The following is a 115,343-nucleotide window of genomic DNA, read 5'->3' as shown; positions in this document are numbered from 1 at the left end:
CGCATACGGCAAGATCATTGCCGAGGTGCGCGCCAAGCAGGTCAAGGTAATGCAATTCTACAAAGAAAACATGCCAAGCCAGGGCTGGGGCCTGATCAGTGAAATCCAGGACGATGATATCATCCTGACTTTCCAGAAGCCCACACGCGTGGCTGTTATCCAGATCGAACGCGGCCGGTCGACAGACCTGACCATTACGGTTACACCGCGCAACTGATTGGCAGAACAAAAGAATTAAAAGGGGCAGGGCAGGACATCAGTTCCTTTCCTGCCTTTTTCTTTGCGGCTTCAGGAAGATTCGTCAGCACGGACGCGGGTGTCCGATCTTGCGGTCGGAGAAAGAGTAGCCCCCAGCATCACTTCTAAATGCGTTTTGATGGCACCCAGCAATAGCCGTCCGGGTCCATGATGTAGCATTCCCTGAGACCGTGGGGCCGATCCAGGCTTTCGCGCAGGATGGTGTAGCCTTCTGCCTCTGCCTTTGCTTCAGCTTCATCCGGATCAACGTCAAACAGACGCAGTTCAACACCGCCACCCCGTATGCCGTTTTCCCCGATCAGGGACGGTAGCGGGTGTTCGGCATAGGTCGGGTCCGCGTGCAGTTGGAACAATTGGTTGCCGTGTTTCAGCAGTGCGAAATCCTGATCCACCCGGATCAACTCGAAGCCCATCACGTCGGTCAGGAAATCCACCCCGGCCCGTGTGCGGCGCACCAGCAGGTTGACGCCAAAGCCGGATAGAACGTGGCCTACCTGCGGGCCGCTTGTAGATGAACAATAAAGTATCATACTGGAGAAAGCCTGAGAGGGTTGGGTTTCTTTAGGTCGTCTTTGCGGCGAAATTGCTAAAGTATCATACTCGTAGGGTGTACGCAGTCCATCTGTTACATTTTTCAAGACAATAAAGTTTCATACTGGATTGAAAATACTGTGCCTTATTTAGGCATCCCATCTTCCCCATAAAGGAACTTGTCTGCGTTAGCTGCATTGGTTTGGCCTTCTGAATTCGCAGCAAAAGCACGCTCTGCTTTTGTCATTTTGCTTAATCTCAATAGTGTGAGGCTGATAGCTGTATTGTCATTTTTGCTATGATCAATTTCATCATCTGTGATGGCATCAATTTCTAACAACTGAGCAAGCAGTATTCGTCTCGCATCAATGCGTTCTTGTTCATATTTGCTCATCATACCCCTCTTTTGTATCGGTCAGGATATGTTGCCCGAAGCAAGATCCTATATTTCTGCAAATATATGGACTTTTGGCATATGGCGCGAGACTTAATTCCCTTTCTCCTACTTGGGTAAAGCAACCATCAACGTTGTAATGCGCAAGGGACGTTACTCGCCAGATAGCAGACACTCAGATTTCGAGATCGAAGGTCCCCAATTCGCCAGGACCGGACGTATTGTAAACGAAATTGGCCGGAGCCAAAACGGGATCAGATATCAATGGATAGCCGTTTTCTGGGAATATAGAACCAGATTACCGTACCGCACTTAACCTATCCCGTTTTCTCCAATGTTCGCTCGCTGGCCGCGTGGTTGTGCCAGATGCGGGCATATATGAGCCCTTGCCCTTTCTCATTCATTTGCAGCGGTGCATCCCGAACGAGACGCAATGCGAGCCACGAACCACATCGTTCCGGTGCTGTGACAATCTGAACAAGTTTTGCCGAACCTTCTAGCAGCGCGAAGATGATGCCCATTTATATGATTGTTGGGGAAAGCGCGGAAATGCCCCTAAGGTGGGGGATAACATTGCAGGGATTGGACTGTTAGTTGGGTGTAGGTCAGATCCGCTTCCAGGGGATATTGGTATGAACACTTTGCCACTGTCCCCAAGAGAGTTTTCAATAATGCAGCCTGCAAGCGGAACAAGCACCTGGCTTTTTGCCGCTGTGATCTCGACCCTTTTGGAAACGAGCCTTTGCTCCCCCCCCAAAAAAAACCCGAGGTAAATCAAGTTGTGCTCAGAAGGAAAGGATGGGAGTGGTCGGCACAAAAGAATACCCCGGGTCTAGAGTTAGGGGACTGTCTGTGATGTAGGCGCGCGCTTGCTGTCATCGTGCAGGAAAACGATGCTGTTGTTTGACTGGTTTATGTCTAGTGTGAGGTTGTCTGGGTCCAATGTGATCACCTTGGCAGGTTGTGAAACAGTTATGCTTCGTCTTATGGTGTTGTTTCCTAGGCGCCAAGCGTCGACTGGTACTGTCCATAACAGGTCTTTGCCGGTTGCAAGTGAAATGCGTATTGGTAACGGAGCAACGAGGCCGCCTAATTTTTCTATTTCTATCTGGTAGGTGAGGTCACCTGTTTCCGCGGTGCTATTTTGCCCACTCAAGGAGAGGGGCGCTGAACTTTTGATGCCGAAGTCAAGAGTATCACTGGATTTGAACCAGGTATCCCAAAACCAATCTAGCTTCTTCCCTGACGCACTTTCAATGGCAAGAAACAGATGCTCTGGTGTGGGCCGCCTGAATGACCATATGCGAGAAAATTCTTGTAGGGAGATGTCAAACAGTTCGGGCCCCAGAATAAGATTTCTGAGCACTGAAAAGTGTGCGGAAGCTTTTATATAATGTACGTCAAAAACATTCCTGAGGTTGTCGGCTTCTTCAACGACAGGAGAAAGAGCTGTCTGTCTTAGCCGTTCAATTGTATTTTGGGCAGAGAATAGTGACGGATACTTTGGGTCAACCGATTTTTCCACAATGGTTTGATATAGAGACGTAAGCCCTTCATCCACCCATCCATGAGATCGCTCGTCTATATTTATTATCCCTGGGAAATAGCTATGTATGGTTTCATGAATTAACAGGCTGGTAAGATAGTGCTCGTTTGTAAACTCATCGCCTACACCATCAATTCTTTTTGCTTCTGGGCGTGGCCCATTAAAGGTGATCATCGGATATTCGATACCGCCTTTTATAGGCCCGTTTACAGCCTGAATTGTAGGGTAGGGGTATGTTGTCAGTTTCTTGGAAAGAACGCTTAGGGTTTTCACCAGTGTTCGGGTCGCGAGTTTGGGCCATAATGAACCAGCGTCATTTGGATAGAAAGACATCGCCATTATTGAACGATTGCTGTCATCAAGCTGAAAACTCATTGCATCCCAGATGAACTTTCGGGAAGCAGCAAAGGCGAAGTCGCGAACGCTTTTTGCTGTGAACGTCCAGACTTGATGATCTGCATATTTGTTTTGCTGGGCCAGCAGCGCTTCTTCTGGCGTGACTATAAATACCGGATGTTGTGAGGTGCGAGCGCGGGATAATCTTTCCAGTTGTTGGCCAGATAGAACGGACTTTGGATTTGTAAGTTGGCCAGTAGCTGCAACGATATATCCTTTGGGGACCGAAATATTTACTTCGAAATCACCGAGCTCACTGGCAAATTCGCCCTTCCCCAGGTAAGGCTGGGTATGCCACCCCTGCTCCTCCGAAAAAGCCACAGGCCTTGGATACCATTGAGCAATGCCATACAAATAGTTGTCGTCGTCCGGGAAATGCTCGAACCCGCCACGAGAATACGGGAGTTCAGCATCAATGATCGGAAACTCCCACTCCGCTTCAATTGTGATTTGGTCTTCAGGCTTTAATGGCTTGGGTAAATTTACCCGCATCAGAGTGCCTACCTGTATTGTTTGCAGATTGTTGCCATCAATCGTTGATAAAACCAGTTTCCTGTAACCGCCGCTGCCCATTTTGCCCAGTTCAGGAGCATAACCCGCCGACAAGGACTGAATAATATCTTCAGTAAGTTCGGTTGCGTCGGCAAGTTGCGAAACTGAATTTAGCGAGAACCGATTTTGATCGAGTTGGAACCACAAGTAATTCAATGTGTAAGGCGAGTTGTTATTATATGTTATCTGAGCGTCACCAGTGATGTATTGTTTTTTATCATCCAATTTTACGCTGATTACATAGTCAACTTTTTGCTGCCAGTATTCGTGTCCAGGTCCTCCCAGGAAGGTTGCGATTTGATGGTTGTGCCGGTCGCTATCTCCCGCAGCGACTAAATTACCTGCTATGCCAGCGATCGCCAGCCCAGCGACAGCAAGTATTCGCAAGGCAGTTGATCCGGTGCTTGAAAAGTTCATGATTTTTGCTCCCTTGAAACAGTTAGTTGAAGCAAAAGCTCTTTCCTTTCTTCCCTGTAGGCAGAGATTGATTTTTCCTTCACGTGCCCAAATCCACGTATTTTTTGGGGAGCTCTCGCCAAAGATATGGCTTGATGCATATTGATGCTTCCAAGTGTTGGCAGAAGTGCCAATATGTCGTCGCGGAACTGTCGACACAAATGACGTTCCTGGCGTCGTTCCTTTGTGTATCCAAAGGGATCCCAAATGGAGCCGCGCAAGAATTTTAGGGCTTTGAGTATACTAAATAGTGGCCTTATCCACGGCCCGAATGCGATCTTGGTTCGTGAAGAATTGGCAAAATTGGAGACCGGTGGCACTAGGTGAAAACGTACTTTTGCACCAGGTTCAAAACGATCTAATACTTCTCGAAGGTCCTGGCTTTGGCTAAGCAAGCGGGCAACTTCATATTCATCTTTGTAGGTGAAGAGCTTCAGGTAGGATTTTGCTACGGTGATGGCGAATTGTCTGTGATGTGAATTGCTCATGTCAGACGCTTTCATTACCTGACCAAAGAATTCTGAAAAGCTATCTGCATATCGCTGGTCTTGAAACGTCAGCAGCTTCTTATGAACACCGGATGCAAGGCTTCCGGGATCCATTTCCTCTTCGGCGGCTTTTAAACCTTGCACTCTCTTTATCGACCCAGCCGCGATTAGTCGGCCTGCGTGAAATGCTGATGTGTTGAGATTGGCAGACCGGCCGGTATGGTTTTTTATTGCAGCTAGGATGGCGTTGTTTCCCAGTGGAATCAGACCTTTCTGGAACGCGAATCCCAGCATTATCATGTTAACAGCCAGGTGATTCTTGAACAGCTCGTCTGCCCAGTATCTGGCCTCTATTCCAAACCATTTGTTCTCGTGACACTGTTCTGATAGAAATGCCGTGGCCTTGTTCTGAGTGCTATTTGCTTTTTGCGGTGGTTGCTCCGGGTTGATCAGGGCAAGGAAAGGATTAACAACAACACTGGTATTATGTTTATCAATTGTTGACACGCATTCAGCGCCGACAGCGGCTGAAACATCGCAAGCAAAGACCATATCTGCACATCCAGATTGTATCCGCGCAGAGTTTCCTGCTTTTTCGGGTGTACCAATTTTAATGTGACTGTATACGGCGCCGGATTTCTGGGCCAGCCCGGTCATATTAAACGTTTGGGTCTGTTTTCCTTCCAAGAAAGCTGCCGTTGACAGTATTTGGCCGAAAGTAATGGAGCCGCCGCCTCCAACACCGGCGATTATGGCTTGCCATCCTGAGGAAATATCTGTGCCTGTTGGCCGGGGTAGCTCAGACGCATCCTTCTCAAAGTCATATGAGCTGGACGCATTGGCTCGGGCTTTACCCTCGATGGAGATAAAGCTGGGGCAAAACCCCTCGATACAGGAGAAGTCCATATTGCAACTGGATTGGTCTATCTTTCGTTTTATGCCTTCTTCCGTGGCAGTTGGGACAATACTCAAGCATTTGGATTTGCTTGCGCAGTCTCCACATCCCTCGCAAACAGCGCTGTCTATAACCAGCCGCTTGTGCAGTGTTGCGTTGTTATCAGTTTTTTTTCTTTTTCGTCGCAGCTCGGCCGCACATTCCTGTGCGAAGATCAGAGCAGAGACACCTTTGACTTTGCGCAATCTGTTTTGGGCAATATCGAGCTCTGATCTTTCGTAGACAGTTGTTGTCTTGAGGATGTCGTCATCAAGAGCAAAGTCGCGACGACTTGGTACAACAACTATGGTTTCACGAACTCCTTCAGCAGCTACCTGGCGGACTATGTCGGAAACACTGAAGGCGCCCTCAACCGGTTGTCCGCCTGTCATTGCAACCGCACCGTTAAAGAGTATTTTATAGGTGATGTTGACGCCAGCCGCGACAGCGGCGCGGATTGCTAAAAGACCAGAGTGTGTATAAGTACCGTCCCCCAAATTTTGGAATATGTGTTCGGTTTCAACATAGGGCGCAAGACCAATCCAGTTTGCCCCTTCACCGCCCATGTGGGTTGGGGGAAATGTGCGTTGGTGTATGTATGCCGCCATGCCATGGCATCCAATCCCGGAGAGGCCAAAGCTGTCGTCGGGTAATCTGGTCGACCGACTGTGTGGGCAGCCTGAACAAAAGAAAGGAACGCGCCCAAGTTCCGGTGGCGTGATACTGATCTTGGTGGTTGCTGTCTCATTGTGGTTGGCGGTATTTGCGAGTTTGCCTATGGACAGTATCCGGCATAACCTGCTGGCTATCAGCGCAGCATCCAACTGGACATCAGACGGCAAGAATCGCTCTTTTTCCGGCGTGTATTTTCCAGTTATTCGAGGGCGGGAAGCCTGCTGATAGAGTATGGACTTGATTTGATTTTCTATGATTGGCTTCTTTTCTTCAATGATAACCAGTTCGTCGAATTCTTTCGCAAACTCGGTGATTGAATCTTCTTCAACCGGGAAAACGGAGCCGATCTTTAGTAATCCAAGGCCCCAATTTTCCAAATCATCCAGTGAAATTCCCATAAGAGCGAGAGCGTCGAGCGTATCAAGATACGCCTTCCCGGTTGACACTATTCCAAGTGTCCTCCTATCAGGCATGTGGATGATTTCGTCAATCGGACTGGAGGCGAGAAGCTGTTGAAACAGCGGCAGCTTTTTGTTTTCTATCAAACTGTTGTCAAGCTGCGGCGTAAACCCCCACCTATTGGACAGTTCAGGGTTGGTGTCGCCTTCTGGAAAAAGTCGCCGCGCCCGCGCCATAACTTTTTTAATAGAAACTACGCCGAGCAGTTCACTACTTTCATTAGTCATCTTAAGCCCAACCCACAAGCCTGTCTGCCGCGACAGATGCCAGCCTAGAAGACCAAAATAGAGGATCTCCTCAAGGGTAGATGGTGAAAGAATGGGGACGTCCACTGCCATCAATGATGGTTCGCTTTGATGTGCTGTTGTGGAAGATTTTCCAGGGTGATCGTCACCAAAAACGACAAGAACACCGCCGTTTCGGTTCGTCCCTGCCTGATTGCCGTGACGAATTGCATCACACGAACGGTCTACACCGGGGCCTTTTCCATACCAAAGGGCGAATACTCCATCAACCTTGGGCGTAGGAAATGAGTGAGTCTGCTGAGTACCCCATATCGCTGTCGCGGCGAGGTCTTCATTTATTGCACTGTGAAATGTGATACCTTCTTTTTGGTAACTGTCAGAAGATCCTTCAAACAGGAAATCGACTCCACCCAGAGGAGAGCCCCGATACCCGGAAATGTATCCTCGAGTATTGAGGCCTGCCTCTTTGTCAAGCTGGCGCTGGAGCAGGGGCAGGAGCGCCAGGCACTGAGTGCCGGAAATCAGGCACTGGTCAACAAGATCAAATTGATTGTCGGACTTAATAAGGTCTTTCCAGTTCAGCATAACTTACACTTTCTCGGCGCTCATTTGATTTCAAGTCAACACCCTCAGCAGTTTGATAAAAATGCCTTTGACTCGATGTCTTCAACTCGCTAATCTCATAAAAGTAATTCTGACGCAAGGATTACTTTTTGAAAAGGCAATAACTTATGAAATGGATGGCAAGAGCATTTTTCAGGGTGATGAAGTGGGTGTCTGTGGCCTTGCTCTGTACCATTGTAGCGGTGTTGAGCGCCGATTTGTGGTTTGGCGGTCAGTACATTGAAGGCCGATTCTCAGGTCGTGTTGAGGCGCGCTCTTTTTATGTGTCGATGGATGATGGTGTTGAGTTGGCGGTAGATGTTTGGTTGCCGCCAGGTGAGCAGCAGACATTCCCCGCGATACTGAATGCCACTCGTTACTGGAGAGGGGTCGAGCTCACAAAGTTGGGTAAGTTTGCATACGCGCTCGGGATTCTTCCCGACGACTTCGTTCTGCCTGCGCCATACATGTTCTTTGTTGCCGAAGGATTCGCTGTTGTGCGGGTTGATGTTAGAGGATCGGGTGCCTCCGAGGGGGAAAGGCTTGTGGAATGGTCGCCTGAAGAGGTGGAAGACCTTGGGCAAGTGGCGCGCTGGATTGTGCGTCAAGAATGGTCCAATGGTGATGTGGGTACGGCAGGCATTTCTTACAGTGGAAATACGGCTGAACTCGCACTTGCAAACCCTGATACGCCAATAAAGGCTGCGGCAGTAATGTACGCAGATTTCGATCCACAGTTCCAAAATGTACAGCCTGGTGGGTTGGATTCCAAGTTTCTGGGTGTTTGGTCTTCCTATGCCCATGCGCTTGACCGGAATGACATCTGTCGCGTTTTGTCTGCGGATGGAGTTCAGTGTTCTTTGTTGCGAATGATCTCGACAGGAGTCCGGCCAGTCAGTGCCGATGCGGACCGTGAAAAGCTCGACCAGATCCTTTTGCGACGCAAAAATGTTACTCCTGCTGCCGCCTTGAAGCATGTGCATTCAAGGTATTCCGAGTTCTTTGGGGGAAGCGGAGTTAGTTTTTCCGACATTAGCCCTTACGGCAGGGCGGAGGAGGTAGAGCAAAGCGGTGTTCCGATGCTGGTGTATTCAGCGTGGCACGATGCTTTCACTGCCTCTGGCGCGCTGGCTCGTTTTAGAGGGCTCTCTAATCCGCAGCGCTTGGTTATTGGGCCTTGGACGCATGGTGGGCGTTTTGACGCAGATCCCTTTAAGTCCCCGACAGCCGCGCTTGATGAAAAAGGTTACGGCCAATGGTCTGAAGTGACAGCATTTTTCCGTAGAGCTTTTCGAGGCGAGATTAAGGCGAGCGAAAAACGAATTGAATATTATATTTTGGGCCTTGGGTGGGAAGAGGGTACGCATTGGCCCCCTGTAGGTGTCTCAGAGCATCGTTTTGCATTGTCGGCCGGCGGCAGGCTTGAACCTCGCGACCAGCGAGGATCTCGCGCGTCTACTTTGAGTTGGAAGGTGGACAAGAATGTTTCCGTGGGGAGTTCCAATCGCTGGGCAACTCAAATGGGCGGCAAAGATATATTTTATGACCTTAACGCAAGTCATGAAACCGGCAGCATAAGATTTGTTTCCGAGCCAGTGGATGGTGATCTTCTTCTGGTTGGCGAGCCTGTTCTGCTTGTCAGGATGGCGAGCTCCTGCAGTGACGGTGCAATACATGCTTACCTGGATTTTTTATCGCCTGAAGGGCAATCATATTACATGACCGAGGGAATGCTGAGAATGTCTCGGCGCAACCTTGCCGGGCCTAGGCACGAATACGCTAGCAACCTAGACAATATTGAACAGTCTGTCGCAGCGACGATCCCTGGTAAGGAATATGACTTCAAGATTCAACTTGGCGCCGTGGCTGGTCGACTTCCTGGTGGATACCGGATTCGACTAACTCTGGCCGGGGCGGATCTTTCAATGTTTCCACCGATCCCTGTCGATTGTATGCCCGAATGGCAGCTTGGTTTGGGTGGGGAGAATGGGTCATTTCTAACATTGCCTTTGATGCAACCATCAGAAGAATAATAATAAGTAATTGAAATACATGCATTTATTTATAAAAAATAATGTTGACGTCAGAATTATATTATGTACGATTTTGGGAAATGTTATTCCAAGTCGCAAGGAGAGACCGTGATGAATATGAAAAAAAATGAGGAATTGGTGCTGCCAGTATCTGGTTTGTCATCGCGGCCAAGTCGAGGTGCAGTTCGCGCGACAAGGCTGATAGATAGGATCGGTTTTTTTCCAATGCTTTTAGGAACCGCTTCGTTGCTGGCTGCAGCGCCGGCTATTGCACAAGAAGGATCAGCAGATTCTAGTGATGATTTTTCGTTTGTCATTGAAGAGGTGATCGTTACGGCGAAGAAGCGGGAGTCAAATTTGAAGGACGAGGCGGTGTCAGCCGTTGCCTTTGGTCGCGACAAGATTCTGGATCTCGGCATGGATAGTTTATCTGACTTGTCCGCGAGATCTGGACCCTTGAATATTCCAGACTTTACAGACCTGAAGCTGGGGCCCACCACACTAAGGGGGGTATTTGGTTCTACATTTACCGCAGCGCAAGAAGACCCTGTCGCGAAATATGTTGATGAAGTCTTCCTTGGTAGTGGCGCCTCCTCCAACATTGAATTGTTTGATATCCAGCGTATCGAGGTTCTGAGGGGGCCACAGGGCACGTTTTTTGGCCGTAACTCCGTAGGCGGCGCGATTGTTATCACTACCAACCGCCCAGTGCACGACTTCGCCGTAACCGGGCTTGTGGAATTTGGAAACTATGATCATAGGAAAGTGGAAGCCGTTATTAATGTTCCTGTGGTTACTGATACACTCGCAGTAAGGCTTGCGGCCCAATACCGAAGTAGAGATGGCTACGAATACAACGAATTTCTTGATGAGCGGGTAAACAGTTCAGAATCAAAAGCGCTCCGAGGATCGCTATTGTATACGCCTTCAGACGCCTATGAGGCTTTTGTTTCTATTGATTATCGGGATGTTGGAGATCAGTATTCAAATGCTCATGAGGTAATTGCGCTCAATGACGAGTTTCCGCCAGTGGTTGATCCAGCGACCGGAGAGGCCGTTTTGGGGCCGGATGGCAATCCGATACCGGATGTAACCGGTAATCTGTTCCTTGCCGGAGTGCTGGGCTTCCTGGGTGGGGACCCGGTAGAACTGAATACCAACCCAACTGATAGGGTTGTGCGCCAGGATCAGCTTGGTGTTGAGAGATTGGATGGGTGGGGACTAGCCCTGAGGCAGCAATTGCGATTGTCGGACACGCTGGATTTGGTGTCTGTATCGTCTTATCGAGAGCATGAATACTTCAACATTGGAGACAGTGACGCTAGCCCGCTTCAATTTGTCGTCGATGGGTCCCCCGAAACCGCTGAACGGTTTAGCCAGGAATTGCGTGTGTCATGCGACTGTGACAATGGCTTGGCTTGGACTGTGGGCGGCTATTATTACTACCAGAATACCGATAATGGAAACACGATCCAATTGGGTCCCGATATTGCGCCGGTTTTAGTGGGAAACCCTAATGTTACGGAAATCGACATTTCTCAAAACGGGGTTGTGGAGCTAAACAGCTATGCTGCATTTGCGCATATCAGCTATCCGATCTCAAGTCGATTAACGTTTGAGCTTGGTGGTCGCTATACATATGAAACAAAGTCTATCGACTATACCCTAGCTGACCCTACAGGTTTTGTTATTGGTCCCTCCGTTCAGTTCGAAAATAGCGAAAACTGGAGTGCATTTACCCCAAGTTTTGCTCTTTCGATGAAGTGGACCGAGGACTTAATGACCTATGCGAAGGTTTCCAAGGCCTATAAGAGTGGTGGCTTCAATGACGGCCTGGGGGCCAGTCAAGAGCCGTTTGGTCCAGAGGAGCTTTGGAGCTATGAACTTGGTGTGAAACTCGCCGCCTTCGATCAGAGGCTGAGTGTCAATCTCGATGTATTCCAAATGGATTGGAGCGAGCTTCAGTTGCGCGTAGACAATTTAGAAACGCCACAGCTCGATATCTTTACAACAAATGCAGGCAGTGCAAAATCCAGAGGCGTTGAACTTGAAACCGTCACAGCTCTGTTTGATCACCTGATGGTTGGTTTTAATTATAGCTACGTTGATCTGGATTACGACGACAGCATTATCGCCGGACTACAGCAGCCTCTCAAGGAGCAAGTATATTCTCCGAAGCATACCATCAACTTGTTTGCAGACTATTATGCTGACTTGGGCAACTGGGGTGAAGCGGTTGTCTCAGGTGAGTGGATCCGCAAAAGTCGTGATTTTCTTACTGTTGATGGGCGCCCGAATTCGTTGGTCCCTGGGCATTCATTATTGAATGCAAGGGTTAAGCTCGATCTCAACGCTCTTCCATTTGATATCACTTTCTGGGGTGAGAACCTGACCGATAAAGTTGTGATGAACCGCATTATCGGGCTGATCAATAACCCTTTGATTTCCCAGGATCTTGCCGGTCTCAGTGCGCCTCGGCGGGTTGGTGTCCGCTTGAATTTTGAGTTTTGATCTATCGTCGCTTCGGCAGTTGGAGTTGGAAAATGAAGGTGTCTGCAAAGTTTTTCGGTATCTGCGGTTTGTCTGCGGTTTCAATTTACCTTGGTGTTTTTTTGGTACTTGCGGCTATTGAGCCGAACTATAGCCACATAACTCATTTTCCAAGTGAGTTAGGAGGCATTCATGCCTCGAATCCCGGTGTTATGAATGCCATGTTCCATTTTGTCGGTGTGCTGGTTTGGGTATTTGCATTGGGGCTTCATCGGGAATTGCCGCCTGGTAGAACCTCGTTTTGGGGTCCTCTAATGCTCGCTATTCTTGGCGGCAGTATGTTTGCCGCTGGCTTTTTCCAGTGTGACACGCGTTGTTTGCCCACTACGTTCGAGAGCCAGATGCACGGCGTGGTGGGTCTTCCTGGTCTCTTGGCCTCACCGTTGGCCCCGTTATTTGTCTACTTCAGGCTTAAGAACCCGGAGGGAGAAGGGGACAGTGTTTGGCCTCGGTTTTATCAGAAAATTTCCCTGTTTAGTTTTGCCCTTCAGGTGTTTTCAATTCTGATGCTGTTGCCTTTTATGGAAGGTGATGCTGCCGGGGTCGCCATTAGGCTTTTGTTGGTCGTGCAGCTTTTATGGCCTTCGGTAATGGCCTTCGGACTTGTCTTTGGCAGGATGGGTCGTTGACGGTTCCTGTTGAACATGTGTGCTAACGATTTCGGAGATGCGATATGGGTGTTTTCAAGCATATAGGCATAGTGGCCTGGCCAACATCTGAAGCAATTATGTTTGGGTTCCTCGTGCTTTCGGCAGGTTTCGAACTGGTATTTCCTATCAGTTTAGATCCTCGGGTAGAGAGCTGGTTGGTCATCGCCGGAGGTGTGCTGTTTGTCGAAGGTGTCTGGTTGTTGTTGCAAGCAAAAAAGGACCTGAAGGCGGGTTTGAGTTGTTCTGAAGAGGGGGCGGGGAAGAAGCTTGTTCATTCAGGTGTTTATGCACTTTCTCGAAACCCCATCTATGTGTCGAATTTCCTGATGCTGGCTAGTTTTGCATTGTGGGGCCTCTATTGGTTGGCGCTTCTGCTGCCGATTATAATTTTTGTGTATTGGAAAGCGCTTGTTCAACCGGAAGAGAGATTTTTGAGTCAAAGGTACGACGTTGCCTACGACCTTTATGTCGCTCATACACCACGTTGGTTCCAGTGGAAGTTGTTGAATCCGTTTGGATATCGCCAGGTGCGAACATAGGGAGCGAGCGCAGGACAATAGTCAGAATGCGGTGAACTCCTTCAGGTTGCCCTGAACAAGTCCCGATACGCGAGGATAGCCCGTTTGCAGTCAGCGAATGATAAGGTGCGATAAAAGATGAGAAAAGAAACAGAAGACAAAGTTCAATTGGAACATCTTTTCACCGGTTGTGCAGGTGATCTTGGGTGCTCACCCTGGTTCAAGGTTGATCAGGCAATGATTGATCAGTTCGGGGCTGCCACCTTGGACCCCGATCCAATGCATATTGATAATGAGTGGTGCGAGAAATATAGCCCTTACAAGGTGCCTATCGCTTTTGGTTTTTTCACACTCTCTATGCTTAGTTATCTCAGTCATGGGATCATTGAGCGAGCTTACGATAGCCACATTGGTACTGGGGGATATCCTCTGAACTATGGTCTAGACAATGTCCGGTTTGCTGCCCCTGTTCCTGTAAACTCCGAAATTCGACTACACCTGCACCTCCAAGACAAGTACAACAAAAATGAAGGGCAGACGGTCCTGAATTTTAAATTTGCGGTAGAAGTTAAGGGCCAGGATGAACCTGCTTTGATAGGGAACTGGTTGGGTTTGTGGGTGCAGGAGCCCGGGCACCAGAGAATTGCGAGCAAGAACTCAAAACAAGTCAAAACTACCGGTGTTTAACAAGGTGTTACGGACTGATAACAGATCTTTGCCATTTTTTTACGCCTCAGGCTCTGTTGGCGCCGGGATGTTTTCTGCGGCTCCCAGCGTGTTGTTACTGTATTATCTTGTGGCGATTGTCGAGTTGCCACCATTCTTCGCCTCAATCGTAATTTTCGTCCCCAAGGTGTGGGACGTGATTACTGATCCGCTGATGGGGATCATTTCGGACCACACGGATAGCAAGTATGGGAGGCGTCATCCCTATATGATGGTGGGCGCTATACTGACAGGCGTCCTTTTTTTCCTGCTTTTCAGCGTGCCTTCAACATGGAGTGATGTAGCCAAGCTCACATATGTTTGTGTTACTTACATTTTGTGTTCCACTGCCTATACCGCTTTTATAGTGCCCTACGTTACGTTGGCTTCGGAAGTCAGTAACAGCTCTCGAACAACCCGTGCATGTGTTGCTTATCGCATGTGGGCAGCTCTTTTGGGAATTGCGGTCGCCTCAGCTGGTGCGCCGAGCTTGGTTGGTTTGTTCGGTGGAGGGTACACCGGCTATAGCGCTATGGCTGCTGTTCTTGCGGTGATCATGACAAGCACCATGCTGGTCTCGGTATTTAAGACGTATGAGTTTTCCCGATCGTTAAGGCCGTCGGTTAAAAAAGTAGAGAGTGGGCAAAGTTCAAGTATTTTTAGGAACCTGATAACGCAATTGCAGATCATCTTCAGCAATCAGGATTTTAGATGGTTGGCAATTTGTTATTTTGTCCAGATGTGCGGCGTCGCATCAATGTCGGCAGCTTTGCCTTTCTATATCACTTCCGTTTTGATCCAGCCTGAAGGGTATGTTGGCTATGCTTTCCTGGCGATCTTGGGTGGCGGCATCATGGCTGCCCCCGCGATACTTCGGCTCACCTCGGTGGTCGGGCTTCAGGCCTTGTGGATTGCCAGCAACACGGTGTTTGTGTCGTCGTGCTTGCTTTTTATGATTTGGTCTGACGATCTTTCCGTTCTGACTGGAATAGCTTGTTTCCTCTTGATGGGTGTTGGATTTGCTGGTGGCCAGATTGTGCCATTTATGCGCTTGGCCATTTTCTTGCAGCATCGCAACTTTTCGACAGAAGACAAAACGGTTGCTGCCTTTTCAGGTGTTTGGATAGCGTTGGAAAAGATGGCGCTAGCGATGGGGCCTCTCATAGTCGGTCAAATACTGGCTCTGACAAATGTTACTGCGATAGCTGGTGAAGAGAACAATGGAACTGTGGTTGCTTTCAGTGTTTTGCCCGCACTGCTGGTGGCAACAAGTAGTGCGATACTTTTGACACTTAAAAGCAGAAATGAACTTTGGAGCGTACGGTCATGAATACGACAAGTTTGCAGTGCCCTGAGTTGGCTCTGGTTGATGACTATCTTGGCTATTATGCTTCATTTCGGGGCGATGCTGTGGCGGCCGTTTCTAATGGTCGGCACCTAACCTATTCTGAACTGCGACTAGACGTCCAACATCTGGCAAATGCTATGCGAATTGCGGGCGTTTGCAAAGGAGACGTGGTCGCGACACTCGCTGATCCTGGCGAAGTCTTTCTCCTGACATTCCTTGCTAGCTTGTCCATCGGGGCCATTTGGGTCGGCTTAAATCCCAAATACACTATCGAAGAATATCAATATATATTGGAGGACTGTAAACCGAAGGTCATATTTTGTGACCAGATGGCAGGTTCCAGGGATTACGTTCGCGATATAATCCAGGCGACTGAGCGACTTAGCGAACTTCGAGCGGTAGTCGTATGCGACGACAAGTATGATTTTGATCGTGACTCGGGTCCTATGGAAAACGATCTTTTCCGAATGATGGCGAACATCAATAGCTCAAGGCCCATTTCACTGAATAGTTTCAAATCTCTATGCCCTAAGGGATTGAGTTTGTCGATTTTATGCTCAGCAGTACATGTGAGCGATCCTGCCATAATCGTATATACCTCTGGAAGTACTGGCAGCCCAAAAGGAGCTGTTTTGTCACACAACGGGCTGACGAAATGCTGTCGAATACAACGGCGGTACTGGTCTGTAACTCCCTTAAAAATCTTGAATAACCTTCCCATCAATCACATCGGTTGTGTTGGTGACTTGACCGCTTTTTCCATTATTTCTGGCGGGACACTGTACTTCCAGGAGCGGTTCGATCCAGAAAGGATCGTGAAATCGATCGAACAGGACCAGATTACTTTTTTGGGGCAAGTACCGACAATGTTTCAGCTGCTTTTGGATAAGGTAGAGGAGCTTGGGGAGGTTGATTTTTCGAGCCTCAAGATAGTTGCTTGGAGTGGCGCACCGGCTTCTCGAGAACTAGTCGAAAAACTCGTGAAGATATGCCCTGTTTCAACTAGCTATGGCTTGACGGAAACTGTTGGCTCAATCACTTTCGTTCCTCCAACTAACAATGTTGAAGAGTTATCGGGGTCTGTTGGGTGGCCTGTACCAGAATATGAAGTTCGACTTGCAAATGGTGACTTCGTTGTCAACGAAGTAGGCGAGCAAGGTGAAGTTCAGGTGCGAGGTGACTTCCTGTTGCTGCGCTACTGGAACAATGAGCAAGCTACTCAGGCCGCCTTTACGAAAGATGGCTGGTATAAAACTGGTGACCTGGCAGTATGGAAGCCAAATGGGGCTATTGCTGTTGTCGGTAGAGCAAATGACATGTTTATTTCAGGGGGATATAATGTGTACCCCAGAGAGATTGAGCAGAGGATTGAGGCGATTCCAGGTGTGTCTTTGGTCGCTGTTGTAGGTGTTCCTGATGACGTTTTTGGAGAAACCGGTATAGCCTTCTTGACAATAGATGCAGACGCGGGGCTGTGTTCTGATGATATCAGAAGCTTGTGCAGTAAAAATCTGGCGAACTATAAGGTTCCCAAAAGCTTTGTTATAGTTGAGGAGCTCCCGATATTGCCTATTGGGAAGATCGACAAGAGTGCGTTGAAAGAGCGCTGGACCTTGCAACAGCAGCCGAACACCGCCCTGGGTAAATAGAATGGTAATGCGAGGGGATGTTCTGTTATCTGTTGCAAGCCAAGTAATTGAGTTGCCGGAGATGGTTGAGAGAAATATGAACGCAGAAATACAAATGGAGGTAACGCCATTTCATGAGTTGCTGGAATCACGATTTCGGCAGGCTCGTGGATTAAGCAAGGGGGAGCGAACAAAAAATCGTCTCAAAGTGGCGGCGGCAAAACAGCTAAATGAACTCGATTTCATTAATCTACGCGTTGCTGACATTTGTAGGGACGCAGCTGTTTCAACAGCTACTTTCCACCGTTACTTTCTCGACAGGACAGAGATTGCGACCGATGTTCTGGACGACTATCTAGAAGCTATGCGCGAAGGGTCGTTGTATACCGTCACGACCGAGAACGAAAAGAAGGTTGATGGAATATATCTTGCCACCTTAGCTTGGCTGAAGTCAGCTGAAGCCAATCCCGGAATTCTCAAGTGTCTTTTGCAGCTGAGAGATGAAGCTCCCCAGTTTGCGGAAAGTTATCAAAAATTCGACCATTATTGGTATCAAAGGATTGCAGATAACATACGGTCCCGGTCATCCAGTTTCTCCAACACAGATGAATCGGTTGCGCTGGTCGCTGCTTATGCCCTTGGCGGGATGGTCGATGATATCACGCGAAAGATATTCATACAGCGCGACACGAAATTGCTCGGAGCAGTGGAGAGGATCGCGCCCACACCGGAATCACTGGCAAAGCTGCTATCAATGTTCTGGCATCGAATGGTCTATGGTGGAGAAAGCAAGTTCGAGATGTCCGGCGGCTTTCTGGACACCGTCAAAAGTCTCTGATTGCCTTTCTCACCCACACGCACATCCACTTCCGGCGGATATAGAAAAGATTGTGCAAGTGGTGAAACGGCCTGTCACGTTGGATGACTGAAAAGCCGGCAATGTTTTCAGGTTCATGAAAAACCTGTATTGAGGTTCATTCTATCTGATTTCGGTCTACATTCCCGTCCCGTCAATACTGAATCTGTCCTCAGTCGGCACCAGTCCATACATTGTCAACCTGGTCCAGGGCATTCCTATATTTTCTACCAATCGGTACTTTTCTGCCGTCGTGCATTTCGAAACATCTATTACCGCCATCTGTGGACACAATTTTTTGTGCCTTGCCGAGGTTGACAATAAAGCTTCGATGGACCCGAATGAAGCGGGACTTGTCCAGGGTTGTTTCCAATTCCGCCAGAGAGCAACGGATCAAATATTCTTTGCCAGATACAAACACGCGGACATAGTTTGACGCCGCCTGAAAACAATCCACCAAATCCAGATCAAGCAGCACGTCTGCATTTCCCGAGCGTACCTTGATCTTGTCCAATGATCCTTTGGGCTCAAGCCTTTGTCGTTTATGATCTTGATACAAGCGATACAAAAAGATGATCATAAGGAAGACCCAATATACCGGAAAGTCCTTGCCATATTCATAGGCAAACATCTTCAAGACCCCATAGGAACCATCGGGTATTGCGGGCCTGTACGCTTGGTCGAGAGCAGCGAATGCGATATATCGCAATCCGATCATCAAGCTAACATGACCAAATGAAAACAGAGCGGACCCCAAAAGGTGAGCCGGTAATGATTTTGCCGCAGCCTTCAGGCTGAGGGGGAATTGATCCAACCAGGCCCTGACAAACAACACCAAAAATAATGCAGATATTCCGCTTGTCGCTTCATTGATGATCACGATAACCGGTGAGATGCGAATTGACCGCAATTCATATTCCAGCCAATTCACGTACCCGCCAACCCCCCACAATGTGGCAACAAGAATCAGCCAAGCTAGCGATTCTCGAGCGGTTACCTGCTTGAGCACTTGTCGCTTTTTGGATGGGCCTTTCGATTTCTGATCATCGTCTGTCATTGGCACCAAAATACTGTCGTTTGTCCCTGACCACCTAGCGGCAATGGCAAAGGAATGTCAATGCAATCAAGTAATTGACCGCAATGTCAAACATAAGCGCAAAGCGCCTGGTTTGAGTATCAACAGCGAAGGATTTCATATGATCAAATGGCAAATAGTCACCGGTGATCTGCCTCCTGGGGGCATTACGCAGGAACAGGTTGAACTGGCCAAGTCTATCACGTTGGCCGCCGCGCAACAGTGGGGCAATTATATTGATAGCAACGTCACCCTGACCGTTGAGCTGCGATTGGATACCAGAGAGCCGGTTTTTGGAAACTCTCTTAGCGACCTCGAGGTGTCTGCCTTCTCGACATCATACGAGCATGTCTTTCTGCGCAATGAGAACGGCCAAAGAATTGTTGAACCCGGCGCAGCTTATGAAATCAGGACAGGTATAGATCCGAACGGTTCCAAGCCTGATATCGTTATCACGATCAACCCGGAGTTTGTAGACCGACTGTGGCTTGACCCGACCCCGTTCACCGCTGGAGACCTCGCAGATTTCGCGCCTGCAAGCAGTATCGATTTCATGGCTTTGATGATGCATGAATTCAGCCATGCCCTTGCTTCTGTTTCTATGGTTGTGGGGAATAACACTCTGAACAATGCAAAAACTCTTTCGGTTTTTGATACTCTCTCTGTAGATACAGCAAATGGCCGCTTCTTTATCGGGGAAGCAGTGCAGGAGATTCTCGGGGCACCGGTGCCAACAATTCACGGCCACTTTGGGTTGCCGATTGACAGTCTCGATGACCCCTTTGTCCTTCCGGATACGGAACAATCGCAACTGTATCGATTTGACCTGCTGCGGGACGGGTTCTTTCTGAACTATCGTGCGTTTCCGTCGTCGTTCGATCTGGCCATCCTGAAAGATGTTGGCCTGCCGATGGTTACTGAGAGTTCAGAGGCTGACCTGCTTTTTGGCTTCCACCGCGAGCCAGATATCCTGCGAGGCAAAGAGGGCGACGACACGCTGAAGGGCTTGTCGGGTGCAGATGAGCTGTGGGGCGGCTCCGGTAACGATATGCTGTTCGGCGGTAGCGGGCGAGACACTATTGGAGGGGGTGACGGGAATGACTTCATAGTCGGCGATGATGTCGATGTGGTTGTTCTGGCTGGAGCAAGTCCGTTGCCCAAGGATGGAGACCAAGACATCGATCTCATATTCGGCGGCGCCGGGAATGACACGATCCTCACGGGCACTTTCACTGACAGCAACAAAAATGGCCGCTATGACACCGGCGAAGCCGGCACGGGGCAAACGTTAGCGAACACGGTATGGGCTGGTGTCGGAGATGATACCGTGGTTGGCACAGACGGTAATGAAACCTTGGGGGGCGGAAGGGGCAATGATGTCATACAGGCTTTTGGCGGAGATGACATTATCTATGGTGGCAAAGAAACCACGAACACCCTTTCCGGTACGAACGACGTTATAGACGCCGGACAGGGGGCAGACACCGTGTTTGCCGGCGCGGGTAATGATAGCATTGCGGGTGGCGCCGGAGCCGATGTTTTGTTTAACGGGACTGGGGCAGATACCGTTGATGGTGGCGACGGGGGCGATGAGTTGTTTGGCGGACCGGGCGACGATGACCTGTCCGGCGGGGCAGGGGCCGATACTTTCTATTTCAATCAAAATTCCGGAAATGACGTCATTCGGGATTTTGATCCTCTGGAGGACTTCCTATCAGTTACGGCATTCGGCTTTGAAGACCTGGAAGGGTTGCAGGCATCTGCCTCGGTAATCGACGTCGACGGCCAGTCGTCGCTGCTTTTGCAGCTATCAGGGGAAACCTCAATAACACTGATCGGTATATCGGTTTCCCAACTGGATCTATCGAATGTTGTTCTTTGAGTGTGGGCTTAATCACGCAACAACCTGATTGGAGATTTGAATTGACAGAAGATCCTGCGAGTTTGTCCAAAAGCTGCAATATTCAGCCTACTGGAGTCATATGCCCAAATTGTGGTTTAGGTTCGTTGGAGCCAAAACGCGGGCGATTTGGGCCGTTATATTCTTGCACGAATGGGAAGAGTTGCGACTTCACTTTGACAGCAAGGCCCACAGGAGCAACCTGTGGTTTCTTGCGGGAGAACGGTGTGATTTGCGGCAGTTTGATCGTTGAGGGAACCAAGACTATCCCGGACCGTTGCTCCGACAAGACCTGCCCGAACAGAAATCCGCATAAACTTGTTGGAAAAGCCAAGTGACGAAAACAGGAAAAATGGTTCTTGGGAGGACATTCGGTGCTCGGGCGTAATGCCTTGATTGCTTCACTCGTAAGTAATAAGTCCTAACAGTTGGCCAGCGCAGTGTAGGTTTTTGAAGTTGCGGCCTCTATGGGTGGCGGTTGTTGAGGTCTCTATCCTTTCTAAGTAAACTAAAGCGTTCATTTTTTACTGAAATTCAGTGTGTCACCGGTTCAAAAAAGAAGCGATCCAAGTGTCCGGATAGGGTCAGAAAAGGCCATTTGATTTGCGGCTGTGTCAAGGTGCGGTTAGTCAAGTCTCTATCTCGTTTTTGTGTCAGCCATCTTGGCGCCTTGCAGGGCAAACATCGGCAGATATTTGGCCGCCAATGTTTGATACATGTCCTGTTTTTGTAACCTTCTGGTCGCTGCGGCTATCCGCGTTGCGGTGTCCGAGCCACGCAATTGGTTGGACATGTGAAGCCATATTTCTTCATGGCCATAAGGATAGGGCGGGGCGATCTGGTTGCGACCAAGACCCGCTTGGGCAAGGCCAGCGAGGGCCACAATTTCGATGCCAAAAATGGCGCCTACACGGTCATGTTTCAACAGTGTCGCGCTATGGAGATAATCATTGGCCGGGACATAGTTCCTGATGCCGTTCTTTTCGAGGATGGAAGCAAAATAGCCACCTCGCAAAACCGTGATCGTTAAGTTAGGCAGTTGCTTGTGGTCATGCAGTTTAATAACTGATTTGCTGATCAGCGCACTTTTCAGGCTGACGATCTTTTCGATCGGAGCCGCCTTGATGGCGCTGTCACGCAGGAAGAGGGCGACGTCAGCCTCACCTGCTTCAATCAGGAAAATCAGTCTGTTGTAGGATACCATGGTAAGCTGGAGCGGAATGTTGGCTTCTTGCTCAAGGGCGCGAAGATAGTCTACGAAAATACCCTTCAAGTGCCCTTCTTCAATAAAGCCCGCAGGTTGAACGTGATAAACCGGTGCTCGAAGCGGTGTGTCCTTCCCCGCGGCTTGACCGGCAAGGAGGAGGCAAAGCAGTATATATAGGGCAAGCTTCATGGTGTTATCTCCCACTGGAATTTTATCCCCCGAAGATGGTCCTCACCGTCGGCTGCTCCCGTTGTCGGTCGGTCGATTTGCAATGCCTTTGGCCGACTTGAAAATCCATGCGGCATGTACCGGTGCCCAATTTTTAAGGACTGTACTTTAAACATGGAATGTCCTTTCACGATAAATCTAGAAAGCGACTTCGATCCCGGCCGTCAGACGATCGGCCTCACGGAACTGACCAAACAGCCCCCGTTTTTTTCCGTAGAAAATGTCTGCCCCGGCCTTGAGCCGAACATTGCTTTTCCACTCGTAGGTGACGGCGAGCTGTAGGAGCCCGTCGCCGTCGCTTAGGCTTTGGATCAGGAGCGCTTCGGCCGTGAGCGCTTCGTTCATAAAGTTCCGCCGCGCGAGGAAGGTAATGCTGGTATCCACGCTGCCACGTATCATGTCAGGCTCATGGTTTGAGAGAAAGGACTGGAAGACTTGGGCGCTCAGAAACCAGTCTGTGATTCCTGAATAATCAAGCCCAAGCACATAAGAGAAGTCGTTTGATCGCACTACACCATCCAGGTCGCCTATGTCGTCGGTTTGGAAATAACGATTGGTTGCATAGCCCAGTTCACCACGCAGCGTGAAATCGCCAAATACGTTGGAGAAGGTGCCTCCGATCAGATGGCTGCGCATATAATCCTGATGGATTGCGACACCCTCGCCAGTGATGAAGCGGCGCACAACAGGGCGGTCAAAATAGTGATAGGCATAATTGAGAGATAGGTCCCAGCCGTCCAGAAAGGCCGATAGTTTGACGCCCACGTCTGAATCCGAGATGACCTTTGAAGGCTTGTTGGTGCGGGCAAAAGTAATGGGCACGCCTACTGGTGCCTGCGGCACCATAAGGGGCGATGTAAAAGCGAATGTGCTGCCTTGATCAGGGATATCATCATAGGTGGTGTCCGGGATCCACACCAGTTGCAGTGTCAGCTCTCCAATGGGGATCTCGGCATTCACGGACCAAAGAGGGATGCGGCTGTCCTCGAACTCCGGCAGGATGAATTCGCGGAAGGATTGAGGGTTCAAAATGTCCAGCACCTTGAGACCATCAGCTTGGCCCCAGACGATCTGTTGCTTTCCAAGCCGCAGGTAACTGCTGCCGATTTCGGTGTCGATATAGGCTTCGCGGATCTCTGCGTCCAGTTGATCGCCAAGGAAAAGCCGATCGTTGAAGGTTGTGCGACTGAAGTTCGAGGGCGCACCTGGTTCGAGGCGGTCCTTCAGGTCGCCACGCAATCGGCCGATCAGGGTGAAACGCATGGTCGGGCTGATATCGAAGCTGAGTTCCGGCGTTAAGGAGAATTGGCTTGTCTGCAGTTCGGTACCCTTGAAAGCCAGTGCCGTATGGGTTTCGAAAATCCCCGAGAACTCCAGATTGTCAAAAAGTTCGGCTCGCGCCGGCAGGGCGGCGCCCACGATAATCGCGGACGCTGCCATGAGATGTCGATATGAAGGGGGCGTGGGGAGGAACATGTCGACACTCCTATTTTCCGCGCTTCAGACTGCGCTGCTCGAACATTTTTTCGGCAACTTCGTTCTTATAATCCACGTCGGAGAAGGTGAAGTTGGTCTGGTGCCCTGTCTTGTGGTTCTCCACCATGATTGAATGGGTGGTCCAAATACCATCCACCTGATGGATATCCTTATTGTGGATGGTCTTCAGCGGGTTGCCATTTATGTCCCACATCTCAACCTTGCGGCTCATCATGATGGTGGGATCGATACGCCACAGCACACGGCCATAGCCTAGTTCTTTGGCGATATCGTCCGAGACCGGGACACCTTCAACGAGAACAGTTTCAAAACCATCTACTGTCTCGGCGCCTAGGGTATTGAAGCTATAGTCCTCTGCCGCGACCTTGCTTTCCTTTTTAATGTCTTCATAGGAAAGGTCGGTGCCAAGGAAATAGTCCCCCCGATCGGACGCCGATATACGCCTGATTTTCCTCAGTGCCGGCAGATACAGCCACTGGTCGTCGTCGCGGCCGGCTTCAGGATAGTCGTAAGTTAGAAAGCCGGTGCCTTTGACGCTGGATGGTGCAAGATAAAACAGCACAGTGCGTTTCTCCGTGTCAAAATAGCGGCGATATCCGATGGTATCACGGGTACGGGTCTTCCCACGTTTGTCGATCAGTTCCATCTTCAGATTGCGGCTTACCCATTGGCCCTCATCACGGGCGTTGACAGAGGCAATAAGCGCATCTGCATCGGGCAGCACATCATCGGCGTCGGCACCCTCGCCTACAAGCAACCAGGTGGCAAGTGTCGCGGCCACGAGTGTGCTTGCGGTGGCGCCCACCAGCCTGCGCTTGTTGTTGGCGTCAACTTCAGTAAACAAAAAGGCTGGGCGCAACACTTTGCCCAATACTGGCAGGATCGTGAGACCTGCGAGGAAACTGGCGCTGACAGCGGTCATTACGAGGAAGCCAAAGCGGATCAAGGGTGGCACTTCGCTCGTTGTCAGGACGGCGAAGCCGAGACCAAGCGCCGCGAAGTTGAAGAAGAGGGCGCGACCCGTTGAGGGGAATAGGTCGGCCATGCGGTCGTCATAGCTGCCGGTACGTGTCATGATAAGCTCCTTCATTCTGTCGAGGGTGTGAATGGCAAAGTCGATCCCAAGCCCGATGGCGATGGCGGCAAACATGCTGGTGCCCACCCCAAGCCAAATGGTTGAGAAGCCCATCACCGCGTAAACAAGCAGCAGGGCCATTACGACTGGGATCAGGGAGAACAGGCCGGCGATGAATGAGCGGAACACCAAAACGGCCGCGATGAAAACAAAGAGCAGCGAAAGTGTGAGGCTTTTGACATGATTATCGGAAATGGTCTTGAGCCATTTGTGATTGACCGCCACCCGACCCGATAGGTTGGCCTTGATCTCGTTTGTATTGAACTCTTGGTCCACATAGGACTGAATCTGCGGCACAATTTTGGTCAATAGCTGATAGTCAGCTGTGGGCAGGTTGAAGCGCACGTTAGCCCGCTGATAGTCATAATCCACCTCTTCCTCGAAATCGGTCGGATCGCCGGAGGCGCTATAGAGGAAGAATAGTTGGGCCACTAGGTCTGGATCATCGGGGATCGAATAGTAGGCCTGCTGGTTTTCGTTCACGGCCTTGTGCATCTGTTTGATATAATCAACTACCGATGTAGACCCCTGAACTGCGGGGATGCTTTCCACGTAGGCTTGCAGCGCCTCGATCCGCTTCAAGTGGCGGGGTTGATACAGCGCCTCAACCTCGGTGGTCTCAATTGCGACGTCCAGGAAATAGGTGCCGTCCATGCGCTGGTTGATGGCCTTATCGGCGATATAGAGCGGTTCATCGATCTGGAAGTTTTCGATTTGGGCTTCTTGGACTAAAACCTTGGAGGTGCCTGCCACACCAAGGATGGCAATCAACAGCGTTACTGCCAGCGTCAGTTTGGGTGACTTGAGGGCTGCCCCGCCAATGCGCTTTAGGGATTCACCATAACGGTCATTCGTGTTGGCACCGGTAAAGAGTTTGCTGGGTTTGAGCTTAAAATACGTGATGGCTGCGGGCAAAAACGTCATGGAATAAACCCAGGCAGCGGCAACACCGACGGCGGCGAAAAGGCCGAAATATTTCATCGGAGGCATTTCTGCGCCCAGCCATAACCCGACAAAGCCTGCGATGGTTGTGATACTGGTCAGTGTCACCGGCTTCCACATTTTGCCCATGGCGCGTACGGCAACTTCCTGCCGGCTTGCATCCGGCATCCGCACGCGCTCTTCATAAACTTGGCTCAGGATATGGATGCTATCGGCGACGGCAATGCCGATCAGGATGGTCGCCAAGCCATTGGTAATGACGTAGAAGGAGATGTCGAAAGCTGCCATGAAACCGAAAGCCGCTGCCACGGTCCCCATCACTATGACGTTGGGTAAAAGGGTGCCCGCGATTGTGCGGAAGGCAACAAAGAGCACCAGCGTGATAACGATGCCTGCGAGTGGATTGAGGGTTTTGGCGTCATTGTCGATATAGGTCGCCAGATAGCCGGAGATGGCTCCTTCGCCCGCAACGTGAATGTCACCCCCTACCTTGGGCATGTCGGCCACGAGCTTCATGATCTCTCTATAAGTGTCCTTGGCTATTTCCTGGTCGATCAGTTCAGCGACGATAAGCGTGGTGCTGCCATCGCGGGATACAAGCGACCCTTGATAAAGGGGGAAATCCTCAACAGCTGCTTTGATGCGATCGGCGTGTGCTTGGGTGTTGGGAAAGGGATCAAAAAGGTCCGTGACTTCCATGCCGTCAAAGGTGCCGACAATGTTGCTTTCGGTGGCCAAACTGGTGACTCTGTCGGGGTCGACGTTTGCAAGCTTCGAGACTGTCTCGGTAATTTCAGCGACGAGGCTCAAGCTTTCTGGCGTAAAAACACCGTTTTCGCCGTTATTGATGACAGCCACAACGATCGGATCTTCAAGGCCGAATGTTTTGCGAACATGTTCACGGTAGATTAATACGGGGTCGTCCTTCGCGATAAAAGCGTCAGAGCTTGTATCCTTGTGGATTTGCGGCACAAACGAGCCAATGGCGGCAATTGTCAGCAGGCTGAGAATTAGTACGGTTTTTGGCCAGTTGGTCAGCCAGGTGAAAAAGGCTTCTGTTTTTGGAAGGTGGGGGATCATAGGTCATCTCTACATTAGTGTAATTACACTTATTGGCGCAAATGGATCATCGGGATGTGACCCGTGTTTCATCTACCTTCAATTGCTCTTCGATCCTCTTTACACGGGTTCGCAATGTACTGATCTCGCCAATGAGCGCGGCCTGTTGATCATATTCAAACGCTTCCGCCAAAGTATTGAACCAAGTTTTTGCCTTAACAAAGAAGCTGCCAGGGTCGGTGCCTGGCCTTGGACTTAGTCGTGATTCGTTTGTCATTGTCTTGCTCCTTGTGTGTATATACACTATTTAGCACCGATCATGCCCTTGGATAGAATTTCAGCTACTCAGCCTACGGCGCCAAGCGCCTCCAATCCGTCGTGAACTATTTTCCAGGTGTTTGCACCTAGTTCAATTCTGAGTGAATCCTGCGCCTGATGCCAGATAGGGAGGGCCTCCTCCAGTACATTCAGTCCTTTGTCGGTGATTTCGGCTGAGCGCGCTCGACGAAAGCCTTCCGATGAAATGCTGATCAGTCCGTCACGCTCAAGCGGCTTGAGATTGCGGATCAGCGTGGTACGTTCCATGCCCATCTTGTCGGCCAGCTCCGTGAGAGTGACTGCGTCAACGAGCGAGATTACGGATAGCATTGTAAACTGATTGCCTTTGATGCCGATGGGCTTCAACGCTTCATCATAGCGGCGCGTGATGATGCGCGTTGCCTTTCGTAGCTTCTGGCACGCGCATTGTCCGGCTACATCTTGTTTGAGTTTTTCTATGATTTTTGATTTCTTCATAATGTGTATATACACTATATCGTAAAAATGTCAATGCTGAGTGGTTAATATTTTTCGGTCCGAAGTGCTTCAGGCACCCAACCCTGTGTTGAAATGGCTCTGCTTCACAGATGTCTCCCTCAGGCGAATACAAGACACGCTGGTAGAGTATTATTCCTTTTGCAAGAATGACCGCTTTGGGTCAGAAGGGAATGTTTAGCTGGTTGAGTTAAATTGGCCGGATAGAGATCTCATAGCAGACAATTGTGGTTCCGTCTTTCTGCCTTATGCTAGAACACTGCTAGCTAATGGCGCTGCTTTGGTGGCAGAATAAAAGCCTTGTTTTCAACGATTGCCTTACTGTGTTAAATATAGCCTTATGGCCAATCTGCACAGCATCTCGGTTTCGATTAATTCGGCTTTATTAGTTGAAGCAACAACTGTTGCTAAGGCTCGCAAAATCAGTATGAACCAATTGATTGAAGAAGCCCTGGAAGCACTTCTTGAGCGGGAAGATGACGCTTTCGTCAGAGAACTCATCGAAAAGTTAAAAAAGACCCAGAAATAGAGGTAACCCTTGAGGAGTTGGTTGCAGGAATATCGGATGCCAACATGCACCGTAGCAACGATTAACCTAAAGCCTTTGGTGGCACTGCGGCTTCGGAATATGGTCCTTCGAGCGTGGCACCTATTTGTCTCAGTTGGGTAAGAAGGGAATGTTTGAGGCGATGGGGCTAAATGTCCACTTTCGGTCAGCAGAAACAACAACGTCGGAAGGTGAAGGTGTGCATCTCAATGGTGTACTAGCAATTTGATGGTGTTTGTGTGTACACCTGCTTATTGCGATCTAGATGGCAGCTAGCACGGCTATTTAGCCTTTCTCTTGTATTCAAGACCAAAAGTTTGAAAGAAGCTAGTCTGGCGATCGAGTTGAATAATGTCAGATGTTTTAATTGTATTCGGCTTTCTCCGTTCACCACCACTTTCGGTTAGGACTTTCACATCTGGATTCTCGATCATCATTGCATTGATGTCTTGGCTATGAGCGGCAGTGGTGTTGTAAGCTGCTGCGTAGAAATGTTCTACTTCCATTACATCACCACATTTTTCGATCAAACGTGGGATGTCATCGTACAGTTGATCCCGTGCTTGAGCCCTTGCGCTTTCGTCAAACAAATATAGTGAACCATCTTCTCTGGCCGGATCATAGGCCAGCATATTTAGGCCAGCACGGCCGAAGTGTGCCTGATGGGAACAGTTGTCATGGAGGACATCATTATACACCTGTCTTGCTTTGGTTCGGTTCGCAAAATGCATGAGCCAATATCGCCAGCCGTCGGGATTATGAATGGAGAACGGGCTCACATACTTCGCGCAGCCGCGTAGTATGTTAAACAAGGATTTTTCTGTGCGGGCAAGCCATTCCATTTTGTTGATCAAGTCGCCGTTTTCTATCGCCAATTGCAGATCTTCGAGCGCGTCAAAGCCATTTAGATGCACTTGGTTCTTCGTCTTATCTGCGGAAAGATAAGCTCGGAAAGCTTCAATGGCGAAAGTGAAGAACACCTCAACAGAATCGCTTAGGCTTAGAAGGCTTGTAATCGTTCGAATAGAAACCTTGGAGTGACCGCATTGATCCAAATTAAACAACAGGTTGCTGTGTTCGGCGTCATTGATGAGAGCCAATATTTCCGGCATCGCGTCTTCAAATTTTTGATTTATATGGGCAATATTGAGATGCAGATTTGGGTGGTTCTCAATGATCTCTGCATGCCTAGGTGCGCAGATGGCTTTTAATTGTTCATGGGCGCCTTGGTTTGCATCATTGAGAATTAGGAGGCAGTCGATCTCGATCGTTTTAAACCCCTGATTAGCTCGATATAAGTTCATTTCCTCCAGGGTATTTCTAAGTACTTCCATGAAAATAATTGGAGACCCTGGTGCTCCACAAAGGTATTCGCCGCCACCCGCAAAACCATCCACAATGGCTAGGCGAAATACTGACTGTTGGGGGTGGGGGCAGCGAGCAAGAATATATCTTCGAAAGTAGTCTCTTAGGACGGCATGTTTTTTCTTGGAATGGGGTTCAAGGACAGCACCGCCTGTCCAGTCATATACTTTTTCTGCCACGTCGAGCTACCACTAAGATGCTAATAGGAATCTAATCTAGCGGCAACGATATCATCTTAGGTGCAATTATACACCTAAAAGTGTTTCTTTTTGTTCCGGCATTTCATCCCATGTTCTTCCACGATACTCTCTGCCATTGGCTTTTTTGGAGCGTTTCTTGTTGTCCTTGCCCCAAGTTCCCCACTGCTTAAAGAAGAACGCGGTGTCGTAAACGCTGCACTGATCGTAAATTTCGTCTATCCATTCTTCTCTGATTGGGCGGGCATTTCGTCCACTTTCCCCGCCAACGATTGCCCATTGGATGTTGGAAAGATTTACCTCGCCGACGCGACCGATTAATGGCTCAAACGATATGAATCGGATTGCTGCAGGTACATGCCTGAGGTGATCAACCCGCCCGACTACATGCTCGTCTTCGACACTCGTACCGAGCCATACGTTGGAGAGGACCTTACTTCCAAGATTATCCAATACCGAAAGCATGCGTTCAGGGCGTTTTGTAAGAATCTGATAGTTGTGGTGCGGCGTTTCTTCCATGACCTGCCAAACCTCGCGGATAAAGCCTTCATCCACTTGATCGTGGAATAGATCGCTCATGGAATTGACAAAGATCTTTCTAGGCTTTTTCCATTTGTAGGGAATTTCCAGTGCAGCCGTATCTGTTCGCACAACACCGTTCCAAATTACTCGTTTCCCTGATTTTCGGGTAAGGCCTTCGTATTTTGATACATGCATGGCTTCAAGACGTTTTGCCATTTGCATAGCATAACAATTCGTGCATCCAGCCGACATGATTGAGCAGCCTGCAACGGGATTCCAAGTGGCGTCCGTCCATTCGATCTCTGTCTCGGCCATGTCCATCTCCTATGTATTGTTTCCACCTTAATTCAACAGGTGGTCAACAACTGTCAGTAGTGTGTCTACACCCCCAGCTGTTTCTTTGAAAGTCCTTAAAAGCACATATCATCATCACCATTAGTGCTAGAAATATTCATAATAATCCATTATTATTCATATTTATGCAACAAGAATCCGCAGAAATTAGCCGTTTTTTGGCGAAAAACAGGCTTTCACAGGGGGAGTTGGCCAAGAGGGCTGGAGTGAGCCAATCAACGGTGTGTCGGTGCCTAAATGAGGAGCCTCATAGGCATGGCGCAGCGCGTGCAAAATTGTTGGCCTATGTCGAAGAACAAAGGCAGGTGAGCGAAATGCCAAGATCAACAGATGATCTAGCGGGGATCATGGAGGTTGTTGCAAAGGTGTGGGACGGCACACACTCGCATGCGCAATTGATTGTCGATGTTGTTAGTGCCTTATCAGGTGTCAAACAAACAACCAAAAGCTAGGACTTTCAACGCATTCTACTGAAGCATCCAAACACGCTAGGTTGCTTTGGCCCAGAACAGCATTCGGTCTCGCCAATGCAAAAGCTCATCTTGTTCAATATATCCAATAGCTTTGCATTTGGGATGAGGAACACTTTGATTGTAGGTGCAAATCTCATCAAGGTGTTTTGAGGGCCATGTTAGCGACTTCTTGATCAGTTGGGTTAGGATTGACTGTATCGCCGGGGCGAATTCCTGCTCGCGACCGAATTCCAATACCTTTGTGGCTAGAGCAGTTTTACCGTCGCTGGTGTCTACTTCTAGGATATGTCGAATCCGTCCATCGGGTAAGTGGACGATTACGTGCATATAGTGCCTTTTAGAGCCATCCATCATTAGATGTGAGCTACAGCGTGGAAGTTGGGGTACGGCGCGAATGTCGCTCGAGACAACATCCAGTCCCTCTGGTGAGTGGAGCAGGTCGACCAGCTTTTTGAACATTGCGAACCTCTCTTCGAGCTCAGAATAGTCGATCTCTGTGTTCAACTGCGAAAAATCACTTTGTGGTAAAGTGCCAAGAATACCACTTTCGGCTATGCTACCGACGATAGGATGTGCTCCCAAGCCGTCATCTTGGCTTGATCCTCCAACTTTTCGGGAGCTGGGGCCTGTCTTTTTGGTTTGAATTCGGCGTTTGAAGTTGAAGCCAACCACGGGAGTTTGAGCGATATAATGATGGTTGAAAGCTGAAGGCTCGAATTCATCTTCAAGTTCTAGGTCTTCGACAGGTGGGCTGGAAATGCCGAAACCTGGCTTGTTGCCCCCCTCTCCAGGGATAGGGGAGCTCGTGTCGGAAAAGTGCACCTCGCCTTCGATCTTGTGATCAAGATTGCTGAACCCGGAAATGTCATAGACAAAGAACGCTTTGCGTTCTTCATTGAAATGGCCGAAGGCATGTATTTTGGTATCGGTCAAATCTGGCGGGTTAAAGTCGAAAACCCATCTAGCATATTTTTCATCAACGATCTGGTTTGCTAATCTGTTTGCTGCGATCGAACCAAAAGATGTTCTGACATTTTCATTCAATAGCAGCCAAGCCAGATGAACCCGATAGTCCTGGCGCGCGAAATAGTATTTTGGGAAATTGGCCCCCGGAAGCATATGAATCTCTATATTCCCGTCGTCCAGTTTTTTTGCATGGAACGAGCCATTCAGCCCCTCAGGCTGTAAGGAAAGGTGCGCGAGATAGGAGGAGGGGAAAAATAATGAACGTGCTAGTTCCAAAGACGGCAACCAGACTGTAAGTCCATATGCTTGAAAGCGATAACATGTTTGCTTGTGATGTTCTGCGCGGGTCGATTTTCTTGGGAAGAGAGGGAAATCATCGACGGTAGTTCGTTGCCACGTGCTGGTCGGTGGTAATGCAAATGTCTTTCTAAAACCACTTGATTCAAATTTGGGGGTTGCTTTCTTGTCATAGCGTTTGCGCAGGGCGAGAACGGACATCATGCCAAAGTCGAACCGCTTGTTTGCCTCAATGCCTTCAACTAAGTATTGAGCTGCAATCTTCCAACTATCCTCTGCTTCCTTTCGCCTAAAACAGTTTCCCAAGTGGCGTAGTTGGGAATTATTGGGGATGCTTCGGATTGTCGTTCTGCCCACATGCGGCTCCGTTTAGTGACGCCAAAAAACGCTCTGTAGAAGATCTGATACTTGTAGGGCTTATCCCTGCTCGTCTTACGACGCGCCATCGAGATTCCGGAAGGCCCAAGGTTTTCAGCTCTTCGATTGCACATTTACAACGCCTGATTTGATAATCCGCAACCGATTCCGATATCTCGGTTAGCAGGTGGTCGCATAACGGCAGTTTCTCTAGGTTTTTCGAGATGGATGCGCGATGCGGTAATTGGTTGATCAGCCAGGTTCGGGTGCGTCTGTAAGGCTTCGAGTCGCCCTTGTTGGCAATGCTTCGAAGTTTGCGGCTGAGAGCCATGTCGCGCTTCCGCCAATTCACTTTGGGTGATATCTCGCGGTGTTTCAGCCGATATTGCTTGTTGATAGCAAGAAGCCACTGGCGATCATTACGGTACAGCCAAGCATATGTGGCGGCCATTCCTGATTGGTTTTCACGTATCCACTTTGTACCTTGATGTTTAAAGCGTGTTAGTGCCTGTTGCCAGTGGTCTCGGTAGGAGGCAATGGCGGGGACTGCAACGGTAGGTGTACGTTTCTGGCAAACGGAAACCTCAGGCTGACGCGGTAGGCTTGAGACGCGCCTGAGGATCTCCGCAGCAGGCACGCTAGGCGCTAAAGCGGCCCAAACAGTTAGATGTTGAGCAAGTGAGAACGATTTTCGGTGCTTGCGAAATAAGGAAGGTAGCCAGCTAAACATCTTCGCGACGACATCTTGCTCGCAGCCATTCCACGCGCGCCATAGCCCCTGATACAGGTCACGGTGGAGAACATGAGTGCCGCGTGTGAAGCCGTGTGAGGCGGCTAGATCGTGATAAAACCTAGACCATTGGTAGTAGGTAGGCGATGGCCTTGGTGGTAGAGCCATTAGCTGGTTTGCAAGGTTACAAACAGCTTTCTCCATTTTGTGCGTGGTGTTCGCTTCGCCTTGTTGAGGACTGGCTGTACATAAAGATGGTGTGGCCGGAATAAAACGATGACGCTCTGTCGGACGAAAGCGGACGTCAGTATCGATCAAAGGACCATGAAGGGCACATACATTCACACCAGCTACGTGCCAGGATCGTGGCCAATAATACTCGCCATAGCATATTTGTTGAGTGGTTAAGCAAACCGGACAATACCGCATACGAGTTGGCGGCTTAACCATCGATGCAGCGATGCCGAGCTCCAGATGCTGTGCACCGCCTCTATTGCTACGCATATGAGACATTGCGATATTTCGCCGTTCATCCGGTACGAATGGAGCGTATAAGGGGAACAATGTGTGTCGGTAGATGAGATTTTCGATAGAAATATCCCATAGGTGCATAGCATTCGCAAGAAACGCATCTAAGTGGGAAGGTAGGTCCACCGTTGCCACAACAGTTCTGCAATTGAACAAAATATCCAGGCACTGCTTGGGACTAACTATGCCAGTATGAACGGCATAGCGGGCAAAGATGCTGTAAAGCAGCTCATCTGGATGTGGTATGGGAAAATAGTGGAGCATTTTATGCGCTCCTCAGTAATCCTTCTTTCAGGTTTAGCGTAAAGCCCGCCATTTCTGCGCACTCATAAAAGCTGTTGTTAGCCTTGGTCGAGTGGATATGCCGCAGGTCATCAGCCGGTAATGTCGGCCAATCTCGTTCCGATGTATATTTTTTTGACTTGCCCTTTTGGGGCTTGTCCGCTTCCAACATTCGGCTCGTGGCTAAATGAACAAGTGTATGTATCGGCAGGTCTGGTTCATCTGTCAGAACTTCATCTGCCAAAGGTACGGCGATATCATGTTCCATTCCCATGGCACACAATACATTTACCAACTTGGAATTCGTATCGTTGTCGGAATCTGGTGTAGTTGGTTTCCGCGAGGCAAAAATGTTAATGTCTTGGCTGACCGTAAGAATTTTGGCCGTCACATCGGGCATTCTGAGGTCGCCGTATTTGAGGATCAGCTCAGGCTTACCGCTTCGCAATGCATCTAACATCGGATGCACGGGGATCAATTCGTCATCATAAACTTGCTTGAGCAAGGCAGGGGTAATTTGTTCTGCACCGGTCATAATGGCTCTGTGCTGTGCAAGCGCGAACAGTTTTACAACGATATCAACCACACCCTGTGAGAGGTCATAGAGTTGATCACTAATGTCGGAAGCCTTATGCGGTATCTGTCGCAACCATTGAAAACGCCATAGGCGCTTGACGAAGGCGCGCCACTGTCTGTCGTTAGGCATCCGGTCCCAAAGCAGGCTGCCGAAACCAGCAGCTCTCCTGGCTGAGCGGAGGTCATTCTCAAAAAATCTTCTGGCCCAAGGTGTGCCCACCATGATGACAGGTACCCCGATTGTATTGACCATTGTGACTACAAAGTTCAGCATCTTCTCAATGCCGCCAGACTTGGCAATCTTGAGATGCTGTAGCTCATCTATGATCAGTACTCCGATCGCATGCAAGCTGGCAACTTGCGCCATCCGGGCTAGCATGACGTCAATGCTAAGCCTTTTGTTTCCATACCGATTGGCGTAGTCGGTGCCGAGTATTCCATCGATTTCCCTGAAAAAGCTGAAACAAAGGCTTTTGAGCGTGCCATCATGCGGGCAGTCAAGTTTCAGATAGGGAATCTGAGTGATGTTGTAATCCTGATGAAAGATCGCCTTAGGATATGTTCTTTGTATGACCTCTAAGGCTGTGCTTTTGCCGCATCCTGAACATCCGATAAAAGCAAGGCTTTGTGCTGTGGAGGCCGCCGACTGAAAAGTAAATGCGCCTAAGTCACCTTGGATCAGTCGTTCATAACCGTTCTGGAGGTGCTCATAATAGTCGCCAGTGTTTGGATTCCTGCCCTTATAGCCCACGCGCATCAACAGGGATATTTTGCTTTCGAGCGCAACGTGGACAGATAGCGGCTGGAAAAAATCATGCAGAAGGCGGGCTACTGCATGCACGCGGATCGAGTTTGGAAGTGTCTTTTCCTCATCGTGAATGACCGGAAATTTTTCCAACGTTTCGCGCAAGTCCTGTGGCTCTAAAATTGGAGGTAGAGCGGAAATGAGTGGATTGTTCCGGTATTCTTCGAGGCCTGGGTCGCCGTAAACGGCATTGACGATATTTCCCATGTTCCTATTCGTCATCCGCGTCCTCCCCAAATAAGGTCTCCACCATATCAGGGAAACGGTAGTCCCCGGAAGCCTGGTCCGTCCGGAACGGCACAACTTCGCCTTTAGTGGGCTTGGCTTGTTTCTTAGGGGCAAAAGCAGTTGTTGAACGCTCCTTTTCTTTCTCGGCTTCTCTGTTTTCACCGATGTGCCGAACTCGGGCAGCCTTGGATTCACCAATGGCTTTTGGCTTCTTGGCCTCTGCTTCGCGTGCGATTTGTTCAATCGTTGCGTCAAGATCAGCTTCGCTCATGTTGGCGTCCGCTTTTGCTTTGGCCTGTGTTTTTCGTTCAGCTCTCTGCTTTCGCCAGACCTCCCAAAAGCTCATGTCTCGATACCGTCGGCTACGATCCGACAGGTCACAGACCCAATAGTTTGTTGGATTACCGTTAGGCAAGAAATAGACTTGGTCAGCGCGTCTCGGGTCATAGGAAACTGTTATGCTACTTGGGCGCCCGGTTTCGATCCGGTGGAACCAGCCGGCAGCCACAGCCTCTTTGCAAGTGTAAAATATGCCAAACAGCTTGATGCCTAGATTGGAGATGGTTGCGCGTTTCCTGGGTAATAGGCTGAGCTCAATGGTCTCGTGAGGGAAGCTCCTCAGTCGCCCGGTCTTGTTGGCCAAGCCCCAATTCCAGAGTTCGATTGGAATGGACGGCAGATCATCTGGCATATCGATGTCCCGGTCATACTCTTCTAGAACCCTATTTTGATTATGCCACAGAACTGAATGAAGGATCATTCTGGTGAAATCCTCAATTGATAGGGTGGCATCAAGGCGGTAGTCCTTACCTCCGCGCTTCTTGACCTTTGTTCCAGTTACGACGCCTTCAACATACGGCTTGAATTGTTCTTGGATGGTTCTGAAATAGCGTTCAACGATTCCTTTTGCGTCACCGCGGTAGGCCGAAGCGTTTTCGATGCGAACATTGAATTGAGACACTAGGGCTTCAACTTGGTGTCCGAGTAATTCGCCCCGGTCCGCAAGGATCGCGTCTGGGATGCCGATGGATGGCCACTGCGCATTTTCAATTTCAATATCAAAGCGCTTGCAGTATTCGACCTTGTTTTCGGCCGCATTCGCTAGAGCCTGCATGGCGCTAGCATAGGATGGTCCCTCGAAACCAATATAAATCCCAACAACTAGACGACTGAAAACATCAATAATGACGTACACAACAGGGCGCCCGACAATGCGTTTCCGATTGGCTGCCGATACAAGATAGACATCGGCAATCGTTGCGTCGATTTGGAACCTTGAGCCTGGTCCTAGCGTTTCTGCTGCCGAGGTGCTATGAAGTGGTCGAATATCCTTATCGTAAATTGGCTTCGGAGTTCGTTTGATGATTGCCTCTACCGGTTTGTATTCTCTGCGATAGAAATGTCCTAATTGTCGGTAGGTAGGGGCCTCTTCGGATGGCACCGGACCAAAGCTCTTTTTGTAGAGTGTGAGGAGCTTGAGATAGGCTTTCTTCAGCGTTCTGCCTTTTTTATTCAGAAATGCTTCTTCAATCGCAATTCTAAAAAGGCGCTCTACATCTGGGGTCACGACACAGCCAACACCTGCCAGATTGACGCGTGGGCGGCCCAGCTTTTGCCGCTGCGTTCGCTTTTTCCCTGCTGCGCCTGATTTATGATAGTCGGGGAGCAAGGCATTCTTTGTCATCCCGCGCTGCCAGTATCGCCTAAGGAGGCGGTAAACGGTTTGTTTGGTTGTTTTATGCTTTTCCACTGTTTGAGAGATCAGCGCCCCTCTTGATTTCGGGCTTAGAACAGCCGCATCATTGGCAATTTCCGAGATGATCCCCCATCCGCGGTTTCTGATTTCCTCCGCCCTTGAACCAGATTCAACTACAGCCATAGTCAAAGCCAGATAGGGGTCAGTTGTTACCTCGGCGTCCTCCGCAGCTATCTGGCGCAAAAGGCGTTCGGGATTATCGTGAAGAGTAGGAAAGGCCTTAGGGTCGTTGATGTCGATAAGGTATGTGGCTTGTGGTGAAGACCAGAGAACACGGTGCTGGGTACCTTCAATATCTATGATCTGGTTAACTTGCAGCATCGAAAGCCTCCATCGTCGAGATGGAATGATTTTGTGTTATGTCGCTGGCTGCCAGTGATTGGTATGGTGTATTGATATCGAAAAGGAAGTATCTGCGACCAAGCAAGTGTCTCAACCAATAGAGGGCCTCCCCGGGTTCTAATCCTTCATCCAGATCAATCTTTGGCGCGATAGTAACCAGTCGTTCTTCGGGCAATGCGTGGATGTAATCTTCATAGAGCGAGCAGAAGCGATGTAGTTCATCAAGCTCGACGTTGTCATTCAGTATGGGACTGAACCATTCGATATTCTTGGCGGCATCCCGACTGATATCGTTTTCAGTGACAATGAACCAGGGTATGCCCTTTGAAAGCCAATATCGTCGTTCCAGCTCAAGCTTTTCGATTGTACGTTTGTCCTCTAGATCCTTTGTGTATTTTATTTGGAGTGCCAATTGGGGACGGTCAGTTTCAACTGTATCTACAAGGAAGTCTGATGTCATGACTTGGTTGACGCCTTTGAAGGCTGCGTGACGTATGCCGGCTTCCTCAGCGATGCGTACTGTTTCATCGGTGTTTAGGGGGAACTGCTCCCTGATGTCAGTTGTTGCCTTCGACCAATCGAGGGTCAGGAATACGGCGAGTTCGAGATCAGAAAGTAAGTGATGGATGCGTTGTGTTTTGAACCCGAAAACACGATGCGATCGACCCAGAGAGGACACATCGCGTACGGTCAAGAAGGGTTTGTAGTCCTGCAGACTACCTTGCCCTCGACCTTCCTTCAGGCGCGTTTCGATTTGTTTTGCCGTTAATCCACCGAAAGATGACATCGCATCATACTCCCCTGATCAGGCCGTAGTATGATACTTTATTGTCGAGTGTGATACTTTATTGTTCGGTATGATACTTTATTGTCCGATTACACCGCTGGCGTCCTTGAGGTCCGTCATTATTCCACCGTAACGGACTTGGCCAGGTTGCGTGGCTGGTCCACGTCCGTGCCCTTTTCAACGGCGGCATAGTAAGCCAGCAGTTGAACCGGAATGGCATAAAGGATCGGTGTAACCAGTTCGCCCGCGGACGGCATCTCAAGCCGGGCGAACATGCCTTCAGCTTCGCTTTCCGCATTGTCGGACAGCAGGATCACTTTGCCCTGTCGCGCCATGATTTCCTGCAGGTTCGACACTGTCTTGTCGATCAGCTCGTCGTTGGGCGCGATGCCGATCACCGGCACATTTTCGTCAATCAGCGCGATCGGGCCATGCTTCAGCTCGCCCGCGGCATAGCCTTCGGCGTGGATATAGCTGATTTCCTTCAGCTTCAGTGCACCTTCCATGGCGATAGGGAAATGGATGCCTCGGCCCACGAACAATACATCGCGGGCAGGGGCAATCGCGCGGGCGATTTCCTGTATCGCGTCGTCATGCGCCAACACACGGGCCATCAGCTTTGGTGCGGTTTCCAGTTCTTCAACGAAGGCGGCTTCCTGCGCGGCGTCGATCTGGCCTTTTGCGGCAGCAAGGTCAACCGCAAGCGCTGCCAGAACGCTGAGTTGGCAGGTGAAGGCTTTGGTGCTGGCCACGCCGATTTCGGCGCCAGCGTGGATCGGCAGAACCACATCCGCTTCCCGCGCCATGGTCGACCCCATCACATTGACGATGGTTGCCACGCGCTGGCCGGCCGCCTTGGCGTGCCTCAGCGCCGCCAGCGTGTCTGCCGTTTCGCCCGACTGGGATATGAAGATGGCCAGCCCGCCGTCCATATAAACCGGCTCGCGGTAGCGGAACTCGCTGGCGATATCCACTTCAACCGGCACGCGGGCGAGCTTTTCGATCCAGTAGCGCGCCACAAGGGCCGCATAATAACTGGTGCCGCAGGCCACGAGGGTCACTTTCGGGACAGTTGCCAGCTCAAAAGGCATCTCTGGCAGGCGCACCTTGCCAGCCACGGGGTCCAGATAGCGTCCGAGCGCCTGGGCGACCACGGTTGGCTGCTCGAAAATCTCTTTCTGCATGAAGTGGCGGTGGTTGCCCTTGTCCACCATGGTAGCAGCCACCTGGCTGATGGTGGTCAGGCGGTCAACCGGTGTGCCGTCAGCATCAAACACCTGCACGCTTGTGTGGGTCAGTTCCGCCCAGTCGCCTTCCTCGAGGTAAATCAGCTTGTTCGACAGGCTGGCGAGCGCCATGGCGTCAGAGCCCAGATAATTTTCGCCGTCGCCAAAACCAACCACCAGTGGGCTGCCTTCGCGGGCGCCGAACATCAGGTCGTCTTCGCCCTTTATCAGCACGCACAGGGCGAAAGCGCCAACAAGGCGGCTGAGGGTTTTCTGGAAAGCGGCGCGGGGGGGCATGCCTTCATCCAGGTAGGCCGTCAGCAGGCGGGCCACAACCTCGGTGTCAGTCTCACCTTCAAACGTCACGCCTTTGGTCAGCAGCTCTTCCTTGAGCGGCCTGAAGTTCTCAATAATGCCGTTGTGGACAATCGCCACACGGCCGGTCATGTGCGGGTGCGCATTGGCTTCGGTGGGTTCGCCGTGGGTGGCCCAGCGAGTGTGGCCTATGCCGTTGTTGCCTGAAAGCGGATGGGCGTCGATGACGGCCCGAAGCTCACTCAGCTTCCCGGGCGCGCGGCGGCGGTCGAGCGTGCCGCCCTCAACTGTGGCGATGCCCGCACTGTCATAGCCACGGTACTCAAGCCGGGCCAGACTTTCAAGAATGCGTGGGACAGCGGGGGTGGCCCCCAAAATTCCAACAATGCCACACATAGTCTCAGGATCCCTTCTTGTTCTTGCTTGCCGCTTTCTTAGCGGCCTGTTCTTCGCGGAACCTGGCGGCAAAGCCCGCCTTGCCCATCTGTTTGCCGCGCCCAACGGCAAGGGCATCGGCGTCTACGTCTTTGGTGATCACGCTGCCAGCGCCCACCATGGCGCCATCACCAATGCTTACTGGCGCAACCAGTGCGGTGTTGGAGCCAATGAACGCCCCCGCGCCAATGGTGGTCTGAAATTTCAGGAAGCCATCATAATTGCAGGTGATGGTGCCTGCGCCAATATTGGCGTCTGCGCCGATCGTCGCATCGCCGATATAGCTCAGGTGGCTCACCTTTACGCCCTTGTCCAGCGTGGCTTTCTTGACTTCCACAAAGTTGCCGATCTTGGCGCCTTCGCCGATGTCGGCAGCGGGGCGGAGGCGCGCGAACGGTCCAACGGTTGCGCCTTTGCGTACGGTCGCGCCTTCAAGGTGGCTGTATGCTTTGATGGTGACGCCGTCTTCAACCGTCACGCCGGGGCCAAAGAACACGCCGGGTTCAACGGTGACGTCCTGGCCGAGAACGGTATCAAAACTGAAGTAGGTGGTCTCCGGATCAATCAGGGTTACCCCGGCGGCCATGGCTTCCTCGCGTTTCGCATCCTGGAAGCAGACTTCGGCCAGCGCCAGGTCAGCCCGGCTGTTGACGCCCAGCACGTCTTCTTCGTCCGCCTCGACCACTGCGATGGTGCGGCCCGCCTTGCGCGCCACGGCCACAAGGTCTGTCAGATAATATTCGCCCGCAGCATTCTTGTTCGACAATTGGTCCAGCCAGCCAAACAGGGCGCTGCCGTCAATCAGCATCATGCCGCTATTGCAAAGCGTGATGGCACGTTCTTCCTCGCTGGCGTCCTTATATTCGACGATACGCTCCAGCGTGCCGCCGTCATCCAGCACCAAGCGGCCATATTGGCCAGCATCTGCGGGTGTGAACCCCAGCACCACAAGCCCTGTGTTGGCGTCGCGCGTGCGGGCTTCAATCATGGCAGTCATCACATCCAGCGGCACAAAGGGTACGTCGCCATAAAGCACCAGCACGTCACCAGAGTGGCCTTCCAGTGCATCGCGTGCGACCATCACCGCGTGGCCGGTGCCTTGTTGTTCCACTTGCGTAACGATCTCGCAGCCTTTCACAGCCGCTTCGACTTGCTCGCGCCCGGCGCCCACCACCAGAATTGTCCGGCTGGGCTCCAGGTCACCCACTGTTGCAAGCAAATGATGCAGCATGGGGCGCCCACCCACCGGATGCAGCACCTTGTGCAGATCCGACTTCATGCGGGTTCCTTTACCTGCGGCCAGAACAAGGACAGCTAGGTCTTTATGTGGCATAGAAAAACATCCCCCTGATGCCCGTTTGCGTGAAGCATAACGGCAGATACCTGATTTCTAAACAGAATTCAGGCCTTTTTTTGAAACTTGTATGTTCAACTGTGGCGGGTCTTAGTCCAGCATGTCCTGAGCGTCAATCAAGTGCCAGCTGGCACGGCTGTTTTTGGCTTCGGCGACCTTGTCTTTGTGGCACCAGAAGCGGTGCAGGATGGCGTGCTCGATCCGCAAGCGTGCCTTCAGTCCCAGGCCGGGTAGGATAGAGAACGGGTTGTGGCGGCTGTAGGCCCATAGTTCAATCCGGCTGGCGCCATCCTTGGCCTGGCCACGACCGTGGAATCCGTTGGTGTTGGCGATCACCAGCGTGCCTGCCTTGGCGGTCAGCCCTTCAGGTGCGGGCAAGCCCATGGCTTCCAGGTCCTCGGGACCTGCCCGAAAAGAGCCTTTTTCGGAATAACCGTCCGCGATGTGTGCAGCCACGCGGGACCGCTGGTATTCCCATTTGAATCGTTTCCACGTCAGCCGGTTTGACCCGCGCACATAGGTGAAAGGCCCGTCTTCGGTCTTTACATCCTCCAGGAACAGCCAGGCCTTCATGGTGGGGTGGAAGGTATCTGAATGCATGGTCTTCTGTGGGTCGGCCTTGCCGCTACGGAAGCCGTTCCTGATGCGCTGAATATAGAGGATCGGGCGGATCGCCGTGGCGCCGCCATACGCCAGCAGGTCCAGAAAGCGCTTGTTCCCGGAAACAGCGGCAAGGGCAGGGCGGCCATTGAGTGCGTCATCATCCAGCAAAATGCGCTGGGTGGCAGTGTTGCCCTGGGTCATTTGCCGTACTTCGCCGCTGTAGCCCTTGATTTCAGCCCGGAGTGCGTCAAGCGTGTCCATGTCCAGGAAATCCGGCACTACGCAGAAGCCGTCGCGCTGGAACGCGCGGCGCAGCTCGCGCGGCATCTTGTGAGCCAGCATCAGCCAGCGCAGGTGGGCAGCCACGCGCGCCAGCAACACCCGCAGCATATGAAGGCCAAGTGTATTCAGAATCCGCGATCCAATCACGGGGTTCGCCTTGAACGACTTGCCCTGGGTTGCAAGCGCAAGCACCCAGACAGGCCACATGTGTATTTTAAAGGCGCGCCGCATGTGTTTCCCCCAACTGCCTTTTGCCGGATTGCCCGCTATCTTTATCGCCTTGGGCCCGCCTAATCAATTGAAAGCATGCCCGCAAGTGCTGTCGCCCTTTGGTAACATTGGGATGGAATATTGTGGCCTGGCAGGAAAGGGGCTTGAAGGTAATAGTTGCCGAACGCACCCCGGCGATCTATTAACAGATAGAAGGCCTTATTGGCTTTTCGAGATGGTGTCCCGGAATAGGCAGGTTGCCGATGGCAGTCTGGACTGTGGGGCGAAACAGTGCCCGAGAGGGCTATTCCTTGCCGTTGGGGGGCATGAGTGGGAATAGTGCACGCTGATCTTCTGATTTTCCTGGGCATCACCATGGTGCCCCTGATGTTGCTTGCCAAAGTCAGGCGGCTCAAGGGCCTTGACCGTGGCCTGAAGATGATCCTGCTTGGTTCTTCCATCCTCAGTATTGCAGCGCTTGTCGATTACCTTGAGGAAACCACTCTCAAGCCGCTCATGGATGCCATGGCCGGCAAGGATACCTGGAACCTGATGGTTGCGGCTTTTGGCTATGTGCCGGGTATCTTCCTGATGGCGCTTGGCCTGTCGCGCTGGTTCAAGATCTCTTTGCTCTGGGAAGAAGAGGTGCGGCGCCGCAAGAAGGCGGAAGCCGATCTGCTGCAGCGTACACAGGAATTGCAGCGCGCTGTTGAAGATGCAGAGCGCGCCAATCGCGCCAAGACCGAATTTCTGGCCAAGATGAGCCACGAGCTCAGAACGCCGCTGAATGCCATCATCGGGTTTTCCGAAGTGATGAACCTCCAGATTTTTGGACGACTGGGGGAAGAGCGCTACCAGGAATACAGCCACTTGATTAACCGCAGCGGCAAGCTTCTCCTTGATATCATCAGCGATATTTTAGACCTCGCAAAAGTGGAAGCTGGCAAGCTTGAACTGGACGAGGAAGAATTCTGCCTCGGCGAACTGGTGGATGAATGCCTGCCGATTGTCGAGTTCAATGCCCGGGAAAAAGGCCTGCAGCTAATTCCAGAAGTAGCCAGAGAACTTCACATCTGGGCGGACCGACGGATCGTCAAGCAGATGATGCTGAACCTTTTGTCGAACGCTATCAAGTTCACACCCGCAGGCGGCACCATTACTGCCGGCTGCATTGTTCTGCCTGACAACAGCTACGCCATTATCGTGAATGATACCGGCGAAGGTATGAGCCAGGAAGAAATCTCCACAGCGCTGGAGCCTTTCGGTCAGATTGAAAGCGTGTTGACGCGGTCCCACGAAGGTACGGGCCTTGGCTTGTCGCTTGTGCGTACCTTCATCCAATTGCATGGCGGGGATATTTTCATCGAAAGCCAGAAGGGCGTTGGCACCAATATCTGCCTGAAGTTCCCGAAAGACCGGATGGTTACCAAAGCCGCAGAATAACCGTCAGGGGTTTTCGCGATGCGCCTGGTTCTGGGGGCTGGCTGGACAGGCTACTATTCCTGGTTTATAAGTGATCTCCGGGGGTTGTGCTGGGGGCGCGCGATGTGGACCGGTAGCGTCTGCTACGGTCTGTTTGCGCTGTGGGGGCTTGATGGCAGGCAACGATTCAAATCCACCAAATAATCAACCCTTGTTTCAGGCAGAAGGGGCAGGGATTGCCGTGCCCGCTGGGGGGGCCGATCCCAACCAAGATGGCTTCTGGAAGCATATCGCCACATTGATGGCGGAAATTATCCGAGATCCATATCTGTTTCTTGCCGGAGCCGTCGCGTTGATAGCGTTTGTCAGCATCACCGCAATATCGGTGTCGTTGGGTGACAATATCGAAGGCAACCATGTCGTGATGCTCTTCGTTTCCATTCTGGCCTTTGTTCTGATGATTGTGATGATGCATATGCGCGCTAGCGGCACAATTGCAGTGATGCGCAGTAAAACCGATGAGCATAGCGTCAATAATTTCGTGGCAGCGGCTGAAGAAGACCAGCGCCAACGCCTACGGCGCGCAAATGCTGTTCAGCAGGCGCAGGCGCCTGGCGGGGGTCAAGCCGACGCAGGCCATGTGGATCCAGACCAGGCGGGGGAAGGCCAAGAGGGGGGCGCTGCATGAGCGAAGAAGCCAATAGCCCGGGCCAGCAAAAGGACAACGCGCAGAAAGCACCGCTGATTGTTTCTGTGGCCAGCGGCAAGGGGGGCGTTGGGAAAACCCGGATATCGTTGGGGCTGGCTTGTGATTTCGCGAGAAGCTTCAAAACATTGATTGTTGACCTTGATTTTTTCAATCGGGGCATGACCGGTTTGTTGCCGAAAGGGCGACATGTCCGTTGGATTGATGGCCCTGCATTCATGGCCGAAGAAGGGGTACCCGAACAGTGGCAACTGGTTCAGGCACAGGAGGATGCCACCGAAGCAGAGAATATCTACTTCCTGCGATATCCCGATCTCACTGAAACGCAAACGATGGCTTTTGTGTCAAACTCCATTGCAACGTTGGAGGAAAGCCTCAGCAACATGTTTGGTACGTTGGCCAAGGAATTCGGCATTGAAGTGATTGTGCTTGATTGCCATGGCGGGCCTGACAATACGTCCTTTGCAGCCAACGGGCTCGCAGACTTCTCCATTCTGGTAACGGATACAGACAAGGCCTCGCTCCATGGCACTTTCAATTTTGTCCGGCAGTTGGAATATGTTGAAGGAAAGCCGCCGCAGCGCACGCACATTGTGTTCAACAGAATTCCTGAAGACAGTAACTTCAGGGTGCTGGAGACCATGCACGATAGATATTTCAGGCCGCGACTGGGTAACCAGTCTAAGCTGCTGGCAGCGTTTCCTGCTGACCGCCAGGTCGCGCGGGCATCCGATAAAGCCTCCCTGTTTCCGTTGCTTATCCCGAATTCCCTCTGGGCGCGGAAGATACGCACCCTGATCTTTGACCTGTTGGCGGGAACAGAGTTTGAGGATTACGCAGAGCGGTTAAACCTGCGCAACATTCCTATTGTGTCAGAGTTTCGCCGCCAGGCCATGTATAATGTGCCTTGGTTCCTTCAGCCGGAGCGGGTGCTGAAGCTGGCATCCATGTTTGCTGTTCTGATGATGTTCATGATACTTGGCATTCAGTTCGCTCAGCAAATCTGGCCAGATCAATCTCGTGAAACCCTGGCGATACTGGATGAGACACTAGTGTTCAGCACTATTTGGGGGGTGCCGCTTGGGCTGACCTCATGGCTGATTTCATCTTTGTGGATATCCGGTACGATCAACACCAAAGCAAAAATCACCAGTGCGTCGCGTCGAGGCAAATATCTTGTTGTTACCTACAACATGATAAAGATATTCATGATCTGGATTGTGCCTGCCATCGGGCTTGGTGTTTTCATACTGTTTCTTGACGAACTCTCGCAAAATGGGATGGATGAGTTCGCGTTTCTTTATGGTGTTACCTTTAGCGGTGTTCTGGCGCTTTCCTATGTCGGGTATCTTCTAAAAGGGCTCTATGAAATTTTAAGAACCCACCTCGAACGTTTCCCTGCCAGAGAGCGTGTGCTCACTTTAGTGGCTGTCTCAATCTATATGCTCTATGCAGTGATTGGCATCGGTATCATTACATCCATCGACTAGCGCGCCCCCAATAGGGTGCGTCTCTCGGATGCAATCAGCGTGGTCAAAAACGTGCAGACCCGGTCCATGTGCGCCTCGGGCCGGAGGTCGTCGTGCACCACCAGCCAGAGGTCCCGCAGCACCGAAATCTCGCTTGGCAGCACCGGCGTCAGGCCCTTGATGCGGTCAGCCAGATAGCAGGGCAGCAGCGCGATGCCAAGGCCCGCTTCGGCGGCGTTGGCCTGCCCGGTCACGCTTGTGGTACGGAAAATCACATTCGGGTCACTGATGGCCTTGTCCAGCATCTGCAGTTCAGGCAGGGGCAGCAGGTCATCCACATACCAGATGAAATGGTGGTGCTTCAGGTCCGGCAGGCTGACGATGGGCGGATGCTGCTGCAAATAACTGGGCGCTGCATAGAGGCGCAGGCGGTAAACCCCCGCCTTTTCGCTGACGATCCGGCCGTGGCTGGGGCGCGCCAGCGTGATGGCGGCATCGGCTTCGCGGCGGGATAGGTTCAGGGACCGGGTTTCGGCCACCAACTCGAGCGTGATGCCGGGATTACGTTGGCGGAAACCCATGCAGTGGCGCACCAGAAACTGGCTGCCGAAGGCTTCTGGGGTCGACAGCCGCACGGTGCCCTGCGGCCCACTGGCCACGGGGGCGACCTCATCCATCAGCGCAAGCGAGCTGGCCTCCATCTTTTCTGCATAAGCCATCAGGCGGCGGCCATCTGAATTCAGTTTGTAAGCGCGGTTCTCCCGGTCGAACAGCTCGACGCCCAGCTCTTTCTCAAGCGCGGCAATGCGCCTTGAGACCGTCGTGTGGTCCACGCCCAGCCTGAGCGCGGCAGCGGCCAGCTTGCCGCGGCGCGCCAGCTCCAGGAAGTAACGCATGTCGTTCCAGTCGAACATTTTGAAGCACCTTTATGTCTTGTGCATATTTGCACAAACTATAATGCAAAACTTCTCAGTGACGTGCAATATTGCATATTGTAGGGTGCGAGCGATTTTGGGGCGGAGTCGCGGCCCACGACCTATGAATGTCCGATTTCCCGGACGGCGGCCGCGTGTATCATTTTTGGAGACTTACGCATGTATGAGCGTCATCATTTTATTGGCGGCAAGGACGTAGAAGGCACGTCCGGCCGGTTTGGTCCAATTTTCAATCCTTCGACGGGTGAGCAGGCGGGCAAGGTTTCGCTGGCTGCCAAATCCCAGGTTGAGGATGCCATCGCCGCGGCGGACGCCGCCTTCCCGGCGTGGGCTGCCACGTCTGTTGTGAAGCGTGCCCGCGTGCTGCAGAACCTGGTGCACATCCTGTACCGCGAAAAAGATGCGCTGGCTGAAGCGCTTTCGTCTGAGCACGGCAAGGTTTTCTCTGACGCGCAGGGCGATGTGCAGCGTGGTCTTGAGGTTGCCGAGTTTGCGCAAGGTATCCCGCACCTGATCAAGGGCGAGTTCTCCGACAACGTCTCGACCGGCATTGACATGTACTCCATGCGCAAGCCTTTGGGCGTTGTTGCGGGCATCACGCCGTTCAACTTCCCGGCCATGATCCCACTGTGGATGAGCTGTGTGGCCATCGCGTGCGGCAACACCTATGTGCTGAAGCCATCTGAAAAAGACCCGACTGTGCCGCTGATGCTTGCGAAATGTTGGGCCGAAGCCGGCCTGCCGGACGGTGTGTTCAACGTGGTGAACGGCGACAAGGAAGCCGTGGACACCGTGTGCACCGACCCACGCGTGAAGGCCGTGTCCTTCGTGGGCTCTACGCCGATCGCACAGTATGTTTACGCAACCGCCACGGCGCACGGCAAACGCTGCCAGGCCATGGGTGGTGCGAAAAACCACATGCTGATCATGCCTGATGCTGATCTGGACCAAGTGGCTGATGCGCTGATCGGCGCGGCTTATGGTTCTGCGGGCGAGCGCTGCATGGCGATTTCCGTTGCGGTTCCTGTTGGCAAGCCAACGGCTGACAAGCTCGTTGAAATGCTGAAGCCACGCGTTGAAGCGCTGAAGATCGGCCACTCCATGGATATGGAAGCTGAAATGGGCCCGCTGGTGACAGCGGACCATCTGGCGAAAGTGCGGGGTTACCTGGACCTGGCAGAGCAGGAAGGCGCGACTGCTGTGGTCGACGGCCGGAACTTCGAATACAAGATGCAGGGCTTCGAGAACGGCTATTATCTTGGTGGTTCCCTGTTCGACAACGTCAAGCCTGAAATGCGCACCTACAAGGAAGAGATCTTCGGCCCAACACTGCAGATCATGCGCACGGAAAGCTTCGACGAGGCCGCAAACCTGCCGTCCATCCACGAATATGGTAACGGGACAAGCATCTACACCCGTGACGGCGATACGGCGCGCGAGTATGTGAATCGCGTTGAAGTGGGCATGGTTGGCGTGAACGTGCCGATCCCTGTGCCGCTGGCGTTCCACACGTTCGGCGGCTGGAAAAACTCCGCCTTCGGTGACATCAACCAGCACGGCATGGAAGGTGTTCGCTTCTACACCAAGACAAAGACAGTGACCTCCCGTTGGCCAACGGGCATTCGGTCTGGCGCGGAATTTGTAATTCCCACGCTGAACAGCTAAATTACAGGGGCCCGGAAGCAGAGCGTTTTCCGGGCCCGTCTGTTTTGGGGGTGGACGTTAAAAGTTCTAAGTAAATCAATACCTTCGAAGCAACGAGGGAGCGGGGCCAAGCCCCACCAATCACGAGAACGCGGGGAGATGATTCTCATGAAAATAAAATCACTGTTATTGGGCGCTGTGGCGCTTACGGCTCTTGCAGCCTGTCAGCCAGGGGGAGGAAACACGAATTCCGAGCCCATGGCAAAAGAAGTCGACACCAGTGTGGACCTGAAGGTCGACATTCCATTTGAAAAATTTGAACTCGATAACGGCTTGCGCGTTATCGTGCATGAAGACCGCAAGGCGCCGATTGTGGCTGTCAGCGTGTGGTATCATGTGGGCTCAAAGGACGAGCCTGAAGGCAAGACCGGTTTTGCCCACCTGTTTGAGCACCTGATGTTCAACGGGTCAGAAAACTATAACGACGAATTCTTCAAGCCGTTCAAGGCCGTTGGCGCAACCGCGATGAACGGCACCACCTGGTTTGACCGCACCAACTATTTCCAGAATGTGCCAACGCCGGCGCTTGATATGGCGCTGTGGATGGAATCCGACCGCATGGGCCATCTCTTGGGTGCTGTGGACCAGAAGAAGCTGGAGAACCAGATCGGCGTTGTGCAGAACGAAAAGCGCCAGGGCGACAACGCGCCTTATGGCCTCGTGGAATACCGCCAGCTTGAAGGCTTGTTCCCGGTTGGCCACCCATACCGCCATTCAACCATCGGGTCGATGGAAGACCTGTCAAACGCGTCGCTTGATGACGTGAAGGGCTGGTTCAAGGAATATTACGGCGCGGCCAACACTGTTATTGTCCTCGCGGGCGATATTGATGTCGAAACCGCCAAAGAGAAGATGAACAAATATTTCGGCGACATTGAAGCCGGCCCACCGCTGAAGCAGCACAAGGCATGGGTACCAACGCGCGAAAACAACACCATCGAAGAAATGGTTGACCAGAAGGCCCCACAGGTTCGCGTATACCGCAACTGGGCTGTGGCGCCGCGGACGGACCTGGACTTTGCCGAACTGGTGCTGGCAGCAGATGTGCTTGGCGGCGGCAAGAATTCCCGCCTCTATCAGGCGCTGATCTACCAGAATCAACTGGCGGTGAACGTGGATGTTAGCGCGCAGCCGTTTGAGCTTGCGTCCATGTTCGAAATCCAGGTGACCTTGAAGCCGGGCGTTGATGAGGCCGAAGTGCAGCGCCTGATCGACGCTGAAATGGATAAGTTTCTCGAGGAAGGGCCAACGGCGGAAGAGCTGAAGCGTGCGAAAACCAGCATTCTGGCCGGTCGTATCCGCGGACTTGAGCAGATCGGCGGTTTTGGCGGCAAGGCAACCGCTCTCGCGCGGTCTGAGCTGTATGCAGGCGACCCGGGCTTCTATGCTAAAATGCTTGATCACCTGAACAACGCAACCATGGAAGACGTTAAAGATTCTAGCCGGTGGTGGCTTGGTCAGGGCTATTACCAGCTGACGGTCCGTCCGTATCCGAAATACAAAACGGCTGAGAGCCAGGTTGACCGCTCAAAAGGCCTGCCGGAAGTTGGTGCGATGCCTGACCTGAAGTTCCCTGAAATTCAGGAAGCAACGCTGTCAAACGGCATGAAGGTTGTTGTTGCAAACCGCCCAACGGTGCCAATTGTCAACATGGCCATGCAGTTTGACGCAGGCTATGCGGCCGATGCAGGTCGCCCGCTTGGCACGGCAAGTTTCGCGCTGGCGATGCTGGACGAAGGCACGAAGACGCGCAATTCGCTTGAAGTGGCTGCTGAGCTTGAAAGCCTTGGCGCGACCCTTTCAACGGGTTCCAACCTGGATATGACGAATGTCAGCATGTCTATGCTCAAGGCGAACATTGAGCCATCGCTTGCGCTCGCTTCCGATCTGGTCCGCAACCCGGCCTTCCCGCAGGAAGAGATTGACCGTCTGAAGCCGCGCTGGATCCAGAGCATTGCCCAGGAAAAGGCACAGCCTGTGCAGCTGGCACTTCGTACGCTGCCGCCGCTTCTTTACGGCACTGGCCACAGCTATAGCGTTCCATACACCGGCTCTGGTACCGAAGCCGCCATTGAAGGCATGACACGGGACGATCTGGTGCAGTTCCACACGGACTGGATCAGGCCTGACAACGCGACAATCTTCATGGTGGGCGACATCACTCTTGAGGAAGCAACAGGCGCACTTGAAAAGGCATTCGGCACTTGGGAAGCTCCAGCGACCCCGGTTCCAGCCAAAAACGTTGCGCCAGTTGATCTGCCGACCGAAGGCCGCGTGATCATCATGGACAAGCCGGGTTCGCCACAGTCGCTCATTCTGGCGGGGCATCTTTTCCCAAGCACGGGCGATGAAGCCTACATGACCCAGGAAATGGCAAGTGACATCCTGGGCGGTGATTTCACCAGCCGTGTAAACATGAACCTGCGTGAGGACAAGGGCTGGGCCTATGGTGCCTATACCTTCACCACCGATGCCCGCGGGCAGCGCATGTGGCTTGTGTATGCGCCGGTTCAAACGGACAAGACGAAAGAGTCCCTGCAGGAGCTTGAAAAAGAGTTCGCAGCCTATCTGGGCGACAAGCCGGCAACGGCTGCAGAACTGGAAGTGTTTGTGGCAGACGCTGTGAACAGCCTGCCAGGTCAGTATGAAACCTCTGGTTCCGTGCTTGGCAGCCTGCTGTCGAACGATCGCTTCGGCCGCTCGAACGACTATGTCCCAAGCCTGACAGAGAAGTATCGGGCGCTGGACATCGATGCCATCAAGGCACAGGCGCAGGCCAACATTCACCCGGAGAAGCTGACCTGGCTGATCGTGGGTGACCGGGCTGAGATCGAAGCCGGCATCCGCGACCTGGGCCTTGGCAATGTCGAGGTGTGGGACGCAGACGGCAACAAGCTGGACTAAAGTCTGACGGAGTTTTCCGGGTGGCGCCACGGCGCTGCCCGGTGCCTTCACCCCGCTCCTTGGGCAAATTGGGGCATAGGGGCAGGCAATTCGAGTATCCCGATAGTCTCGGGCTGGCGTATGGGGCACCGGGCGTGCCTCCAATGAGATAAACCCAAGGGGGTAGTCTTGGACTTTTCACTTAATGAAGATCAACGCGCCATTCAGGATATGGCCCGTAATTTCACCGCTGACATGATCACGCCTGAAGCCCACAAGTGGGACGAAGACAAGGTGTGGCCGGCGGATGTCGCGAAGGCCGCTGGCGAGCTTGGCTTCGGCAGTATTTATGTATCCGAAGAAGGCGGGGGCTGTGGCCTCAGCCGGGTGGAAAGCGTGCTGATTTTCGAACAGCTCTCCATGGGCTGTCCGTCGACCGCCGCGATGATCTCCATCCACAATATGGCGACCTGGATGATCGACTGCTTCGGCAACGACGAGCAGCGCGCGCGCTTTGTGGGCGAGCTGTCGACACTCGAGAAGATGGCAAGCTACTGCCTCACCGAACCGGGCGCAGGGTCTGATGCCGCAAGCCTTAAAACCAAGGCTGTCAGGGACGGCGACGACTATGTGCTCAATGGTTCCAAGGCCTTCATTTCGGGCGGCGGCACCAGCGATGTTTACGTTGTGATGGCGCGCACGTCGGACGACGGCGCGAAGGGTATCAGCTGCTTCATTGTTGAGAAAGACACACCGGGCCTGTCGTTCGGCGCGCAGGAAAAGAAACTGGGCTGGCACAGCCAACCAACCGCCGCCGTGATGTTTGATGACTGCCGTATCCCGGCCGCGAACCTTGTGGGCAGCGAGGGCCAGGGCTTCAAGATTGCCATGCAGGGCCTTGATGGCGGTCGGTTGAACATCGGCGCCTGCTCCATCGGCGGCGCCCAGCGCGCGCTGGATGAAGCCATCACCTACACCAAGGACCGCAAGCAGTTCGGCAAATCCATCGCCGATTTTCAGGCCACCCAATTCAAGCTGGCGGACATGGCGACGGAACTGGAGGCCGCGCGGCTTCTGCTGTACGCCGCCGCCCAGAAGGTAACCAACAAAACACCGGACGCGGCGTCTGCGGCGGCCATGGCCAAACGCCTCGCGACCGACACGGGCTTTGATGTGGTCAATGCCTCGCTGCAGCTGCATGGCGGCTACGGCTATCTGCAGGATTACCCGATCGAACGCATCCTCCGCGACCTGCGCGTGCACCAGATTCTCGAGGGCACCAATGAGATCATGCGGGTGGTCATCTCCCGCTCGCTGTTGAAGGACTAGATCATGACTGACGCTGAAGTACTATTTGAACATCGCGGCAACATTGGCCTGATCACGCTCAATCGCCCGAAGGCGCTCAATAGCCTGACGCACAATATGGCGGTTGAAATCACCCGCCAGCTGAAGGAATGGGCGATCATGCCGTCCGTGCAGGCGGTGGTGGTTGTGGGCGCGGGCGACAAGGCTTTCTGCGCCGGCGGCGACGTGGTGAAGGTGACCCAGTCCTACAAGGACGGCACCACTGAGTGGCGCGATTTCTTCCACGACGAGTACCTCATGAACATCGCCATCGATGAATTCCCCAAGCCCTACGTGGCGCTGGTGGACGGCATCACCATGGGCGGCGGCGTTGGGGTCTCGATCCCCGGTGATTTCTGGGTCGCGACGGAAAAGACCCTGTTCGCCATGCCGGAAACCGGCCTTGGCCTGTTCCCGGACGTGGGCGGCGGCTGGTTCCTGCCGCGCCTGCCGGGCGAGACGGGCATGTATCTGGCGCTCACCGGCGCGCGGATCAAGGCGCCGGACCTCTATGCGCTCGGCATCGCCAGCCATGTGGTGATGAGCGATGACGTGGACGCGATCGTGCACGCGCTCTCGAAAGAAGAGATCAAGTGCGAGGACTGCGTGCAGGTGGTGTTGGACAAGTTCCACAAGGACCCGGACCCCGCCCCGATGGCCGAAGTGTTCGACGATATCGACGGCGCTTTCGCTGGCGTTCGGGTTGACGAGATTTTGCACGAGCTGGAGCTCAATGAAAGCGACTGGGCGCAGAAGCAGTTCAAGATTCTGATGACCAAGTCACCCACCAGCCTGAAGCTGACCTTCGCGCAGCTCCGCCGCGGTGAGGTGCTGGAGACATTCCGCGACAATATGCGCATGGAATACCGTATGGTGAACCGGGTGATGGAAGGCAATGACTTTGCCGAAGGCGTCCGCGCCATCCTTCTCGATAAGGACAATAACCCGCAGTGGAACCCGAACACGCTCGACCGCGTGTCGGACGAAGAGATTGACCGTCATTTCTCAAGCCTTGGTGAGCTTGAGCTGAAAATTGCCGAGTAAGAGGGGACTATCATGACAACTGTTGCATTCATTGGCCTGGGGAACATGGGCCTGCCGATGGCGAAAAACCTGGTTTCCGGCGGCATGACCGTTCGCGGCTTTGACCTGTCGGCTGATGCCAAGGCGGGCCTTCAGGAAGCCGGTGGGCAGGCGTTCGACAGCGTCCATGACGCGGTCGAGGGCGCGGATGTGGTGATCACCATGCTGCCAAACGCCAAGATCGTTGAAGCCGTGTATGCGGACGTGACCAAGGCGGCCAAGGACGGCGCGCTGTTTATCGACAGTTCGACCATTGATGTGGCAACCGCCCGCAAGGTGGCAGACCGCGCCCATCACGCAGGGTTTGAAATGGTTGACGCGCCGGTCTCCGGCGGTGTTGGGGGCGCTGCCGCAGGCACACTTGCCTTTATGGTGGGCGGTTCAGCCGAGGCGTTTGAGCGTGCCAAGCCGGTCTTGGAGCCCATGGCGGGCAAGATCGTTCATTGCGGCCAAGCGGGCAACGGCCAGGCGGCCAAGGCCTGCAACAACATGCTGCTGGCCATCTCCATGATTGGTGTCTCCGAAGCCTTCAACCTGGGCCGCGCGCTGGGGCTGGATGACCAGACCTTCTTCGATGTGGCCTCGAACGCTTCCGGCCAGTGCTGGTCCCTGACAAGCTACTGCCCCGCACCAGGCCCTGTGCCGACAGCCCCTTCGAACAACGACTATAACCCTGGCTTTGCCACAGCGCTGATGCTCAAGGACCTGGGCATCGCCATGGACGCCGCGGGCGACACCGGCGCCAGCACGCCCCTTGGCGCGCTTTCTCGCGAAATCTATAAAGCGATGGACGAAGCCGGCCATGGCGGCAAGGATTTCTCCGCCGTGATCAAGCATCTTGCGGGTAAGCTGTAATCTATCGAGTGTTTTTCCTATGATATCATATGGTTACTGACATCATGATTGATAAGGTCGGAGAGTTTCACGTTAGGCGCTATATCACCTGCTTTGAGAAGGAGGTGGATGAGCTGAAATGCGAAATTGACTTGCTGAAGGATGACATGAAGGAACTTCGGGAGATATTCAATCAAGTAGACGATGAGTGCCTGTTTGATTGCTTTGAAGTTACCCCAATCTTTGCTGAGGCACTTTATGACAGAGGCTGGATTGGCGACAAATTAGACCTCACCAAATATCAGTGCTTTTTGGAATGCGAAAGACACGAAGCTCCATAAAAAAAGGCCCGGGCAAATTTGCTCGGGCCTTTTTCTTTGGCAGCTTAGGGTTCTTTATCAGCTTGCGGCCGCATAGGCCCAGCTGGGGGAGTTTTGGGACGCTCCGGTCGGCTGTGCAGGCGCCCGGCCCACGGCACCGTACCGGATCACAGCTTGTGTGCGGTTCGAGACACCCAAAACCTTGAAGATGGCATGCATGTGCGCCTTCACGGTGCCTTCGGCGATATCAAGCCGTGCGGCGATTTCCTTGTTCGGCAGGCCATCGGCGGCCATAGCGAGAATTTGTTTCTGACGGTAGGACAGGCGGCCCAAATCCACCGAGTCCGCAACCGTTGGGCGGCCTGCATGGCTTGCTTGTGGGCGGTCCATGCCGCCTTCAAGGGCTGCGCGCACATTCGGGGCTGCAGGGCGGCTCGCAACCGCGCCAAAGCCGTCCAGCGGCAGTTTGAGCGCCCGGCGGATGGCGGTGACCATCTCGGCCACGCTTGCGCCGCGTTCAACCGCCACAGCACCCGCGCAATCGGTCGTGCGCTGGCCGTCACGGTCCATGATCGTTACCACAGCGGCGTCAGGATAAAGGCGGCGCACCAGCTTCATGCAGTCGCGGCCTTCACCCCCCAGCGAACCGGGGTGGGCAATAATCAGGGCAATATCATCGTGATTGGCGGTTTTCGCCAGAAATTCATGTTCGCTGGCGGCTTCAACAATTTCCTGGAAATTGCTGGATACCAAAATCACTTCTTTAAGGGAAAGACGGAGCAGTTCCTCTCCATCAACTATCAGAGCTTTCATAACACATCCTCGCTTTTTTTCTTGTCCCACGCCCTTTGCGGTTCTTTAAGGACAAGTGAAATATAAGTGAACCTCATATCTCTCATGTTTTTTTGTACTTTTACTTTACGCAAAAAGTAATGGAACTTTGGCATGATGCGATGAATTGAGCGCGGGATGCGATGAGCCGAACCGCCATTTCTGCGGTTTAGGCAAGCTGGGACCGTATAATCTAGGATAGTGGGGATTTGCCCCTCTCGGTCCCTTGACGATCACCGGGCTTTGACCGTACCCATGAAGGATACCAAAGCCTCAAAATCGCACCAAAACGGAGCCTGTATGACCAGCCTGCTGAAGAATCTGCCGTCTTATGATGAAGCCAGGGCCGCCCTGGACCGCATCGACGCGCGCCAGCAAGACATGGTCGACACCGTTATCAAATGGTCGCGCGTTAACAGTGGCAGCGGCAATCCTGAAGGGCTGGACGCCATGGAAGCGCTGATCCTGGAAGCTTTCGCGCCGCTGGGTGCGGAGGTGGAGCTGATCGACCTCAAGGACGGTGAAGCGGTGAACGCCAAGGGCGAAGTGGTCACCGTGAAAAACGGTCGCACCATCCGCCTCTTCAAGCGCCCGCAGGCCAACCGCAAGGTGCTGATGACTGGCCACACGGATACGGTCTTCGCCAAGGACCACCCGTTCCAGGAACCTGTGTGGCTGGACGATAACACGCTCAACGGTCCCGGTGTGGCGGACATGAAGGGCGGCATTATCGTGATTTTGAACGCTCTGAAGGCGTTCGAGGAAACGCCGCTGGCGGAAAGCGTCGGTTGGGAAATCCTGCTGTCGCCGGACGAAGAGACCGGCTCGCTCGCGTCAGCCCCCATCCTCGCTGAACGTGCCAAAACCGCGGATATCGGCCTGACCTATGAGCCCGCGCTGGCGGACGGCACGCTGGCAGGTGCGCGTAAAGGCAGCGGCAACTTCACCATGGTGGTGCGCGGCAAGGCAGCGCACGCGGGCCGTGAATTTCACGTGGGGCGCAACGCCGTGGTGCATCTGTCGAAGATCATCGCGGACCTTTCCGCACTCACGGACGGTCGCCCGGAACTGACGGTAAACCCGGCCGTGATCAGCGGCGGAGTGGCGCCAAATGTGGTGCCGGACATGGCCTGGTGCCGCTTCAATGTGCGCCTGAAGGAACCCGAGGACGCCAAGTGGTTCGAGGCCGAAGTGAACACGATTGTCGCGCGCTACGCTGCTGAGGATGGCTATGACGTGTCGTTGCACGGCGGCATCAACCGCCCGCCCAAGGCGCTCTCTGACGCCAACTTGAAGCTGATGGATGCCATCAAGGCCTGCGGCGTGGATTTGGGTATCAAGATCGATTATGTGCCCACCGGCGGCTGCTGTGAGGGCAACAACCTGGCGGCTGCGGGCCTGCCGAATGTGGATACACTGGGTGTGCGCGGCGCGAACATCCACAGCGCGGACGAATTTGTTTGCGTGGACAGTTTCGCGGAAAGGGCTAAACTTTCCGCTCTGATTCTTCTGGCTTTTGCGAGCGGCCAGCTCGACGATGTGGTGAAAGCCAAGACTGCATGATGCGCACAGAAGGGGATTTTGCGCGTCACTGAGGTTTGGAAGACAAGGCCAAAAGGCCGCTTAGGCAACCGGGGCCCTGAAATGCTGCCCGGACACTAATTGAGGGATATGGCACATGTATGTGGTGCGACCAGCACGATTGAAAGATCTTGATGGCCTGCAGGCGCTCGCCAAAAAAACAGGCACGGGTCTGACGACCTTGCCTGTCGATAAAAAGGCGCTTGAGGCAAAAATCAGGGAATCCATGGAGGCCTTCTCAAACACGCCAGACATGAACAAGAAAGCCAGCTATCTCCTGGTGATGGAAGACCCGAAAGAGGGCAAGATTGTTGGCACAAGTGCCCTGATCGTGGGTGTGGGCCTCGACAAGCCTTTCTATAGTTACCGCATCCTGCATCAGACGCAGGTGAGCCACGAGCCGGAAATGCGCGTGGATACGGAACTGTTGCAGCTGTCGAACGATTTTGTTGGCGCCACCGAAGTGGCAACCCTGTTCCTGGATGAAGACTATCGCCGTGATAACCTCGGCAAGCTGATGTCCAAGGCGCGCTATCTTCTTATGGCAGCACACCCGGACCGTTTCTCCGACCAGGTGATTTCCGAGATCCGCGGCTGGGTGGATGAAGACGGCAACTCGCCCTTCTGGGAAGCTCTGGGCCGCCATTTCTTCGGCATGGATTTCAAGACCGCAGACCGCATCAACGGCATGGGCAACAGCCAGTTCATTTCTGACCTGATGCCCAAGTTCCCGATTTATACGGCACTGCTGCCGGAAGAAGCCAAGGCCGTGATTGGCAAACCGCACGACAGCGCGCGCCCGGCGATCAAACTTCTTAAGAAAGAAGGTTTCCGCTTCTCCCGTTCGGTCGACATCTTTGATGGCGGCCCCGCGCTTGAAGTGCACAAACGCGGCATCTGGACCTGCCGTAAAAGCGTGGCGGGTGAGCTCGGCGGCACGGTTGAAGGCGGCGGGCATGACCCGCTTCATATGGCCTGCAACCCGTCGCTTGACGATTTCCGCGTGGTGTTGACCAATGTGGTTCAAGGCACCAGCGGCATCTGGGTGCCGGAGGAAGCGGCAAGCGCGTTGAACCTGAAGGCGGGGGATCCGATCCTTTACGCACCCATCGGCCGCCGTGTACCGGCGCAGCTGGCAGAGTAAGGAGTTCAAACATGACACACTTTATCGACGGCGCCTGGACAGAGGGCGCTGGTGAAGAATTTCGTTCGGTAAACCCCGCTGACGGCGCGGTGATCTGGACAGGGCGCGCGGCAACGTCAGAGCAGGTTGACGCCGCTGTGGCCGCCGCCGCACGCATGGCAGATGGCTGGGCGATGACCCCGTTCGAGGACCGCGTTGCCATCGCCCGCCGCTATGCTGAAATTCTGGGCGAGCGCAAAGCCGAGATGGCAGAGCTGGTCGCCAAGGACGCCGGCAAGACGTTGTGGGACGCCACCGGCGAAGCCACGGCCATGGCCAACAAGATTGAGATCAGCCTGAAGGCTTACGACGAGCGCACGGGCTTCAAGGAAGCCCTGAACGGCGCGATCCGCTCCAAGCTCGCGCACCGGCCGCACGGTGTGATGGCCGTCTTTGGGCCCTATAATTTCCCCGGTCATCTGCCGAACGGTCATATCGTACCGGCGTTGATCGCGGGCAACACAATCGTGTTCAAACCCAGCGAGCTAACGCCTGCCGTGGCGGAACTGATGGTGAAATGCTGGGATGATGCCGGGCTGCCGAAGGGTGTCCTGAATCTGGTGCAGGGCGCGCGCGACACGGGCGCTGCGCTGATCGCCAACAAACAAATCGATGGCCTCCTGTTCACGGGCAGTGCCCGCACCGGGCAAATCATCGCCCGCGAACTGGTGGACCGCCCCAATGTGATTCAGGCGCTGGAGCTTGGCGGCAACAACCCGCTGATCGTCCATGAAGTGGAGGATCACGCCGCTGCCGCCGTGATGACGGTACAGAGCGCCTTTATCAGCTCGGGCCAGCGCTGCACCTGCGCGCGCCGCCTGATCGTGCCGGTGGGCGCTGAAGGCGACGCCTTTATCGATACGCTGACCCGCGCCATCGACGGCATCACCGTTGGCGCCTGGAACGACGACCCGCAGCCCTATATGGGCCCGGTGGTGAGCGGCCATGCCGCCGACAATGTTCTGAAGGCGCAGGAAGCCCTTGAAGCCGCTGGCGGCAAGGTCATCCGCCGTGTGGAACGCCTGGACCGCGGCGCCGCATACCTCGCGCCGGGCCTGATGGATGTGACAGATGTTGCTGACCGGCCAGACGAAGAAGTCTTCGGCCCTTTCCTGCAGCTCATTCGCGTGCCGGACTTCGAGGCCGCGATCCGTGAGGCCAACAACACCCGCTTCGGGCTGGCGTCCGGGTTGATTTCGGACAACCGGGCCAACTATGACGCCTTCTATCCGCGGGCCAAGGCTGGCATTGTGAACTGGAACCAGCAGCTGACGGGCGCCGCTTCCACGGCACCGTTCGGCGGCATCGGCCTGTCAGGCAACCATCGGCCAAGTGCCTATTATGCCGCGGACTATTGCTCCTACGGCGTGGCCACGATGGAGCAGGCTGAAGGCAAGGTAGCCGTAGGCGCGCTGCCTACCGGCCTCAATTTCAGTGAAGGAGAAGGCTGATGGCTTGGCGTGAAGTAAATTTTGACGGCATCGTTGGCCCAACCCACAATTATGCCGGCCTTTCCTACGGCAACGTGGCATCGGCGAAGCACAAGGGCATGGCGGCGAACCCGCGCGAAGGCGTGTTGCAGGGGCTTGAAAAAGCCAACCACCTGCGCAGTTTGGGCATGACACAGGGCGTTCTGCCGCCCCACGACCGCCCGCACCTGAAAACCCTTCGCGACCACGGTTTCACCGGCACGGACGCCGAGATGGTTGCCGCGGCCTGGAAAGCAAGCCCGGCGCTGATGGCCAATGTGTGCTCTTCGGCCACCATGTGGACAGCGAACGCGGCCACCATCAGCCCGGCGCCAGACACCGCCGACGGCAAGACCCACTTTACCCCCGCGAACCTTGCGGCCATGTACCACCGGTCGATCGAAGCACGGGTGACGGCGCGTATCCTCAAGGTGATGTTCCCGGAAGGCGAGCGGTTCGCGCACCATGAACCGCTGGTGGGCGGCACCCATATGGGCGATGAGGGCGCGGCCAACCACAGCCGTTTCTGCGCTGATTATGGCGAGGCGGGCGTGGCGCTTTATGTTTACGGTAGGGGCGCCTTCGAGAATGCCGCAGACCTGACATACCCGGGCCGCCAGACCGAAGAAGCCAGCCGGGCCATCGCCCGCATGCATGCGACAAAAGCCGATAAGACCTTGTTTGTGCGGCAGAATCCGGCAGCGATCAACGCCGGCGCCTTCCATAATGACGTGGTGGCGGTGTCGAACAAGAATGTGCATTTCTATCACGAACAGGCGTTCGAGGACCCGGATCAGCTGGACCGCGACATCCAGGCGGCGATGGGCGACGTGGAAATGCAGTTCGTGCGCGTACCCGCAAGCGCGGTGCCGATTGGCGACGCGGTGAAAAGCTACCTGTTCAACAGCCAGCTGATTTCTGCGCCATCCCGAGACGGTATGACACTCATCCTACCGACCGAAGTTGAAGAGACGCCATCCACAAAAGCGTATGTGGATCAGCTGGTTAGATCCGGCGGGCCGATCCGCCACGCGGACTATCTGGACGTGCGCCAGAGCATGCGCAACGGCGGCGGGCCGGCGTGCCTGCGCCTGCGTGTTGCCATGTCAGACGACGATATTTCGGCCATGGGATCAAACAGCATTCTGGACGATAAGCTGTTGGAAACACTGAAGGTTTGGGCGAACAAGCATTACCGGGACCGGGTTGCGCTTGAGGATCTGGCTGATCCGCAGCTGATGGAGGAAAGCTTCAAAGCAATGGATGAGCTGACGCAAATCCTGAAGCTCGGCAGCGTGTACGACTTCCAGCGCTGAGGGCGCCCGGGTAGGGCACAGAGCACCCAAAAGGGCACACGACGGGCACACAGGTAGTGCCCGTTTTTCATTCGGCGGAAAGGGGGGCTAATCTCTTGGTTCTGGCGAATGCAGCGGGCCGCCCTGGCTCAGCTGGCCGGCTTTCTCCGGTGGCGGCAGTCCGGCACCGATATCGAAGAAGTGGCGTTCGACGAGCCGGGTGCGGCGGAAGCAGCGGCGACCGAATTCCCGTTCGGTGTCTTCTTCACTAAGCACCACCCCGGTGCCGACAAAATGACGGACGTTGCCGAACGGGTCCAGAAGCGGTAGCTGAATGGTGCGATAGACAAACGGCACGTCGGCAAAGTTGATCATGCTGCGGGTAATCATGCCGGCGCAGGGCTGGTCCCTGAGCGCTTTATAATAAGCGCGCTCGTCTTCCACCAGTTCCTCGGGCGTCATATCGAAGATGTTCTTGCCGGTCATGTCGATGCCGATATGGCGGTCCAGCACCGTGCCGGCCTGCACCACGCGGAGGATTTCCGCGTCTTCCCATTCGCTGAGGAAGACTTCAGAAATGGAACCGTTGATCTGGGCTGACGAAAAGTCTGATCGCCTTGGACACACGCTGCCCTCAGGGCGGGGCAGGTTCAGCCAGAACTGAATCAGCTGCTGCGTTGCTTTCGAATGTTGAAGCTGTTCGAGCGCGTTCGTCATTCAGTTACTGGCCTTCTAAACCCTAAACTTCAGGCCAAATCCATTGGCGAAAAATCCTTGCCGGGATGGCGTCGCAGGCACATCCACAAGGCTACCCGCTTCACTGACGGTCTGGAATGCAATGGAACACGGCGGTTTGCCGTATTTTTTCTCGCAGCCGACCCCCCGATCTGTGCCCAAATAGTTAGCGAATGAGGGGCCTTTTGCAAGCCTTTTAAAGGAAAAGAACACACGTTTGGCTATTACTTTACGTCCTGATGGTACACTCGCTCCCCAGGTTCCTGACTCGAACAGGCAGTTTCCAAGTTTTGTGTTTCAGGGACACGATAGCGCGGTTCTTTTTTGCTCACATCATGCGCACCAAAGCGTGACTGGACCGGATCAAAAGCTTTGCTAGGTATTAGGTACCAAACAACCGGAGTATGAGATGTTGATCAAGCGGACGAAAAGCTGGCGCCTAAGCGAAAATGACGTAACCCCCGAGGCGGTGTATCTGGACAGGCGGCGCTTCATGACGGGCGCGGGCGCGCTTGTGGGTGCGGCGGCGCTGGTGGGCACCGGCGCGCTTCAGGCCGCGACAGACCGGTCGCTCAAGACCCTGCCGCACGCCAAAACCGCTTTCGACCCCGGCGAAACACCGACGCCCTATGACGCGGTGACCAACTATAATAATTTCTATGAATTCGGCACCGGCAAGGGCGACCCGTCCGAGAACGCCTGGCGGCTTCAGGTGGCGCCGTGGTCTGTGCGCGTTGACGGCATGGTGGACAAGCCCGGCACCTACGCGCTTGAGGACCTGATCGACTATAACGCGCTCGAGGAACGTATCTACCGCCTGAGGTGCGTCGAAGCCTGGTCGATGGTGATCCCATGGATCGGCGTGCCGCTCTCAAGCGTGCTCAAGAAATACGGGCCGCAGTCGGGCGCCAAATATGTCGCGTTCGAAACGCTGGCAGACAAAGACCAGATGCCGGGCGTGAAAAGCTTCTTCAACGTGCTGGATTGGCCCTACCGCGAAGGGCTGAGGATGGACGAAGCGATGAACGAGCTCGCCTTCCTGGCGGTCGGCCTTTACGGCAAGGAACTGCCGAACCAGAATGGCGCGCCCATCCGCCTTGTGGTGCCGTGGAAATACGGTTTCAAGTCCATCAAATCCATCGTGCGCATCCACTTCACCGACACGGAACCGAAAACCAGCTGGAACGTATCTGCGCCAAAAGAATATGGTTTCTATTCCAACGTGAACCCGACTGTGAACCACCCGCGCTGGAGCCAGGCGTCAGAGCGCCGCATTGGCGAGTTCGGCAAACGCAAGACGCTGATGTTCAACGGCTACGAGGAGCAGGTGGCGCATATGTATGACGGCATGGACCTGAAGAGATATTATTGATGCAGGCTTCTATGTGTCACCCCGGACCCGGCGCGTATGCGCCGGAGACGATCCGGGGTCCAGGAAACGCACAAAGCCTTCGCCAAAGGCGAAGACACTTTATTGTTTCTGGATGCCGTGTCGTAACCTGCCTGCGGCAGGGCACGGCATGACGTGCTTGATGAGAAAGACCAAGCCTATGCCTGATGGTGCGATACAGGAAATTTAATGCAGATAGTCAGCGTTCAAAACCTCAGGCGCTTTGGCAAACCCATCGTGTTTGCCGCCTGCCTTATCCCCTTCGCGTGGCTTGCCTTCAACTGGTGGCAGGCGTTCGCCGGCCAGCCGCATGACCTGGGGTTCAACCCCAATGAGACATCCAACCGCTTTTCGGGGGACTGGGCGCTCAGGTTCCTTCTGATATCCCTCGCGCTCACGCCGTTTTCGAGAATCCTCAAGTCCCCCAAGCCGATCCTGTTCCGGCGCATGCTGGGGCTGTTCGCTTATTTTTATGTCTGCACCCATATCCTCAGCTACCTGTGGCTGGACCTTCTGTGGGACTGGGCGGGCCTGTGGGCGGATATCGTCAAGCGGGTTTATATCACCGTGGGCATGACCGCCTTCGTGCTTCTCACCCCCATGGCGATCACCAGCACCAAGGGCATGATCAAACGCCTGGGCGCCAAGCGCTGGCAGCGGCTCCATAAGCTCGTCTACATCATCGCCCCGCTGGCGGTGATCCACTTCTTCATGATGCGCAAAGGCTTCCAGCTCGAACCGCTTGTCTACGGCGCGATCTATCTGGGCTTGATGGCGTTCCGGTTGAAGGGGCGGCGCAGAAGTTGAGCTGGATGGAGCCTAACCCGCTCCGGGCAAGGCTTCACATATGTCCAGTGCCCGAACCTCTGTCACTTTTTGCATGCCGTTGGGCCTGTCCCCTGCGCTGAAAGCAATATGGCAGCCATCTGCACTGACGTCGCCGAAAAGTGGGAACCCCTCCCAAATCTTTTTCCACTGCCCGTCTGTCCAAAAATACAGGCCTCCGGCTTTTTTACCAACGACTGTATGCCTGCTAGGCATCAGTCTTATGATGCCGCGTTTGGTGTACAGGGTTTGTGTGTTTCCACGTTCTCCGGGAATTTCGTCGAAGTTGATGGTTTCAAGGTTCGCGACTTCGTTCTGGACACGAAGCAAGGAAACATTCTTCAGTCCTTGGCCTTGCTTCCTGCCTTTGTAATCGACATAGGCGTAGGGGCAGGCCAGCATCTGAATAGCGTCTGCGAAGTGCAAATATTTCATGCAGCGTAGCGGGAAAGTTTGATCAGAGATTTTCACCGCTTCGGTTTGCTGGAACGGATAGTGATAGGTCCCGTCTTTCACCGATTCCAGCAAGCCTCGGCGGCGTCCCAGGTCCATGATTATGTTGGCGTTTTGCGGGAGGTCTCCACTGTCTGGTGTCCTTATCCACTTACACGTGAGAGAACTTTGACCAAGACGGGCAAAGCCGGGACTGCGGGCGGGTCCGGATTGGAAACCACCTGATGCCACTGAGCGTTCAGTGTATTTTACTTCGGTGGTCTTTAGTCGCCTGCCTAAACGCCCTTCTTTGATTGTCAGTTTTTTCGGCGCCGTGGGGTCGTATTTGGGTTTTGGGCCGTCTTTTTGGAGTGGTTTGGGGCTGTAGGATATATAGTCATCGGCGAAACAGAACCTGATGCCAATGTCTTCGTACATTGGCTCGAGTGATGTTCCATCCCATTTATGGAGCACGCGTGGCTCCCTTGGAATACTCTCAAGTAAAAGCAGGCTACCATCATTCGCCCAAAAGAGATTCACGATAGCGCGATCGGTCGAAATCAGGTTTGGGACCGCTTTCAATGTCAGTTTTTCAACAGTTTCCTCTGTTGGCTGGGTTAGCCTTTCGAAGGTTGATCGGGTACCGTCCAATATTTTTTTGTATCGTGCGGCCATTTCCGCCTCAGGGATAAGCCAAGCTAGTGCCTCTGCCGGGTCGGTCCCCAGTGGCAGACCTAATGCTTCAACTTCCTCTGGAGATAATTTCTTCCTCAGTGCCCCTTTAATGGCATTATTCATGGCGCGGATACCATGGGAGCATATCCACCACGGCGAAGCCTTGCTCGCCAATAAGTCTGGGCCGTTCAACACCCTCAGTCCGGCTTCGCCAGCATCTTTTGGGTTGTCTCGAACATACTTTGAGACAGACCTGGCAAACCCGGGAAGAAAACTTACGCCTTGCGCCGCGGTTGTATCAGCACAAAGCACTGCATCTAGGCGAGCGCGAATGAACCCCAGCCAATACCATTCAATGGCTTGGGTTTTATTGATCGGGAAAGTGCGTTCTGCCAGGTGAAAAAGGAAGGCCGGAGGAATTTCATCCTTTTTGTCAATAAGTTCCTGGCGAATATCATCGTCACCTAACGGGGATTCCTGCAGCCGCTTGAGCAAGTTTTGTGTATCGGTTTGCCGGGAGATTGAGAAAGCGCGATCAATGCTGACAAATTCTATAACAGGAGGTGGGACCTCAGCTCGACCAGTATTTGATGCCAGAAAAATGGCGAGAAACAAGCTTGTCAACGCACGTAAGATCATAGAGGCCCCCATCAGTAACTTCCTTCTTCATAGAGGGACATACTGTTGAAGGCAAGGGAGCGGCCGCCTACCCCCTTTTGGCGACCATGGCGTTGCCGCGCATGGTCATCACAACCTCGCCTTTCTGGTTCTTCACCTTGTAGGCTGATTTCACCAAACCCAGGTTCGGGCGGCTTTTGCTGTCGCGTTTGGCGGTATATTCGCTTTCGATTGAAAGCACATCGCCGGGGAATACGGGGCGTTTCCACTCAATGCCGTCAATGCCCGGGCTGCCCAGGCCGGCGAGGCCCTTGTCCTTCATGTGGTCCACCATCATGCGCATCATCATGGCGCAGGTGTGCCAGCCGGATGCGCACAGTGCGCCGAAGACAGACTGTTTGGCGACCTCTTCATCCAGGTGGAAAGGCTGGGGGTCATATTTGGACGCGAAGTCGATGACTTCCTCTTTTGTCACCTCATAACTGCCAAATGCATCCTTTTGACCTACGTCAATGTCCTCAAAGAAAATCCTGAACATATTTAGTCTCCCTTAATGCATCTGAAATGGTGCCGTGGTGCATTGCGTCAAGGCCCATTGAGTTGAATGGATGGCAGGCAAGAACGGATGGCAAGGAAGGGATGACCAGCTGCGTCAATCGGTCGCTTGGGCAGGCGGCAGTGGTTTACGCTTCGTTTACCGGCCCGTTTTTATGGTGCCGAACAGGTTTCAACCAGACATATCTATTGGGGGTTAGTTGATGAACGAGACATTCGAAGGCCTTGACGGCATCCGCGCCCGGGTCGTGCAAATTCTTGTGCTGTTCTTGTGGGCGCACGTGCCGGCGGCGCTTGTGCACGGCTGGTGGTCCGGCAGCGATGACATGTGGCTGATCACCGGCATCATTGCCGGGCTTTCCGCGCTGGCGACCGCGGCTGTGAAGCTGGCGTCGCCACCCCGGGTGGGGCGCATGGTGCTGGCGGTGGCCATGGTGCTGACCTCCGGCGCGCTGGTGGCGCTGTATGAAGGCCATGCCTGGCAAAAGGATGTGCATCTTTATTTCGCCACCGTGATTGCGCTTCTGTCGTCCACCTTCTGTTGGCGCACGCTGGCAACGGCCAGCGGGGCAACGGTGCTTTATGTGCTTGTGGGTACGCTTGTGGCGCCGGCCTATGTGCTGGGGGCCGAAAGCGGCATGCTGGAAGCCGGGTTTGAAGCCGTGGCCTTCCTGGTGCTGTCTGCCGGGCTTTTCTGGGTCACGAACCTGGTGCAGGGCCTGTTTGTGCAGGTGCAGGACCAGCATGCGCTCGCCGTGGCGGAAACCGAGAAGGCCCGCGAGGCCGAGGACCGCGCCAATGGTGCGGCTGACGAGGCCAAGGCCGCAGCCCTTGAAGCGCTGGCCGCGAAAGAAGAGGCTGACGCGCTGAGGGCCGAACAGGCCGACCAGGAAGCCCGGTTGGCGGAAGAAAAGCGCGCCATGCTGCAAGCGTTGGCGCAGGAATTTGAAGGCAGTGTGCAGGAGATCGTACGCGAGGTGGCTGACATGTCTGTCTCCATCAAGGAAACCGCTGCCCACATGCAGGCGCAGGCCCGCACCGGCATGGACAGCGCGGCGCGCATCGCCAGCGCCACCATGGATGCCTCGAACAATGTGGAATCCGTTTCCGGGGCTGCCACGGAACTGTCCTCTTCAACGTCCGAGATCGCCCAGCAGGTGGACCAAAGCACCCGGCTGACAGGCGAAGCGGTGGAGAAATCCGAAGCGGTCTCCAGCCAGATTGCGCTACTATCGGAACGGGCGCAGGAAATTGGCGGTGTGGTGCATCTGATCACCGAAATCGCGGAACAGACCAACCTCCTCGCGCTCAACGCCACCATCGAGGCCGCGCGCGCAGGCGAGGTGGGCAAGGGCTTTGCCGTTGTTGCGACCGAGGTGAAGAACCTGGCGGGACAGTCCGCGCAGGCGGCCGAAGGCATTCACGAACGCATCGGCGCTGTGCAGGAAGCCACCGAAGGCGCCGTGGCGGCCATGCGTTCGATCGCAGAGGTGATCAAGTCCATCAACCACGGATCAAGCGCCATTGCAGCGGCGGTCGAGGAACAGGACGCCGCCACCCATGATATCGCCAATTCGGTGAAGCAGGCGTCCGCGGGCACGCGCACCGCGGCAGAGGACGCGCAGTCGGTCGAAGGCAGCGCGCGCTCAAGCGAAGAGGCGGCCGTGAGCGTGCTGGCGGCGATCGAGCAGCTTGAGGCGCTTGCAGGCACGCTGACAAACCAGACAGACAGCTTCCTGGCCCGCGTCCGCGCAGGCTAGCAAACCCGGAACAAGGGCATTGACGGCAGCGGGATAAGCCCTAGGGTTTATCCCGTTCCTTATTGTTGTGCGGGAGGTTTTGTGGCGCGGTCGCTGGTTGGTATCTTGATCCTGATGGCGTTTCTGTATGGCGCCGCCTTTCTGGTGCGCAGCCTGTCGCTGCCGTTGCCCGCGCCGATCCTGGGGCTCCTGCTGCTCACCGCCGTCCTGTTGGCGCGGCGCGGCGTACCCGAGGTGATCGCCGCAGGCTCGGACACGCTGATCCGGATTTTCCCGCTGTTGTTTATCCCGCCCATTGTGGCGCTTCTTGACGTCAAGGCGCTGGTGCTGTCGGCGCCCTTGGTTCTCTTGCTGGCTGTCAGTGCCAGCACGCTTGTCGGCCTGTTGGTCACGGCATTCCTGTACCGGGCGCTGGTGCGCGGGAAGGGGCAGGCATGACCACCCCGGGCGCCCTGTGGCCGGCTGTGACCGCCCTTCTGTTCGTGGCCGCCAACTGGCTTTATGGCCGGGCGGGTGAACGGGCCTATGCCCACCCGATCCTGTTGCCGTCTGTGGCGCTTATGGGCTGGTTCAGCCTTAATGAGGATGGCCTCATGGCCTATGTGGCGGACACCCAGTTTTTCCACATTTTCCTGGCGGCTGCGGTGGTCGGGCTGGCGGTGCCTCTCTACCGCAGCTGGGGCGCTGTGAAAGCCAACAAACGTGCGGTCCTGGCCGCGGTGGCCGGAGGGTCCATTGCAGGCGTCATGAGCGCGCTGGTGCCCGCTATGCTTTTGCAGGCTTCCCCGGAAATCATCGCCAGCCTTGGCACCAAATCCATCACCACGCCCATGGCCGTCACGGTGGCGGGCAGCATTGGCGGCGTGCCCTCCATCGCCGCGGCGGTGGTGGTGATCACCGGGCTTTTTGCAGCCCTCGTGGGGCCGGGGCTGTTGCGCGCACTGGGGGTGGATGATGACGTGGCCACCGGGCTCGCGCTCGGCACCGCCGGGCACGCCATTGGCACCGCTGAGGCCGTGCGCCTCTCACGCACCATGGGCGCGGCGGCGGCCTTCGCCATGACCGCAAATGGCCTCGCCACAGCGGTGCTGCTGCCGCTGGTGTGGGGCTGACCCCTACAATTGTCTGCACTTCTTAACCAGATTTTTGGCCCTATTCTTGAATATAGAGATTGGTAAGGGAGCACACTTGTTACGAGGATCGTACCATGCGCTTTTTGCTGTCCCTTGCCGCCTTTGGCCTTTTCGGCCTTACCACCCCCACATTTGCAGCGCCCGAGAGAATCGAGGCCACCTATGATTTAATCTGGAAGGGTTTTCACGTCTCAACGGCGGAAACCGTGACCGAACTGGATGAAGGCCGCTATTTCCTCGGCATCAATATCAAGACCCATGGCCTCCTTAAAATGGCCACCGGTGGGCACGGCACTTTTGAGATATCCGGGCAATTGTTGCCGGATGGCGGTGTGCAGCCTGAGAGTTTGGACGCGGACGGCTATTGGGACGGCGATGCCTTTTCACAAAAATTGCGCTACGGCGCCGACGGCCAGCTGGCCGCGTTTGAAGCCACCCGCCCAGAAGACTGGTTGAAGGAAAACGCGCGCGAGGCCGTGCCGGAAGACATGAAAACCGGGCCCGACCCGGCGTCACTTTTTGTGTCCCTGATGCAGAACCCGGTGAATTTCAGCGCGGAGGACATGGGCCAGCCGATCATGCTCAGAAGCTTCGACGGGGAAGCCGTGGTGGACTGGCAGCTGGGCTGTGCTTCGACGCCCGTGATGCTGAGCCAGTCCAAGCATTCGTCCATCACCGGGCAGGCTTTTGAATGCGCGCTCAGGACCACAACCGTGGCCGGCAAGCTTCTGAAGGAAGAAAAGCCGAAAAAAATGGTCACCCGTGGCCCGCGGGGCCGCCGCCAGACGGTGGACCTTGATGAGGTAACCCCCAAAGTGTGGCTGATGGCCATGGGCGAGGGCGACCGCCTGATGCCGGTGCGCGCCCAAGTGCCAAGTGAGAAGGGCCTTGTTGGCCTTTACCTCAGCAAGCTGACGATGGCGGGGGCGGAGCGCGGCACAGAAAGTCGCTAGAGGCGGGGCGCTAGAGAATGTTCCGCCCGGGCCGTGATATCGCCCCAATTCTGCTAAACCATCCATCTGTTGCAGAGTTCACGAATTTGCAGCACTGTTGGTTTCGGGAAGTGGGAAGTGGACCCAATGAAGACATATATTGGCATGATGACGGGGACGTTGCTGGCTGTGGCCGGTGGCGGGCAGGCCATGGCCGCCGAGCGGCTTGAAGTGACCTATGATTTCATCTGGAAGGGGCTTTTGGTGTCGACCGCCGAAGCCCGCGCCGACCTGGCACCTGAAAGCTACGACCTGGCGATTGATTTTCGCATGCGGGGGCTGGCTAAGCTGTTCGCCAACGGCCGCAGCGAGCTGAGATCGAACGGCAGCCTGGTGGACGGTGATATCCTGCCACGCGAATATATCTCTGCCGGCCGCTGGGACGGTGAGGATTATATGCGTACGCTCCGGTTCGCGCCGGACGGCATGCTCAAGGAAATCGAGCAGGACTGGCCGGAAAAATGGGAAAAGAAATACCCGCGCGAAGAGGTGCCAACTGAACTGCGCCGTGGCCCGGACCCGGCTTCGCTGGCGATTGCGTTGTTGCGCGCCCGCATCACAGAAGCCCAGGCTGCTGAGCCCTTCACCATCCAGGTGTTTGACGGCGCCATGGTGTTTGAGTGGCAGGTCAGTTGCGGGCCTGAGCTGGTAGAGATATCGGACAGCCGCCACTCGGACTTTGCAGGCGAGGCTCATGAATGCACCATCGGCGGCGAGCTGGTGGCGGGCAAGCGCATCCTGACTGAAAAAGAGAAGAAGAAGCTTGAAAAGGAGCGTGAGAAGCGCCGCCGCAAAGCTGAAAAGAACGGCGAGGATGACGACATGCCGCCCAAATTCTGGGTGATGCCCAAGGGCGATGGCGGCTATCTGGTGCCAGTGCGGGCAGAAGTGCAGACCGATATGGGCCGCGTGCATATGTATCTGAAAGAGCTGGCAATTACCGACCTCGAAGACGTGCCGGTGGTGGCTTCGCGCTGAAATTTTGCCCCTTTAATCTAATCTTAATCCCGTGAATTGACTTTTACAGTTGGTGTGTAAGACTGCGCGCCAATTAATGGTGGCGATCAATTATAAAATGGGAGGGACAGCCATGAGCGCGACGTCAAGGAAAGCCGGTTTGCTGGCACTGGGGCTGGGGGCAGCCCTGATTTCAACGGCGGCCACTTGGGCCGCGGATATCAAGGTTATTCATGCCGGCGAGCTGCTGACGGTGCCGGGCAAGGCGCCGGTCAAAAACCAGACAGTGGTGATTGAAGACAGCCGCATTCGGGAGGTGCGCGACGGCTTTGTGGCCGCATCCGAGTTTGGCGAAGACGCGACGCTGGTGGACCTCAAGGACAGCTTCGTAATGCCTGGCCTGATGGACATGCATGTGCATATCCAGGGCGAACTGGGCCCGAACCAATACCGTGACACCGTTCAGATGTCGGCGGAAGATTCTGCCATGCGCAGCGTGATGTATGCAAACCGTACGCTGATGGCCGGTTTCACCACTGTGCGTGATCTGGGGGCGAGCCCGCAGGAAGTTTTCGCGCTTCGTAAAGCCACGGCCAACGGCTGGGTGGATGGTCCGCGCATCGTTGCGGCCGGCAGCAGTGTTGCCGCCACTGGTGGCCATGGTGACGTGGACGGCATGCGCCATGATCTCTTGGAAAAATATACCTCGAAAACCATCTGCGACGGCGCGGACGATTGCCTGCGTGCGGTACGCCACGCGGTCAAGTATGGCGCTGATGTCATCAAGATTACAGCCACGGGCGGCGTGTTGTCGGATACCAATACCGGCACCGGCCAGCAGATGACTGATGAAGAACTGAAGACCATCATGGATACGGCCCATGCGCTTGGTCGCAAGGTGGCAGCCCACGCCCACGCGGCTGAAGGCATCAATGCCGCCCTGCGCGCCGGGGTGGATAGCATTGAGCACGGGTCTTATGCGAACGCGGAATCGATCCGCCTGTTCAAGAAGAACGGTGCCTATCTGGTGCCAACCCTGCTGGCGGGCCACACGGTGGTTCAGATGGCGAAGAATACCAACTTCATGTCTGAGGACATCAAGGCCAAAGCCATCCGCGTGGGCGGCGACATGATCGAGAATTTCCAGCGCTCCTACAAGGGTGGGGTCAAGATCGCCTTCGGTACCGACAGCGGTGTCTCCAAGCATGGCACCAACGCCTATGAAGCGGTGCTGATGCACGAGGCGGGCATGACGCCCATGGATATCCTCAAATCCGCCACGGTCCATGCCGCTGACCTGATTGATATGTCAGACAGCCTTGGCACCATTGAAGCCGGTAAGATCGCCGACATCATTGCAACAGACGGCAGCCCGCTTGATGATATCAAAGAACTGCTGGATGTGGACTTCGTGATGAAGGACGGCCGGATGGTGAAGCAATAGCGGTCAGAACAGGCGGGAAGGCCGAAGTTGGTGGCAGTAAAGATTCACGATAGCAGGGCCCTGATGGGCGGACTGGCGATGATGATCATCGGCGCCATTCTGTCCATGATGATGGCTTTCTATCTGTTGCCGGACGTGTTCGGCGAAGAGGCCCTGGTCTCCCGCTGGTGGTGGGAAATCGTCCTGAACCTGCAGATCCTGTGCCTGGCCTTCATGTGGTTCTGCCACCACAACCGCATTATCTTCTCTCGTGGATGGTGGCGCATGCGCGCCATCGTCCATTTTATTACCGGGGTTGTCTCGGTTTCCTATCCTGTCGGCATCATGTTGATCAGCGCCTATATGGACTGGTTCCGCGAAGCCCCGAGCGAACGCCAGGTGTATCTGTTGATGCTGGGTGGCGTGGCGCTGTGGGCGGTGGGCAACTTTGTTGTGCCGATCATTGTCTGGCTGATGGCGCGGCCTTCTGCGAGAAGTGACGATGCCTCTCCGCTGAAGTTTCGACCTCACATATGGCTGATGGCTTTCTGGTCGACGCTTTCGGCGCTGGTGATCGGGATAATCGTCTGGTGGCAGCAAGGCGGCGCAGTCAGCATTCTTGTGCCGATCCTCCTGTATCTGCAGGGGGCGCTTCCGTATTTCCGCAAGGCGCAGCATGCATCCCCGCGCGACAGCGACATATAAATATCTGCCAATAAAGAATTTTCTTAACTTTTAGCGCTAAAGTTGGACCATTGTGATTTCCAGCCAGGTAGGCATAGATGCGTTTTGTAGGCAACAGAGCCCTGTTGGGTGCCGCGGCGATGATCATCGTCGGCATTGTGCTGTCAATGCTCGCCAGCGACTATGTTAGTGGCCGCGGCGAGGCCGAAGGCCTGACCACGTCGCGCTGGTGGTGGGAAATCGTCCTGAATTCCCAGATCCTGTGCGCAGCCTTCATCTGGTTCACCCATATTGAAAAGGTAAAGGCGTCAACGGGCTGGCGTGCACTTTTCAGTGCGCTGCAGTTGTTGTCCGGCCTTGTGGCGGTGTTGGTGCCGGTCTGGATTGCCCTGGCGGGCATCCTGCTCGACTGGTTCAAGACCGGCCCAAGCATGCAGGAGCTTAACGCAACCTTCTATGTATGTCTGGCGGTTTGGGGTCTGAGCTGGCTCGCGATGTGGACCGTTGAATGCATTGGCAGGCGCCGTTTTGTGTTGCCGTCATTTCTGGCGATGGGTCGCTGGTACTATATCCTGATAGGCATCAGCCCCATGGTGCTTGCAGTGCTGCTGACCATTGTGGAAACCATGCGTGGCGGCAACCAGCACTATGTGTATGCACCCTTTCTGTTTTACCTGCAGGGGGCGGTGCCCTATCTGATGGCATCCCAGCGCCCGCCTCGAAACTCAGCCGAAGAGCTATAATCTGGCCTATAGCCAGCAATTTAGGAAAATCGTAAGCTTTTTCGCCAACCATGACGTCTGCGGCCTGCAACGGGCCGTGGTGTAGGGGAGAGGAATGAAGCTATTCGGACATCAGGTATATGACCAACGCGCCCTGGCTGGGGCCCTGGCGCTTCTGTTGGTGGGCGCGAACCTGTCCATCATGATGGCCTTCTATTTTTTCCCCGGCGGCGAGGCCTTCGCACTGCTGCAGTCCCGCTGGTGGTGGGAGCTGACCTTCAGCATGGAAATCCTGTGCCTGGCGCTCATGTGGATGTGCCATCACGAACGGGTCTTTGAAGCCAGCGGCTGGAAGAAGGCGCGGGCTGCCAGCCGGTTGATAGTGGGGCTCGCGGGCGTGTCCGTTCCCAGTTGGGTTCTGGTAATCTGCGCCGCCAACGACTGGTTCCAGCATCCGCCCGCCTTGATGGACCTGGCCTATTATGCGGCTGTTGTGTTTGTGGTTTGGGTGGCGCTGGCGTATGTAATCCCTGTCACGGTGGCGCTGATTGCCCGCAAGCCGGGGTTTATTTACCTTGGTCTCAAGGGAAAGCGTCGTGGCGGTGCCATTCTGTTGTCCTCCCCGTTTTTGCTTCTGTTGTTGGTTGCCGCCATCGAGATACTGCGTGGCAGTCATTTGCACATAGTGGTATGGCCGTTCCTGACCTACCTGCACGGTGCGATGCCTTATCTGGTGAAGGCCTTTCGCCCCGCCCCGCCAAAAGCCGCCCCGTCCCTGATTGGGGGATAAATTATTTTTCCCCCTAAGTTTTTGAAAATACGCGACTAATCCGAAATTCCCTTTTTTCTAACCTAAGTTATTGAAAAAAAGTTGAGGGGGATGAGCTTTCGATTGTCTCAAGGCTTGTACTCAATTCAATCCAAACGGGGGATGTATGAAAAAAACCGTAACGACAGTATTGGCTGCAAGCCTGTTTTGTGGCGCAGCTTTCGGGGATAACGCACCGCTTCAGGGGCCAAAAATCACGGAATTTGATGCCGAAATCGGCAAGTGGGCGGCACGTGCCGGCCGCTCTGGCTGTGCTCACGTTCAGTATAAACTAAATGATGAGGGCGACGTCTATGGCGTGAAGCTGCTGGGCTCGAAGGGCCACAAAAGCTTCGCGCGCGAAGCCAAATACGGCGTGCGCGGCATGTCCGTGGAAGCGGGCTCAGCGCCTGCGGGCACCTATGACCTCGTGGTTGATTTTGTCATCACCCGCCGCAGCGCCTCCAATGCCGAACAGGCAACAGACGCGTTTGAGCGCAACCCAAAGGTTTGCCCATACACAGCCAAGACAGATCACGAACCAGTGGTGATTTCGGCGCAGCGCCAATATAGAGCGGTTCGCAAACAGTGCGACTCTACCGGCGTTGGCTCGAATATGAAGACTTGCTAGGCAAGCCATAAGCTCCGGTTTGTCTGGAACCGGTCACGACGGCGAATTACCAGGGCCGCAGCGATTTCCCGAGCTGCGGCCTTTTCTTTTTGCTGTGGGTGCGGCGGTGTTATAGGCTTTTCTCCAGGTGGGGGACGCGCATGAAAACACTGTATGAAACCGCAGACTATTCCGAAGCGCTGGTGATCAAATCGCTGTTGGAGCAGGCCGGGTTCCCGGCCTTCATCGACAATTTCAATACACTCACCGCCATGCCGCACCTGACGGCGGGCCTGGGCCTCCGGGTCATGGTGCCGGATGATGATTTCACTGAGGCGCAGCAACTGCTGGCCGATGTGCGCGCGGAAAACGCACCCGCCAAGGCCACAGAAGACAGCATTGATACCTGCCCGAAATGCGGGTCGGAGGATGTGGCGCGTTATACCACAATTTGGCTCTTGCCCTTCTTGTCGGCCATGAACCTTTTGTATCCGGTGCCGCCCGGCAATAGGCGGGTGTGCGGTGCGTGTGGGCACCGCTTCAAGTCAAAAGGCCCCGCAATTGCGAGGCCTTTGAAGATTGCGATCACGGTGTGGGTGATCGTTATCATGCTGATTTTCGCGGCAGGTAATGTCTGGACGCCCAACTTTGAACTGCCCTGGTGGACAGGCTAGTTCGCGAAGCGGAAGTGCAGTACGTCGCCGTCCTGGACGATATATTCCTTGCCCTCAAGGCGCATCTTGCCCGCGTCCTTCGCGCCCTGTTCGCCGCCACAGCCAACAAACTCGTCATAGGCCGTGGTTTCAGCGCGGATGAAGCCTTTTTCGAAATCCGTGTGGATCACGCCGGCAGCCGCTGGTGCCTTGGTGCCTTTGGTGATGGTCCAGGCGCGGCATTCCTTGGGGCCTACTGTGAAGTAGGTGATCAGCTCCAGCAGGTCATAGCCAGCGCGGATCACGCGGGCCAGGCCGGTCTGGCCCAGGCCGAGCGTCTCGAGGAACTCTGACTTGTCTTCTTCGCTGTCCAGTTGGGCGATCTCGGCCTCGACAGCGGCGGAAATCACAACGCAGCCTGCGTTGTTCTTGGCGGCCATTTCTTCAACCGCGCGGGAATATTCATTGCCTTCGGACGCGCTGTCTTCGTCCACGTTGCAGATATAAAGGATCGGCTTACTGGTCAGAAGCTGCAGTTCCTTGAAGGCGCGCTCTTCGTCCGGGCTGTTGCGCTCCACGAAGCGGGCAGGCTTGCCTTCCTTGAGGAGCGGGATCGTGCGTTCGATCATGGTCATGGCAAGCACGGCTTCCTTGTCGCCGCCGCGCACCCGGCGGCCCAGGCCGTGAATGCGGCCTTCAAGGCTTTCAAGGTCAGCCAGCATCAGCTCGGTCTCGATGGTTTCAGCGTCGGACACCGGGTCAACGCGGCCATCCACATGGGTGATGTCGTCGTCTTCAAAGCAGCGGAGCACGTGGCAGATGGCGTCTGTTTCGCGGATGTTGGCCAGGAACTGGTTGCCAAGGCCTTCGCCCTTGGAGGCGCCACGCACCAGGCCGGCGATATCCACGAACGACAGCTGCGTCGGGATGATTTCCTTGGAGCCTGCCAGTTCGGCGAGCTTGTACTGGCGGTCATCCGGCACAGGGACCTGGCCCACGTTCGGCTCGATCGTACAGAAGGGGTAGTTTTCCGCAGCCGCATTCGCGGTGTTGGTCAGCGCGTTGAAAAGCGTCGATTTACCAACGTTCGGCAGGCCTACAATGCCACACTTGAAACCCATATCAGTCTTCCTTCTTCAGCGCATTTTTCAACATTTGGAGCGCATCGGCCATGGGGCCATTGTTATTCTTCGGTTTGGCGGGGTCTGCCGCGAGTGACTTGGTCACCGGGCCACGCGCCGCCGTCTTGTCTTTTTCAGTCGCCGCTTTATCAGCACCCAGCTTGCCGGTCGAGGGCCGCGGTGGGTTGATGCGGCGCGATACTTCCGTCATGAAGCGCGGGTTGTCGCGGTCTGCCAGATAGCCGGCCTCGGCCGCGATCGCGTCCAGCACCTTCTCCAGCTCCGGCTGCTCGGCCTTGGCGAAATCGCCCAGCACATGGCCGTGTACGCGGGCCTTGTCGCCGGGGTGGCCAATACCGATGCGCACGCGGGTGAAATCAGCGCCGATATGGCTCGTGATGGACCGGATGCCGTTATGGCCGGCGGCACCGCCGCCCAGCTTCACCTTCACCTTGCCGAACGCGAGATCCAGTTCGTCATAAAAGACAACCACATCGGCGGGCGTGAGCTTGAAGAAGCGCATGGCTTCGCCAACGGCCTGGCCAGAAAGGTTCATGAAGGTTTGCGGCTTCACGACGATGACCTTCTCGGACCCGAGACGGCCTTCATGTGTCAGCGCCTGCCAGCGGCTCTTTTCAGGCAAAAAATTATGGCGGCGAACAATCTCGTCCACCGCCATAAATCCAACATTGTGCCGGTGGCCCTTGAATTTGTCGCCTGGGTTGCCAAGACCGACAAACAAAAGCATGGATCAATCCTTCCGGCAGGTGGGGCGCACCAGGTGCGCCCGCACACGTCTTAGTCTTCGCCGTTCTCTTCAGCGGCTTCCGTAGCTTCAGCCTCTTCGCCGTCTTCAGCAGCGTTAGTGGAGGACTTGAGGCCGGACGGAGCAACAATCGCACAGATCGTGAAGTCACGGTCGGTGATTGTTGGCTCACAGCCTTTAGGAAGCTTCACGTCGGAAATCTTCACCGCGTCGTTGATGTCCAGGTCAGCAACCGAAACTTCGATATGCTCTGGGATCGCGTTCGCAGGAACGTTTACTTCGATTTCGTGACGGGTGTAGTTGATCACGCCGCCGCGCTTCAGGCCAACGGACTCTTCTTCACCAACAACATGGATCGGAATTTCCATGGTCACGACAGCACCTTTGCCCAGACGCAGGAAGTCGATGTGCATTGGCATGTCGGTTACAGGGTGAAGTTGCAGGTCACGTGGCAGAACGGAAGTCTTCTTCTTGCCAACCTGTACGTTGAACGTGTGGGACATGAAGCCGCCACGGTTCAGCAGACGGATTACTTCGTTCTGCGGGATCTGAATTGCTTCAGGTTCTTTGTTGTCGCCGTAGATTACAGCAGGCACTTTGCCTGCACGACGCGATGCACGGGAGGCTCCCTTACCTACACGCTCACGCGGCTCGGCAACGATGGTGACTACGTCAGCCATGTCTTTTCTCCAAAACTCTAAACGGTGCGGGGACCATCCCCACATCCGACCGCCACTTCCTCCAGGGATGCAAGGGCGGAGTTGCTCATACGGGCGATCCCATATGAGTCGGGCGCGATGTACCGCGAATTGGGCCAAAATGCAAGCTGGAAACGGCCTTGAAGCCATTTCAGGTGGGCATAATTACCACTTTCAGCCCCAGAGCGCCATTGACAGATGTCACCTTACCGCTAGGTTAGCGGGCAGGGGGCGTCTGGGAGTGTGTTTTTTTGGTCCAGAATCCGGTCATACTGGGACTTGCCTTTTTCTTCATCGCAATCGCTGTCATCAGCCCGCAGGCTGAAGCCGATGGGGCCAATGCGCCGCAAGGGCAACCGGCACTGGTGCGGGTCTATACCCACGGCGAGGGCCAGTTCGGCATGCTGCGGTGGGATGGCACCATGGAAGGGGCGGGGGTTGACCTGCTGGCCTGTTCGCTGAAGCGATTGGGCGTGCCCTATACGCTGGGCGCGGTTTCCATGAGCCGGTCCATCCGGCTGGAAAAAGATGGGCTGCAGGATATCTGGTTCCCAACCTACGATACGGGCGATCCGGCGCTTGAGGGGCTTCTGGTTGGCCCCATTGGTTACATGAATATCTATTGGTTCACACTGAAGGACAGGGCCCTTGATGTGACCAGCGAGGCGTTCCGGAAAACGGCCCGGGTGACGGCATTTCCCGGCTCGCGGCCTGAGCGGCTGTTGCACGACGGCGGCTTCAACCATATTGAGGGCAGCGACGACGAAAACCGGCTGGCCCTGTGGCTTGCAGAAGGCCGGGTGGACGCGTTGCTGGCGGCGGATTTTTCACAGACGCTCAAGCCCGGCGCGCAGGCGCTTTTGGGGCTGATGGACCGCCGCCTTTTCATTCGCTACCCCATGGCATTCCAGCTGGCGCCGCAGTTTGCCGCGGCTTATCCAGGCTTTCAGCCGCAAATGCAAACCGCGCTTGACGTCTGCCGGCAATAGGCGGCCTGTTTCATTTTCTTAACGTTTTTTCCCCACTATGGCTCACATGAGATTGACGTAGATGCGGGTGATATTTTTGAAACGCTGTTTTCTAGTTCTGTTCTGGGTCTGGGTGATTAGTGCCGGGGGTGTTGCCGCGGCAGATCAGCCCAGCGGCCCCACGCGGGTGATTGTGGGCGGGTACCCGTTCGAGCCTTTTGTGGAGGAAAACGCCGGTGTATCGGTGGCCTTCACAGCCTTCCTCAATGACATGCAGAAGGACTATCTGTTCGCCTACCGGCAAATTCCGGCCAGACGGCGCTATGAGCAGATGAGCGAAGGCCGGATCGACATGATCTTTTTCGAGATGCCGGTGTGGGGCTGGCAGGACCGCATGGAGCAGGTTGAAGCCACCCCGGTGCTGCTGAGCGGCGCAGAGGTTATGGTGGCCCGCACTGGGGATGCGATGGCGGCGGGCGGAGAGGCCTATTTCGGCGATCTGTCCGCGCGCAAGCTGGCGCTGACGCTGGGGTATCATTATGGCTTTGCTGACTATAACGCCGATCCGGAGTATCTGAAGGCCAGGTTCGATGTGGTGTTTTCCGACAGCCAGCGTCATTCGCTCAGGCAACTGCTGGCGGGCGGCGCCGATATCGCCATCGTCAATAACGCGTTTCTCGCTCGCCAGATGCGCCTGTACCCAGAGCTTGAGCAGGATCTTCTGGTGTCTATGACGCCGGACCAACGGTATGACCTGCCGCTTCTGGTAAGGAGAGGTGGGCCCATCAGCGCCGCGGAGATGACAGACCTTCTGACGCGGCTCTCGAAGTCAGGCGCGCTGCAGACCTTCTTCACCGAAGAAGGCCTCGACCGCTTCCTTGAGTTCAAGCCCTGAGCCGCGTCAGGCAGCAGGCTTTGCGGCTGCGGCCAGTTTCTCCCTGAGGTCCTTCAGGCCTGGTTTGGCGTCCAGCTCTGTCTGCAGGGCCTTGATCTCAGCAGCCTTTCTTGCCTTGGCGCTGGAAGCGGCAAACTCGAGGAAGCTGCCGCTTGTCTTGATGGTGCGGTAATAGAGGTTGGGATACTCCAGCGCCAGGACCGCTTCGCAGGCGTCGACGAACATAGGGTTGTCGTCCGCCACATTTAAAAGCCGATAGAACCTGAGCTTGTTGAAGAAGCGCTTGTACTGGCGCGGGTTAGCGCGGATCACGTCGCGTATGTCCTTGAATGCAGAGACATATTCGTTTTCGTTGGCGTTCTTGCGTTCTTCGATCCGGTCTTTCAGCTCGGAAATCTTACGGGCGTCTTCCTGCGCCTGTTCGATATCCACGCCTTTCTTAGCCATGCGCTCCATAATGACCTCAGCTGAAGCGACAAAGGGGTCGTTGCCGAAGGAAGCGAAGCGGCTGCCAAGGTCATCAAGAAAGCCAATAATTTTGCTGCGGTCTTTTGGCTGGCTGTTGCCTTCGCGGGTCTGTGCTGCCTCAAGCGCTTTGATGTCTTCAAGGCTGCCGCGCCTTTGCCCTGCGGTCAGGGCGTCAAGGAAATCGTCGGTTGCGTCGTCGTCTGGTTCCGGCAGGGCGACAATGAACTGCACGATCTTCTCCAGGAAGCGACGTCCGAAGGGGCGCTGCTCGCGCAGGGTTTCGGTGCTGTTGATCTTCGCCACAAGGTCCTTATAGGCAACCTCAAGCGCACTCGCGACCATCTCCCGGTGCATGCCCAGGATAAACAGGCACTCATGCTTTTCCTGTCCGAAAAAGGTGTTGAGGGCTTCGACGACAGCCGCGCATTCATTTGGTGAACAGCGGTCCAGGTCGTCGACAAACAGCGCCAGATGCAGGTTTCGGTCCTTGAGCACCGCAAGGATGCGGCGGAAGTCTTCCTCCACTCGGGCCTCGTCGCCCATCAGCTTCAGATAGTCCGGCTGGTCCAGATACTGGTCAAGGTCCGGGCTGGGGATTTTCCGCCACAACAAAAGCGCCAGGCTGAAAACAGCGCCCATGGTGCCGCTCGCGAGCGGGAAAGCATTGATCTGGGCCTGTGTTTTCGCCGAAACCCCAAGGAGGTCCCACGACAGGGCGGGGATATTCAGATTATAGGCGTCGGCGACCACGAGCCCGAGCGTGACAATGAGCGCGAGTATGAGCGTGACACTGTTGGTGAAGAGGCTTTTGACCGCCGTGTTCAAAAGCCCCAGCCGGTCGATACGCCCCAGGTTCAGGCTCATCAGGAAATCGGGGCCCAGGCGGGCTGTCAGGCTTTGGATAATCTCGTTGACCATGGTGGCCTTCAGCCGCGTGCCGTGGCCGTGCCGCCAGGCGTTGACGAACACGGTGATGAACGCGCGCGGCGCTTCGGGGTCAGGCTTTTTCGAGATTTTCGGTCGTGGCGGCAGGGCCTTGAGGGTCCGCCAGCTTGTGCTTGCGGCTTCAACAAGCCAGGCACGATGCGGCTTGATCGCGTCCTCATCCGGCCGCTCGGGGTCCAGTTCGTTCCTGAGCATTTTCATCAGGGACGACTTGCCCTTGCCCCAGGCGCCGTCGATGGCGATGGTTAGCGGCAGGGCGGTAGCCTTGTCTTTGACAAACGAGGCAATGCCCATGGCATAGGGGTGATAGCCCAAAAGGTCTTCGTCCGTCGCATGATCCGCCAGGAAATGCGTGCGGGTGTCGGCTCTTTCAGAGCTATTAGGTTCAGACGGAGTTGGAGGGCCGAAAAATTTGTCGGAATTGCCGTTTTGGTCTTTGATTTTTAAAGGCCTAAAGCCGAAAGGAAACTGTTCATCTGCATTGAGGGTATCAATGTGGTCTTTTAATTTTTCAGCGCTGTTGTTAGTGATGCACAGTTCAAGTTCATATTGTCCCCGAAACTCAGACAAGGTGCGGGATGCGGTTCGGAGATGGGCACCCAATGGAAATTCATTGGCGCGGGAATAATCCATGCAGTCAATGATGCGGACAGGTGCCTTTCTTGTTGCAACAATATTTCGTAGCGCACTGTATAGGGCCGGACCATATGCCTCCGTGCTATTCGAAGCTCGTATCAATATAGTATTCGCTGATGGATGAGCGATATGGTCAGTTTTTTTGGCCGAAGGGCTGGTAACCGCAGCAGCTAGCTCTGGTTTCTCACGAACTATGCGATGTTCTCTGAATTCGGCAACAATGCCCTTGCTATCATATGGCAAAATGATCAGGTCGAATGCGCTGGGATCAAAATCTGGGATCTGCGAAAATTTTATCGCTAGTTGGGGTTCAGTGTTTTGTTGCTCAGTCTTGTCATGTTCAGGGTCCGGCGCGGTGCCGAAGGCGAAGCGTTCCTTGCCTGCACCTGACCCCATCGGACGTTGAGTGCCAGTTTGGCTTTGCAGGCGCTCGTCGGCGCGCTCCTGCGCTCGTCGGCGATCCATCTCTTCACGCTCGGCGAACGCTTTTTGCTCCGCGCTCTTCTTTGTAGCGCGCTGGGTTTGCGGGCGCTCCTTGCGCTCCGGGCGTGATTTGGTCTTGAGCTTATTCAGCTCGTCTTTCCTCAGGCCCCTGGTGTCATCCGGCGGTGCGCTTGACATGGCTTCCCCTCCACTGGTCACGCTTGCGCATAAGTGTAGCCTTAAAAGGCATGGTTGTGGAGTCGTCGCTTCAGGGCTGTTTGACATGCGTTTGACATTGGCGGGGGTAGGGTCTCGCCAAACGAAGAAAAGTTCCGTGTCAGGACAGCGAGAGAGATATGAACAACAACGGCCCGAAGGGGCAACTGACTTTCCAGAAGGAACCGGCTTTTGACCTTCTGGCCATCATTGCCACACTGGTAGTGGTCAAGCAGGCGCTAATCCCGGTGACCTTGCTTTATGCCGGGCCGATATCCACCTTTTCCGCCATGCTTGTGGGCACACTCCTGCTCAGGCGGCGGGGCATGGGCTGGCGTGATCTGGGCTTCCGCAGGCCTGACAGTTGGCTCGGAACCCTGGGGCTGACGGCCCTTGTATTTATCGGCATTGTGCTGACGAGCGGTCTGGGCGGTGCGCTGGTGGACCTGATGTTTGAAGATATCGGTACCAGTGGCCGGTTTGACCATATTCAGGGTGACCCCTGGGCCTATCTGGTGATCATGGTCCTGACCTGGACGCATGCCGCCATTTTTGAAGAGGCCCTGTTTCGCGCGTTTGTCATCAATCGCGCGCTCGCAAGCCTGGGCGGAGGGCGGGCAGCACAAGTGATCGCGCTGCTGTTCTCCGCCGTCTTTTTCGGCTATCGGCACTATTACTACAAGGGCATGAACGGTGCGCTGACCACCGGGCTCATTGGTCTGACGCTGGGGCTTCTGTATCTGTGGTTCGGGCGCAGGAACATCTGGCCGCTGGTGTTCGGCCACGGCATCATCAACACCATCGGCATGACCAGCCGCTTCCTTGGCCTAAAGGGCGACTGAACAGTTTGCCTCTCGATCTGCCACTAGACATGCCATCGGCACTTGCTAGATAGAAGGTAGCCAACTAGTTTGTTGGTAACAATTTCACGGGGGCTTGTATGCGTTTTCTTCTTATTGCGGTTTTGTTTGTCTTTGCTTTTGCAGTGCCTAGCGGGGCAGAGGCGTTGGATATCCAACTGAAATTCTCCAAGCGGCTGGAGAAGGATATGAAAAAGATCAACGAGAAGGAGCTTCAGCGAGAAGCTATGTTCCGCAAATACCGGATCGAGCTGGAGCCGGGCAAAAAGGCCAAGAATCTGATGATCGACAAATATCAGGACACCATCTGGGCCAACGAATATCTGCTGCCCGACCTCAATACCTATTCGGTCCCGAACCTGATGCGCACCATGGCCTGGGCCGCCTTCCACCAGATTGCAGAGCCGGGATTTAACGGCACTCTTGTGATTGAAGTGGACAGCTTCTTTATTCCTGAATTCCCCCTGGCGCGCTACCGCAGCCACGGCCCGCGCATGAACGGTAAATTCACGCTGCTTGACGGTGCAGGCAATGTGATGGCCGAAGCCGAGGTGGCCGCCCGCGTGGTGAAAAGATATACCGTGTCCACCAGCTATCAGGGACCTGAATTCGCCTATGCTGAGACCGCCGTGGACGGCCGGATGGGGCCGATCGTTGCGGCCTTTGTCGAAAAGGGTCTAGAGGACCTTCTGCCGGGTGCTGATGCACCTGGGCCCATTTTGGTGCAGATGAAAACGCACTAGGTTTTGGCTGGAAAATTCAGAAAAGAAAAAGCCCCCGCCAAATCAGGCAGGGGCTTTTGAATTCTTGGTCGCAGAACCGTTTATTCGAACAGGCTGGATACGCTTGTTTCGTGTGCGATGCGGTTCATGGCTTCGGCCAGCAGCGGCGCCACGGTCACAACCCGGATTTTCGGGTTGGCGTTGCAGGCCTCTGTTGGGCGAATGCTGTCTGTGATCACCAGCTCGTCCATCACGCTGTTCTCGATGCGCTCGTAGGCTGGGCCGGACAGCACGCCGTGTGCGACATAGGCTGACACGCTGGAGGCACCGGCTTCGTGCAGCGCTTTGGCGGCGTTACACAGCGTGCCGGCGCTGTCGACAATATCGTCCACCAGCACACAGTGACAATCTTTCACGTCACCCACGATGTGCATCACCTCAGACACGCCAGCGCGTTCGCGGCGTTTATCGATGATGGCGATTGGCGCATCAAGGCGCTTCGCGTAGGCACGGGCCCGAACCACGCCGCCCACATCAGGCGAAACGATCATGGTTTTCTTGCCAGCGTATTTTTCCTTCAGGTCGCGAACCAGAACCGGCATGGCATAGAGGTTATCCGTCGGGATATCGAAGAAGCCCTGGATCTGGCCTGCGTGCAGGTCCATCGTCAGCACGCGGTCGGCGCCGGCGGTGGTGATCAGGTTGGCAACCAGCTTGGCGGAAATTGGCGTCCGTGGGCCGGGCTTCCGGTCCTGGCGGGCATAACCGAAGTATGGGATCACAGCCGTGATGCGGCGGGCGGACGCGCGCTTCAGCGCATCGATGCATACCAGCAGTTCCATCATGTGGTCGTTGGCCGGGAAGTTCGTTGGCTGCACGAGGAAAACATCCTCACCGCGCACATTCTCATGAATTTCTACGAAAACTTCCTGATCGGAAAAGCGTTTAACAGCGGCTTTTGCAAGCGGCATGTTCAGATAGGCGGCAATGGCTTCCGCCAGTTCCGGGTTTGAGTTCCCGGTAAGGATCTTCATGCCCATTAAGGCCTCCGTGCGATGAAGATGTTGCGTTCGGGTGTCCTGTACCAGCCGGGGGGGCATGTGTAAAGGCGCCAGCCCAGCACGGGGTCATTTTATAAGCTCAGTGCCTCAAATCGGGACGGATGGGTTCATATATTCCAAAAGTGATAGTCAAGGCTTCAGCATGATTGCCGACAGCTGGCGACCGTAATCTGCCTCTTTCCTGTGAGTCGTCCGCCGGAAGGAGAAATGATCCTCGCTTGTGTATGTATCCAGCCCCGCCATCCAGACTGATTCGACATCGTCCGCCTCCAGCCGGTATTTCACGAAACCCGGCAGGTCGAACTGCACGTGCCACGGGTCCTTGCCGGGTAGGAAGAAGCGGTCGAAGTCCATTTGTTCGGCTGTGAAGCGGTCGCGGAAATCCAGGTCTACCTCATAGGATGCCTGGTGGATTGTCGGGCCGACGGCAGCGCGGATGCGCTCGCGCCTGGCGCCCAGGCCTTCCATGGCGCGCACCGTGGCGTCCGTGACACCCGCCAGCGCGCCTTTCCAGCCAGCGTGCGCGGCGCCGATCACGCCGGCTTCCCGGTCTTCGAACAGCACGGGTGTGCAGTCGGCGGTCAGGATGCCCAGAATGAGGCCCGGCTGGTTGGTCACCATGGCGTCCGCCTTGGGGCGGTCAGTGCCCCAGTCCTCGGTCGCGACCACCACATCGCGGCCATGCACCTGATAGCAGCTCAGCACCGGTGTGTCGGCGCTGCCGGACAGATGCTTTGCCGCGATGCGCCGGTTCTCCAGCACGCACGCCGGGTCATCGCTGGAGCCGGGGCCGCAGTTCAGGCCTTCATAGAGGCCGGTCGAGACACCGCCTGCGCGGCTGAAGAAGGCGTGCGGGGCGCTGATGGATGGGCATTTCAAATGATCGGTCATGGCTGTGACTTTACTTTTCCTGTTGCATTCGCACTATAGAAAATATTCCAGCAAGGGACAGGGGACTTGATGCGCTTTTTCATCACATTGGCGGCCATATGGGGCCTGAGTGGGGCAGCAGGCGCTGACGTGAGCGGCACGTTTGAGCTGACGCGGGAGGCGGAGCGCCGCTGGAAAGCCAGCTTCTGTTTCGGTGAAAGTGTCAGTGCACTGGGCTTTGAGCGTCCGGTCGCGGATTTTCGGGCGGCATCATGGGCTGCAGGTGAGCCGGGGTTTGAGCTGATCCACACGGGCCGTACGTCGCTTATTCAGCGGGCGGACAAGGCCCCGTTCAATTGTGCGTCGGTCACCCTCACCACCAACACCATGATCCCACCCAAGGACTATATGCCCTTCTCCAGCTTCAGTGATGGCGGGGCCTCCGTCTTCACCGGTTATCTGATGGGGCAAGTATACAGGAACGGCGTGTGGGAAAGCTATGACCTGCGAGCGTCCTACAGGGGGCTGGAGGGTGACAGGGTCGTCACCAGGAACCCCAAGGCACTGGCGGAACAATTTGTCTATTTTGGCCCAAGGGAACCCAAGGAAATTGCGGGTGCGACGCTGGTGATCGACCCGCTGATCCCGGCGAGCGCGCGGCTCGGCGTCCTCAGCACATTGCCGCGGGGCACCAAGCTGCTGGCTGAGCTGTTCGGCTTCAGGCCAGCAGAGCCCTATCTGGTGTTTTTGGCGGCGGGCGAGTTGGAGACATCCGCCACCGACCAGACCAAGGCAGGCACGCTGCCGTACCAGATACTCTTCACCATGAAGGGCAAGGGCAGCGCAAGGTGGGCGGATAGTGACCCGCTCTATTTCCCGCGCTTCACCATGCATGAGGTGCTGCACATCTGGCAGCGCGAGGTGTGGGGCGAGTGGCTTGGCGATGATCACCCCTGGGTACATGAAGGCGCGGCTGAGGCGCTGGCTTACGAGCTGATGAACCAGGCCGGTGCCTATAACGCGGCAGAACTGACCAGCCTGTGGGCGACGGTAAGGAACAAATGCCGGAACCTGCTGGCGGAGACCAGCGTGCATGACGCGCCAGAGAAGGGCCGGTTTGATACGGTTTACCAGTGTGGCGCCCTGATCAACCGCATGGTGGGCGAGGCCCTCAACCCAGACGCGCCGGGGGGCGGCATGATCCGCTTCTGGCAGGAAATGGCAAAGTGGGATGCCAGCCAGAAGGGCGTGCTGACAAGCGAACAACTGTATCTGAACACCATGGCCAGGCTTGGCTTTGGCGAGGGCGCCCGCACGGCGCTCAGCACCTTCCTCAAGGAAAAGCCGGCCAGTCCCGACGCTGCCCTGAAGGCACTCAAGCACGCGCTCACCCTTTGATTTGCCGCTTGATCTATAGTCCGCTGGCTGTGCCGGGGGGGCTTTGTGGTTGTGATCGGCTTAAAAGCCGGGTGCTGCGGGCAGGGCGGGGTTCTGGACCGCGAGCACCTTGAAAAGCGTGCCCATTTCATCGGGCGCGGTCAGGCGCTTCAGCTCCCCCAGAATGCGTTCCTGGCTTTTGTCTGATGCCCGTTCGGCCAGCTTCTGGGCGCGCACACCCAGCCCGATGGTCATCAGGAAAGCGCCTTGCTCAGTGGTCGGGGATGCCTTCGCGCCCACGCTTTCAGCCGCTTCGGCGATGCGGTCGAACGCCACGTGGGCCGTAAGGTCCGCCTTGCCGGGTTCCGTGAACGGGTCAGTGAACTCGTGTTTTTTGAGGGCCTGGAACGTATCCCCCGGCGCGGAAATGCCGTAGCCATAATCAATATAGAGCGCTGCGCCGCCGTGGGCTGCCAGGTGGGCCGCAATGGTGGCGCTGGTGGAAATCGCACCTGGGCAGACTTCCAGCAGGCTGCCGTCCGGCGCCCTAAGCAGGTGGGGCGGCACCAGGGCGAACTGGGCGGCAGGCTGCGTGAGCACAAACCCGAGGCCATCGCCCACCATGCCCACAGAGCGCTCAAACCATTTGCCGCCCTGTTTCACATACTGGTGGATCGGCAGGGCATCAAAGAACTCGTTGGCGACAACAAGGCTGGGGCCTTCAGGCACGCTTGAGAAATCATCATGCCACGTCGCGTCTGGTACCTTTTCCGCCTGCAGCGCGCGTAGCTGGGCGCTCGCCTCAATGAAATGCACCTTTGCGGCATCCTTGAAGCCCGGCACTTTGCCCGCAGCGCGCAGGATATCCGCCATCAGGGTGCCGCGTCCGGGGCCCAGCTCCACCAGGTTCACCGGGTTCGGGCGTCCCATGACAATCCAGCGGTCCGCCAGCCACAGGCCGATGGTCTCGCCGAACATCTGGCTGACTTCGGGCGCGGTGATGAAGTCGCCGTCCTGACCGAAAACCCGTTCGCGCTGATAATAGCCGTGCTTTGGATGCATCAGGCATTCAGCCATATAGTCTGCAAGGCTGATCGGCCCTGACGCCTCAATCCGGCGTGCCAGAATGTTGGCAAGCGGCGTCACTATTTGGCTTTCGCTTTTTGGGTGCGACTATGTTGGATGCCCTTGTTGATCAGCCAGGCGGCAAACAGGAACATCGGTACAGACAGCAGTTGCCCGCGGGTCAGGCCCATGATGTGGTCAACCCCCACGTCGGGTTCGCGCACGAACTCAACCAGCACACGGGTCAGGCCGTAGCCCAGATAGAAGACCCCCGCGATGACGCCGGGCATTTCCTTGGCCAGCCGCGTGCGGTGGTAAAGGAACATCAAAATCAGGAACAGGATTACGCCTTCGCCCAGGGCCTCATAAAGCTGGCTTGGGTGGCGCGGCAGCGGCCCGCCTGTTGGGAAAACCATGGCCCACGGCACATCCGTGGTGCGGCCCCACAGCTCGCCGTTGATGAAGTTGGCGATGCGGCCTGCGAACAGGCCCACTGGGCTCACGAGCGCGACAATGTCCGCCACACGCATCAGATCCAGCTTGTGTTTGCGGCTGAAGAAGATGACCGCCAGGATCACGCCGATAGCGCCCCCGTGGAAGGACATGCCGCCATCCCACAGGCGCAGGATGGCCAGCGGATCGTCAAAATAATTCTCTGGCCGGTAAAACAGTACGTAGCCAAGCCGTCCACCGGCGATGACGCCGATGATGGCCCAGGTGATGAAATCGTCGATATGCTTGGGGGACATGGCGGCCCCAGGCTTGGATGTCAGGCGGCGGATGTACCACCAGCCGAACAGGATGCCCGCGATATAGGCCAGGCTGTACCAGCGGATGCCCAGCGCGAAGCCGCCCACCTCGACGGGGCCGAGCGCAAACTCGCTGATTTTCGGATAAGTGAGAACCGCGAGGTTGGCGAGTAGCGACATAATTCCATCCCTTGAAAGCTTTGCGCCATCATCGCCGTGGACGCGCGCGTGTCAAGGCTGCAGCGCCGACAATGAAAAACGTCCGGCCACCACTGGCGGCCGGACGACGATCCATGATGGTGGTCTGCGGTTCAGTTACCAGGCAGGCAACTGAGGCATTTCGGCTGTCATCGTTGCATAGAATTTTTCCGACAGCAGCTCGAAGCCGTCCGCTGTTGGATGGATTTCATTGAGCCATTGATCGGCGCTTGTAAGCGTGCCCAGTGTCCGGGTGACATGGAAATTCCGGGTTGTGCCCTCAATTTCTTCCAGGATCACCGCCAGGCTGTTGAACATCTCCTGTACGATATCGCGGCGGAACCGAATGTTCGGCGTGACGCTATAATCGTCTGGTGCGATGCCCCGTTTGGTCATGGCCGGCCCGATCCAGGCCTTGGCCCACTCGACGCCGTAGAACCGGGCACCGATGCCGGTCATATACGGCAGGTCGTATGTGTGGGTGAAAATCTTGGTGTCAGCGGAATATTGATCGCGGATATTGATCAACTCCAGCCAGGCGTATTTGATCTGGTTCAGCTTGATCTCGAAGGCATCCCAGTTGATGCAGGCGCGGGCTGTCATCCCGGGTTTAAACGGCAGCAGGAAGCGTTCCATGTCATAGGTACCGACAATGTCATTGCCGCCGCCGGAAAACAGAAGGGCATGAATAGGGCGTTTGCGACGGGCGCAGTCGTCCAGGAGTTCAGTCAGGTTATGACGTTGGTCATCCGACATGATCTGGGTGATTTCATCGCCGTTCGATTCGAGCCGCAGCAGGTTGGCTTTTCTGTGAAGGCGGTCTTCAATATGGTCGATGATATTGGCCGGCTTGTTGGGGAAGATTTTGCGCGGATAGTCAAACCAGCTATCGCCTTCCGACACGATATTGAGCCTGTCGGGAAATTCCACCGTCGCCAGTTCGAACATATCGATACGGCTGAAAGATTCGCGGTTTTCGAATTCCCGTGGCTGCGGTGCTCTCAGTCTTTGTGGCATGGTCGATGCTCCTGATGAATATTTGGCTGGATACTGCGGAACAATCGATGGGGATTGCTACTATAGGAATGTTTTTGTGCAGCTGATAGTAAAATCGGGGAAGGTGTCATAGATGATCTGCTACCCGCCACAAGTAGACCGATTGCCTGCGGCAACTCGCCCATTGCAATTTTTCACTGCTTCGCCCATATGAAGATCAAAGCTTCAAGGAACGGTAAGATGCAAACCAGCAACAAATTCTTCGATGACCTCTCCAAACTGGCAACCGGTGCAGTGGGTGCAGCCCACAGCGTGAAGGGCGAAATGGAAGATCATTTCCGCGCCTGGCTCGATCGTCAGCTCGCTGGCCTTGACCTTGTGACCCGCGAGGAATTCGACGTGGTGCGCGAGATGGCTGAAAAAGCCCGTACCGAAAATGAAGACCTGCGCGCAGAACTTGATTTGCTCAAGGCAAAGCTTGAACAAAAATAAGCCATTTGCGCAATAAAATTACGCGCTATATTTTCCTTCAACAGTGGAATCTAAGGGCCTGTTCCCGTGGTGAAATTCACCAAATTAGAACGGGGCTTCAACGACTTTTCCACAAGAAATTTCCCTTCCGAAACAATTCCTGCTTGCCACAGAGTCCCGGCTTTGGCACGCTATATCTAGTGTTAATTTTGATCAAGGGAGCCAGATTTCGTGTTTCTGGTGAATCGAAGATAACGCTAACCGGCGAAACCGAGTCTGCCGGTTAAGCTCCTTAGCCCGGCGGCACTCACTTTCCAGGGGGAAACGAGATGACGACACTGAGCACCGGGCATTCTGAAATCATTTCTCAGAATCCAGTTGATCTCGCCGAAGAGCTTGCAGGCGCCAATGATTGGGCGGTCGAGCGGCATGGCGAGGATGAGCTGACCATGTTCATCTCGGGCCAATATACCGACCTTCAGTTCCGGGTATTCTGGCGCGAAGACTTCAAAACATTGCAGTTTGCATGTCTGTTTGACCTGAAGGTGCCGGAAGGCCGACGGGCCGATATTTACCGTGTCCTTGGGATGATCAATGAGCGTATGTGGATTGGCCACTTCGAATATTGGTCGGAAGAAGATGCGCTTTTGTTCCGCCACGCAAGCCTGGTGGGTGATCCGCTCATCGGCGCGATCGGCGAGGAACATATGGTTACCATGGTGGAAACCGCGCTTGGGGAGTGCGAGCGTTTCTACCCCGTTTTCCAGTTTGTCATGTGGGGAGGGCAGTCTCCTGAAGAAGCGATCGAGAGCGCCATGCTGGAGTGTGCAGGCACGGCGTAAAAATAACAAAGATCGATTCTTGGCCTCGGGTGAGGCCCTGCCTGAAAATATGGGCGGTGCGGTGCGCCGCCCCTTTTTTTGTGCCTCGTCACTTTTTATGCGCAAAACGGGCGCCCTGATTGTCATACTGAATGAAGGTTTGCCTACAGGAAAGGATGCCAGATGAAAGCGATGCTCTATGAAGCTTTTGGTGCGCCGCCGCGCGTGACGGAAGTGCCGGACCCGACACCAGAGGCGCACGGCGTGGTGGTGCGCGTGGAAGCTACCGGCATCTGCCGCAGTGACTGGCACGGCTGGGTGGGCCACGACAAGGATATTGAGCTGCCGCACGTGCCGGGGCATGAGCTTGCCGGCACGATTGTGGCGGTGGGCAGGGATGTGACGCGCTGGCGTGCGGGAGACCGGGTCACCGTGCCGTTCGTGGGTGGCTGCGGCGCCTGCCCAGAGTGCCATAGCGGCAACCAGCAAGTGTGCGACAGCCAGTTCCAGCCCGGCTTCACCCACTGGGGGTCGTTCGCCGAATATGTCGGCCTGCATCACGCCGACCTCAACCTGGTCGCCTTGCCGGACAGCATGGATTTCGTCACTGCCGCCAGCCTGGGCTGCCGGTTTGTGACCAGCTTCCGCGCGGTGGTTGACCAGGGCCGGGTGGCGCCCGGCGAATGGGTGGCGGTGCACGGCTGTGGCGGCGTGGGCCTCTCGGCCATCATGATCGCGAGCGCCATGGGCGCCAATGTGGTGGCGGTGGACATCGCTGACGACAAGCTCGACTTCGCCAAATCGCTGGGGGCTGTGGCCGTGGTGAAGGCATCGCCAGGGACGGAGGTGGCAGAAGCGGTGCGGGATATCACGGGCGGCGGCGCGCATGCCTCCATCGACGCGCTCGGCCATCCGGCCACCTGCTTCAATTCTGTTGCGAACCTGCGTAAACGCGGGCGGCACATTCAGGTGGGCCTGATGGTGGCGGATCACGCCCATCCGGCGGTGCCGATGGACGCGGTGATCGCCAATGAGCTTGAAATCCTGGGCAGCCACGGCATGCAGGCGCACCGCTACGGCGCCATGATGGCGATGATCGAAAGCGGCAAGCTGGCGCCTGAAAGGCTGATCGGCAAAACCGTTTCGCTGGAGGAAGGCGTCGATATCCTCACCGCAATGCACACGTTCGGATCATCTGGCGTTACCGTCATCGATAGATTTTAGCTTCCCTGAGTGCTGGATTTGGCAGCGAAACTGGCTCATTATCGCTCCCTGTTTCAGCCCCGCGTTCGCGCGCGGGCTTCTTTCGCCAGAGGGAGAAACCATGGTGCAACATTTCAGCGAAACGTCCCCCCTTGTGCTTGTCGGCTGTGGCCATATGGGCCGCGCGATGGCGCAGGGCTGGCTGCGGGCCGGTGTGCCCGCGGATCATCTCTATATTGTTGACCCCCAGGCTGCCCCTGAAAGCCTGCCGGGCAGCAAAGCTGACCACTTTGTCGCCAGTGCCGGGTTCCTGCCGAAGGGCATGAAGGCGCGTGCGATTGTGATGGCCGTGAAGCCGCAGATCATGAATGACGCGCTGCCGCTGATGGCACCCTTCATTGGGGACGGCACAGTTGTGCTCTCGGTCGCGGCGGGGGTGACGCTGGACCAGATGGCGCGCGGCACTGGCGGCAAGGGCACCTGCGTGCGGGTGATGCCCAACACGCCGGCGGCCATCGGCCAGGGCATCAGCGGCCTGACCGCAGGCTCAGGCATCAGTGAAGACGACCGCGCGCTGGCGCTTGAGTTGATGGGCGCCACCGGCGAGGCCGTCTGGATCGAACGCGAGGACCAGATGGACGCGGTAACAGGGGTATCCGGCAGCGGGCCTGCCTATGTCTTCTATATGGTGGAATGCCTGGCAGCGGCGGGCGTGCGCGAAGGCCTGCCAGAAGATACCGCCATGGCACTGGCGCGCCAGACTGTTATCGGGGCCGGCCATCTGATGGACGCTGAAACGGATGTTGAAGCGGCTGAGCTGAGGCGCCGTGTCACCAGCCCGGGCGGCACCACGGCGGCGGCCCTGAATGTGCTGATGCGCGCAGACGGGTTGGGGCAGTTGATGAGTGACGCGGTATCGGCCGCGCGCAAGCGGGGGGCAGAACTGGCGGGCTAGGGACCGCCGTTTTGGAACCGGTGCCAGAAACGGCCTGGGATGGCGCGCATGCGGCTGCTCGTATAGGGGTTGTTGATCCAGAACACCCGGCGGTCATGCGCCGCGACAATCTCAAGCCCTTGTTTGATAGCGGGATAATTTGAAAAATGCGCCATGAAGGCGCCGCTGTCGTAGGCGGCCAGAAGGCCTTCCGTGACGATGGCGGCACGCTTGCTGTCGCCCTTCGCCACAAAGAAGAACGAGTCATACAAGTAGCTGATGCGGACCTGGCCCGAGACGGTGATGGTGGCGTTCCCGTGTTGGCCGCCCTTGAGCGCCAGAAGCGGGAAGGCCTCATCCACACCGAACAGCAGGGCATGAAACCGCCCACGTGCCAGCAGCTGCCACTGGCTGTCCGACGGCGCGGAGGTAACCTGCAGGCCGTTATATTCATAGATGGGCCGTTCCGGGTGGGAGATGGCCATCCCCAGCGTTACCAGGCTCTTGAACTGCGCCAACGTGTCGATGGAAGCCAGCAAGCTGTCGGTCTTTTCCTCAATGAACAAAAGCCGGTGCCCCAGAAGCCCGCGCGTGAGCGGGATATAGACCATCTCCAGCATGTCCTCGCGTTCCGGGCTATAACCGCTGAACAGAATATTGTAGGGGCTTTTGCCGTCGGCGAATTGGCGTAGCATTCTGCCCTGGTTTGCAGGGCGTTCATCGTCCGGTTCTACGAGGACAAGGCTGTGGTCGCCGGAGGCATGTGCAAGCGCGATCTGCAGCAGCTTGACTTCATAATCAAAATGACCATCGGGCGGCGGGGCTTCAATGCGGAAGGTTTCGGCTTGCAAAGGGTCTATGCTGGCAAGCCAGCAGACCAGAAAGGCAGCAATGTGGGTGTGTCTAAATGTCATCCATTCCTGCTTTCACCCCAGCCCCCAAATTATCTGATAACGCTGTCAGCCACAAGGCGTGTTTGTCTATCACCAACAGGGTCAGGGGTAGGTGTGCCAATAGGACTGGGGGAGCGCCCGCAGTTTGTCGCTCAGTAAGGGGTTTACAAGGCGGATCACCCGTCTGGGGTGCCTGCTGAGCTCCTCCCTGACAGCATGCAGTTGAGGAACATCATTTAAAAGCGCCTGCAGTTTGCCGTTTTCATGAGCCCGGATCAGCCCCTGTTCCACGATGGCCGCCTTGTGCGCGTTTGCCTTGGAGAAATAGAAGAAATGATCATACTTATAGACAAGCATGACATGCCGGTCGATGACGACTGTCGAGCCCAGCCAGCCAGTGTTGGCCCCTTCAACTTCCGGCAGGATTTCATTGACCCCGCGCGGGAAGGCATTGAAGCGGCCCCGTGCCAGCATTTGCCATAGGTTATTGTCTGACGCGGTGGCAACGGTGAGACCGGCGGCCTTCAGTATTTTCGTGTCAGGCCAATCGATGCCGGACCCCAGAACAGCCACTTGCTTCAGGTCTTCCAGTGTCTGGACGTTTGCGAACAGGTCTTTGTTGGCTTCTGTGACGGCGAGCAGCCTGTGGCCCAGCATGCCCATGGTGATGGGAAAGCGTACCATGGCCAGCTCCTGCTCTCGGTCCGCGTCATAGCCGCTATAGTGCATATCGTAGCGAGGCCGCTCTTCCGAAAGCGCCCGCAGGGCCCGGTTCTGCGCCAGGATCACCCGGCCCACAAGCTCCAGCGTGTGGTCGCCGTCTGCTTCCGCGAGGGCCAGCTCCACGATTTCAGCAACATATTGATCGTCATCGGTCGCCATGGCGAGGCGGAAGTCTTCTGCGTGCGCAGGGGGCGCTGCCATCATCAGCACACCATAAACAAACCATCGAACAGACTTCAAAATCTGCATCCGCACCTTCCAACCTCCCACAGCCATAATAATACACAAAGAAAGGTTACCTAACCCTCAACGCATGGGTGGTCGGCGGCAGAAAGGCTGGAAGACAAAAAAAAGAGGCCCCGGTATACACCGGAGCCTGGGGGATCAGTTTGTCAACATAGGGAGGTTAGTGCTGTCTCGAACTCACGAGACGAAAAGTAAAGGGCCGGTCCCGGGGGGGAAGTGGGGGGAGGGGGGAGGAACCCCGGGACCGACCTTTGTGACGGAAAACCGTCAAACTCAGAAACTGGGTGCCGCGAGCGGATACTCGGTACGTTGCTCAGCGGCGATGAGAGGTATATATGTTTGGGGAGCCAAGAAGAAAACCCATTTTTGGGTCGTAGCAGCTATGCGAAAAATGCATGGCTTAAAAAAATAAGGGTATCAGTTAACGAATGGCTGGTTTTTTGCAAAAAATAGTACAGCATTGCTGACCAAAAAACTGTTTAATGACAAACATTTAGCGGGGAGGATTTTCATGAAACTTAAGCATACGCTTGCGCTTGCGCTGTTAACCTTTGGCGTGACAGCGCCGGTCATTTCTTCTGAAAAAAATGCAATTCTTAAGGAATTTAATGATTTCGACGTCCGATTGATGGAAGCAAAAGACGCCCGAGATCACCAGAATCCCGTTTTTGACGAAGCCCTCGAGGCCGAAGATTGGCGTGCACTTGTGTTCCTCGGGCAAATCGGCGGTGAGGCGTGTGAGCGGATCAAGCCCTACCTTACGCACAAGAACGAAGAAGTGCGCGAAGCCGCAGCTTATGCCGCCGGCTTTTGCCATGATTCCGGTTTTGACAGCATGCTTGCTGAGGTCGCCCAGAATGATGGCTCCTCTGGCGCACTTAACGGCATGGCATTCTCGGGAGCGGAGCAGTCGCGTGCCTATTTGATTGAAACGATCAACGGGATACAGCTGAAGGAACGGCTAGGGAAGTGCAATCTTTTCGGTATGGATGCACAGGAATCCGCCTTGTTCGCACTGATGCAGTCGATTGTTTATGATCGGCTTGATGCCTCAGCGCTGCCAGAACTTGATGTGCTGCACCTGCTGTCCCTGACCGCAGACAGGTGCTTCGGCTACGAAGCAGCCTATCTTCTCGGGCGTCTGCAGAAACTGGACGAAGGCCTGACACTTGACGCGGTGATCGCCGCCATGGGCGCTGCGCCAAACCCTGACGTGCAGCGGGCGCTGGTGCGCGTGCTTCGGCAGTTCGGCAATGAGGCTGCTGATTATCTGGTGGCGATTGCGGGCGTGGATGACACACAGCTGGCCATGGAAGCCGTGCGCGCCATGGGCAGCCTGTCTGACCCGTCCAGCAAGCTTTACCTGATGGAAGTCGCGCGCGACGGCAGCGTGCCCATGCGGCACCTGGCGCTGTCCGCCCTTGCGGGGCGCGACGGGATGGATACAGACATCACCCAGTTGATTGCTGCAAGCGTTCAGGATGAAAACCCCTGGATTGCGGTGACGGCGCTTCGCGGCCTGAACCAACGCTCGCCCGAAGAAGCGCTCAAGGTGGCTGAAGAATGGTTCGCGGGCGACGACTATTACAAAGCTTTCTCTGCCATGGGGCTGTTGGCCCAGTCGGATGAGGGTGAGGCAATTTTGGAAGAATACGCAGCGGCCAACCCGGACACCATCCGTGGCCGTGAAGCCGCCATCGCGCTGGACCCGTCCATCGAAGGCATTGAGAAGCCGCGCAAAACACCATCATGGAATATGGTGCTGTCGTACCAGGGCCGGGAGCTGAAGCTTGAGACAACGCGGGGCACGGTGTGCATCGCGCCGTCGCATATAGCGCCGTACGCCGCCGCCAACTTCATGCTGCTGGCTGACGTGGGCAAGATGAACAGCATGCTGTGGCACCGGGTGATCCCGAATTTCGTGGCGCAGGCGGGCCAGAGCGAAGACCCGGAGCTCGCGAGCTGGGGCACCATCCGCGAAGAGTGGGGCGGTCAGCACGTTAAGGGCAGTGTGGGCGTAGCCACGGCCGGGCGTGACACCGGCAGCGCGCAATTCTTCATCAACACAGCCTATAACCTGCATCTTGATGGCCGCTATACCGTGATGGGGAATGTGATCAGCGGTATGGATGCCGCCATGGCGCTTCAGGAAGGCGATGTGATCACCCGCGCCGAAACCGTAATGGCCGGCAAGTGCCGGTAACAGCAAGGGCGTCATGCTGAACTTGTTTCAGCATCCATGAAAGTGATCGGACTTACTCGACCATGGCAAGCATGGACCCTGAACCAAGTTCAGGGTGACGGATGAGTGTAGCAGCCTAGAGGATATTGCTCTCGGCCCTGATCTGGCGGACCATGAAGTCGCGGAACAGGGCCACCTTCAGGCTGCCCCGAAGTTCCGGCGCATAGCAATAATAGCTGTTGAACGGCGTGCCTTCAACTTTGGGCAGCACACGCACCAGCTTTTGCCTGTTGTGCACCAGATAGTCCGGCAGCACCGCAATGCCCATGCCCGCTTCCACGGCGTGCAGCACGCCATACAGGTTGTTGATCTGCAGACGCGGGGACCGCTCCTTTTTCGGGGTGCCCACGGTCAGCAGCCAGTTGAGGCCCCGGATGGTGGGCACGTTTGAGATGCCGAAGGTGATCAGGTCATGCTGGTCCAGGTCACTGGGTGTGACCGGCGTGCCCATGCGGTCCAGATACTCCGGGCTCGCATATATGTGCGAGTGGAAGGTGGCGAGCGGGCGCTGGATCAGGTCTGCCTGCTCGGGCTCGTGCAGGCGGATCGCCACATCTGCTTCACCGGCAGACAGGTCAAGGTCGGCGTCATCCAGAATCAGCTTGATATTGATATCCGGATATTCGGTCATGAACTGCTCGAGGTGCGGTGTCAGCCACACGGCACCGAAGGTTACCATGGTGGTTACCCGCAGAATGCCTGAGGGGTTTTCACGACTTTCCATCAGGGTGCGCTGGGTTTCTTCCAGCCTCAGCACCATCTCGCGCGCGGTGTTATAAAGCTCCTGGCCTTCCTGTGTCAGCACCAGGCCGCGGGCATGGCGGGTGAACAGGGAGACATTCAGGCTTTCCTCGAGCGCCCTGATCTGGCGGCTGACGGCGGACTGGCTGCAGTTCAGGCGCATGCCTGCGTTGGTGAAGCTGCCGCTTTCCGCAACCGTGTGAAAAATTCTCAGTCTGTCCCAATCGAGCACGCTTCTCTCCAGATCAATCTGACTGCCCTGAACTTTTTTGGCCTCTTTGGCCGGTTGATGACTATTTCACCAGAACCACGCAACCGCAACCCCAAAGGCACCCTTATGGCCGCTTGCTGTAAGCTGTTGTTTTGCATACTATATGGCGACAAAAGCCAGAACCAAGCGAGACAGGCTGTGGGCAACAAAGAATTCCTGCAAGAACTGACCAATGTTTTCAAGCGCAGTTACCCCGGCCTGACCGCCGAGGCGATCATCTGCTTTATGGTGGCTGCGAATGAAAAAGACCCCACAGTGGGCGATGTCGCTCGCGTGGTGGGCATGACAGAACCGATGGTTTACCAGCATCTGAGTACCCTGACATCCGCTGGCGCAGGGTTGGTTGGGCTGGTGAATACCGGCGATGGCCGCAACATCGTTCAACTCACGCCGGAAGGTGAACAGCTTGCAGCGTCCCTCAATCAGGCGGTTTCATGACGACAGTCACGGACGCCGTCTTGGATATGCTGGCGGAAGGGGACCGCAAGGACGTCGCCCGTGCCGCTGACGCCGCCACGCTTGCGGAAGAAAGCCCCACTGTGCTGGCCACACTGATAGCGGCCCTTTTCCATGAAGACCCGGCCACCGTGTCCCACGCGGCCCATGCCCTTATGACATTGGCGAAAGACAGTGCAGCGCTTCTGGACCCACACCGCGAGGCTTTGGCGCGCGCATACGGCCTTGACCAATGGGAAGTGAAGGAACAGGTGGCAAAAATCCTGCCGCGCCTGAGCTTCCGCCAGAGCGAGCAGGGCCGTCTGATGGAAGAATTTGACGAGACGCTTCGGCACCACGAAAGCAGCATCGCCCGCACCTGCGCCTTGCTGGCCATGGTGGATATGGCGGCGCTTGACCCAGCCCACACCGAAGCCGCCTTGTCGGCGCTTGACTATGCTATGCGAAAAGGCAGCAAGGCGCTGCAGGCCCGGGCGCGCCAGCTGGCGGCTACCCTGTCATAAAAAAAACGGCCCCCGAAGGAGCCGTTCCTGAATATCGGTATGTGCTTGGGGCTTATTCAGCCGCCGCAGCCGCGTGTTCCATGGTGGCGATGTATTTTTCCGCCTCAAGGGCTGCCATGCAGCCCATGCCCGCGGCCGTTACAGCCTGGCGGTAGACCTTGTCTGTCACATCGCCGGCTGCGTAAACGCCCGGAATGTCGGTTTCGGTGCTGTCTGGCTTCTTGATCAGATAGCCTTCGTCGTCCATCGGCAGTTGGCCCTTGAACAGTTCGGTCGATGGTTTGTGGCCGATGGCGATAAATACGCCGTGGACATCCAGCTCACGCGTGTCGCCGGTTTTCACATTTTTCAGCCGCACGCCGGTGACACCCAGCGGGTTCTCGTCGCCCAGCACTTCATCCAGAACGCTGTCCCACGCCACTTCCACGTTGGCAGCCTTGAAGAGGCGGTCCTGCAGGATTTTCTCGCTGCGCAGCTCATCACGGCGGTGAACCAGTGTCACTTTCGAGCAGATGTTCGACAGGTAAAGCGCTTCTTCAACAGCTGTGTTGCCGCCGCCGATCACAACCACATCCTTGCCGCGGTAGAAGAAACCGTCGCACGTGGCACAAGCCGATACGCCGTAGCCGTTGAATTTTTGTTCGGTCTCAAGACCCAGCCATTTGGCCTGAGCCCCTGTCGAGATCACAATCGTGTCGGCGGTATAGACTGTGCCGCTGTCGCCCACGGCGCGCTTAGGTGTGGCCTTCAGGTCGACTTCCGTGATCAGGTCATAGATGATGTCGGTGCCGACATTCTCGGCCTGTTGGCGCATGGCTTCCATCAGGTCCGGCCCCTGCACGGCTTCGGCAAAGCCCGGGTAGTTTTCCACGTCTGTGGTGATGGTCAGCTGGCCGCCAGCCTGCATGCCTGTCACAATAGTGGGGCTGAGGTTGGCACGGGCGGCATAAATCGCGGCGGTATAGCCGGCAGGACCCGACCCGATAATCAGCATTTTGGTGTGTTTGGTTTCAGCCATGAATGGTCCCCTGAACAAGTGCGCCGGCGGGCTGGCCGCCAGCGGATAATAAAGCTTGTCCTTTACATAGAGGCTCGTGCCGCCTTTGCCAAGACAGCACTTGATCGAGCCCTATGGATTGTTTCGATCAAACTGATCGGCCAGATCGAACAGTGACCAAATTGCAGGTGATCCCGGTTATTGCCCGCTGAACAGCATCACACCCAGCAGCCAGGCAAACACCAGTGGTACGAGCACGTAAGCACCGGCAAGGACACCTGCGATGCCAAAGGTGAAACCAGCAAGGACCCAAAGCATGATCATATTCAGGGCGAAAAACACCACGGCGGTGTCGCCGCCCATTTTTACGTCTTTCAGCAACGGGCCAATAACACTCAAGGCAAACAGCAATTTGGCCCAAAACGGGCGGGGCGCAATCTGTACGGTGTCTGACATGATATCTCTCCAACTCATGAACTGTGTGGAGGAGATAAGGATTCGCCCGCCTACCGTCACTGCGGGGAATTGTCGCGGGCGCTCAGTTTTTTGGCAACAATCATGAAAAATCCCTATGGTCCTGGGCTTTAAAGCAAGATAGCTTTGCTGGGAACGGATCGTGCGGGGGACGTCTTGAAAGGGACTTGGGCAACATTCATCGGGATTATCCTGTTGTTGGGGGCAATTGCCGCTGGCGTTGGCGCGCGCGCCGATGCGCCCTTGCCTATGGCCGTTACCGAACTGAAGGAAGGCTGGCGGCTTGTTGCAGGCCAGTTGCCCGCCCCAGAAGCTGCGCCCGCCCTGATTGACGAGGCAAAGTCCGTATCCCTGCCGCATATCTGGGAAGATGATTTTGGCGCGGGACCAACCGGATCGTACGGGGTTGCCACCTATATCCGCCATATCAGCTTGTCTGCCCCCGCCAGCCAATATGGCCTGAAAACAGGCAAGCAACGCACAGTTTACCGGCTCTATGCGGTGACGCGGGATCAGGACGGCGGGGCACAGGTGTATGACCTGGGCGGTAATGGCCAGCCCGGGGTGAATTCCGAGCAGGGCGCCGCTGGCCGGCTGTTCTATGTTGATCTGCCGTTTGATGCCACAGAGTTCGATCTGGTGGTGCAGGTGTCGAATCATATTTTCCCCAGTGCCGGTTTCCTTTGGGCACCGAAGATCGGGCCAAAGGCGGTGCTGTCGAAAACGCATGACATTCAGATTTCGGCGGCGTTTCTTGTTGCCGGCTTCTTTTTCGCAGTAGGCTTTCTGACCATGCTCCTGTCTGCCTGGCATACGGCTGGGCGCTACTATTATATCGGTGGCGGCATGCTGATTGTGATGGCGGCAAGAACCCTTCTGGTCGACAATTACATCTGGGTCATCTGGCCCTGGCTGGACCTTGAGTGCGCCCTTCGGGCCGAATATGTCGGGCTTTTGTTGCTGGCGCCTGCCTATCTGTGGCTGGTGGCCGAACTGTATCCGAAGGAAAGCAGCCGCACCTTGGTCCAGATGGTCTGGACCCTCTGTGGACTTGGGCTTCTTGTTGCCCTTTTTGCGCCACTGCCGGTGATGTTCCGGATGCGCGACCCATACCTCGTCGTGTCATTTCTGGTGCTTGCCAAAATCTTTCATGTGTTCTGGGTTGCCAACCGGAAGCGGTTGCCGGGGTCGAAGTGGGCGCTTTGGGGCGGCGTGGTTGCCGTATTGGGCGTTGCGCTTGATACCTATCTTTACATCCCCGTACCGCGCACGTCCTTTGAAACGGTGCCGTTTGCCGCGCTTGTTTTCACTTTCGTGCTGCTGGGGCTTTTCACCGTGCGGTACCGACAGGAGCAGGATGAAAAAGCTTTCCTGTCCGAGTGCCTGGAAAAAGCGAATGCAGAATTGAAAGATCGGGCGGAGAAGCTGGACCTGGCGCAAGCGGAAGCGGCCGCAGCGCTTGATCTCAAGAACAGCTTCCTGTCGAACCTGAGTAGCGAAATCCAGACACCGCTTCGGACCCTTGTCAGCTTCACGGAGCGGTTAACCGACCAGGTGGGCGGGATCAGCGCACCGGAGCGTACCGAATATCTGCGGTTGATCCGCAGCAACAGCGCCAACCTGTCGAAGCTGATGGAAGACGTACTGAGCGTTTCAGACCTTGAAAGCGGACGGTTTGAAGTATCGCCCGAACCAACGGACCCCAAGGAAGTTGCCGACGAAGTCCTGGCTTTTGTGGAATCCGTCGCTCACGAAAAACACATCCTGATTGATCTCAAGTGCGACGAGGCGGTGATGACCATCGACCGGCGCCTGATGCGTCAGGCCCTGATCAAGATCGTTTCGAACGCCGTCAAGTTTTCGCCTGTGAACGGGGTTGTTACCATTCGCGGCAGTAAGGCAGGGCCGGACTTTGTCTTCACCGTTATGGATACCGGCCCTGGCATGGCACCGGGGCAGATTTCTGTTGCCATGTCGCTGCTGGGCGGGGCCGACAAGGCGAAAGGGCTGGGCCTTGGTCTGCCGCTGGTGGCCCGCTTCATGGATCTGGTTGGCGGCAGCATACAGATCGACAGCATTCCCGATCTGGGCACTACCGTGACGCTATCTTTCCCGATGACGCCGCAGCAAAGCTAGGCGACAGGTCAGGCCCTTGCTAGGGCAGGTTGACCTGGGCCTCTGGCGCGTGCTCGTAAATCACAGTGTTTGGCTCTGTCCAGGCATCGCCGGTCAGGAATTTGGACCAGGCGTGGATACGGCCGTCGTCTTTGACTTCATAGTGGGACAGGGTTTCGGTCGGCCCGCTTGTTGCGCCGCGTACATATTCATGCACGTCAATGCCGCCGTCATCAGCTGGCGTGATGACGCCGTCCGTATAAAAACCGGCGGTGGTCACATAGCGGTAAATGATCTTCTGCTGCTGGCCGTCCCAGTGGATCAGGCTTTCGCCTGCATATGCCCCGTCGTTGACATTGTGGGTGATCCGGACCACCCGGCCGTTCAGGATGCATTCCCATTTGGCCACGTCGGTGAAGCTATTGGGTTCGTTCGGTGCGTCTGAAATGGTTTTCCAGGTGCCGATAAAGGGCTTCAGGATCACCAGTTCCGGGATCGGGTCACCGGCACGGGCAGGCAGGCAAACGGCGGAAAAACCGATAAGGCAGGCAATCGCCCAAAGTGTGGTGCGTTTCATGAACATGCTCGTCTCCCGTGTGAACCGACAGATACAGCCTAGCGCAGGCTACCCGCCGCGCCAATGGCGGAAAAGCGCCATGCTTTCGGCAGGCCCTTGCCACAATCCGGGCACAGCTTGAATTGGTCATTTTGACGGGGATAAAAAGATATGTTATAAAGTAACTATAACAAGCTGGATCAGGAGACTGGATATGTCCATTCTGAAGTTTTCCACCACCACGATTACCGCCCTTTTTGTGACCACAAGCCTGTTGGCGATTTCCGCCTGCACCATGGCGCCGGAACCGGAGAAGACGGCCTCGAATCCGACAGTTACGGCCGATGTATTGGAGACAAAGCCATTTCCCCGCGTTGAGCAGGACGGCTTTGCCCAATCGGCTCCGCCCGCGGAAATGGCTGCAATGGATATGCAAATGGCGCCGCTTAGGGGGCTTGTTGCCAACGTGCGGAATGCAAACAAGATAGCACAGCCGTCCCAGCAGGGATTCTTCGGCGACATGCCGCAGCAAGGCTATACGGTGACCGGCGATAAATACGCCCCCATTGAGCGCAGCGTGATCAAATCTGCGGAATCTGACCCTGTTTCGACCTTCTCGGTGGATGTGGATACAGGCGCCTATTCGCTGGTGCGCGACAGGCTGAACGGTGGAATGCTGCCGCACCCCGATGCGGTCCGGCTTGAAGAAATGATCAATTATTTCACCTACAGCTATCCACAGCCCGAAGGCGATGTGCCTTTTTCCGTAACCACAGACGCCATGCAGACACCCTGGAACAAGGGCACGCACCTTGTGCGCATCGGGTTGCAGGGCAAGTCTGTGCCGGTGGCCGAGCGGCCCAAGGCCAACCTGGTGTTCCTCGTGGATGTCTCAGGCTCCATGCGGGACCCTGACAAGCTGCCGCTTCTGGTGAAATCGCTTCAATATATGGCCGGCAGTCTGACGGCGGAGGACCGTATTTCCCTTGTGGTCTATGCAGGTGCCAGCGGGCTGGTGCTTGAACCCACGTCCGGCAGTGAGACGCAGACCATCCGTGACGCGCTTGGGCGCCTTCAGGCCGGCGGTTCCACAGCTGGTGGTGCCGGTATCAAACTGGCCTATGATACCGCCCGCAAGGCCTTCATCGATGGCGGCCTGAACCGCATCATTCTGGCCACAGACGGTGACTTCAATGTCGGCATCCACGACGTGAGCCAGTTGAAGACCATCATTGAGGAAGAGCGCAAAAGCGGGGTCAGCCTGACCACGCTCGGGTTCGGCGACGGCAATTTCAACGACGCCCTGATGGAACAGTTGGCGGACGCCGGGAACGGCAATTATGCCTATGTGGATAATTTCTCAGAAGCCAAGAAGGTGCTGGGCACGCAGTTGAATGCCACGCTGATGACCATCGCCAAGGACGTCAAGATACAGGTGGAGTTCAACCCTGCCGTTGTCGCTGAATACCGCCTGCTGGGGTATGAAAACCGCGTGCTGGCGCGCGAGGACTTCGATAACGACAAGGTTGATGCCGGTGAGATCGGCGCGGGCCACAGCGTGACGGCGCTTTATGAAGTGGCGCTTGTGGGGTCGGAAGGCCGCCGGTTCGGTGACCTGCGGTATGACGCGCAGAAGCCGGTCGGAGCTAACGCACGCAAGGACGAACTTGCTTACGTCAAGCTGCGCTACAAGGAACCGGGCGGCGAGGTGAGCAAGCTGATCGACCAGGTGATCCCGACAAGCCAGCTGCATGTCCGCAAGGCCCCGTCGCCTGATCTGGTGCACGCATCCGCTGTGGCGGCCTACGGCCAGATGCTGGCGCACGACAAATATCTGGGGGACTTCGGCCCAAGTGACGTGCTGGCGTTGGCGCAGTCCCTGCGCGCCGAAGGGCCCTACAGGCAGGAGTTCAAGGCGCTGGTTGAAAACGCCACGGCACTGATTGCCATGCAAGGTCAAGCTGGCCCCGGCCGCTGAGAAGACCAGCCCCCATCCGGCATCAGTTCTGGTGCCGGATGGCGTGTGCGGGCTTGTTCACCTCCTCAGGCGCTGCTAGGCTTTCAAGCACGCGACCAAGGGGGATAATTCATGATCACGCTATTCTGGTGCCGGAACACACGGGCCATCCGCAGCTTGTGGCTTCTTGAAGAGATGGGCTGCGATTTTTCCACGGAACTGGTGGACATCCGCGATGCGGAAGCGCCGCGCAGTGACGCTTTCCGGCGCGCCAGCCCGATGGGGAAAGTCCCGGCCATTCTGGACGGGGACGTGGCCTTGTCTGATTCAACAGCCATCGCACTCTATCTGCTGGAACGCTTCCCCAACAGTGCACTGGATGTCACCGAAGGCGGGCAGGCGCGGGCTGATTTCCTCTATTGGATGCAGTTTATGGGCAGCGTGATGGAGCCCGCAATGGCAGAGAAATTCAGCAGTATGGAAGCCAAGAAATATGCCCATGCCTGGGGCGATTTCGACACCATGATCAGCCTGCTTGAAGGCCGCCTGGCGGGCCGCGAATGGATCATGGGTGACCAGTTCACTGCGGCCGATGTGCTGATTGGGGCGACCTGCTATTTCCTCAGGCTGTTTGGCAGCATGCCTGAAAATGAAGTGCTGCACGCCTATACCGACCGCTGCATGGCGCGTCCAGCGTTTGCCCGGGCCACCGGGCGCACATAACTACGGGGTACCCACTTATTCGAAGGTCAGACGAAAGGCCGTCACGCGGTGATCATGCTCGCTCAGGTTCTGGGGCATGATCAACAAGCCTGTGACATTGTCATAATAGAAGTCCGCCGCATGAAATGGCTGGTCTGAAATGGGAACGGCGATGCCGTCGGCTTTCAGGCGCCACAGGCGCGGGTCATCCACCATGGACATCAGGAAGGCGCTGCCGTCCCACGCCAGGCCGTCGATATCCTTCACGTCCGGCTGCCGGGTGACGGGGCCGTCTGCCAGGGGAGCACCGGAAAAGCGGTTCCACAGCCTGATCTGCCAGCCGCCGGACAGAAGAAGCTCGCCGTCCACGAACAGGCCGTTGACGAACCGAAGGGCGTCGGCGTCAACAATGAAACGGATCAGCTTGCCATCCTCGAGCTTATAGATGGTGCCGGTGCAACTGCCGGAGACAAACACAGTGCCGTCATCCGCCAACGCCACATCATTCAGGCAGGGTTCCCGGTCGGGCGCCACATAGGAGGCGACAATCTCGCCGCTTTCCACATCCAGCACCCTCAGCATGTTGACGTCCGCGAGGTAAAGCAGCTTGCCCCTGAGCGCGAGGCCCGTGGGCGCGTTCAGGCCTTCAATCCATTTGGCATCCACCATGCGGCCCGACATGGACATGCGGCTGATATAGCCTTTGCCGTTGATGCCGTAGCCCACAACGTTGGACGCATAGATGAAGTTTCTGGCTTCATCGACCGCGACGGATTCGGGCTCAAACAGGCCCTCGCTGATGCTCCAGATTTCCCGGATATGGGCGGTTTCAGCGGCAACAGGCATAGCTCCCGCGCTGACAAGCAAGCCCGTGATGGCGGCAATCAATGCCTTATACATAGTGACACATTTCCCTGACTTCCTTCCCCTTTACCCTAGGGCGAAAGGGGGCTCTCCTGCAATGCCAATCTGGGGAACGCAGGGGGCGTGGGAAGGGCTTATGGCATCCGCGCGCCACGGCTGGCTTCCAGAATGTCGTACCAATCCCGGCGGGTCAGGGGCACATCAAAGGCCGCTGTGGCCGCTGTGATGCGCGCCGGTGTCTGGGTGCCGATGATCGGGATCACGCCCGAAGGATGCGCCAGCAGGAAGGCCAGCGCCACGGCCGTCCGGTCGGTGCCGTACGCGTTTGCCAGCCGGTCCAGAACCGTGATCACGGCTTTGGCTTTGCCTGTCGCCTCTGCGGCATCCGAGAGCAAGCCACCACCCGCGAGCGGGGACCAGGCCAGGATGCGCGCACCGGTGGCCATGGCATGGTCCAGCACGCCGTCAAACAGCGGGCTGATCTCCAGCGCTGAAAACTCCGGCTGCTGGCTTGCAACCGGGAAGCCCAGGTGGGTCTCAAGGGCACGGCTCTGGTCGGGCGTGTGGTTCGAGACACCGATCTCCCTGATCTTGCCCTGATACTGCAGCGCCAGCAGCGCGTCGGCCACCTCATCATGGCCGGTCAGCAGGTCGGGGCGGTGGATCTGGTAAAGGTCGATCACATCAGTCTTGAGGCGCTTCAGCGAGGCCTCGCACGCGCGGATCAGATAATCCTTGGTGGAATTATAGGGCAGGCCCCTCACGATACCGCCCTTGGTGGCCAGGACCATGCGGCCCCTGAGGGTTGGGTTTGCCGCCAGCACGTCACCCAGCAGCGCTTCAGCCTCGCCGAAACCGTCCGGCCCGCTGCCGCCATAAATATCAGCGGTGTCAATCAGGGTCATGCCGGCGTCCAGCGCGGTACCAATTTTCACTGCGGCTTCATCCACACCCGTGCCGGCCAAGCGCCAGCAGCCATAGGCCAATGCGCCCACACTCAGGTCTGTGCCCAGCGTGTGGCTCCTGCTGATGGTCAATCGGTTGTTTTCCTGCTCAAGCATCTGGTGGCTCCCCAAAAGTTTTCGCTCTTATGCCGCATTTTGACAGCGCTGTCTATTACCGTCGAAAATCCGATCTGTACATCGGCTTGGTATTCTGCTCTGCTGCGGCGAAACGGAGGGCAGGATATGCGATTCATCACGATTATTGCTTTGACAATCACGGCAGTTTCTTCAGCGGCTTTTGGCTGCGCGAATTTTCTGTTCAGCGACCTCAAGGACCAGTGCGGCAAGGCGTTTGAGGGCCGCGTGGTCGAGGACAGCACGAACGACCCGCGCTGGGGCAATGCGCGTATTGTCATGCATATCCGTGACTGTTCCGACACGCAGCTCAAAATCCCGCTTCACATGGACGATGACCGCTCGCGCGTGTGGGTGATCACCAAACTGCCGGACGGCAATATGCAGCTGAAGCATGATCACCGCCATGCGGACGGCAGTGAAGACAAGGTCACCCAATATGGTGGGCGGACGCGTACCATCGCCAGCGCAAGCAGCTTCGATTTTCCGGTGGACGACGCGTCCATCGAGAATTTCATGGAAAACGGCCTTGAAGCGTCGGTCACCAATGTGTGGCAATTGCGGGTAGAGCAGGCGCAGAACACCTTCCATTACCGGCTGGCGCGCCCGGGCCGGTCGTTCGAGATTGTCTTTGACCTGACGAAGCCGGTTGATGTGCCACCGCCTGCGTGGGACCTGCGCTAAAGCATCCCCATCAGCATATCCCACAGAAGGCCCGCGTTGGTGCGGGTTGTCTTGCGTGCGTCCACCCGGCGGCCCGCAATCCAGGTGGCCTCTACCTTGATATCCTCAATCCTGGCCGGGGCCACGGTCAGCGGGTTTTCGCTCATCAGCACAAGGTCTGCGGCCTTGCCAGCCTCGAGCGACCCGCGATCTTCCGCGAGGCCCAGTTGCCAGGCGGCGTCCAGCGTCATGGCCCTGAGCGCTTCAAGCGGCGTCAGGGCCTGATCGGGCGCGACCTTGGGGGCATCCCGGCGCGGTTGGCGCGTCACGGCGGCCCCCAAGGTGCGCATGGGCCCGATCGGCGTGGCCGGGTTGTCTGAATGCAGGCTGATGCGAAGGCCAGCATCAAGCGCTGAGCGCGTCGGCATATAGCGGGCGGTGCGCGCATCGCCCACCAGTTCCGGCAGCCGGTGGCCATAGAAGGTCACGTGATCAACAAAGAAGCTGGTGGTCATGCCAAGGCGTGCGGCACGCTGAAGCTGCTCGCGGGCGATCAGGGCATTGTGCTCAAGCCGGTGGCGGTGATCCGCGCGGGGGTGTGCCGCCAGCACGCTTTCCACCACATCCAACACCCGGTCTACTGCCCGTTCGCCCTGCACATGCACGGCAACTTGAAAGCCACGCTTGTGGTAGGTCTCGAACACCTTGCGGAAGGTCTCAAGTTCGTGATTGAGCGCGCCCATATGGCCGGGTTCAAGATGCAGGCGCTCGGTTGTCAGGTCTGTGGTCTCGTATGGTTCGGCAAAGGCGGCGCCGCCCGCGTACGGCGAGCCGTCCATCCAGAATTTCACGCCGATGATGGCGCCGGGGGTGAGTGAGGCTTCCGGCCCGCCAGAAGCGGGAATCTGGTGCGGCAGGCCGTAAGTCACAGCTTGAACGGGAGCATTCGCATCTGCCGTCAGGCGCTTCATCAGGCCGGGCATATCATCGCCGCTGCCCACAAGCCCGGCGGCGGCAATGGTGGTGAAGCCCGCGCGGGCATAGGCGCCCAGCTGCAGGTTCACCAGAAGCTCATTCGCGCCCACAGGCGGCTTGGGCGCGTTCTCAAACAGGGCCTTGATGGCCGAAACCTCGCGCACCACGCCGGTCAAGTTGCCGTCGGTGTCCTTGATGAATTCGCCGCCCATGGGGTTGGGGGTGGTTTCCGTGATGCCGGCGGCCTTAAGCGCGGCCGAGTTGGCATAGGCGTCATGCATCATTTGGGTCAGGATCACCAGCGGCCTCTCGGGCGCGATGGCGTCCAGTTCTTTGAGCGTCGGCGGTTCCAGGTCATCCACCATCACCGGGTCCCAGCCGAAGGCCAAGATCCAGCCGCCCGCAGTGAAGCCGTCTGCGGCCTCCTCAAGCGCCGCCATAATACTGGCGCGGGATGAATGGGTGAAGCCGCTGACGTCCACCGTGGCGCCGAACTGGGCGGTCGCGACCGGGTGGGTGTGCGGTTCAATGAGGCCGGGCAGCAGCGCGCGGCCCTTCAGGTTGATCCGCTTTGCACTGCCCGAGGCCTGCGCGGCCACCGTGTCATAATCGCCCACGGCAACGATGCGGCCATGGCGCACCAGCAGCGTATTCTGTGTGCCGTCCGTCACGGTCACCACATCGCCGCCATAAAACAGCGTCTCATCCTGCGGCGCCGGTGGCGCCAGCCAGATATAAAGCCCGACGGCAACGATAATCAGCGCGGCGGCTGCCTTGCGAACAAAGCCCATAAAATTCCCCTTTTCCCAAGCCATGAGAATAGGGCGGCGTGGGCGCGCGGCAAAATAAAAGGGCCCCACCAGTGGCGGGGCCCGTTGGAAGCCGTGGCTTCTGTTTGCCGATTAGTCCTTGAGCGTCAGCGTGACCTCAATATTGCCGCGGGTGGCGTTTGAATAGGGGCACACCTGATGCGCGGCATCCACCAGCTTCTGAGCGGTGTCCCGGTCGAGGCCCGGGAGGCTGACCTCAAGCGCCGCTTCAATGCCGAAACCGCCTGGGATGGGGCCAATGCCGACGCTGGCGTTGATGGATGTTTCAGCCGGCACCGCGACGCCGGTTTTGCCGCCCACGGCCTTCAGCGCGCCGATGAAGCAGGCTGCGTAACCGGCGGCGAACAGCTGCTCCGGGTTGGTGCCCGCGCCGTCATCGCCGCCCAGGCCCTTGGGGGTCGACAGGTCAACCGCCAGCCGCCCGTCGTCAGACTTTGCCGTGCCCGCGCGACCGCCCGTTGCGGTGGCATGGGCGGTATAAAGTGTTTTCTCAAGTTTCATGGTCATCTCCTTATATGTGCACAATTAAATCGTGCACTATTTAAATGGCTGACAGGTGAACCGGGTGGGCCGTTATGGGAAGGACCATCGGTTCGGGGAATGACCTGACGCGTCAGCCGGTTTTCATCAGGTCGGTGCGCAGGCGCTTGAGGGCGTCCCTGAGCGCGGTTAACTCGTCTGGTGTGCAGCCGGTGGCCGTCACGGCTTCGCCCGGCACGCTGGCGGCGTCATCCTTCAGCGCTTTGCCTTTCGCTGTCAGGCTCACGCGCACCACGCGCTCGTCCTCGGCGGCGCGCTTGCGCTCAAGAATGCCCTGGGCTTCCAGCCGTTTCAGCAGCGGCGTCAGCGTAGCGCTATCCAGAAACAGCTTTTCGCCAATTTCCGACACCGTCATGCCGTCCCGTTCCCACAGTACCATCATCACCAGATACTGCGGGTACGTCAGGCCGAGCCGGTCCAGCATGGGCCGATACATTTTCTTCAGCGCATTGGTCGCCGAATAGAGCGCGAAACACAGCTGGTCATCCAGCTTCAGCGACAGCGCAGGCGCATCGGGCGCATATGGTGGTGTGTTGCTCATAAACCCTATTTAATCGCGCACGATTTAATTTCAAGGGAGCTAGGTGAGATTTGTTGGGGAAACCTTAGCCTTCCCCAAAGCTTCGCTCAAATGCCTGCTGGCCGCTTTTGGTGAACACCACCTCGCGGCTGTCGGGCTTTCGTTTGGCCCAGCCGCTTGCGTACATATGATCAAGGAGCGCGGCGCCGAGTGACCCTGCCAGGTGGGTGCGGCGTTCGCTCCAGTCCAGGCAGGCTTTGCAGAGCGGCCGGCGTGTGCCTTCGAGCGCGTCAAGCCGCAATCCCAATCCGGTGACGAAATCGCGCCCGGCGACCGTCAGCGCCGGTTCGCCGGCTTGCTCATTCAGGTGCCCGCGTTTCAAGAGGCTCTCGTACAAGCGGATGCCCATGTCGCCCGCCAGATGGTCATAACAGACCCTTGCGTGCCGCATGGCCGGGTCCTTCGGGCCGGGCCTTGTGCGCACATGCCCCGCGCGCATGGCCACACCCATCAGGCTTTCGAGCAGCTCGGCTACATCCGTGTCCGCCAGCTGATAGTATCTGTGCCGCCCCTGCTTGCGGATGGTCAGCAATCCGCCAGCTTCCAGCTTCGACAGGTGGCTTGAGGCCGTCTGTTTGGTCACGCCCGCTTCGGCTGACAGTTCCGTGGCCGTCAGTGCCATGCCGCCCATCAGCGCGGTGAGCATGTTGGCGCGGGCCGGGTCCCCGATCAGGGCGGCGATGTGGGCAATGTCTGGTCCGTCTTTCATAGTTCGATCCTAATCGAAACAAGGATGCGCCGCAATCGGCTAAATCCTGTGCAGCAATCACTTTTGTATGGAGGAAACCATGACCATCCTGTGCTGCATCAAATATACGCTCGATCCCTTCAAGCGCACTGAGTTCGAAGCCTACGCCAAAAACTGGGCGGAGATCATCCCGCGCTGTGGCGGTGATCTGATCGGCTATTTCATGCCCCATGAGGGCACGGACAATATCGCCCTTGGGCTGATCTGTTTTGACAGCCTCGCGGACTATGAAGCCTACCGCGCGCGCCTCAAAACCGACGAGGGCGGGGCCGCCAATTTCCAGATGGCACAGCGCGAACGCTTTATCCTGTCGGAAGAACGCACCTTCCTGCGCGCAGCCGACGGGTCTGAGATGCTGCGCTTCTTTGAGGGGCGGGAGCAGGTGGCATGATCGCCGTGATCTTTGAGCTGGAGCCGAAGGACGGGCAGGAAGATGCCTATTTTGGTACCGCCCGTGAGCTGGCGCCCATGCT

Annotated in this window: 101 protein-coding genes (2 of these 101 cut by a window edge); 55 read left to right on the top strand and 46 right to left on the bottom strand. The window is 55.7% G+C overall.

Annotated features, from left to right (window positions below; all coding sequences use genetic code 11):
* On the top strand, positions 1-217 hold the 3' portion of the coding sequence (locus KORLAC_RS04290; protein WP_068303619.1) for a hypothetical protein. The gene continues 209 nt to the left of window position 1, outside the view; only the last 217 of its 426 coding nucleotides appear in the window; its start codon lies beyond the left edge, outside the window; it ends in the stop codon at positions 215-217.
* A gap of 145 nt (positions 218-362) precedes the next feature.
* Here the strand turns inward: KORLAC_RS04290 and KORLAC_RS04285 are convergent, their stop codons facing one another.
* The 4 genes from KORLAC_RS04285 to KORLAC_RS04265 form a co-directional block, all read right to left on the bottom strand.
* Entirely contained in the window at positions 363-788 is a 426-nt protein-coding gene (locus tag KORLAC_RS04285) for a VOC family protein (RefSeq protein ID WP_068303616.1), read from the bottom strand.
* Between the two features lie 146 nt (positions 789-934).
* A complete protein-coding gene (locus KORLAC_RS04280) occupies positions 935-1,183 on the bottom strand; it encodes a hypothetical protein (protein WP_139167694.1) in 249 nt (82 codons plus the stop codon).
* Between the two features lie 838 nt (positions 1,184-2,021).
* Entirely contained in the window at positions 2,022-4,094 is a 2,073-nt protein-coding gene (locus KORLAC_RS04270; protein ID WP_068303607.1) for a M1 family metallopeptidase, read from the bottom strand.
* On the bottom strand, positions 4,091-7,519 hold the full coding sequence (locus KORLAC_RS04265) for an indolepyruvate ferredoxin oxidoreductase family protein (RefSeq protein WP_068303604.1): 3,429 nt from the start codon (positions 7,517-7,519) through the stop codon (positions 4,091-4,093). Before KORLAC_RS04265 ends, KORLAC_RS04270 begins: the two co-directional genes overlap by 4 nt.
* Positions 7,520-7,665: 146 nt before the next feature.
* Between KORLAC_RS04265 and KORLAC_RS04260 the strand changes: the two genes are divergently transcribed.
* The 8 genes from KORLAC_RS04260 to KORLAC_RS04225 all read left to right on the top strand — a co-directional run bounded on the left by KORLAC_RS04260 (position 7,666) and on the right by KORLAC_RS04225 (position 17,807).
* A complete protein-coding gene (locus KORLAC_RS04260; protein ID WP_068303601.1) occupies positions 7,666-9,570 on the top strand; it encodes a CocE/NonD family hydrolase in 1,905 nt (634 codons plus the stop codon).
* A gap of 111 nt (positions 9,571-9,681) precedes the next feature.
* Positions 9,682-12,081 (top strand): TonB-dependent receptor, encoded by a 2,400-nt coding sequence (locus KORLAC_RS04255; protein ID WP_068303598.1) that lies wholly within the window; start codon positions 9,682-9,684, stop codon positions 12,079-12,081.
* 32 nt (positions 12,082-12,113) lie between these two features.
* On the top strand, positions 12,114-12,749 hold the full coding sequence (locus KORLAC_RS04250) for a DUF998 domain-containing protein (RefSeq protein WP_068303596.1): 636 nt from the start codon (positions 12,114-12,116) through the stop codon (positions 12,747-12,749).
* A 44-nt stretch (positions 12,750-12,793) separates the two neighbouring features.
* Positions 12,794-13,309 carry a methyltransferase family protein gene (locus KORLAC_RS04245; protein WP_068303594.1) on the top strand — a complete coding sequence of 172 codons (516 nt, stop codon included), beginning with the start codon at positions 12,794-12,796 and terminating at the stop codon, positions 13,307-13,309.
* Between the two features lie 117 nt (positions 13,310-13,426).
* A complete protein-coding gene (locus tag KORLAC_RS04240; protein ID WP_068303591.1) occupies positions 13,427-13,975 on the top strand; it encodes a MaoC/PaaZ C-terminal domain-containing protein in 549 nt (182 codons plus the stop codon).
* A gap of 28 nt (positions 13,976-14,003) precedes the next feature.
* Entirely contained in the window at positions 14,004-15,323 is a 1,320-nt protein-coding gene (locus tag KORLAC_RS04235; RefSeq protein ID WP_206594856.1) for an MFS transporter, read from the top strand.
* Positions 15,320-16,990: a class I adenylate-forming enzyme family protein gene (locus KORLAC_RS04230; protein ID WP_068303584.1), complete on the top strand. Its 1,671-nt coding sequence runs from the start codon at positions 15,320-15,322 to the stop codon at positions 16,988-16,990. The genes KORLAC_RS04235 and KORLAC_RS04230 overlap by 4 nt, the downstream gene beginning before the upstream one ends.
* A 76-nt stretch (positions 16,991-17,066) precedes the next feature.
* Positions 17,067-17,807: a TetR/AcrR family transcriptional regulator gene (locus KORLAC_RS04225; protein ID WP_139167693.1), complete on the top strand. Its 741-nt coding sequence runs from the start codon at positions 17,067-17,069 to the stop codon at positions 17,805-17,807.
* Positions 17,808-17,997: 190 nt separating this feature from the next.
* On the opposite strand, the gene KORLAC_RS04220 is transcribed toward KORLAC_RS04225, so the two are convergent.
* A complete protein-coding gene (locus KORLAC_RS04220; RefSeq protein WP_068303578.1) occupies positions 17,998-18,882 on the bottom strand; it encodes a LytTR family DNA-binding domain-containing protein in 885 nt (294 codons plus the stop codon).
* A gap of 139 nt (positions 18,883-19,021) precedes the next feature.
* Here KORLAC_RS04220 and KORLAC_RS04215 point away from each other — a divergent pair, with 139 nt between their 5' ends.
* A complete protein-coding gene (locus tag KORLAC_RS04215) occupies positions 19,022-20,782 on the top strand; it encodes a calcium-binding protein (protein ID WP_068303575.1) in 1,761 nt (586 codons plus the stop codon).
* A 655-nt stretch (positions 20,783-21,437) separates the two neighbouring features.
* On the opposite strand, the gene KORLAC_RS04210 is transcribed toward KORLAC_RS04215, so the two are convergent.
* The 5 genes from KORLAC_RS04210 to KORLAC_RS04190 all read right to left on the bottom strand — a co-directional run bounded on the left by KORLAC_RS04210 (position 21,438) and on the right by KORLAC_RS04190 (position 27,663).
* On the bottom strand, positions 21,438-22,196 hold the full coding sequence (locus KORLAC_RS04210) for a substrate-binding periplasmic protein (protein WP_068303571.1): 759 nt from the start codon (positions 22,194-22,196) through the stop codon (positions 21,438-21,440).
* 177 nt (positions 22,197-22,373) lie between these two features.
* Positions 22,374-23,675 carry a DUF1302 family protein gene (locus KORLAC_RS04205; protein ID WP_068303568.1) on the bottom strand — a complete coding sequence of 434 codons (1,302 nt, stop codon included), beginning with the start codon at positions 23,673-23,675 and terminating at the stop codon, positions 22,374-22,376.
* A 46-nt stretch (positions 23,676-23,721) separates the two neighbouring features.
* Positions 23,722-26,889, bottom strand: coding sequence for an efflux RND transporter permease subunit (locus tag KORLAC_RS04200; protein WP_068303565.1), 3,168 nt, complete (start codon positions 26,887-26,889; stop codon positions 23,722-23,724).
* A 46-nt stretch (positions 26,890-26,935) separates the two neighbouring features.
* On the bottom strand, positions 26,936-27,145 hold the full coding sequence (locus KORLAC_RS04195) for a hypothetical protein (protein WP_068303562.1): 210 nt from the start codon (positions 27,143-27,145) through the stop codon (positions 26,936-26,938).
* Between the two features lie 68 nt (positions 27,146-27,213).
* Positions 27,214-27,663 carry a MarR family winged helix-turn-helix transcriptional regulator gene (locus tag KORLAC_RS04190; protein ID WP_068303559.1) on the bottom strand — a complete coding sequence of 150 codons (450 nt, stop codon included), beginning with the start codon at positions 27,661-27,663 and terminating at the stop codon, positions 27,214-27,216.
* 358 nt (positions 27,664-28,021) lie between these two features.
* Here KORLAC_RS04190 and KORLAC_RS18780 point away from each other — a divergent pair, with 358 nt between their 5' ends.
* Complete coding sequence (locus tag KORLAC_RS18780) at positions 28,022-28,210, top strand: hypothetical protein (protein ID WP_139167692.1); 189 nt, start codon at positions 28,022-28,024, stop codon at positions 28,208-28,210.
* Positions 28,211-28,509: 299 nt separating this feature from the next.
* On the opposite strand, the gene KORLAC_RS04185 is transcribed toward KORLAC_RS18780, so the two are convergent.
* The 10 genes from KORLAC_RS04185 to KORLAC_RS04145 all read right to left on the bottom strand — a co-directional run bounded on the left by KORLAC_RS04185 (position 28,510) and on the right by KORLAC_RS04145 (position 43,239).
* Entirely contained in the window at positions 28,510-29,772 is a 1,263-nt protein-coding gene (locus tag KORLAC_RS04185; RefSeq protein WP_068303556.1) for a three-Cys-motif partner protein TcmP, read from the bottom strand.
* A 66-nt stretch (positions 29,773-29,838) separates the two neighbouring features.
* The gene (locus KORLAC_RS04180) at positions 29,839-30,627 is read right to left on the bottom strand and encodes a DUF5131 family protein (RefSeq protein ID WP_068303553.1); all 789 of its coding nucleotides are present in this window, start codon (positions 30,625-30,627) and stop codon (positions 29,839-29,841) included.
* Between the two features lie 527 nt (positions 30,628-31,154).
* Positions 31,155-32,759 carry a Tn7-like element transposition protein TnsE gene (locus KORLAC_RS04175; RefSeq protein ID WP_068303550.1) on the bottom strand — a complete coding sequence of 535 codons (1,605 nt, stop codon included), beginning with the start codon at positions 32,757-32,759 and terminating at the stop codon, positions 31,155-31,157.
* The gene (locus KORLAC_RS18630; protein WP_074519551.1) at positions 32,725-34,281 is read right to left on the bottom strand and encodes a TnsD family Tn7-like transposition protein; all 1,557 of its coding nucleotides are present in this window, start codon (positions 34,279-34,281) and stop codon (positions 32,725-32,727) included. Before KORLAC_RS18630 ends, KORLAC_RS04175 begins: the two co-directional genes overlap by 35 nt.
* 1 nt (position 34,282) lies before the next feature.
* Positions 34,283-35,902 carry an ATP-binding protein gene (locus KORLAC_RS04170; RefSeq protein ID WP_068303547.1) on the bottom strand — a complete coding sequence of 540 codons (1,620 nt, stop codon included), beginning with the start codon at positions 35,900-35,902 and terminating at the stop codon, positions 34,283-34,285.
* Positions 35,892-37,985, bottom strand: a complete 2,094-nt coding sequence (locus tag KORLAC_RS04165) for a Mu transposase C-terminal domain-containing protein (RefSeq protein WP_074519550.1) — start codon at positions 37,983-37,985, stop codon at positions 35,892-35,894. The genes KORLAC_RS04170 and KORLAC_RS04165 overlap by 11 nt, the downstream gene beginning before the upstream one ends.
* Positions 37,972-38,793, bottom strand: a complete 822-nt coding sequence (locus KORLAC_RS04160) for a heteromeric transposase endonuclease subunit TnsA (RefSeq protein ID WP_068303543.1) — start codon at positions 38,791-38,793, stop codon at positions 37,972-37,974. The genes KORLAC_RS04165 and KORLAC_RS04160 overlap by 14 nt, the downstream gene beginning before the upstream one ends.
* A gap of 119 nt (positions 38,794-38,912) precedes the next feature.
* Positions 38,913-40,730 (bottom strand): glutamine--fructose-6-phosphate transaminase (isomerizing), encoded by a 1,818-nt coding sequence (gene glmS, locus KORLAC_RS04155; protein WP_068303540.1) that lies wholly within the window; start codon positions 40,728-40,730, stop codon positions 38,913-38,915.
* Between the two features lie 4 nt (positions 40,731-40,734).
* Positions 40,735-42,102 carry a bifunctional UDP-N-acetylglucosamine diphosphorylase/glucosamine-1-phosphate N-acetyltransferase GlmU gene (gene glmU, locus KORLAC_RS04150; RefSeq protein ID WP_068303534.1) on the bottom strand — a complete coding sequence of 456 codons (1,368 nt, stop codon included), beginning with the start codon at positions 42,100-42,102 and terminating at the stop codon, positions 40,735-40,737.
* 111 nt (positions 42,103-42,213) lie between these two features.
* Positions 42,214-43,239 carry a phytanoyl-CoA dioxygenase family protein gene (locus KORLAC_RS04145; RefSeq protein ID WP_068303532.1) on the bottom strand — a complete coding sequence of 342 codons (1,026 nt, stop codon included), beginning with the start codon at positions 43,237-43,239 and terminating at the stop codon, positions 42,214-42,216.
* 309 nt (positions 43,240-43,548) lie between these two features.
* On the opposite strand from KORLAC_RS04145, the gene KORLAC_RS04135 reads away from it, so the two are divergent.
* From KORLAC_RS04135 to KORLAC_RS04125, 3 genes are all read left to right on the top strand, one after another.
* Positions 43,549-44,661, top strand: a complete 1,113-nt coding sequence (locus tag KORLAC_RS04135; RefSeq protein WP_139167691.1) for a sensor histidine kinase — start codon at positions 43,549-43,551, stop codon at positions 44,659-44,661.
* A 151-nt stretch (positions 44,662-44,812) separates the two neighbouring features.
* On the top strand, positions 44,813-45,328 hold the full coding sequence (locus tag KORLAC_RS04130; RefSeq protein WP_068303523.1) for a hypothetical protein: 516 nt from the start codon (positions 44,813-44,815) through the stop codon (positions 45,326-45,328).
* Positions 45,325-46,836 carry a nucleotide-binding protein gene (locus tag KORLAC_RS04125; protein WP_068303522.1) on the top strand — a complete coding sequence of 504 codons (1,512 nt, stop codon included), beginning with the start codon at positions 45,325-45,327 and terminating at the stop codon, positions 46,834-46,836. The genes KORLAC_RS04130 and KORLAC_RS04125 overlap by 4 nt, the downstream gene beginning before the upstream one ends.
* Here the strand turns inward: KORLAC_RS04125 and KORLAC_RS04120 are convergent.
* Positions 46,833-47,729, bottom strand: a complete 897-nt coding sequence (locus tag KORLAC_RS04120) for a LysR family transcriptional regulator (protein ID WP_068303521.1) — start codon at positions 47,727-47,729, stop codon at positions 46,833-46,835. The two genes, KORLAC_RS04125 and KORLAC_RS04120, sit on opposite strands and share 4 nt — an antisense overlap.
* 180 nt (positions 47,730-47,909) lie before the next feature.
* Here KORLAC_RS04120 and KORLAC_RS04115 point away from each other — a divergent pair, with 180 nt between their 5' ends.
* The 6 genes from KORLAC_RS04115 (at position 47,910) to KORLAC_RS04090 (ending at position 55,942) form a co-directional block, all read left to right on the top strand.
* Positions 47,910-49,415, top strand: a complete 1,506-nt coding sequence (locus KORLAC_RS04115; protein WP_068303518.1) for a CoA-acylating methylmalonate-semialdehyde dehydrogenase — start codon at positions 47,910-47,912, stop codon at positions 49,413-49,415.
* Between the two features lie 138 nt (positions 49,416-49,553).
* Complete coding sequence (locus KORLAC_RS04110) at positions 49,554-52,358, top strand: M16 family metallopeptidase (RefSeq protein WP_068303510.1); 2,805 nt, start codon at positions 49,554-49,556, stop codon at positions 52,356-52,358.
* Between the two features lie 168 nt (positions 52,359-52,526).
* A complete protein-coding gene (locus KORLAC_RS04105) occupies positions 52,527-53,666 on the top strand; it encodes an acyl-CoA dehydrogenase family protein (protein ID WP_074519549.1) in 1,140 nt (379 codons plus the stop codon).
* A gap of 3 nt (positions 53,667-53,669) precedes the next feature.
* Positions 53,670-54,728: an enoyl-CoA hydratase/isomerase family protein gene (locus tag KORLAC_RS04100; RefSeq protein WP_068303508.1), complete on the top strand. Its 1,059-nt coding sequence runs from the start codon at positions 53,670-53,672 to the stop codon at positions 54,726-54,728.
* Between the two features lie 12 nt (positions 54,729-54,740).
* Positions 54,741-55,622 carry a 3-hydroxyisobutyrate dehydrogenase gene (mmsB, locus tag KORLAC_RS04095; RefSeq protein WP_068303506.1) on the top strand — a complete coding sequence of 294 codons (882 nt, stop codon included), beginning with the start codon at positions 54,741-54,743 and terminating at the stop codon, positions 55,620-55,622.
* A gap of 29 nt (positions 55,623-55,651) precedes the next feature.
* Positions 55,652-55,942 (top strand): DUF7683 domain-containing protein, encoded by a 291-nt coding sequence (locus tag KORLAC_RS04090; RefSeq protein WP_068303503.1) that lies wholly within the window; start codon positions 55,652-55,654, stop codon positions 55,940-55,942.
* Between the two features lie 57 nt (positions 55,943-55,999).
* On the opposite strand, the gene KORLAC_RS04085 is transcribed toward KORLAC_RS04090, so the two are convergent.
* Positions 56,000-56,734, bottom strand: a complete 735-nt coding sequence (locus KORLAC_RS04085) for a response regulator transcription factor (RefSeq protein WP_068303500.1) — start codon at positions 56,732-56,734, stop codon at positions 56,000-56,002.
* Between the two features lie 318 nt (positions 56,735-57,052).
* Here KORLAC_RS04085 and KORLAC_RS04080 point away from each other — a divergent pair, with 318 nt between their 5' ends.
* The 4 genes from KORLAC_RS04080 (at position 57,053) to astB (ending at position 62,301) form a co-directional block, all read left to right on the top strand.
* A complete protein-coding gene (locus KORLAC_RS04080; RefSeq protein WP_068303497.1) occupies positions 57,053-58,315 on the top strand; it encodes a hydrolase in 1,263 nt (420 codons plus the stop codon).
* Positions 58,316-58,430: 115 nt separating this feature from the next.
* A complete protein-coding gene (locus KORLAC_RS04075; RefSeq protein WP_068303489.1) occupies positions 58,431-59,477 on the top strand; it encodes an arginine N-succinyltransferase in 1,047 nt (348 codons plus the stop codon).
* A gap of 11 nt (positions 59,478-59,488) precedes the next feature.
* Positions 59,489-60,967 carry a succinylglutamate-semialdehyde dehydrogenase gene (gene astD / locus KORLAC_RS04070; protein WP_068303486.1) on the top strand — a complete coding sequence of 493 codons (1,479 nt, stop codon included), beginning with the start codon at positions 59,489-59,491 and terminating at the stop codon, positions 60,965-60,967.
* The gene (gene astB / locus KORLAC_RS04065) at positions 60,967-62,301 is read left to right on the top strand and encodes an N-succinylarginine dihydrolase (RefSeq protein WP_068303483.1); all 1,335 of its coding nucleotides are present in this window, start codon (positions 60,967-60,969) and stop codon (positions 62,299-62,301) included. Before astD ends, astB begins: the two co-directional genes overlap by 1 nt.
* 87 nt (positions 62,302-62,388) lie before the next feature.
* On the opposite strand, the gene KORLAC_RS04060 is transcribed toward astB, so the two are convergent.
* Complete coding sequence (locus tag KORLAC_RS04060; RefSeq protein WP_068303480.1) at positions 62,389-62,997, bottom strand: PAS domain-containing protein; 609 nt, start codon at positions 62,995-62,997, stop codon at positions 62,389-62,391.
* Between the two features lie 427 nt (positions 62,998-63,424).
* Here KORLAC_RS04060 and msrP point away from each other — a divergent pair, with 427 nt between their 5' ends.
* Both msrP and KORLAC_RS04050 read left to right on the top strand, forming a co-directional pair.
* Positions 63,425-64,387, top strand: coding sequence for a protein-methionine-sulfoxide reductase catalytic subunit MsrP (gene msrP / locus KORLAC_RS04055; protein ID WP_068303475.1), 963 nt, complete (start codon positions 63,425-63,427; stop codon positions 64,385-64,387).
* A 207-nt stretch (positions 64,388-64,594) separates the two neighbouring features.
* Positions 64,595-65,212, top strand: a complete 618-nt coding sequence (locus KORLAC_RS04050) for a protein-methionine-sulfoxide reductase heme-binding subunit MsrQ (protein WP_068303473.1) — start codon at positions 64,595-64,597, stop codon at positions 65,210-65,212.
* A gap of 12 nt (positions 65,213-65,224) precedes the next feature.
* Here the strand turns inward: KORLAC_RS04050 and KORLAC_RS04045 are convergent, their stop codons facing one another.
* Positions 65,225-66,976, bottom strand: a complete 1,752-nt coding sequence (locus KORLAC_RS04045; RefSeq protein ID WP_139167690.1) for a hypothetical protein — start codon at positions 66,974-66,976, stop codon at positions 65,225-65,227.
* A 67-nt stretch (positions 66,977-67,043) separates the two neighbouring features.
* Positions 67,044-67,493 (bottom strand): MaoC family dehydratase, encoded by a 450-nt coding sequence (locus tag KORLAC_RS04040; RefSeq protein WP_068303468.1) that lies wholly within the window; start codon positions 67,491-67,493, stop codon positions 67,044-67,046.
* Between the two features lie 220 nt (positions 67,494-67,713).
* Here KORLAC_RS04040 and KORLAC_RS04035 point away from each other — a divergent pair, with 220 nt between their 5' ends.
* The 11 genes from KORLAC_RS04035 to KORLAC_RS03985 all read left to right on the top strand — a co-directional run bounded on the left by KORLAC_RS04035 (position 67,714) and on the right by KORLAC_RS03985 (position 77,273).
* Positions 67,714-69,270: a methyl-accepting chemotaxis protein gene (locus tag KORLAC_RS04035; RefSeq protein WP_068303465.1), complete on the top strand. Its 1,557-nt coding sequence runs from the start codon at positions 67,714-67,716 to the stop codon at positions 69,268-69,270.
* 81 nt (positions 69,271-69,351) lie between these two features.
* Entirely contained in the window at positions 69,352-69,708 is a 357-nt protein-coding gene (locus tag KORLAC_RS04030) for a CidA/LrgA family protein (protein WP_068303461.1), read from the top strand.
* The gene (locus KORLAC_RS04025) at positions 69,705-70,382 is read left to right on the top strand and encodes an LrgB family protein (protein ID WP_068303458.1); all 678 of its coding nucleotides are present in this window, start codon (positions 69,705-69,707) and stop codon (positions 70,380-70,382) included. Before KORLAC_RS04030 ends, KORLAC_RS04025 begins: the two co-directional genes overlap by 4 nt.
* Before the next feature lie 95 nt (positions 70,383-70,477).
* Positions 70,478-71,356, top strand: a complete 879-nt coding sequence (locus tag KORLAC_RS04020; RefSeq protein WP_068303455.1) for a DUF3108 domain-containing protein — start codon at positions 70,478-70,480, stop codon at positions 71,354-71,356.
* 126 nt (positions 71,357-71,482) lie between these two features.
* Entirely contained in the window at positions 71,483-72,373 is an 891-nt protein-coding gene (locus KORLAC_RS04015; protein WP_068303451.1) for a DUF3108 domain-containing protein, read from the top strand.
* A 112-nt stretch (positions 72,374-72,485) separates the two neighbouring features.
* The gene (locus KORLAC_RS04010) at positions 72,486-73,796 is read left to right on the top strand and encodes a metal-dependent hydrolase family protein (protein ID WP_068303448.1); all 1,311 of its coding nucleotides are present in this window, start codon (positions 72,486-72,488) and stop codon (positions 73,794-73,796) included.
* A gap of 30 nt (positions 73,797-73,826) precedes the next feature.
* On the top strand, positions 73,827-74,480 hold the full coding sequence (locus KORLAC_RS04005; protein ID WP_139167689.1) for a hypothetical protein: 654 nt from the start codon (positions 73,827-73,829) through the stop codon (positions 74,478-74,480).
* Positions 74,481-74,557: 77 nt separating this feature from the next.
* The gene (locus tag KORLAC_RS04000; RefSeq protein ID WP_068303443.1) at positions 74,558-75,202 is read left to right on the top strand and encodes a hypothetical protein; all 645 of its coding nucleotides are present in this window, start codon (positions 74,558-74,560) and stop codon (positions 75,200-75,202) included.
* 94 nt (positions 75,203-75,296) lie between these two features.
* On the top strand, positions 75,297-75,971 hold the full coding sequence (locus KORLAC_RS03995) for a hypothetical protein (protein ID WP_068303441.1): 675 nt from the start codon (positions 75,297-75,299) through the stop codon (positions 75,969-75,971).
* 145 nt (positions 75,972-76,116) lie between these two features.
* Complete coding sequence (locus tag KORLAC_RS03990) at positions 76,117-76,620, top strand: energy transducer TonB family protein (protein ID WP_068303440.1); 504 nt, start codon at positions 76,117-76,119, stop codon at positions 76,618-76,620.
* 140 nt (positions 76,621-76,760) lie between these two features.
* Positions 76,761-77,273: a putative signal transducing protein gene (locus KORLAC_RS03985; protein WP_068303439.1), complete on the top strand. Its 513-nt coding sequence runs from the start codon at positions 76,761-76,763 to the stop codon at positions 77,271-77,273.
* Here the strand turns inward: KORLAC_RS03985 and ychF are convergent.
* The 3 genes from ychF to KORLAC_RS03970 are packed head-to-tail and all read right to left on the bottom strand — an operon-like array spanning position 77,270 to position 79,819.
* Entirely contained in the window at positions 77,270-78,373 is a 1,104-nt protein-coding gene (gene ychF, locus KORLAC_RS03980; protein ID WP_068303434.1) for a redox-regulated ATPase YchF, read from the bottom strand. The two genes, KORLAC_RS03985 and ychF, sit on opposite strands and share 4 nt — an antisense overlap.
* 1 nt (position 78,374) lies before the next feature.
* The gene (pth, locus tag KORLAC_RS03975; RefSeq protein ID WP_068303431.1) at positions 78,375-79,121 is read right to left on the bottom strand and encodes an aminoacyl-tRNA hydrolase; all 747 of its coding nucleotides are present in this window, start codon (positions 79,119-79,121) and stop codon (positions 78,375-78,377) included.
* A gap of 50 nt (positions 79,122-79,171) precedes the next feature.
* Positions 79,172-79,819, bottom strand: coding sequence for a 50S ribosomal protein L25/general stress protein Ctc (locus KORLAC_RS03970; protein ID WP_068303428.1), 648 nt, complete (start codon positions 79,817-79,819; stop codon positions 79,172-79,174).
* Positions 79,820-80,088: 269 nt separating this feature from the next.
* On the opposite strand from KORLAC_RS03970, the gene KORLAC_RS03965 reads away from it, so the two are divergent.
* Positions 80,089-80,826 carry a hypothetical protein gene (locus KORLAC_RS03965; RefSeq protein WP_068303426.1) on the top strand — a complete coding sequence of 246 codons (738 nt, stop codon included), beginning with the start codon at positions 80,089-80,091 and terminating at the stop codon, positions 80,824-80,826.
* A gap of 76 nt (positions 80,827-80,902) precedes the next feature.
* A complete protein-coding gene (locus tag KORLAC_RS03960; protein WP_160328591.1) occupies positions 80,903-81,700 on the top strand; it encodes a substrate-binding periplasmic protein in 798 nt (265 codons plus the stop codon).
* A 6-nt stretch (positions 81,701-81,706) separates the two neighbouring features.
* On the opposite strand, the gene KORLAC_RS03955 is transcribed toward KORLAC_RS03960, so the two are convergent.
* Positions 81,707-84,370: a KAP family P-loop NTPase fold protein gene (locus KORLAC_RS03955; protein WP_068303418.1), complete on the bottom strand. Its 2,664-nt coding sequence runs from the start codon at positions 84,368-84,370 to the stop codon at positions 81,707-81,709.
* A 158-nt stretch (positions 84,371-84,528) separates the two neighbouring features.
* Here KORLAC_RS03955 and KORLAC_RS03950 point away from each other — a divergent pair, with 158 nt between their 5' ends.
* Together KORLAC_RS03950 and KORLAC_RS03945 are read left to right on the top strand one after the other, a co-directional pair.
* Complete coding sequence (locus KORLAC_RS03950; RefSeq protein WP_068303409.1) at positions 84,529-85,230, top strand: CPBP family intramembrane glutamic endopeptidase; 702 nt, start codon at positions 84,529-84,531, stop codon at positions 85,228-85,230.
* Between the two features lie 98 nt (positions 85,231-85,328).
* Positions 85,329-85,991 (top strand): hypothetical protein, encoded by a 663-nt coding sequence (locus KORLAC_RS03945; RefSeq protein ID WP_068303406.1) that lies wholly within the window; start codon positions 85,329-85,331, stop codon positions 85,989-85,991.
* Between the two features lie 80 nt (positions 85,992-86,071).
* On the opposite strand, the gene KORLAC_RS03940 is transcribed toward KORLAC_RS03945, so the two are convergent.
* The gene (locus tag KORLAC_RS03940; protein ID WP_068304630.1) at positions 86,072-87,004 is read right to left on the bottom strand and encodes a ribose-phosphate pyrophosphokinase; all 933 of its coding nucleotides are present in this window, start codon (positions 87,002-87,004) and stop codon (positions 86,072-86,074) included.
* A 156-nt stretch (positions 87,005-87,160) separates the two neighbouring features.
* On the bottom strand, positions 87,161-87,922 hold the full coding sequence (gene pgeF, locus KORLAC_RS03935) for a peptidoglycan editing factor PgeF (RefSeq protein ID WP_068303403.1): 762 nt from the start codon (positions 87,920-87,922) through the stop codon (positions 87,161-87,163).
* Between the two features lie 69 nt (positions 87,923-87,991).
* On the opposite strand from pgeF, the gene KORLAC_RS03930 reads away from it, so the two are divergent.
* The gene (locus tag KORLAC_RS03930) at positions 87,992-89,299 is read left to right on the top strand and encodes a hypothetical protein (protein ID WP_068303400.1); all 1,308 of its coding nucleotides are present in this window, start codon (positions 87,992-87,994) and stop codon (positions 89,297-89,299) included.
* A 60-nt stretch (positions 89,300-89,359) separates the two neighbouring features.
* Here KORLAC_RS03930 and KORLAC_RS03925 read toward each other — a convergent pair whose 3' ends face one another.
* The 3 genes from KORLAC_RS03925 to KORLAC_RS03915 all read right to left on the bottom strand — a co-directional run bounded on the left by KORLAC_RS03925 (position 89,360) and on the right by KORLAC_RS03915 (position 92,307).
* Complete coding sequence (locus KORLAC_RS03925; protein WP_068303397.1) at positions 89,360-90,424, bottom strand: class I SAM-dependent methyltransferase; 1,065 nt, start codon at positions 90,422-90,424, stop codon at positions 89,360-89,362.
* A complete protein-coding gene (gene lgt / locus KORLAC_RS03920) occupies positions 90,424-91,272 on the bottom strand; it encodes a prolipoprotein diacylglyceryl transferase (RefSeq protein WP_068303394.1) in 849 nt (282 codons plus the stop codon). Before lgt ends, KORLAC_RS03925 begins: the two co-directional genes overlap by 1 nt.
* 135 nt (positions 91,273-91,407) lie before the next feature.
* Positions 91,408-92,307 (bottom strand): hypothetical protein, encoded by a 900-nt coding sequence (locus KORLAC_RS03915; RefSeq protein WP_068303391.1) that lies wholly within the window; start codon positions 92,305-92,307, stop codon positions 91,408-91,410.
* Between the two features lie 219 nt (positions 92,308-92,526).
* Here KORLAC_RS03915 and KORLAC_RS03910 point away from each other — a divergent pair, with 219 nt between their 5' ends.
* The 4 genes from KORLAC_RS03910 to proC all read left to right on the top strand — a co-directional run bounded on the left by KORLAC_RS03910 (position 92,527) and on the right by proC (position 95,736).
* The gene (locus KORLAC_RS03910) at positions 92,527-92,778 is read left to right on the top strand and encodes an accessory factor UbiK family protein (protein WP_068303389.1); all 252 of its coding nucleotides are present in this window, start codon (positions 92,527-92,529) and stop codon (positions 92,776-92,778) included.
* Positions 92,779-93,086: 308 nt separating this feature from the next.
* On the top strand, positions 93,087-93,599 hold the full coding sequence (locus KORLAC_RS03905; protein WP_068303382.1) for a type III secretion system chaperone family protein: 513 nt from the start codon (positions 93,087-93,089) through the stop codon (positions 93,597-93,599).
* Positions 93,600-93,761: 162 nt separating this feature from the next.
* Positions 93,762-94,802 carry a zinc-dependent alcohol dehydrogenase family protein gene (locus tag KORLAC_RS03900; protein WP_068303380.1) on the top strand — a complete coding sequence of 347 codons (1,041 nt, stop codon included), beginning with the start codon at positions 93,762-93,764 and terminating at the stop codon, positions 94,800-94,802.
* A gap of 100 nt (positions 94,803-94,902) precedes the next feature.
* Positions 94,903-95,736, top strand: a complete 834-nt coding sequence (proC, locus tag KORLAC_RS03895; RefSeq protein ID WP_068303378.1) for a pyrroline-5-carboxylate reductase — start codon at positions 94,903-94,905, stop codon at positions 95,734-95,736.
* Here proC and KORLAC_RS03890 read toward each other — a convergent pair.
* Positions 95,733-96,629, bottom strand: a complete 897-nt coding sequence (locus KORLAC_RS03890; RefSeq protein ID WP_068303375.1) for a hypothetical protein — start codon at positions 96,627-96,629, stop codon at positions 95,733-95,735. The genes proC and KORLAC_RS03890 overlap by 4 nt on opposite strands.
* Before the next feature lie 81 nt (positions 96,630-96,710).
* On the bottom strand, positions 96,711-97,580 hold the full coding sequence (locus KORLAC_RS03885; RefSeq protein WP_068303372.1) for a hypothetical protein: 870 nt from the start codon (positions 97,578-97,580) through the stop codon (positions 96,711-96,713).
* A gap of 508 nt (positions 97,581-98,088) precedes the next feature.
* Here KORLAC_RS03885 and KORLAC_RS03880 point away from each other — a divergent pair.
* Complete coding sequence (locus KORLAC_RS03880; protein ID WP_068303369.1) at positions 98,089-99,780, top strand: peptidylprolyl isomerase; 1,692 nt, start codon at positions 98,089-98,091, stop codon at positions 99,778-99,780.
* Between the two features lie 115 nt (positions 99,781-99,895).
* Here the strand turns inward: KORLAC_RS03880 and KORLAC_RS03875 are convergent, their stop codons facing one another.
* Positions 99,896-100,792: a LysR family transcriptional regulator gene (locus KORLAC_RS03875; RefSeq protein WP_068303366.1), complete on the bottom strand. Its 897-nt coding sequence runs from the start codon at positions 100,790-100,792 to the stop codon at positions 99,896-99,898.
* Between the two features lie 177 nt (positions 100,793-100,969).
* On the opposite strand from KORLAC_RS03875, the gene KORLAC_RS03870 reads away from it, so the two are divergent.
* Positions 100,970-101,269, top strand: a complete 300-nt coding sequence (locus tag KORLAC_RS03870; protein WP_139167688.1) for a MarR family winged helix-turn-helix transcriptional regulator — start codon at positions 100,970-100,972, stop codon at positions 101,267-101,269.
* The gene (locus KORLAC_RS03865) at positions 101,266-101,790 is read left to right on the top strand and encodes a hypothetical protein (RefSeq protein WP_068303361.1); all 525 of its coding nucleotides are present in this window, start codon (positions 101,266-101,268) and stop codon (positions 101,788-101,790) included. The genes KORLAC_RS03870 and KORLAC_RS03865 overlap by 4 nt, the downstream gene beginning before the upstream one ends.
* Positions 101,791-101,842: 52 nt before the next feature.
* Here the strand turns inward: KORLAC_RS03865 and trxB are convergent, their stop codons facing one another.
* Positions 101,843-102,808: a thioredoxin-disulfide reductase gene (gene trxB / locus KORLAC_RS03860; RefSeq protein WP_068303358.1), complete on the bottom strand. Its 966-nt coding sequence runs from the start codon at positions 102,806-102,808 to the stop codon at positions 101,843-101,845.
* A gap of 177 nt (positions 102,809-102,985) precedes the next feature.
* Complete coding sequence (locus tag KORLAC_RS03855) at positions 102,986-103,243, bottom strand: hypothetical protein (protein ID WP_068303354.1); 258 nt, start codon at positions 103,241-103,243, stop codon at positions 102,986-102,988.
* 174 nt (positions 103,244-103,417) lie between these two features.
* Between KORLAC_RS03855 and KORLAC_RS03850 the strand changes: the two genes are divergently transcribed.
* A complete protein-coding gene (locus tag KORLAC_RS03850; protein WP_068303352.1) occupies positions 103,418-105,397 on the top strand; it encodes a sensor histidine kinase in 1,980 nt (659 codons plus the stop codon).
* Positions 105,398-105,416: 19 nt separating this feature from the next.
* Here the strand turns inward: KORLAC_RS03850 and KORLAC_RS03845 are convergent, their stop codons facing one another.
* Positions 105,417-105,959: a hypothetical protein gene (locus tag KORLAC_RS03845; protein WP_068303348.1), complete on the bottom strand. Its 543-nt coding sequence runs from the start codon at positions 105,957-105,959 to the stop codon at positions 105,417-105,419.
* 187 nt (positions 105,960-106,146) lie between these two features.
* Here KORLAC_RS03845 and KORLAC_RS03840 point away from each other — a divergent pair, with 187 nt between their 5' ends.
* Together KORLAC_RS03840 and KORLAC_RS03835 are read left to right on the top strand one after the other, a co-directional pair.
* A complete protein-coding gene (locus KORLAC_RS03840) occupies positions 106,147-107,910 on the top strand; it encodes a vWA domain-containing protein (RefSeq protein ID WP_068303345.1) in 1,764 nt (587 codons plus the stop codon).
* 111 nt (positions 107,911-108,021) lie between these two features.
* Positions 108,022-108,612: a glutathione S-transferase family protein gene (locus tag KORLAC_RS03835; RefSeq protein ID WP_068303342.1), complete on the top strand. Its 591-nt coding sequence runs from the start codon at positions 108,022-108,024 to the stop codon at positions 108,610-108,612.
* A 15-nt stretch (positions 108,613-108,627) separates the two neighbouring features.
* Here the strand turns inward: KORLAC_RS03835 and KORLAC_RS03830 are convergent, their stop codons facing one another.
* A complete protein-coding gene (locus KORLAC_RS03830; RefSeq protein WP_068303338.1) occupies positions 108,628-109,491 on the bottom strand; it encodes an NHL repeat-containing protein in 864 nt (287 codons plus the stop codon).
* A gap of 98 nt (positions 109,492-109,589) precedes the next feature.
* Positions 109,590-110,516 carry an aldo/keto reductase gene (locus tag KORLAC_RS03825; RefSeq protein ID WP_068303335.1) on the bottom strand — a complete coding sequence of 309 codons (927 nt, stop codon included), beginning with the start codon at positions 110,514-110,516 and terminating at the stop codon, positions 109,590-109,592.
* Between the two features lie 126 nt (positions 110,517-110,642).
* Here KORLAC_RS03825 and KORLAC_RS03820 point away from each other — a divergent pair, with 126 nt between their 5' ends.
* Complete coding sequence (locus KORLAC_RS03820; protein WP_068303333.1) at positions 110,643-111,218, top strand: hypothetical protein; 576 nt, start codon at positions 110,643-110,645, stop codon at positions 111,216-111,218.
* Here KORLAC_RS03820 and KORLAC_RS03815 read toward each other — a convergent pair.
* The 4 genes from KORLAC_RS03815 to KORLAC_RS03800 all read right to left on the bottom strand — a co-directional run bounded on the left by KORLAC_RS03815 (position 111,215) and on the right by KORLAC_RS03800 (position 114,831).
* A complete protein-coding gene (locus tag KORLAC_RS03815) occupies positions 111,215-112,963 on the bottom strand; it encodes an amidohydrolase (RefSeq protein ID WP_068303330.1) in 1,749 nt (582 codons plus the stop codon). The two genes, KORLAC_RS03820 and KORLAC_RS03815, sit on opposite strands and share 4 nt — an antisense overlap.
* A gap of 111 nt (positions 112,964-113,074) precedes the next feature.
* Positions 113,075-113,503, bottom strand: coding sequence for an organic hydroperoxide resistance protein (locus tag KORLAC_RS03810; protein WP_068303327.1), 429 nt, complete (start codon positions 113,501-113,503; stop codon positions 113,075-113,077).
* A gap of 112 nt (positions 113,504-113,615) precedes the next feature.
* A complete protein-coding gene (locus KORLAC_RS03805; RefSeq protein ID WP_068303324.1) occupies positions 113,616-114,083 on the bottom strand; it encodes a MarR family winged helix-turn-helix transcriptional regulator in 468 nt (155 codons plus the stop codon).
* Positions 114,084-114,147: 64 nt separating this feature from the next.
* Positions 114,148-114,831: an ArsR/SmtB family transcription factor gene (locus KORLAC_RS03800; protein ID WP_068303315.1), complete on the bottom strand. Its 684-nt coding sequence runs from the start codon at positions 114,829-114,831 to the stop codon at positions 114,148-114,150.
* A 79-nt stretch (positions 114,832-114,910) separates the two neighbouring features.
* On the opposite strand from KORLAC_RS03800, the gene KORLAC_RS03795 reads away from it, so the two are divergent.
* Positions 114,911-115,261: an NIPSNAP family protein gene (locus KORLAC_RS03795; protein ID WP_068303312.1), complete on the top strand. Its 351-nt coding sequence runs from the start codon at positions 114,911-114,913 to the stop codon at positions 115,259-115,261.
* Positions 115,258-115,343 carry the 5' portion of an antibiotic biosynthesis monooxygenase family protein gene (locus KORLAC_RS03790; protein ID WP_068303309.1) on the top strand. The gene runs 259 nt beyond the window's last position, so the window shows 86 of its 345 coding nt (coding positions 1-86); the start codon lies at positions 115,258-115,260; its stop codon lies off the right edge, out of view. Before KORLAC_RS03795 ends, KORLAC_RS03790 begins: the two co-directional genes overlap by 4 nt.

This window comes from Kordiimonas lacus (assembly GCF_001550055.1).
Taxonomy (GTDB): domain Bacteria; phylum Pseudomonadota; class Alphaproteobacteria; order Sphingomonadales; family Kordiimonadaceae; genus Kordiimonas; species Kordiimonas lacus.
Note: the sequence above shows the minus strand (reverse complement) of the source record. Positions and strands in the feature narration are given on the sequence as shown.

Excerpts from the sequence above, each read along its gene's own strand:
- KORLAC_RS04285 (WP_068303616.1), bottom strand. The coding sequence starts at position 788 with ATGATACTTTATTGTTCATCTACAAGCGGCCCGCAGGTAGGCCACGTT.
- KORLAC_RS04280 (WP_139167694.1), bottom strand. The coding sequence starts at position 1,183 with ATGAGCAAATATGAACAAGAACGCATTGATGCGAGACGAATACTGCTT.
- KORLAC_RS04270 (WP_068303607.1), bottom strand. The coding sequence starts at position 4,094 with ATGAACTTTTCAAGCACCGGATCAACTGCCTTGCGAATACTTGCTGTC.
- KORLAC_RS04265 (WP_068303604.1), bottom strand. The coding sequence starts at position 7,519 with ATGCTGAACTGGAAAGACCTTATTAAGTCCGACAATCAATTTGATCTT.
- KORLAC_RS04260 (WP_068303601.1), top strand. The coding sequence starts at position 7,666 with ATGAAATGGATGGCAAGAGCATTTTTCAGGGTGATGAAGTGGGTGTCT.
- KORLAC_RS04255 (WP_068303598.1), top strand. The coding sequence starts at position 9,682 with ATGAATATGAAAAAAAATGAGGAATTGGTGCTGCCAGTATCTGGTTTG.
- KORLAC_RS04250 (WP_068303596.1), top strand. The coding sequence starts at position 12,114 with ATGAAGGTGTCTGCAAAGTTTTTCGGTATCTGCGGTTTGTCTGCGGTT.
- KORLAC_RS04245 (WP_068303594.1), top strand. The coding sequence starts at position 12,794 with ATGGGTGTTTTCAAGCATATAGGCATAGTGGCCTGGCCAACATCTGAA.
- KORLAC_RS04240 (WP_068303591.1), top strand. The coding sequence starts at position 13,427 with ATGAGAAAAGAAACAGAAGACAAAGTTCAATTGGAACATCTTTTCACC.
- KORLAC_RS04230 (WP_068303584.1), top strand. The coding sequence starts at position 15,320 with ATGAATACGACAAGTTTGCAGTGCCCTGAGTTGGCTCTGGTTGATGAC.
- KORLAC_RS04225 (WP_139167693.1), top strand. The coding sequence starts at position 17,067 with ATGAACGCAGAAATACAAATGGAGGTAACGCCATTTCATGAGTTGCTG.
- KORLAC_RS04220 (WP_068303578.1), bottom strand. The coding sequence starts at position 18,882 with ATGACAGACGATGATCAGAAATCGAAAGGCCCATCCAAAAAGCGACAA.
- KORLAC_RS04215 (WP_068303575.1), top strand. The coding sequence starts at position 19,022 with ATGATCAAATGGCAAATAGTCACCGGTGATCTGCCTCCTGGGGGCATT.
- KORLAC_RS04210 (WP_068303571.1), bottom strand. The coding sequence starts at position 22,196 with ATGAAGCTTGCCCTATATATACTGCTTTGCCTCCTCCTTGCCGGTCAA.
- KORLAC_RS04205 (WP_068303568.1), bottom strand. The coding sequence starts at position 23,675 with ATGGCAGCGTCCGCGATTATCGTGGGCGCCGCCCTGCCGGCGCGAGCC.
- KORLAC_RS04200 (WP_068303565.1), bottom strand. The coding sequence starts at position 26,889 with ATGATCCCCCACCTTCCAAAAACAGAAGCCTTTTTCACCTGGCTGACC.
- KORLAC_RS04195 (WP_068303562.1), bottom strand. The coding sequence starts at position 27,145 with ATGACAAACGAATCACGACTAAGTCCAAGGCCAGGCACCGACCCTGGC.
- KORLAC_RS04190 (WP_068303559.1), bottom strand. The coding sequence starts at position 27,663 with ATGAAGAAATCAAAAATCATAGAAAAACTCAAACAAGATGTAGCCGGA.
- KORLAC_RS18780 (WP_139167692.1), top strand. The coding sequence starts at position 28,022 with ATGGCCAATCTGCACAGCATCTCGGTTTCGATTAATTCGGCTTTATTA.
- KORLAC_RS04180 (WP_068303553.1), bottom strand. The coding sequence starts at position 30,627 with ATGGCCGAGACAGAGATCGAATGGACGGACGCCACTTGGAATCCCGTT.
- KORLAC_RS18630 (WP_074519551.1), bottom strand. The coding sequence starts at position 34,281 with ATGCTCCACTATTTTCCCATACCACATCCAGATGAGCTGCTTTACAGC.
- KORLAC_RS04170 (WP_068303547.1), bottom strand. The coding sequence starts at position 35,902 with ATGACGAATAGGAACATGGGAAATATCGTCAATGCCGTTTACGGCGAC.
- KORLAC_RS04165 (WP_074519550.1), bottom strand. The coding sequence starts at position 37,985 with ATGCTGCAAGTTAACCAGATCATAGATATTGAAGGTACCCAGCACCGT.
- KORLAC_RS04160 (WP_068303543.1), bottom strand. The coding sequence starts at position 38,793 with ATGTCATCTTTCGGTGGATTAACGGCAAAACAAATCGAAACGCGCCTG.
- glmS (WP_068303540.1), bottom strand. The coding sequence starts at position 40,730 with ATGTGTGGCATTGTTGGAATTTTGGGGGCCACCCCCGCTGTCCCACGC.
- glmU (WP_068303534.1), bottom strand. The coding sequence starts at position 42,102 with ATGCCACATAAAGACCTAGCTGTCCTTGTTCTGGCCGCAGGTAAAGGA.
- KORLAC_RS04145 (WP_068303532.1), bottom strand. The coding sequence starts at position 43,239 with ATGCGGCGCGCCTTTAAAATACACATGTGGCCTGTCTGGGTGCTTGCG.
- KORLAC_RS04130 (WP_068303523.1), top strand. The coding sequence starts at position 44,813 with ATGGCAGGCAACGATTCAAATCCACCAAATAATCAACCCTTGTTTCAG.
- KORLAC_RS04125 (WP_068303522.1), top strand. The coding sequence starts at position 45,325 with ATGAGCGAAGAAGCCAATAGCCCGGGCCAGCAAAAGGACAACGCGCAG.
- KORLAC_RS04120 (WP_068303521.1), bottom strand. The coding sequence starts at position 47,729 with ATGTTCGACTGGAACGACATGCGTTACTTCCTGGAGCTGGCGCGCCGC.
- KORLAC_RS04115 (WP_068303518.1), top strand. The coding sequence starts at position 47,910 with ATGTATGAGCGTCATCATTTTATTGGCGGCAAGGACGTAGAAGGCACG.
- KORLAC_RS04110 (WP_068303510.1), top strand. The coding sequence starts at position 49,554 with ATGATTCTCATGAAAATAAAATCACTGTTATTGGGCGCTGTGGCGCTT.
- KORLAC_RS04100 (WP_068303508.1), top strand. The coding sequence starts at position 53,670 with ATGACTGACGCTGAAGTACTATTTGAACATCGCGGCAACATTGGCCTG.
- mmsB (WP_068303506.1), top strand. The coding sequence starts at position 54,741 with ATGACAACTGTTGCATTCATTGGCCTGGGGAACATGGGCCTGCCGATG.
- KORLAC_RS04090 (WP_068303503.1), top strand. The coding sequence starts at position 55,652 with ATGGTTACTGACATCATGATTGATAAGGTCGGAGAGTTTCACGTTAGG.
- KORLAC_RS04085 (WP_068303500.1), bottom strand. The coding sequence starts at position 56,734 with ATGAAAGCTCTGATAGTTGATGGAGAGGAACTGCTCCGTCTTTCCCTT.
- KORLAC_RS04080 (WP_068303497.1), top strand. The coding sequence starts at position 57,053 with ATGACCAGCCTGCTGAAGAATCTGCCGTCTTATGATGAAGCCAGGGCC.
- KORLAC_RS04075 (WP_068303489.1), top strand. The coding sequence starts at position 58,431 with ATGTATGTGGTGCGACCAGCACGATTGAAAGATCTTGATGGCCTGCAG.
- astD (WP_068303486.1), top strand. The coding sequence starts at position 59,489 with ATGACACACTTTATCGACGGCGCCTGGACAGAGGGCGCTGGTGAAGAA.
- astB (WP_068303483.1), top strand. The coding sequence starts at position 60,967 with ATGGCTTGGCGTGAAGTAAATTTTGACGGCATCGTTGGCCCAACCCAC.
- KORLAC_RS04060 (WP_068303480.1), bottom strand. The coding sequence starts at position 62,997 with ATGACGAACGCGCTCGAACAGCTTCAACATTCGAAAGCAACGCAGCAG.
- msrP (WP_068303475.1), top strand. The coding sequence starts at position 63,425 with ATGTTGATCAAGCGGACGAAAAGCTGGCGCCTAAGCGAAAATGACGTA.
- KORLAC_RS04050 (WP_068303473.1), top strand. The coding sequence starts at position 64,595 with ATGCAGATAGTCAGCGTTCAAAACCTCAGGCGCTTTGGCAAACCCATC.
- KORLAC_RS04045 (WP_139167690.1), bottom strand. The coding sequence starts at position 66,976 with ATGATCTTACGTGCGTTGACAAGCTTGTTTCTCGCCATTTTTCTGGCA.
- KORLAC_RS04040 (WP_068303468.1), bottom strand. The coding sequence starts at position 67,493 with ATGTTCAGGATTTTCTTTGAGGACATTGACGTAGGTCAAAAGGATGCA.
- KORLAC_RS04035 (WP_068303465.1), top strand. The coding sequence starts at position 67,714 with ATGAACGAGACATTCGAAGGCCTTGACGGCATCCGCGCCCGGGTCGTG.
- KORLAC_RS04025 (WP_068303458.1), top strand. The coding sequence starts at position 69,705 with ATGACCACCCCGGGCGCCCTGTGGCCGGCTGTGACCGCCCTTCTGTTC.
- KORLAC_RS04020 (WP_068303455.1), top strand. The coding sequence starts at position 70,478 with ATGCGCTTTTTGCTGTCCCTTGCCGCCTTTGGCCTTTTCGGCCTTACC.
- KORLAC_RS04015 (WP_068303451.1), top strand. The coding sequence starts at position 71,483 with ATGAAGACATATATTGGCATGATGACGGGGACGTTGCTGGCTGTGGCC.
- KORLAC_RS04010 (WP_068303448.1), top strand. The coding sequence starts at position 72,486 with ATGAGCGCGACGTCAAGGAAAGCCGGTTTGCTGGCACTGGGGCTGGGG.
- KORLAC_RS04000 (WP_068303443.1), top strand. The coding sequence starts at position 74,558 with ATGCGTTTTGTAGGCAACAGAGCCCTGTTGGGTGCCGCGGCGATGATC.
- KORLAC_RS03995 (WP_068303441.1), top strand. The coding sequence starts at position 75,297 with ATGAAGCTATTCGGACATCAGGTATATGACCAACGCGCCCTGGCTGGG.
- KORLAC_RS03990 (WP_068303440.1), top strand. The coding sequence starts at position 76,117 with ATGAAAAAAACCGTAACGACAGTATTGGCTGCAAGCCTGTTTTGTGGC.
- KORLAC_RS03985 (WP_068303439.1), top strand. The coding sequence starts at position 76,761 with ATGAAAACACTGTATGAAACCGCAGACTATTCCGAAGCGCTGGTGATC.
- ychF (WP_068303434.1), bottom strand. The coding sequence starts at position 78,373 with ATGGGTTTCAAGTGTGGCATTGTAGGCCTGCCGAACGTTGGTAAATCG.
- pth (WP_068303431.1), bottom strand. The coding sequence starts at position 79,121 with ATGCTTTTGTTTGTCGGTCTTGGCAACCCAGGCGACAAATTCAAGGGC.
- KORLAC_RS03970 (WP_068303428.1), bottom strand. The coding sequence starts at position 79,819 with ATGGCTGACGTAGTCACCATCGTTGCCGAGCCGCGTGAGCGTGTAGGT.
- KORLAC_RS03955 (WP_068303418.1), bottom strand. The coding sequence starts at position 84,370 with ATGTCAAGCGCACCGCCGGATGACACCAGGGGCCTGAGGAAAGACGAG.
- KORLAC_RS03950 (WP_068303409.1), top strand. The coding sequence starts at position 84,529 with ATGAACAACAACGGCCCGAAGGGGCAACTGACTTTCCAGAAGGAACCG.
- KORLAC_RS03945 (WP_068303406.1), top strand. The coding sequence starts at position 85,329 with ATGCGTTTTCTTCTTATTGCGGTTTTGTTTGTCTTTGCTTTTGCAGTG.
- KORLAC_RS03940 (WP_068304630.1), bottom strand. The coding sequence starts at position 87,004 with ATGAAGATCCTTACCGGGAACTCAAACCCGGAACTGGCGGAAGCCATT.
- pgeF (WP_068303403.1), bottom strand. The coding sequence starts at position 87,922 with ATGACCGATCATTTGAAATGCCCATCCATCAGCGCCCCGCACGCCTTC.
- KORLAC_RS03930 (WP_068303400.1), top strand. The coding sequence starts at position 87,992 with ATGCGCTTTTTCATCACATTGGCGGCCATATGGGGCCTGAGTGGGGCA.
- lgt (WP_068303394.1), bottom strand. The coding sequence starts at position 91,272 with ATGTCGCTACTCGCCAACCTCGCGGTTCTCACTTATCCGAAAATCAGC.
- KORLAC_RS03915 (WP_068303391.1), bottom strand. The coding sequence starts at position 92,307 with ATGCCACAAAGACTGAGAGCACCGCAGCCACGGGAATTCGAAAACCGC.
- KORLAC_RS03910 (WP_068303389.1), top strand. The coding sequence starts at position 92,527 with ATGCAAACCAGCAACAAATTCTTCGATGACCTCTCCAAACTGGCAACC.
- KORLAC_RS03905 (WP_068303382.1), top strand. The coding sequence starts at position 93,087 with ATGACGACACTGAGCACCGGGCATTCTGAAATCATTTCTCAGAATCCA.
- KORLAC_RS03900 (WP_068303380.1), top strand. The coding sequence starts at position 93,762 with ATGAAAGCGATGCTCTATGAAGCTTTTGGTGCGCCGCCGCGCGTGACG.
- proC (WP_068303378.1), top strand. The coding sequence starts at position 94,903 with ATGGTGCAACATTTCAGCGAAACGTCCCCCCTTGTGCTTGTCGGCTGT.
- KORLAC_RS03890 (WP_068303375.1), bottom strand. The coding sequence starts at position 96,629 with ATGACATTTAGACACACCCACATTGCTGCCTTTCTGGTCTGCTGGCTT.
- KORLAC_RS03885 (WP_068303372.1), bottom strand. The coding sequence starts at position 97,580 with ATGCAGATTTTGAAGTCTGTTCGATGGTTTGTTTATGGTGTGCTGATG.
- KORLAC_RS03880 (WP_068303369.1), top strand. The coding sequence starts at position 98,089 with ATGAAACTTAAGCATACGCTTGCGCTTGCGCTGTTAACCTTTGGCGTG.
- KORLAC_RS03865 (WP_068303361.1), top strand. The coding sequence starts at position 101,266 with ATGACGACAGTCACGGACGCCGTCTTGGATATGCTGGCGGAAGGGGAC.
- trxB (WP_068303358.1), bottom strand. The coding sequence starts at position 102,808 with ATGGCTGAAACCAAACACACCAAAATGCTGATTATCGGGTCGGGTCCT.
- KORLAC_RS03855 (WP_068303354.1), bottom strand. The coding sequence starts at position 103,243 with ATGTCAGACACCGTACAGATTGCGCCCCGCCCGTTTTGGGCCAAATTG.
- KORLAC_RS03845 (WP_068303348.1), bottom strand. The coding sequence starts at position 105,959 with ATGTTCATGAAACGCACCACACTTTGGGCGATTGCCTGCCTTATCGGT.
- KORLAC_RS03840 (WP_068303345.1), top strand. The coding sequence starts at position 106,147 with ATGTCCATTCTGAAGTTTTCCACCACCACGATTACCGCCCTTTTTGTG.
- KORLAC_RS03835 (WP_068303342.1), top strand. The coding sequence starts at position 108,022 with ATGATCACGCTATTCTGGTGCCGGAACACACGGGCCATCCGCAGCTTG.
- KORLAC_RS03830 (WP_068303338.1), bottom strand. The coding sequence starts at position 109,491 with ATGTATAAGGCATTGATTGCCGCCATCACGGGCTTGCTTGTCAGCGCG.
- KORLAC_RS03825 (WP_068303335.1), bottom strand. The coding sequence starts at position 110,516 with ATGCTTGAGCAGGAAAACAACCGATTGACCATCAGCAGGAGCCACACG.
- KORLAC_RS03820 (WP_068303333.1), top strand. The coding sequence starts at position 110,643 with ATGCGATTCATCACGATTATTGCTTTGACAATCACGGCAGTTTCTTCA.
- KORLAC_RS03815 (WP_068303330.1), bottom strand. The coding sequence starts at position 112,963 with ATGGGCTTTGTTCGCAAGGCAGCCGCCGCGCTGATTATCGTTGCCGTC.
- KORLAC_RS03810 (WP_068303327.1), bottom strand. The coding sequence starts at position 113,503 with ATGAAACTTGAGAAAACACTTTATACCGCCCATGCCACCGCAACGGGC.
- KORLAC_RS03805 (WP_068303324.1), bottom strand. The coding sequence starts at position 114,083 with ATGAGCAACACACCACCATATGCGCCCGATGCGCCTGCGCTGTCGCTG.
- KORLAC_RS03800 (WP_068303315.1), bottom strand. The coding sequence starts at position 114,831 with ATGAAAGACGGACCAGACATTGCCCACATCGCCGCCCTGATCGGGGAC.
- KORLAC_RS03795 (WP_068303312.1), top strand. The coding sequence starts at position 114,911 with ATGACCATCCTGTGCTGCATCAAATATACGCTCGATCCCTTCAAGCGC.